At 50.0% G+C, this 115,343-nt stretch carries 103 protein-coding genes (2 of these 103 only partly in view); 67 read left to right on the plus strand and 36 right to left on the minus strand.

The annotated features are described in order from the left end of the window. Both BMY09_RS11795 and mfd read right to left on the minus strand, forming a co-directional pair. Positions 1–527, minus strand: the 5' portion of a protein-coding gene (locus tag BMY09_RS11795) for a CsiV family protein (protein WP_091358308.1). It extends 217 nt beyond the left edge of the window; 527 of the gene's 744 nt are visible here — the first part of the coding sequence; the start codon lies at positions 525–527; the stop codon falls past the left edge of the window. Continuing rightward, positions 527–3,976, minus strand: coding sequence for a transcription-repair coupling factor (gene mfd, locus BMY09_RS11800; RefSeq protein ID WP_091358310.1), 3,450 nt, complete (start codon positions 3,974–3,976; stop codon positions 527–529). The genes BMY09_RS11795 and mfd overlap by 1 nt, the downstream gene beginning before the upstream one ends. A gap of 275 nt (positions 3,977–4,251) precedes the next feature. Here mfd and BMY09_RS11805 point away from each other — a divergent pair, with 275 nt between their 5' ends. From BMY09_RS11805 to sthA, 10 genes are all read left to right on the plus strand, one after another. Beyond that, the gene (locus BMY09_RS11805) at positions 4,252–5,688 is read left to right on the plus strand and encodes a glyceraldehyde-3-phosphate dehydrogenase (RefSeq protein ID WP_091358313.1); all 1,437 of its coding nucleotides are present in this window, start codon (positions 4,252–4,254) and stop codon (positions 5,686–5,688) included. 327 nt (positions 5,689–6,015) lie between these two features. Then, positions 6,016–7,353: a Na(+)-translocating NADH-quinone reductase subunit A gene (locus BMY09_RS11810; RefSeq protein ID WP_091358315.1), complete on the plus strand. Its 1,338-nt coding sequence runs from the start codon at positions 6,016–6,018 to the stop codon at positions 7,351–7,353. A gap of 2 nt (positions 7,354–7,355) precedes the next feature. Continuing rightward, positions 7,356–8,567 (plus strand): NADH:ubiquinone reductase (Na(+)-transporting) subunit B, encoded by a 1,212-nt coding sequence (locus BMY09_RS11815; protein ID WP_091358317.1) that lies wholly within the window; start codon positions 7,356–7,358, stop codon positions 8,565–8,567. After that, positions 8,554–9,342 (plus strand): Na(+)-translocating NADH-quinone reductase subunit C, encoded by a 789-nt coding sequence (locus BMY09_RS11820; RefSeq protein WP_091358320.1) that lies wholly within the window; start codon positions 8,554–8,556, stop codon positions 9,340–9,342. Before BMY09_RS11815 ends, BMY09_RS11820 begins: the two co-directional genes overlap by 14 nt. Before the next feature lie 3 nt (positions 9,343–9,345). Further along, entirely contained in the window at positions 9,346–10,005 is a 660-nt protein-coding gene (locus BMY09_RS11825) for an NADH:ubiquinone reductase (Na(+)-transporting) subunit D (protein ID WP_091358323.1), read from the plus strand. Beyond that, positions 10,005–10,613 (plus strand): NADH:ubiquinone reductase (Na(+)-transporting) subunit E, encoded by a 609-nt coding sequence (gene nqrE / locus BMY09_RS11830; protein WP_091358326.1) that lies wholly within the window; start codon positions 10,005–10,007, stop codon positions 10,611–10,613. Before BMY09_RS11825 ends, nqrE begins: the two co-directional genes overlap by 1 nt. A gap of 37 nt (positions 10,614–10,650) precedes the next feature. Beyond that, a complete protein-coding gene (nqrF, locus tag BMY09_RS11835; protein ID WP_091358328.1) occupies positions 10,651–11,877 on the plus strand; it encodes an NADH:ubiquinone reductase (Na(+)-transporting) subunit F in 1,227 nt (408 codons plus the stop codon). Between the two features lie 135 nt (positions 11,878–12,012). Continuing rightward, positions 12,013–12,921, plus strand: coding sequence for an FAD:protein FMN transferase (locus tag BMY09_RS11840; protein ID WP_245756569.1), 909 nt, complete (start codon positions 12,013–12,015; stop codon positions 12,919–12,921). 10 nt (positions 12,922–12,931) lie between these two features. After that, entirely contained in the window at positions 12,932–13,171 is a 240-nt protein-coding gene (nqrM, locus tag BMY09_RS11845; protein ID WP_091358333.1) for a (Na+)-NQR maturation NqrM, read from the plus strand. 120 nt (positions 13,172–13,291) lie between these two features. After that, on the plus strand, positions 13,292–14,692 hold the full coding sequence (gene sthA, locus BMY09_RS11850) for a Si-specific NAD(P)(+) transhydrogenase (protein ID WP_091358336.1): 1,401 nt from the start codon (positions 13,292–13,294) through the stop codon (positions 14,690–14,692). Positions 14,693–14,740: 48 nt separating this feature from the next. Here the strand turns inward: sthA and BMY09_RS11855 are convergent, their stop codons facing one another. Genes BMY09_RS11855 through BMY09_RS11865 form a run of 3 tightly spaced genes read right to left on the minus strand, consistent with a single transcriptional unit; the run spans position 14,741 to position 16,486 of the window. Continuing rightward, on the minus strand, positions 14,741–15,070 hold the full coding sequence (locus tag BMY09_RS11855; RefSeq protein ID WP_091358337.1) for a hypothetical protein: 330 nt from the start codon (positions 15,068–15,070) through the stop codon (positions 14,741–14,743). A gap of 8 nt (positions 15,071–15,078) precedes the next feature. Then, the gene (locus BMY09_RS11860; protein ID WP_091358340.1) at positions 15,079–15,927 is read right to left on the minus strand and encodes a hypothetical protein; all 849 of its coding nucleotides are present in this window, start codon (positions 15,925–15,927) and stop codon (positions 15,079–15,081) included. Further along, positions 15,914–16,486, minus strand: a complete 573-nt coding sequence (locus BMY09_RS11865) for a PilZ domain-containing protein (RefSeq protein ID WP_091358342.1) — start codon at positions 16,484–16,486, stop codon at positions 15,914–15,916. Before BMY09_RS11865 ends, BMY09_RS11860 begins: the two co-directional genes overlap by 14 nt. 97 nt (positions 16,487–16,583) lie before the next feature. On the opposite strand from BMY09_RS11865, the gene BMY09_RS11870 reads away from it, so the two are divergent. Both BMY09_RS11870 and lolD read left to right on the plus strand, forming a co-directional pair. Next, positions 16,584–17,828, plus strand: a complete 1,245-nt coding sequence (locus BMY09_RS11870; RefSeq protein WP_091358344.1) for a lipoprotein-releasing ABC transporter permease subunit — start codon at positions 16,584–16,586, stop codon at positions 17,826–17,828. Next, a complete protein-coding gene (gene lolD / locus BMY09_RS11875) occupies positions 17,821–18,507 on the plus strand; it encodes a lipoprotein-releasing ABC transporter ATP-binding protein LolD (protein ID WP_091358347.1) in 687 nt (228 codons plus the stop codon). Before BMY09_RS11870 ends, lolD begins: the two co-directional genes overlap by 8 nt. A 59-nt stretch (positions 18,508–18,566) precedes the next feature. Here lolD and BMY09_RS11880 read toward each other — a convergent pair whose 3' ends face one another. Next, the gene (locus BMY09_RS11880; RefSeq protein WP_245756570.1) at positions 18,567–19,154 is read right to left on the minus strand and encodes a DUF2062 domain-containing protein; all 588 of its coding nucleotides are present in this window, start codon (positions 19,152–19,154) and stop codon (positions 18,567–18,569) included. A gap of 105 nt (positions 19,155–19,259) precedes the next feature. Here BMY09_RS11880 and BMY09_RS11885 point away from each other — a divergent pair, with 105 nt between their 5' ends. From BMY09_RS11885 to murB, 8 genes are all read left to right on the plus strand, one after another. Next, positions 19,260–21,539: a DNA internalization-related competence protein ComEC/Rec2 gene (locus BMY09_RS11885; protein ID WP_091358353.1), complete on the plus strand. Its 2,280-nt coding sequence runs from the start codon at positions 19,260–19,262 to the stop codon at positions 21,537–21,539. A 60-nt stretch (positions 21,540–21,599) separates the two neighbouring features. Beyond that, positions 21,600–22,220, plus strand: coding sequence for a MotA/TolQ/ExbB proton channel family protein (locus BMY09_RS11890; RefSeq protein ID WP_091358608.1), 621 nt, complete (start codon positions 21,600–21,602; stop codon positions 22,218–22,220). 12 nt (positions 22,221–22,232) lie between these two features. Continuing rightward, entirely contained in the window at positions 22,233–22,652 is a 420-nt protein-coding gene (locus tag BMY09_RS11895) for an ExbD/TolR family protein (protein ID WP_091358356.1), read from the plus strand. A 2-nt stretch (positions 22,653–22,654) separates the two neighbouring features. After that, positions 22,655–23,650: a tetraacyldisaccharide 4'-kinase gene (gene lpxK / locus BMY09_RS11900; RefSeq protein WP_091358359.1), complete on the plus strand. Its 996-nt coding sequence runs from the start codon at positions 22,655–22,657 to the stop codon at positions 23,648–23,650. A 47-nt stretch (positions 23,651–23,697) separates the two neighbouring features. Then, a complete protein-coding gene (locus BMY09_RS11905; protein WP_091358362.1) occupies positions 23,698–23,883 on the plus strand; it encodes a Trm112 family protein in 186 nt (61 codons plus the stop codon). A gap of 8 nt (positions 23,884–23,891) precedes the next feature. Then, positions 23,892–24,656, plus strand: coding sequence for a 3-deoxy-manno-octulosonate cytidylyltransferase (gene kdsB, locus BMY09_RS11910; protein ID WP_091358365.1), 765 nt, complete (start codon positions 23,892–23,894; stop codon positions 24,654–24,656). A gap of 238 nt (positions 24,657–24,894) precedes the next feature. Further along, entirely contained in the window at positions 24,895–25,383 is a 489-nt protein-coding gene (locus BMY09_RS11915) for a low molecular weight protein-tyrosine-phosphatase (RefSeq protein WP_091358368.1), read from the plus strand. After that, a complete protein-coding gene (murB, locus tag BMY09_RS11920; protein ID WP_091358371.1) occupies positions 25,380–26,405 on the plus strand; it encodes a UDP-N-acetylmuramate dehydrogenase in 1,026 nt (341 codons plus the stop codon). The genes BMY09_RS11915 and murB overlap by 4 nt, the downstream gene beginning before the upstream one ends. A gap of 83 nt (positions 26,406–26,488) precedes the next feature. Here the strand turns inward: murB and rne are convergent, their stop codons facing one another. Then, positions 26,489–29,593 (minus strand): ribonuclease E, encoded by a 3,105-nt coding sequence (rne, locus tag BMY09_RS11925; protein ID WP_338024146.1) that lies wholly within the window; start codon positions 29,591–29,593, stop codon positions 26,489–26,491. Between the two features lie 499 nt (positions 29,594–30,092). Here rne and rluC point away from each other — a divergent pair, with 499 nt between their 5' ends. From rluC to BMY09_RS11945, 4 genes are all read left to right on the plus strand, one after another. After that, entirely contained in the window at positions 30,093–31,073 is a 981-nt protein-coding gene (gene rluC, locus BMY09_RS11930) for a 23S rRNA pseudouridine(955/2504/2580) synthase RluC (RefSeq protein ID WP_091358375.1), read from the plus strand. A 10-nt stretch (positions 31,074–31,083) separates the two neighbouring features. Continuing rightward, positions 31,084–32,190, plus strand: a complete 1,107-nt coding sequence (locus BMY09_RS11935) for a DNA-binding protein (protein WP_091358378.1) — start codon at positions 31,084–31,086, stop codon at positions 32,188–32,190. 147 nt (positions 32,191–32,337) lie between these two features. Next, positions 32,338–33,312: an HTH-type transcriptional regulator CysB gene (cysB, locus tag BMY09_RS11940; protein ID WP_091358381.1), complete on the plus strand. Its 975-nt coding sequence runs from the start codon at positions 32,338–32,340 to the stop codon at positions 33,310–33,312. Positions 33,313–33,353: 41 nt separating this feature from the next. Continuing rightward, complete coding sequence (locus tag BMY09_RS11945) at positions 33,354–34,301, plus strand: RluA family pseudouridine synthase (protein ID WP_091358383.1); 948 nt, start codon at positions 33,354–33,356, stop codon at positions 34,299–34,301. 16 nt (positions 34,302–34,317) lie between these two features. Here the strand turns inward: BMY09_RS11945 and BMY09_RS11950 are convergent, their stop codons facing one another. Genes BMY09_RS11950 through BMY09_RS11960 form a run of 3 tightly spaced genes read right to left on the minus strand, consistent with a single transcriptional unit; the run spans position 34,318 to position 37,444 of the window. Beyond that, entirely contained in the window at positions 34,318–35,331 is a 1,014-nt protein-coding gene (locus BMY09_RS11950) for an LLM class flavin-dependent oxidoreductase (protein WP_091358386.1), read from the minus strand. Then, on the minus strand, positions 35,321–35,740 hold the full coding sequence (locus tag BMY09_RS11955) for a GlcG/HbpS family heme-binding protein (RefSeq protein ID WP_091358389.1): 420 nt from the start codon (positions 35,738–35,740) through the stop codon (positions 35,321–35,323). The genes BMY09_RS11950 and BMY09_RS11955 overlap by 11 nt, the downstream gene beginning before the upstream one ends. Beyond that, positions 35,741–37,444, minus strand: coding sequence for a sigma-54-dependent Fis family transcriptional regulator (locus BMY09_RS11960; RefSeq protein WP_091358392.1), 1,704 nt, complete (start codon positions 37,442–37,444; stop codon positions 35,741–35,743). A 117-nt stretch (positions 37,445–37,561) separates the two neighbouring features. Here BMY09_RS11960 and BMY09_RS11965 point away from each other — a divergent pair, with 117 nt between their 5' ends. Beyond that, complete coding sequence (locus tag BMY09_RS11965) at positions 37,562–38,446, plus strand: LysR family transcriptional regulator (RefSeq protein WP_091358395.1); 885 nt, start codon at positions 37,562–37,564, stop codon at positions 38,444–38,446. Here the strand turns inward: BMY09_RS11965 and BMY09_RS11970 are convergent. Together BMY09_RS11970 and paaX are read right to left on the minus strand one after the other, a co-directional pair. Then, positions 38,439–39,020, minus strand: coding sequence for a DUF2889 domain-containing protein (locus BMY09_RS11970; protein WP_091358397.1), 582 nt, complete (start codon positions 39,018–39,020; stop codon positions 38,439–38,441). The two genes, BMY09_RS11965 and BMY09_RS11970, sit on opposite strands and share 8 nt — an antisense overlap. 113 nt (positions 39,021–39,133) lie before the next feature. Then, positions 39,134–40,054 carry a phenylacetic acid degradation operon negative regulatory protein PaaX gene (paaX, locus tag BMY09_RS11975; protein WP_091358400.1) on the minus strand — a complete coding sequence of 307 codons (921 nt, stop codon included), beginning with the start codon at positions 40,052–40,054 and terminating at the stop codon, positions 39,134–39,136. A 585-nt stretch (positions 40,055–40,639) separates the two neighbouring features. Here paaX and BMY09_RS11980 point away from each other — a divergent pair. The 6 genes from BMY09_RS11980 to maiA all read left to right on the plus strand — a co-directional run bounded on the left by BMY09_RS11980 (position 40,640) and on the right by maiA (position 45,904). Continuing rightward, positions 40,640–41,662 (plus strand): TRAP transporter substrate-binding protein, encoded by a 1,023-nt coding sequence (locus BMY09_RS11980; RefSeq protein ID WP_091358401.1) that lies wholly within the window; start codon positions 40,640–40,642, stop codon positions 41,660–41,662. Positions 41,663–41,672: 10 nt separating this feature from the next. After that, positions 41,673–42,188, plus strand: coding sequence for a TRAP transporter small permease (locus tag BMY09_RS11985; RefSeq protein ID WP_091358404.1), 516 nt, complete (start codon positions 41,673–41,675; stop codon positions 42,186–42,188). 51 nt (positions 42,189–42,239) lie between these two features. Continuing rightward, positions 42,240–43,568 (plus strand): TRAP transporter large permease, encoded by a 1,329-nt coding sequence (locus BMY09_RS11990; protein WP_091358406.1) that lies wholly within the window; start codon positions 42,240–42,242, stop codon positions 43,566–43,568. A gap of 60 nt (positions 43,569–43,628) precedes the next feature. Beyond that, positions 43,629–44,111: a universal stress protein gene (locus tag BMY09_RS11995; protein WP_091358408.1), complete on the plus strand. Its 483-nt coding sequence runs from the start codon at positions 43,629–43,631 to the stop codon at positions 44,109–44,111. A gap of 146 nt (positions 44,112–44,257) precedes the next feature. Continuing rightward, positions 44,258–45,184: a LysR family transcriptional regulator gene (locus tag BMY09_RS12000; protein ID WP_091358409.1), complete on the plus strand. Its 927-nt coding sequence runs from the start codon at positions 44,258–44,260 to the stop codon at positions 45,182–45,184. A gap of 87 nt (positions 45,185–45,271) precedes the next feature. Beyond that, positions 45,272–45,904, plus strand: coding sequence for a maleylacetoacetate isomerase (maiA, locus tag BMY09_RS12005; RefSeq protein WP_091358412.1), 633 nt, complete (start codon positions 45,272–45,274; stop codon positions 45,902–45,904). Positions 45,905–45,960: 56 nt separating this feature from the next. On the opposite strand, the gene BMY09_RS12010 is transcribed toward maiA, so the two are convergent. Next, entirely contained in the window at positions 45,961–47,184 is a 1,224-nt protein-coding gene (locus BMY09_RS12010; protein ID WP_091358415.1) for an EAL and HDOD domain-containing protein, read from the minus strand. 174 nt (positions 47,185–47,358) lie between these two features. Between BMY09_RS12010 and ylqF the strand changes: the two genes are divergently transcribed. The 4 genes from ylqF to BMY09_RS12030 all read left to right on the plus strand — a co-directional run bounded on the left by ylqF (position 47,359) and on the right by BMY09_RS12030 (position 50,184). Next, complete coding sequence (gene ylqF / locus BMY09_RS12015) at positions 47,359–48,315, plus strand: ribosome biogenesis GTPase YlqF (protein ID WP_091358417.1); 957 nt, start codon at positions 47,359–47,361, stop codon at positions 48,313–48,315. 1 nt (position 48,316) lies between these two features. Next, positions 48,317–48,592, plus strand: a complete 276-nt coding sequence (locus BMY09_RS12020) for a hypothetical protein (RefSeq protein ID WP_091358420.1) — start codon at positions 48,317–48,319, stop codon at positions 48,590–48,592. Positions 48,593–48,681: 89 nt separating this feature from the next. Then, complete coding sequence (locus BMY09_RS12025; RefSeq protein WP_091358423.1) at positions 48,682–48,942, plus strand: CDGSH iron-sulfur domain-containing protein; 261 nt, start codon at positions 48,682–48,684, stop codon at positions 48,940–48,942. Positions 48,943–49,005: 63 nt separating this feature from the next. Continuing rightward, positions 49,006–50,184: a BaiN/RdsA family NAD(P)/FAD-dependent oxidoreductase gene (locus BMY09_RS12030; RefSeq protein ID WP_091358425.1), complete on the plus strand. Its 1,179-nt coding sequence runs from the start codon at positions 49,006–49,008 to the stop codon at positions 50,182–50,184. Between the two features lie 282 nt (positions 50,185–50,466). On the opposite strand, the gene BMY09_RS12035 is transcribed toward BMY09_RS12030, so the two are convergent. Beyond that, complete coding sequence (locus tag BMY09_RS12035) at positions 50,467–55,002, minus strand: NACHT domain-containing protein (RefSeq protein WP_091358427.1); 4,536 nt, start codon at positions 55,000–55,002, stop codon at positions 50,467–50,469. A 274-nt stretch (positions 55,003–55,276) separates the two neighbouring features. Then, positions 55,277–56,080 carry an alpha/beta fold hydrolase gene (locus BMY09_RS12040; RefSeq protein WP_091358430.1) on the minus strand — a complete coding sequence of 268 codons (804 nt, stop codon included), beginning with the start codon at positions 56,078–56,080 and terminating at the stop codon, positions 55,277–55,279. 92 nt (positions 56,081–56,172) lie between these two features. Between BMY09_RS12040 and BMY09_RS12045 the strand changes: the two genes are divergently transcribed. The 3 genes from BMY09_RS12045 to BMY09_RS12055 all read left to right on the plus strand — a co-directional run bounded on the left by BMY09_RS12045 (position 56,173) and on the right by BMY09_RS12055 (position 58,546). Then, positions 56,173–56,760 carry a CGNR zinc finger domain-containing protein gene (locus tag BMY09_RS12045; protein WP_091358433.1) on the plus strand — a complete coding sequence of 196 codons (588 nt, stop codon included), beginning with the start codon at positions 56,173–56,175 and terminating at the stop codon, positions 56,758–56,760. Between the two features lie 84 nt (positions 56,761–56,844). Next, positions 56,845–57,345, plus strand: a complete 501-nt coding sequence (locus BMY09_RS12050; RefSeq protein WP_091358435.1) for a hypothetical protein — start codon at positions 56,845–56,847, stop codon at positions 57,343–57,345. A 691-nt stretch (positions 57,346–58,036) separates the two neighbouring features. Further along, positions 58,037–58,546: a hypothetical protein gene (locus BMY09_RS12055; protein ID WP_091358437.1), complete on the plus strand. Its 510-nt coding sequence runs from the start codon at positions 58,037–58,039 to the stop codon at positions 58,544–58,546. A 306-nt stretch (positions 58,547–58,852) separates the two neighbouring features. On the opposite strand, the gene BMY09_RS12060 is transcribed toward BMY09_RS12055, so the two are convergent. Beyond that, entirely contained in the window at positions 58,853–59,734 is an 882-nt protein-coding gene (locus BMY09_RS12060; RefSeq protein WP_091358439.1) for a LysR family transcriptional regulator, read from the minus strand. Positions 59,735–59,837: 103 nt separating this feature from the next. Between BMY09_RS12060 and BMY09_RS12065 the strand changes: the two genes are divergently transcribed. From BMY09_RS12065 to BMY09_RS12080, 4 genes are all read left to right on the plus strand, one after another. Then, the gene (locus tag BMY09_RS12065; RefSeq protein WP_091358442.1) at positions 59,838–60,953 is read left to right on the plus strand and encodes an FAD-dependent monooxygenase; all 1,116 of its coding nucleotides are present in this window, start codon (positions 59,838–59,840) and stop codon (positions 60,951–60,953) included. A gap of 253 nt (positions 60,954–61,206) precedes the next feature. Further along, positions 61,207–62,250 carry a ribosome small subunit-dependent GTPase A gene (rsgA, locus tag BMY09_RS12070; protein ID WP_091358443.1) on the plus strand — a complete coding sequence of 348 codons (1,044 nt, stop codon included), beginning with the start codon at positions 61,207–61,209 and terminating at the stop codon, positions 62,248–62,250. 558 nt (positions 62,251–62,808) lie between these two features. Further along, positions 62,809–64,623 (plus strand): methyl-accepting chemotaxis protein, encoded by a 1,815-nt coding sequence (locus BMY09_RS12075; RefSeq protein WP_245756571.1) that lies wholly within the window; start codon positions 62,809–62,811, stop codon positions 64,621–64,623. Positions 64,624–64,827: 204 nt separating this feature from the next. Then, on the plus strand, positions 64,828–67,029 hold the full coding sequence (locus BMY09_RS12080) for an OsmC domain/YcaO domain-containing protein (RefSeq protein WP_091358446.1): 2,202 nt from the start codon (positions 64,828–64,830) through the stop codon (positions 67,027–67,029). 76 nt (positions 67,030–67,105) lie between these two features. Here BMY09_RS12080 and BMY09_RS12085 read toward each other — a convergent pair whose 3' ends face one another. Genes BMY09_RS12085 through BMY09_RS12095 form a run of 3 tightly spaced genes read right to left on the minus strand, consistent with a single transcriptional unit; the run spans position 67,106 to position 68,866 of the window. After that, entirely contained in the window at positions 67,106–68,152 is a 1,047-nt protein-coding gene (locus BMY09_RS12085; RefSeq protein ID WP_091358447.1) for an AAA family ATPase, read from the minus strand. Continuing rightward, positions 68,149–68,466, minus strand: coding sequence for a hypothetical protein (locus BMY09_RS12090; RefSeq protein ID WP_091358450.1), 318 nt, complete (start codon positions 68,464–68,466; stop codon positions 68,149–68,151). Before BMY09_RS12090 ends, BMY09_RS12085 begins: the two co-directional genes overlap by 4 nt. Beyond that, on the minus strand, positions 68,459–68,866 hold the full coding sequence (locus BMY09_RS12095; protein WP_091358451.1) for a PilZ domain-containing protein: 408 nt from the start codon (positions 68,864–68,866) through the stop codon (positions 68,459–68,461). The genes BMY09_RS12090 and BMY09_RS12095 overlap by 8 nt, the downstream gene beginning before the upstream one ends. Before the next feature lie 578 nt (positions 68,867–69,444). On the opposite strand from BMY09_RS12095, the gene BMY09_RS12100 reads away from it, so the two are divergent. After that, positions 69,445–70,734 (plus strand): NAD(P)/FAD-dependent oxidoreductase, encoded by a 1,290-nt coding sequence (locus tag BMY09_RS12100; protein WP_091358454.1) that lies wholly within the window; start codon positions 69,445–69,447, stop codon positions 70,732–70,734. Between the two features lie 123 nt (positions 70,735–70,857). Here the strand turns inward: BMY09_RS12100 and BMY09_RS12105 are convergent, their stop codons facing one another. Both BMY09_RS12105 and BMY09_RS12110 read right to left on the minus strand, forming a co-directional pair. Continuing rightward, entirely contained in the window at positions 70,858–73,086 is a 2,229-nt protein-coding gene (locus tag BMY09_RS12105; RefSeq protein ID WP_091358457.1) for an NADP-dependent isocitrate dehydrogenase, read from the minus strand. Between the two features lie 280 nt (positions 73,087–73,366). Continuing rightward, entirely contained in the window at positions 73,367–74,434 is a 1,068-nt protein-coding gene (locus tag BMY09_RS12110; protein ID WP_091358460.1) for a 3-deoxy-7-phosphoheptulonate synthase, read from the minus strand. A gap of 273 nt (positions 74,435–74,707) precedes the next feature. Here BMY09_RS12110 and dsbD point away from each other — a divergent pair, with 273 nt between their 5' ends. Further along, a complete protein-coding gene (gene dsbD / locus BMY09_RS12115; RefSeq protein WP_091358462.1) occupies positions 74,708–76,603 on the plus strand; it encodes a protein-disulfide reductase DsbD in 1,896 nt (631 codons plus the stop codon). A 165-nt stretch (positions 76,604–76,768) separates the two neighbouring features. Here dsbD and BMY09_RS12120 read toward each other — a convergent pair whose 3' ends face one another. Both BMY09_RS12120 and BMY09_RS12125 read right to left on the minus strand, forming a co-directional pair. Further along, positions 76,769–77,428: a CoA transferase subunit B gene (locus tag BMY09_RS12120; protein ID WP_091358464.1), complete on the minus strand. Its 660-nt coding sequence runs from the start codon at positions 77,426–77,428 to the stop codon at positions 76,769–76,771. Between the two features lie 75 nt (positions 77,429–77,503). Next, positions 77,504–78,205: a CoA transferase subunit A gene (locus BMY09_RS12125; RefSeq protein WP_091358466.1), complete on the minus strand. Its 702-nt coding sequence runs from the start codon at positions 78,203–78,205 to the stop codon at positions 77,504–77,506. Between the two features lie 241 nt (positions 78,206–78,446). On the opposite strand from BMY09_RS12125, the gene BMY09_RS12130 reads away from it, so the two are divergent. Then, positions 78,447–79,361, plus strand: coding sequence for a LysR family transcriptional regulator (locus BMY09_RS12130; RefSeq protein WP_217647429.1), 915 nt, complete (start codon positions 78,447–78,449; stop codon positions 79,359–79,361). Positions 79,362–79,434: 73 nt separating this feature from the next. On the opposite strand, the gene BMY09_RS12135 is transcribed toward BMY09_RS12130, so the two are convergent. Together BMY09_RS12135 and BMY09_RS12140 are read right to left on the minus strand one after the other, a co-directional pair. After that, complete coding sequence (locus BMY09_RS12135) at positions 79,435–79,980, minus strand: hydrolase (RefSeq protein WP_091358468.1); 546 nt, start codon at positions 79,978–79,980, stop codon at positions 79,435–79,437. 104 nt (positions 79,981–80,084) lie between these two features. Then, complete coding sequence (locus BMY09_RS12140; RefSeq protein WP_091358471.1) at positions 80,085–81,302, minus strand: Bcr/CflA family multidrug efflux MFS transporter; 1,218 nt, start codon at positions 81,300–81,302, stop codon at positions 80,085–80,087. 198 nt (positions 81,303–81,500) lie between these two features. Between BMY09_RS12140 and paaY the strand changes: the two genes are divergently transcribed. Next, positions 81,501–82,106 (plus strand): phenylacetic acid degradation protein PaaY, encoded by a 606-nt coding sequence (gene paaY, locus BMY09_RS12145; protein WP_175483522.1) that lies wholly within the window; start codon positions 81,501–81,503, stop codon positions 82,104–82,106. A gap of 330 nt (positions 82,107–82,436) precedes the next feature. Then, entirely contained in the window at positions 82,437–82,742 is a 306-nt protein-coding gene (locus BMY09_RS12150) for a hypothetical protein (RefSeq protein WP_091358478.1), read from the plus strand. A gap of 16 nt (positions 82,743–82,758) precedes the next feature. On the opposite strand, the gene cowN is transcribed toward BMY09_RS12150, so the two are convergent. Further along, a complete protein-coding gene (cowN, locus tag BMY09_RS12155; protein ID WP_091358482.1) occupies positions 82,759–83,043 on the minus strand; it encodes a N(2)-fixation sustaining protein CowN in 285 nt (94 codons plus the stop codon). Positions 83,044–83,281: 238 nt separating this feature from the next. Here cowN and thrH point away from each other — a divergent pair, with 238 nt between their 5' ends. From thrH to BMY09_RS12175, 4 genes are all read left to right on the plus strand, one after another. Next, positions 83,282–83,899 (plus strand): bifunctional phosphoserine phosphatase/homoserine phosphotransferase ThrH, encoded by a 618-nt coding sequence (gene thrH / locus BMY09_RS12160; protein ID WP_091358485.1) that lies wholly within the window; start codon positions 83,282–83,284, stop codon positions 83,897–83,899. A 162-nt stretch (positions 83,900–84,061) separates the two neighbouring features. Continuing rightward, the gene (rho, locus tag BMY09_RS12165) at positions 84,062–85,018 is read left to right on the plus strand and encodes a transcription termination factor Rho (protein WP_091358489.1); all 957 of its coding nucleotides are present in this window, start codon (positions 84,062–84,064) and stop codon (positions 85,016–85,018) included. Between the two features lie 147 nt (positions 85,019–85,165). Then, the gene (locus tag BMY09_RS12170) at positions 85,166–87,157 is read left to right on the plus strand and encodes a methyl-accepting chemotaxis protein (RefSeq protein ID WP_245756574.1); all 1,992 of its coding nucleotides are present in this window, start codon (positions 85,166–85,168) and stop codon (positions 87,155–87,157) included. A 254-nt stretch (positions 87,158–87,411) separates the two neighbouring features. Then, positions 87,412–87,888: a GNAT family N-acetyltransferase gene (locus BMY09_RS12175; protein WP_091358622.1), complete on the plus strand. Its 477-nt coding sequence runs from the start codon at positions 87,412–87,414 to the stop codon at positions 87,886–87,888. A gap of 72 nt (positions 87,889–87,960) precedes the next feature. Here BMY09_RS12175 and amrS read toward each other — a convergent pair whose 3' ends face one another. After that, positions 87,961–89,058 carry an AmmeMemoRadiSam system radical SAM enzyme gene (amrS, locus tag BMY09_RS12180; RefSeq protein WP_091358492.1) on the minus strand — a complete coding sequence of 366 codons (1,098 nt, stop codon included), beginning with the start codon at positions 89,056–89,058 and terminating at the stop codon, positions 87,961–87,963. A gap of 95 nt (positions 89,059–89,153) precedes the next feature. Beyond that, positions 89,154–89,477: a ferredoxin FdxA gene (fdxA, locus tag BMY09_RS12185; RefSeq protein WP_091358494.1), complete on the minus strand. Its 324-nt coding sequence runs from the start codon at positions 89,475–89,477 to the stop codon at positions 89,154–89,156. A 365-nt stretch (positions 89,478–89,842) separates the two neighbouring features. On the opposite strand from fdxA, the gene BMY09_RS12190 reads away from it, so the two are divergent. From BMY09_RS12190 to BMY09_RS12210, 5 genes are all read left to right on the plus strand, one after another. Then, a complete protein-coding gene (locus BMY09_RS12190; RefSeq protein ID WP_091358497.1) occupies positions 89,843–90,265 on the plus strand; it encodes an MAPEG family protein in 423 nt (140 codons plus the stop codon). 151 nt (positions 90,266–90,416) lie between these two features. Beyond that, positions 90,417–91,142, plus strand: a complete 726-nt coding sequence (locus tag BMY09_RS12195; protein ID WP_091358498.1) for a DUF6639 family protein — start codon at positions 90,417–90,419, stop codon at positions 91,140–91,142. A gap of 483 nt (positions 91,143–91,625) precedes the next feature. Next, complete coding sequence (locus tag BMY09_RS12200; RefSeq protein WP_091358501.1) at positions 91,626–92,279, plus strand: AbiV family abortive infection protein; 654 nt, start codon at positions 91,626–91,628, stop codon at positions 92,277–92,279. A 69-nt stretch (positions 92,280–92,348) separates the two neighbouring features. Further along, positions 92,349–92,603, plus strand: a complete 255-nt coding sequence (locus tag BMY09_RS12205) for a hypothetical protein (RefSeq protein WP_091358503.1) — start codon at positions 92,349–92,351, stop codon at positions 92,601–92,603. A gap of 89 nt (positions 92,604–92,692) precedes the next feature. After that, the gene (locus BMY09_RS12210; RefSeq protein ID WP_091358505.1) at positions 92,693–93,094 is read left to right on the plus strand and encodes a hypothetical protein; all 402 of its coding nucleotides are present in this window, start codon (positions 92,693–92,695) and stop codon (positions 93,092–93,094) included. A gap of 146 nt (positions 93,095–93,240) precedes the next feature. On the opposite strand, the gene BMY09_RS12215 is transcribed toward BMY09_RS12210, so the two are convergent. After that, complete coding sequence (locus BMY09_RS12215) at positions 93,241–93,936, minus strand: FMN-dependent NADH-azoreductase (RefSeq protein WP_091358507.1); 696 nt, start codon at positions 93,934–93,936, stop codon at positions 93,241–93,243. A 121-nt stretch (positions 93,937–94,057) separates the two neighbouring features. Between BMY09_RS12215 and BMY09_RS12220 the strand changes: the two genes are divergently transcribed. After that, positions 94,058–94,942 (plus strand): LysR substrate-binding domain-containing protein, encoded by an 885-nt coding sequence (locus BMY09_RS12220; RefSeq protein ID WP_091358510.1) that lies wholly within the window; start codon positions 94,058–94,060, stop codon positions 94,940–94,942. A 277-nt stretch (positions 94,943–95,219) separates the two neighbouring features. Next, a complete protein-coding gene (locus tag BMY09_RS12225) occupies positions 95,220–95,612 on the plus strand; it encodes a hypothetical protein (protein ID WP_091358512.1) in 393 nt (130 codons plus the stop codon). A gap of 297 nt (positions 95,613–95,909) precedes the next feature. Here BMY09_RS12225 and pabB read toward each other — a convergent pair whose 3' ends face one another. Beyond that, positions 95,910–97,307, minus strand: coding sequence for an aminodeoxychorismate synthase component I (gene pabB / locus BMY09_RS12230; protein ID WP_091358514.1), 1,398 nt, complete (start codon positions 97,305–97,307; stop codon positions 95,910–95,912). A gap of 267 nt (positions 97,308–97,574) precedes the next feature. Here pabB and BMY09_RS12235 point away from each other — a divergent pair, with 267 nt between their 5' ends. The 7 genes from BMY09_RS12235 (at position 97,575) to BMY09_RS12265 (ending at position 106,474) form a co-directional block, all read left to right on the plus strand. Further along, positions 97,575–98,438, plus strand: a complete 864-nt coding sequence (locus tag BMY09_RS12235; RefSeq protein ID WP_091358518.1) for an alpha/beta fold hydrolase — start codon at positions 97,575–97,577, stop codon at positions 98,436–98,438. 193 nt (positions 98,439–98,631) lie between these two features. Further along, positions 98,632–99,336 carry a GntR family transcriptional regulator gene (locus BMY09_RS12240; protein WP_091358521.1) on the plus strand — a complete coding sequence of 235 codons (705 nt, stop codon included), beginning with the start codon at positions 98,632–98,634 and terminating at the stop codon, positions 99,334–99,336. Between the two features lie 3 nt (positions 99,337–99,339). Then, positions 99,340–100,230: a methylisocitrate lyase gene (gene prpB, locus BMY09_RS12245; protein ID WP_091358524.1), complete on the plus strand. Its 891-nt coding sequence runs from the start codon at positions 99,340–99,342 to the stop codon at positions 100,228–100,230. A 135-nt stretch (positions 100,231–100,365) separates the two neighbouring features. Then, a complete protein-coding gene (gene prpC, locus BMY09_RS12250) occupies positions 100,366–101,496 on the plus strand; it encodes a bifunctional 2-methylcitrate synthase/citrate synthase (protein ID WP_091358528.1) in 1,131 nt (376 codons plus the stop codon). Between the two features lie 74 nt (positions 101,497–101,570). Continuing rightward, positions 101,571–104,180 carry a Fe/S-dependent 2-methylisocitrate dehydratase AcnD gene (gene acnD, locus BMY09_RS12255; protein WP_091358531.1) on the plus strand — a complete coding sequence of 870 codons (2,610 nt, stop codon included), beginning with the start codon at positions 101,571–101,573 and terminating at the stop codon, positions 104,178–104,180. A 172-nt stretch (positions 104,181–104,352) separates the two neighbouring features. Beyond that, the gene (prpF, locus tag BMY09_RS12260) at positions 104,353–105,534 is read left to right on the plus strand and encodes a 2-methylaconitate cis-trans isomerase PrpF (RefSeq protein ID WP_091358534.1); all 1,182 of its coding nucleotides are present in this window, start codon (positions 104,353–104,355) and stop codon (positions 105,532–105,534) included. Positions 105,535–106,114: 580 nt separating this feature from the next. Further along, complete coding sequence (locus BMY09_RS12265) at positions 106,115–106,474, plus strand: VOC family protein (protein WP_091358538.1); 360 nt, start codon at positions 106,115–106,117, stop codon at positions 106,472–106,474. A 24-nt stretch (positions 106,475–106,498) separates the two neighbouring features. Here BMY09_RS12265 and BMY09_RS12270 read toward each other — a convergent pair whose 3' ends face one another. Continuing rightward, positions 106,499–108,088 (minus strand): cation:proton antiporter family protein, encoded by a 1,590-nt coding sequence (locus BMY09_RS12270; RefSeq protein WP_091358541.1) that lies wholly within the window; start codon positions 108,086–108,088, stop codon positions 106,499–106,501. 505 nt (positions 108,089–108,593) lie between these two features. Then, positions 108,594–109,517 carry a LysR family transcriptional regulator gene (locus BMY09_RS12275; protein ID WP_217647431.1) on the minus strand — a complete coding sequence of 308 codons (924 nt, stop codon included), beginning with the start codon at positions 109,515–109,517 and terminating at the stop codon, positions 108,594–108,596. A gap of 94 nt (positions 109,518–109,611) precedes the next feature. Between BMY09_RS12275 and BMY09_RS12280 the strand changes: the two genes are divergently transcribed. Then, positions 109,612–110,235 (plus strand): LysE family translocator, encoded by a 624-nt coding sequence (locus tag BMY09_RS12280; protein WP_091358548.1) that lies wholly within the window; start codon positions 109,612–109,614, stop codon positions 110,233–110,235. A gap of 113 nt (positions 110,236–110,348) precedes the next feature. On the opposite strand, the gene BMY09_RS12285 is transcribed toward BMY09_RS12280, so the two are convergent. Further along, positions 110,349–111,065: a UDP-2,3-diacylglucosamine diphosphatase gene (locus BMY09_RS12285; protein WP_091358551.1), complete on the minus strand. Its 717-nt coding sequence runs from the start codon at positions 111,063–111,065 to the stop codon at positions 110,349–110,351. Continuing rightward, positions 111,065–111,574 (minus strand): peptidylprolyl isomerase, encoded by a 510-nt coding sequence (locus tag BMY09_RS12290; RefSeq protein WP_091358554.1) that lies wholly within the window; start codon positions 111,572–111,574, stop codon positions 111,065–111,067. Before BMY09_RS12290 ends, BMY09_RS12285 begins: the two co-directional genes overlap by 1 nt. 204 nt (positions 111,575–111,778) lie before the next feature. On the opposite strand from BMY09_RS12290, the gene BMY09_RS12295 reads away from it, so the two are divergent. Next, positions 111,779–113,461 (plus strand): glutamine--tRNA ligase/YqeY domain fusion protein, encoded by a 1,683-nt coding sequence (locus BMY09_RS12295; RefSeq protein ID WP_091358556.1) that lies wholly within the window; start codon positions 111,779–111,781, stop codon positions 113,459–113,461. A 61-nt stretch (positions 113,462–113,522) separates the two neighbouring features. Here BMY09_RS12295 and BMY09_RS12300 read toward each other — a convergent pair whose 3' ends face one another. After that, positions 113,523–114,056, minus strand: a complete 534-nt coding sequence (locus BMY09_RS12300) for a hemerythrin domain-containing protein (protein WP_091358558.1) — start codon at positions 114,054–114,056, stop codon at positions 113,523–113,525. Positions 114,057–114,258: 202 nt separating this feature from the next. After that, on the minus strand, positions 114,259–115,343 hold the final stretch of the coding sequence (gene nifJ / locus BMY09_RS12305) for a pyruvate:ferredoxin (flavodoxin) oxidoreductase (RefSeq protein ID WP_245756572.1). The gene runs 2,533 nt beyond the window's last position; 1,085 of the gene's 3,618 nt are visible here — the last part of the coding sequence; the start codon falls outside the window, past its right edge — the gene reads right to left on this strand; the stop codon is at positions 114,259–114,261.

Below are 115,343 nucleotides of genomic sequence, written 5' to 3' on the forward strand. Positions count from 1 at the left end.
GCCGGGGTTGGGCCGGCAGAGGGTTTTAGCAGCATCTGACTTTCTGTTGGGCTGAGTCTGCGGCTATGAAACAGGTCGCTACGAAAATGCAGATAGCGACCTTTATCAATAGAGATATAGCCATCCAGCTCATACAGGCCGTTGTCGAGTATCTCTCCGCCGTTGATTCTGACTACGTGCCGGTTCTTGACTTCGCCGACCGGTTGAATCCAGGCTTCATGGAAGAGCACCCGGTAGAGTGAGCTGCGTCTCAGGCTGGCCTGTTTGCCACTCAGTGACAGTGACGATTTTGGCAGACGGGTGAAATAGCCGATCTTCTGCCCCTGCTGATTGTATTCCAGCGCGCGGCTGCGACGTGGCGGAATGGTGTCGATAAGAGGCCAGATCTCATCACCGAGAGTATCCGAAGACTGATGGCTGAAAATCAGCAGCTCGACCTTATAATCAGAGGTGTCGGCCTGGACTGCGTTGCTGTTAAACAGGATCAGGGTCAGAACCAGTAGGATCCCTGAAGTAAGCTTGGTCATTATGAATTCCCGGTCAATTGCTGGAGTAGCTGTTCTACAGCTTGAAAACGCTGCTCTATTTTATCCATCTTCAGGGTGAACTTCAGCTGACTGGCGCCGCCAAACTGAAATTTTTGTGGTTGTTGTTGCACCAGTTGCACCAGTTTAAAGGGATCAACCACAGTATCGGCGTCAAAATCGATTCGTCCTCCACTTTCGCCGGCATCAATTTTGGTGATGCCGAGCTGTTCACACTGCAGTTTCAGTAGTGTCTGACGGAACAGGTTTTTGGTCTGCTCAGGTAGTATGCCGAAGCGGTCGATCATTTCGATCTGCAGCTCTTTGAGCTCGGTTTCACTTTTGCCATTGGCTATCCGTTTATACATGATCAGACGGTTGTGAACGTCCGGCAGGTATTCATCCGGGATGAGTGCCGGAACACGCAGGTTGATCTCTATGCCCTGTTTCAGAGGTGCATCCAGGTTAGGTGTTTTCCCTTCGCGGATCGCTTCTACCGCCTGCTCCAGCATCTCCAGATAAAGAGAGAAGCCAACGTTCTGAATCTGACCACTCTGGCCTTCACCCAGTAGTTCACCAGTGCCGCGAATCTCCATATCATGAGTCGCGAGGGTGAAGCCTGCGCCAAGTTCATCGGCGCTGGTAATCGCTTCCAGTCGCTTAACGGCATCGCTGGTCATCGCTTTAGGGTGGGGTGTCATCAGGTAGGCGTAGGCCTGATGGTGTGAGCGGCCAACCCGGCCCCGTAGCTGGTGAAGCTGTGCCAGACCAAACTTATCAGCCCGATCAATAATGATGGTGTTGGCGTTGGGTACATCGATGCCGGTTTCGATGATGGTGGTGCAGACCAATACATTAAAGCGTTTGTGATAGAAATCAGACATCACCTGTTCAAGCTCACGTTCGCGCATCTGGCCATGGCCGATGCCCACCCGTGCTTCGGGCACCAGTTCATGTATCTCGGCAGCGGTCTGTTCAATGTCCTTAACTTCATTATGCAGGTAGTACACCTGTCCGCCACGTAGCAGTTCCCGCAGAATAGCTTCTTTTTTCAGCGCTTTATCTGCCTGTCGCACAAATGTTTTCACCGACAGTCGCCGGGCTGGCGGGGTTGCGATAATCGACAGATCGCGGATGCCTGACATTGCCATATTGAGGGTGCGGGGTATCGGCGTTGCTGTCAGGGTGAGAATATCAACCTCCGAGCGGAGGGATTTGAGACGCTCTTTCTGTTGTACCCCAAAGCGATGCTCCTCATCGATAATCAGCAGACCCAGATCGCTGAAGCGGATATCACCCTGGAGCAGTTTATGGGTGCCGATAACGATATCTGTTTTGCCCTCTGTCAGGGATTTGAGTACCGCATTGCTCTCTTTGCCGGAACGAAACCGGGAGATCAGTTCAACATTAACCGGCCAGTCAGCAAAGCGGTCGCGAAAGTTTTCGTAATGCTGCTGTGCCAGCAGGGTGGTTGGTACCAGAATGGCGACCTGCTTATTGCTCTGAACCGCCATAAATGCGGCTCGCATCGCCACTTCGGTTTTGCCGAAACCTACATCACCACACACCAGCCGGTCCATCGGTTGTTCCGATTGCATGTCTTTGATGACTGCCTGGATGGCGTTGGCCTGATCGACGGTCTCTTCGAAGGGAAATGCGGCGCTGAAGCTGGCGTAATGCTCGTCCGGTGAATCAAACTGATGGCCTCGCCGGGCGGCGCGGCGGGCATAAATATCGAGGAGCTCCGCGGCGGTATCACGGACTTTCTCGGCAGCCTTACGGCGCGCTTTGCTCCACTGCTCAGTGCCGAGGCGATGCAGAGGCGCCAGTTCATCGCCCGCCCCGGAATAACGGCTGATCAGGTGTAGCGAGGTGACCGGGACGTAAAGGTTAGCCTCGTTGGCGTATTCAAGTTTGAGGAACTCTGAGGTTTGTGAGTCCAGTTCCAGGGTTACCAGGCCGCGATACCGGCCGACGCCGTGATCGATATGCACCACCGGTGCGCCGATATTCAGTTCGGTCAGATTTTTAATGATCTGATCAGACTGCTCCTGTTCCCGGGAGCGACGCCGACGCTGAAAAACCTGATGACCAAACAACTGGGTTTCGGTGATCAGATGAAAGCGGTCCGGCGCACTGAGTCCCTGCTCCAAAGGGAAGATGCAGATGTTGACCGGGTAGCCATCGTCTAGAAACTGTTGCAGGTTATCTACCGGGTGAGGTTTGATCCTGATACGCCCGAGCAGCTCTATCAGCGCCTCGCGGCGGCCTGCGGATTCGGCACAAAACAGTACCCGGTCGCGGGTCTCTGAGAGAAAGCTCTCAACGGCAGCTAACGGGCGGGCTGACTGCGCATTGATGGTCAGTTCAGGTGGCTCCGTCAGGGGCAGATTGTAGCGGCCAGACTCTGGCCGGGCCTGGGTCTTACCCTGTTGCAGCTGAATGCGCTGCATCTTTTTCAGTGTACCAAACAGCTCGTTGGCCGGAATAAACAGTCTGTCCGGTGGCAGAATAGGGCGTTCGATATCATAGCGGCGCTCTTCATAGCGCTCCTGGACTTCCTGCCAGAACTGGTTGCAGTGATCTTCCAGGTCGGTTTCGGTGACAATCAGTACGTTATCGGGTAGATAGTCGAACAGGGTCGCGCTGGTATCAAAGAATAGCGGCTGATAGTACTCAATTCCGGGAGGACTGATGCCATCATTAACATCCTGATAAACGGAGCAGCGCTTATAATCGACATCGAAGGTTTCCCGCCAGCGCTGTTTGAAGTTGCGGATCGAGAGTTCGTCGAAAGGGAACTCTTTAGCAGGCAATACACGGATCTTATCGACCTTGTCGATTGAGCGCTGACTTTCAGGGTCGAAGCTGCGCAGGGTATCCACTTCATCATCAAATAGCTCGATGCGATAGGGGGTATTGCTGCCCATTGGAAAGATGTCGATGATGGCGCCGCGAATGGCAAATTCACCGTGTTCATAAACGGTTTCAGTGAGGTGGTATCCCGCATCTGAGAGTTTGCGACGCATCTCATCCAGATTGAGGGACTGACCCTGATCAAGAATAAGCGAATTACCATCCAGAAAACGTTGTGGTGCGACTCTCTGCATCAGCGTGCTGGCCGGGATAATCAGTACGCCGCGCTGCATCTGTGGCAGTCGGTAGAGGGTATTCAGACGCTCTGAGATGATATCCTGATGCGGAGAAAAATTATCGTAAGGCAGGGTTTCCCAGTCGGAAAACAGCATGCATTCGATTCTGTTGTTGCCATAAAAGCCGATTTCAGACTGAAGCCGGGAGGCGCCGTCACTGTCGTTGGTAATACAGAGAATCAGCCCGGGATGCTGCTCGGCAATCTCGGTAGCCAGCATGCCACGGCTGCTGCCGGAGAGATTGCCGATCCGCCGGATATCACCGGCTGTTCGGGGTAACTGATATTCTTGTTTAAACACTGACAACAAACTCCATGAGCTGATACGGGCCTCTGTTCAACGCGCGACAGGGGATATGGGCGCTTATCTTACGGAGCGTGAGACAAAAGTACAGTCTCTGATGCGACTGTCCTAAGGTGTGGCATTTCTGTCTTATTCTGTCATCAGGGTTACATTAATCTGAAATATAGCCCTAAAGTGTAGTGTTTCAGATTTGCTCACAGGGAGGGAAAAGGTGATAATGCGCCCAGCAAAAATTGACTGCTATATTGACTACTACCTTTTTGGAGTGAGCCGTGAGCCAAGATAAAGTGTTAGCTGACTGGAAAGGTCGCGAAGCATTAGCTGAAGAGATGATCCCTTTAGTTGGTCGTCTGTACCGTGACAAGAACGTTGAGACCTCTGTGTATGGTCGTCTTATCATCAAGCGTTCAGTTGTTGATGTGATAAAAGCACACCGCTATGTGCGTCAGGTTGAGGATAAGGAGTTGTCTGTTTGTGACACCCATCCTGTTCTGACTGCTCTGGATAAGATTGATGTTAAGAGTGCGCATGTTGATGTGGGCAAACTGGCAGTCAAATTCCAGCAGGAAGGCAATGGCGCATCGATGGAAGAGTTTCTGGCGGCTGAGCTGGCACCTGCTATTGGTGGTGCAGCCTCAGAGCCAACCGATGTTGTGTTGTATGGTTTTGGCCGTATTGGTCGTTTGTTGGCGCGTCTGCTGATTGAACGTACTGGTGGTGGGCAATCTCTGCGTCTGCGGGCGATTGTTGTGCGCAAAGGCAAAGCATCTAATGATCTTGAAAAGCGTGCCAGCCTGCTGCGTCGCGATTCTGTTCATGGTTCATTCCGCGGCACTATCCAGGTGGATGAGGAAAATCAGGCGATTATCGCAAACGGTAACCTGATCAAAGTGATCTACTCTGATGGTCCTGATCAGGTTGACTACACCCAATACGGTATCAACAATGCACTGGTGCTGGATAATACCGGTATCTGGCGTGATGAAGCAGGTCTCTCACTGCATCTTAAATCTAAAGGTGTTGCCAAGGTTGCACTGACTGCACCGGGTAAAGGGATTAAAAATATCGTTATGGGTGTAAACCACGGCGATATCGACGATAGCGATACTATCCTGTCGGCCGCATCCTGCACCACAAACGCTATCTCCCCTGTGCTGAAAGCGATCGATGCAAAGTTTGGCGTTACCAATGGTCACGTAGAGACCGTTCACGCGTACACCAACGATCAGAACCTGATTGATAACTATCATAAGGGTGATCGTCGTGGTCGTGCTGCGGGTCTGAACATGGTTATCACTGAGACGGGTGCCGCCAAAGCGGTTTCCAAAGCGCTGCCTCAGCTGGAAGGTAAGCTGACCGGTAATGCGATCCGTGTGCCTACGCCTAACGTATCGATGGCGATTCTGAATCTGAACCTTGATAAAGGCACTACCAAGGAAGAGCTGAACAGCTATCTGCGTGATATGGCGCTGCACTCTCCGTTACAGAAGCAGATCGACTACAGCAACTCTCCAGAAGCGGTTTCTTCCGATTTTGTTGGTTCGCGTGCAGCCGGTGTGGTTGATGCGCTGGCTACGATTGCAGAAGGCAATCGCTGTGTCCTGTACGTGTGGTATGACAATGAGTTTGGTTACAGTTGTCAGGTGATTCGTATGGCTCAGCGTATGGCTAAATGTACCCTGCCTGCATTCCCTAAAGCTAAGGTCTGATAAGACTTTAGACTAACTAAAAGCCGCCCTAACAGGCGGTTTTTTATTGGGTTTTTCTTTATATTCATTAAAAGTATATTCTTATACCTTAAAGTTCTATCAATGCTTTGCGATTAATGACCTAAAAGTCACCTTTAGTGGTCGCTCTTGTAGAAAAATTACCTCCCGATCTTTATACTTAACCGGTTTTTGGGTTGGGGTTATCCCATCCTTTGTAGGGTTTTTGCTTTGGTTTGTAACATCCGGGGACAATGTTGCAGAGTCGGAGGCATTGCGCTCTGCGGGAGGGGATCCTGAAAAAATTATAATAGAGATTGGGTGAGGCGGATGATCAAGATCAAACAGGGTCTGGATCTACCTATAACAGGCGCACCTGAACAGACTGTTTCGGCAGCTGTTGAGGTTAAGTCTGTCGCCGTGATCGGCTTCGATTATCCAGGCATGAAGCCTACGATGCGGGTCAAGGTGGGAGATCGGGTAAAACTCGGTCAAGTGATCTTTTCCGATAAGAAAACGGAAGGTGTTGATTTTACAGCACCAGCTGCGGGTGTGATCAAAGAGATCAACCGTGGTGATAGACGGGTTCTGCAATCGGTTGTTGTTGAAGTAGATGGCAACGAAGCGGAACAATTTTCGAAATATGAAGTATCTCAGTTGTCTTCACTGACTGCTGAGCAGGTTCAGGATAATCTGGTTAAGTCCGGTGCCTGGACTGCACTACGTACACGTCCATTTAGCAAGGTTCCGCAGCCGGGCACACAGCCTGCGTCGATCTTTGTTACTGCGATTGATACAAATCCTCTGGCTGCAAATCCGGAAGTGGTTATCGCTGAGCAGGCGGAAGCTTTTGCTAATGGTCTGACAGTGTTAACTCGTCTGACCGAAGGTAAAGTGTTTCTCTGTAAAGCTGAGGGAGCAAATATTCCTGCCGCTGAAGGTGTTACGGTCGAAGAGTTTGCCGGTAAACACCCAGCGGGTAATGCGGGTACGCATATTCACTTCCTTGATCCGGTGTCTGCGACAAAAACTGTCTGGACCATCGGCTATCAGGATGTTATTGCATTCGGTAAATTATTCACGACCGGTGAACTGTTTACTGATCGGGTAGTCGCTGTAGCGGGTCCTCAGGTGAAGCAGCCAGCACTGCTGCGCACCCGTTTGGGGGCGAATCTGGATGAGCTGCTGGCGGGCCGTACTGAAGGTGAAAATAACCGGGTGATCAGCGGCTCTGTATGGAATGGTCGTAAGGCTGCAGGTCCTATGGGCTACCTTGGCCGATACGCTTCCCAGGTGACTGTTCTGGAAGAGGGTGATCAGCGTGAATTGCTGGGCTGGATCGTACCGGGTGCGAACAAATTCTCTGTACTGAATATGTTCCTGTCCAAACTGAGCCCGTCTAAGAAGTTTGACTTCACTACGACCACCAACGGTTCAGAACGGGCCATGGTGCCGGTGGGGCAGTTCGAAGAGCTGATGCCGCTGGATATTCTTCCGACGCAGCTGTTGCGTGCCCTGGTCACCGGGGATGTCGTTCATGCGATGGCACTTGGGTGTCTCGAGCTTGACGAAGAAGACCTCGCGCTGTGCACATTTGCCTGTCCGGGCAAGTATGAGTATGGCCAAATTCTTCGCGACAATCTGACGCGTATAGAGAAAGAGGCCTGATCATGAGCTTAAGAAATATTCTTGATAAGATGGAGCCGCATTTCCATAAAGGCGGCAAGTATGAAAACTGGTATGCGCTTTATGAAGCTGCGGATACTATTTTCTACACTCCGGGTCATGTGACTAAGACTGCAGCTCATGTACGTGACGCTGTCGATCTGAAGCGGATTATGATTCTGGTTTGGATGTGTACTTTTCCGGCGGTTTTCTTCGGTATGTACAACGTTGGCCATCAGGCAAATACTGCGATGGCGGCACTGGGTATTACTGATCCGACTACCTGGCAGGGGGCTATTGCAGGTGCCCTGACCAGCTTCAACCCTGATAGTCTGTGGGATAATATCATCCACGGTGCAGCCTACTGGTTGCCTATCTACATGGTTACCTTTGTCGTGGGTGGCTTCTGGGAAGTGTTGTTCGCAATGAAGCGTGGACATGAAGTCAACGAAGGTTTCTTCGTGACCTCTATTCTGTTCTCGCTGATTCTGCCGCCAACGATTCCGTTATGGCAGGTTGCTCTGGGCATCAGCTTTGGTGTTGTGATTGGTAAAGAGGTTTTCGGTGGTACCGGTAAAAACTTCCTTAACCCTGCACTCACCGCCCGTGCGTTCCTGTTCTTTGCCTATCCTGCGCAGATGACAGGTGATGCGATCTGGACCGCTGTCGATGGTTTCTCCGGTGCGACCCCTCTGGGTCTGGCTGCTGCGGGTGGTGTTGACGCGATCCTGGCGCAGAATATCACCTGGTTCGATGCCTTTATCGGTAATATCCAGGGTTCTGTGGGTGAGGTTTCAACCTTTGCTATTGCGCTGGGCGGCCTGGTGATGCTGATTGCCAAAGTTGCTGCATGGCGGATTGTCGCTGGTGTTTTTCTGGGTATGACCGCGATGGCAACTCTGCTGAATCTCATCGGTTCTGACACCAATCCTATGTTTGCACTGCCGTTCTACTGGCATATGGTGCTGGGTGGTTTCGCATTTGGTATGTTCTTTATGGCAACCGATCCGATCTCTGCATCTATGACCAATAAAGGTAAGTGGTACTTCGGAGCACTGATCGGGGTGATGGTTATACTTATCCGTGTGGTTAACCCAGCATTCCCTGAGGGTATGATGCTGGCGATCCTGTTCGGTAACCTGTTTGCACCACTGATCGATAACTTTGTCGTGCAGGCAAACATCAAGCGGAGGGCGATGCGCAATGTCAGCGAGTAAAGATTCTATCGGTAGAACAATTACCGTAGCTGTTTTGCTGTGTGTGGTCTGCTCTGTGGTTGTATCTGCAGCAGCGGTGTTACTCAAGCCGAAACAGATTGCCAATAAAAACCTTGACCGTCAGACCAACATCCTGGCTGCGGCGGGTATTCCTACTGCCGGCAAGGATGTTCAGGCGGTTTTTGATCAGTTGATCGAAAAGCGCTTTGTAGATCTGAGCAGCGGTAAGTTTACTGAGGTCAGTGATCCGGCCCGTTATGATGCCCGTAAGGCGGCAAAAGAAGCGGATACCGGTGTTAAGCTGAGTCGTCAGGAAGATATCGCCTCTATCAAATATCAGGCAAAAGTGATGCCTGTTTATCTGGTGAAAAGTGATTCACCAAAAGGGTTTGATAAAGTGATCCTGCCGGTACACGGGTATGGTCTCTGGTCAACGCTGTATGGATTTCTGGCACTTGAGTCAGATCTGAATACCGTGGTGGGTCTGGGCTTCTATTCTCACGCTGAAACACCAGGCCTGGGTGGCGAAGTTGATAACCCTAACTGGAAAGCGCTGTGGCCTGGTAAACAGGTTTATCCAGAGGGTTCCATGAAGCCTGAGCTGGGGCTGATTAAAGGTAGTGTTGATCCGGCTTCGCCTAAAGCGAAATTCCAGGTTGATGGTTTATCAGGTGCTACACTGACCAGCCGTGGTGTCACAAATCTGGTTCACTTCTGGATGGGTGAAAATGGTTATGCACCATTCTTGTCTAATCTGAAAGCAGGGGGGGCGTAAATTATGTCTCAAGTTAAAGATGTCCTGTTAGGACCGATTTTTAACAATAACCCGATTGGTCTGCAGATTCTGGGTATCTGTTCCGCGCTGGCGGTAACATCAAACCTGGGGACTGCATTTGTAATGGCCTTGGCGGTAACCGTTGTTACTGCATTTTCCAACCTGTTTATCTCGATTATCCGTAATCAGATGCCGAGTAGTATCCGGATCATCTGTCAGATGGCGATTATCGCCTCGCTGGTAATCGTGGTAGATCAGATTCTGAAAGCGTACGCGTATGAAATATCGAAGCAGCTGTCAGTATTTGTTGGTCTGATCATTACTAACTGTATCGTTATGGGACGTGCTGAAGCGTTCGCAATGAAGAACCCTCCGATGATCTCCTTCCTGGATGGTATCGGTAACGGTCTGGGTTACGGTGTGGTACTGCTGTTTGTCGGTACTATCCGTGAGCTGTTTGGTGCCGGTAAGCTGTTTGGTATCGAAATCCTGCCACTGGTCACCGATGGCGGCTGGTATCAGGCTAACGGTCTGCTGCTGCTTCCACCGAGCGCGTTCTTTATCATTGGCATGTTTATCTGGCTGATTCGTACCTTTAAGAAAGATCAGGTCGAAGCACCGGAGTTTGAGCTGGCCAAGAACTCTCAGAAGGAGGCTGTGTAATGGAACAGTATATCAGCCTAGCCGTTAAGGCGGTCTTTGTTGAAAATATGGCGCTGGCCTTCTTCCTCGGGATGTGTACATTCCTGGCGATCTCTAAGAAGGTGCAGACGGCTATCGGTCTGGGTATTGCGGTTATCGTGGTTCTGGCGATCACCACCCCGATCAACAACCTGATCTTCAATCTGTTGCTGCGTGAAGGAGCACTGGCCTGGGCCGGTTATCCTGATGTTGATCTCAGCTTCCTGGGGTATATCTCCTATATCGGTGTAATCGCTGCGATTGTACAGATTCTGGAGATGTTCCTGGATAAGTATGTACCGGCACTGTACAACGCGTTGGGTGTATTCCTGCCGCTGATTACCGTGAACTGTGCCATCATGGGTGCTGCTCTGTTCATGGTTGAGCGTGACTACACCTTTGGTGAGTCCGTTGTTTATGGTACCGGTGCGGGTGTTGGCTGGGCGCTGGCGATTGCCACCCTGGCAGGTATCCGTGAAAAACTTAAATACAGCGACGTACCGGAAGGTTTGCGTGGCCTGGGCATCACCTTCATCACTGTGGGTCTGATGTCTCTGGGTTTCATGTCTTTCTCCGGCGTGCAGCTGTAATTGCTGTCGCATGATCAACTAAAGAAGGATTAAGCTAATGAATGCAGAAATCGTTCTCGGCGTTGTCATGTTTACCGCGGTGGTGCTTGCACTGGTCGCGGTAATTCTGGCAGCCCGTTCAAAACTGGTTAGCAGTGGTGATGTCACCATCACCATTAATGATGATCCGGACAAGAGCGTTACTGTTCCTGCCGGTGATAAGCTGCTTCAAACTCTGTCTAACGCCGGTATCTTTGTGCCTTCCGCCTGTGGCGGCGGTGGTACCTGTGCGCAGTGTAAGTGTCAGGTGCTTGATGGAGGCGGTTCTATGCTGCCGACTGAGGAGTCTCACTTTACCATGCGTGAAGCGAAAGAGGGCTGGCGCCTGTCCTGTCAGGTGGCTGTGAAGCAGGATATGAATATCGAGCTCGAAGAGGAGATCTTTGGTGTTAAGAAGTGGGAGTGTACGGTTGAATCTAACCCTAACGTTGCCACTTTCATCAAAGAGCTGACCCTGCGTCTGCCGGGAGGTGAGAACGTGGACTTCCGGGCCGGTGGTTATGTTCAGCTGGAGTGTCCTCCTCACGAAGTGCACTACAAAGACTTCGATATCGAAGAGGAATATCGTGGGGACTGGGATAAGTTTGATCAATGGCGTTATGTATCGAAAGTGGATGAAACCACGATCCGTGCATACTCCATGGCAAACTATCCGGAAGAGCGCGGTGTTGTTAAATTCAATATCCGTATCGCGTCTCCACCTCCGGGTACCGATGTGCCTCCGGGTAAGATGTCTTCCTACGTATTCAGCCTCAAACCGGGCGATAAGATTACCGTGTACGGACCGTTTGGTGAGTTTTTTGCCAAGGATACCGATAACGAGATGGTCTTTATCGGCGGTGGCGCGGGTATGGCACCCATGCGGTCTCATATCTTCGATCAGCTGAAGCGTCTGAACTCTAAGCGTAAGATCTCCTTCTGGTATGGTGCCCGCTCACTGCGTGAGTGCTTCTACAATGAGGAGTACGATAAGCTTCAGGAGGAAAATGACAACTTCAAGTGGCATCTGGCCCTGTCAGATCCTCAGCCTGAAGATAACTGGGATGGTATGACTGGTTTCATCCATAATGTGTTGTACGAAAACTATCTGAAGGACCATGAGGCTCCGGAAGATTGCGAGTACTACATGTGTGGACCTCCCATGATGAATGCTGCAGTTATTCAGATGCTGGTTGATCTGGGTGTTGAGCGTGAAAATATCTTCCTCGACGACTTTGGTGGCTGATCATTGATGTCTGAAATAACCAGACAAGTCATTAAACGGCCGGCAGCTCTGCTGCTGGCCGCTTTGTTTTTCATGTTTGCACTCCTTAGTGGGTGTAGCAAACAACCTCAGATTGTCAGCCATCAGGGGCCGACAATGGGTACCAGCTTCACTGTGAAGTGGGTATCGTCCGATGCTGATATTGATGCAAAACTGCCGGCACAGATTGATCAGTTGCTGGTGCAGGTCAATAACAGTATGTCTACCTATCAGAAGGACTCAGAGCTGAGTCGCATCAACCGGATGCCGGCAGGTGAGGTTGCGACACTATCTGAAGGTCTGACTCAGGTATTAAAAAAAGCTTTAGAGATTAGCGATTCTTCTGGCGGTGCATTTGATGTTACGGTCGGTCCACTTGTTAATCTGTGGGGCTTTGGCCCGGATGGCCGGGTTATCCACGCGCCGGAGGAACAGGAGATTGCTCAGCTGCGTCAGCGGGTAGGCTATCACTATCTCAGGCTTACCGGGAATCAGTTAAATCGTGAGCGTAAAGTCTATATCGATCTTTCAGCAATCGCTAAGGGGTACGGTGTGGATAAAGTAGCCGAACTGCTGGAAAGTAATGGTATTACCGCGTATCTGGTTGAGATCGGTGGTGAACTCAGAGCCAGGGGACTAAAGCCGGACAACAGCCACTGGAAGATCGCCATTGAAGCGCCGGTTTCCGGTGAGCGTAAGGTTCAGCGTATAATTGAAGTGAAAGATGTGGGGATCGCCACATCAGGCGATTACCGTAATTATTTTGAGGAAAACGGTATCCGTTTTTCCCATACAATAGATCCATCTACTGGCAAGCCGATCAGTCATAAGCTGGCGTCCGTTACTGTACTGGCCAGTGACTGTGCGACAGCAGATGCGTTGGCGACGGCGATGATGGTGCTTGGGCCCGAGCGGGCTGAAACCTATGCTGAGCAGCAGGGGGTTGAAGCGCTATTGATTATAAAGTCCGCTGACGGCTTTATTGAAAAGATGACACCGGGATTTAAACACTATCTGGTGGAGTGAGGAAAGTTCTATGAGTACTATGATTTTGTCATTTATCGTTCTGGGTCTGGTGATAGCAGGTATGTCCATCGGCGTTATCATGGGACGTAAACCGATTGCAGGCTCCTGTGGTGGTCTGGCCGCTGTGGGTATCGACGAAGAGTGCCCCATCTGTGGTGGTGATCAGAACAAGTGTGAAGATGAGCAGGACAAGCAGAGTCGTAAAGAGGCTGTTGCCGAACTGGCCTATGAGGCGAAGTCTGGCCACTGAGTAGAATTGAATCTGCTGACTGAATTTTCCAGGCACAGTAAGTTGTCTGTGCCTGCATGTACGGGGTTTGGTTGTCTCGACAAATAATTATCGCAAGAATAACAGTAATAGGGGAAAGTGATGGCTGTATATGACTATGATGTCATTGTAATCGGATCCGGTCCTGCCGGTGAAGGCGCGGCAATGAATGCGGCGAAAAAGGGGCGTCGTGTAGCCGTAATAGAGTCTCAGGATTCAGTGGGTGGTAACTGTACCCATAAAGGCACTATCCCTTCCAAGGCGCTGCGTCACTCAGTCAAGCAGATCATTGAGTTCAACACCAACCCTATGTTCCGTGATATCGGCGAACCTCGCTGGTTTTCCTTTCCTAAAGTGCTTAAGCGTGCCGAAAAAGTTATCTCAAACCAGGTCATGATGCGCACTAATTTCTATGCCCGCAATCGTATAGATCTGTTTTTTGGTCAGGCAGAGTTTGCTGATAAAAATACTGTATTGGTGACGGGTACGGTTAAGGGTAATGAAACCCTGCGGGCTAAAAACATCATTATTGCTACCGGCTCGCGGCCTTATAAGCCGGATGATATCGACTTTAATCATCCGCGTATCTATAACAGCGATACTGTACTGACCCTCAGTCATACTCCCCGGACGCTTATTATTTATGGTGCCGGTGTTATCGGTTCTGAATACGCTTCTATCTTCAGTGGTTTGGGCGTTAAGGTCGATCTTATCGATTCGATGGACCGCCTGTTATCTTTTCTGGATGCTGAGATCTCCGATTCACTGAGTTATCACCTGCGTAATAATGCGGTGAAGATACGCCATAATGAAGTCTATGAAAAAGTTGTCGCTGATGAGCGAGGCGTAACTCTGACGCTGCGTTCAGGCAAAATGATCCGGGCGGATGCTTTTCTCTGGTGTAATGGGCGTAGCGGTAACACCGACATGCTGAAGCTGGAAAATATCGGTCTGGAGGCGAACAGTCGGGGGCAGATTGAGGTCGATGAACACTACCGGACCAAGTCAGAAGGGATCTATGCCTGTGGTGATGTGATCGGCTGGCCTGCGCTGGCATCTGCGGCGCTTGACCAGGGGCGTGCAGCGTCTTCAGATATGCTCAATGCAGAGGATTTCCGTTACATTAATGATGTGCCCACCGGTATCTATACTATTCCAGAGATCAGCTCTATCGGTAAAACCGAGGAGCAACTGACGGAAGAGTGTGTGCCTTATGAAGTTGGACAGGCCTTTTTCAAGGATACCGCCCGTGCGCAGATTTCCGGTGAGCCGGTGGGGATGCTGAAGATTCTGTTCAACCGGGATACGCTGGCAATATTGGGTATCCACTGCTTTGGAGACCAGGCTTCTGAGATCGTACATATCGGTCAGGCGATTATGAATCAGGCGGGCGAAGCGAATACCATAAACTACTTCGTCAACACCACCTTTAACTATCCGACCATGGCAGAAGCCTATCGGGTAGCAGCCATTGCAGGGTTGAACCGTATCTCCAATCTGTAACAGAATGGCAATAAAAAACCGCCTCATTGGGCGGTTTTTTTGTCTGTATTATCGATCAGTGGTATCGTCGTCGGGTTTTTCAGGCGTTTTATAGAAGCCATCCTCATAATACTTACCGGTTACACCGAGTTTTCTTTCAATCCAGCGATTGTAGTGTTTCCAGAGGAAGAAACCGGGGGTCATACCGATCATGATCCCCAGCATCAGTCCGGCTCCGGCATACTTTTCTGGCATCTGAGCCGTCACCCAGTCGTAAAATCCAGTGCTGTCGATCACCAGATAATAAGCGATAAGAAACAGCAAACCAAACCCTGTGGCGATGTGATGTAACAGCTTGTTATGGGTACTGCTATCGGAACTGTTTAAGTTGTCAGACATTGATTTGGTTATCCAAGGTAACGGTGTACTCTGATGCTTGGCAGAAAGGGCTGAGGATCTATTTTCAGATCACTGCGTTCCACCCGACTGCGCGTTTCAGGCGGTGTAAGCGGTGGCTCATTATACGCGGGGAGGGTGGGGTTATCACTGTTAAGGGCGATAATAATCGGCAATGATGTATTCAGCGCTTTACGCAGGGTGCTGTCTTTGTGTTTCCAGACCGGATTGGCCCGCATAACCGGTACCTGGTTTTGAACCTGTGCCAGCATATCGCCGGGCCGTAGCTGACCGACAGCCTGTAACTGCATCTGAATATGGGGTTGACTGGTGTCCAGTTTTAGCAGTTTTTCTTCAGCTTCTCTGGGGGTGAGTTTGCGAATGCTGCGGCCGCTGCTGTACCAGCTGAAACCGATGCGGCTGGGGCAGGTTTCAAACAGCGGTATCTGACGATAACACTGCTTGAGATGAAGTCTTGATGCACCATGGCGATGCAACATCGCGGCGAGCGTTTCACTGCGTCGGTGAAGCAGTTGCAGGGTATCGGCGGACTGGCTCAGTTGATAACGGGTTGCGAGGGATTGAAAATCAGCTTTCGCGGAATTAAGTCTGAGAGTCGCCTGAATCAGATCAGGATTGGCACCGATCATGCCGTGCTGAGTGAGTGTGGTACGGCCGTCCTGTCCGTCGCGATACCAGATATCTGTATAGAGGCTGGCCGCTTGTGGCAGGCTGCGGGCTGTTTCGCCCGGTAACCAGAAGGGCAGTTTACTGTTTAGTAGTTGCTCAGAGAAACATAGCAGAGCCTGATTAAGCTGGTTGAGACTTTCAAGCAGTTCAACCGTATCAGTACTGCTCATCGTTCTGCTGTCGTTCGCGGGTCTGGCTGGTGAGAATATAGCGGGCAACAATCATCCGGCTGCTTTCGGGCATATCGCTGAATTCGATACCAATTTTGTATTGGCCCTGTTCATTTTTTTCGCCACTATAGAGAACCTGTCCATACAGCAGTAAGCCTGAGTAGGTTTCTTCAAATACGACTTTGAGAGCGAGATAGCTTTTAAGAGGGATCGGCTCTTTACTGTAAAAACTCATGCCGCCTTCACTCAGGTTGATCTCCTGAGTCGTCAGATTTTCAAATTCCACATCACTTTTAGCGATGGCATGAGCGATGGCATCAATCTTGTTGTTCATGTTTTCGAGATAGGTCGCAACCAGAGGGTCTTTCTGAGCGATTTTGCGCAGCTGATAACTGTTGTCCTGGCTAAACTCCTGAAGCTGAGTCAGTAACAAAAAGAAGGGGGAAACCTGAAACTGCGTCGGCAGACGGCCGTGTTGCATCTCATCTTCCGTGATGACTTTATAGTCTACCGCTACTTTGCCGTTGATGCGGAAATACTGGCGACGTTCCTGGTTCAAAATACAGCCCTCGTGAATTGGTCACTTTTCCTGAGTATAACGAATATTATTCTGATTTTGTTAGAGAATTTTATCAGTCTGTGATTTAATCCCGGCCATGTTTAGACCATTCTCTCTGTACGTTGGGTTGCGGTATACCTCAGCCAAACGGAACAACAACTTTATTTCATTTATCTCGCTGGTCTCAATGCTGGGACTGATGCTGGGAGTTGCTGCGCTGATTGTTGTGCTTTCGGTGATGAACGGCTTCGACCGTGAACTGAAAGAACGTATTCTTGGCATGGTGCCCCATGGCACCATCTCTGACTATGGTCAGCCGCTGGAAAACTGGCAGGCAGTCGCTGCTAAGGTTAACCAGAAGGCTGGCGTCGTAGGCACTGCACCCTACATTCAGGCGCAGGGGATGCTGACAAACCGGGGTGTCGTTCGTGGCGTACTGATCAATGGTATAGAGCCTGAACTGGAAAAAAAGATCTCCATTCTGGATGAAAACATCAAAGCTGGCAGCCTGGATGCATTGAAGCCGAGAAGTTACGGTATTGTTCTGGGTGCATTACTGGCCCGTTCCATGGGCGTTTCTGTGGGCGATAAGGTAACGCTGGTGCTTCCCGAAGCTTCCATTAGTGTTGCCGGGATTATTCCGCGTCTGAAGCGTTTTACCGTTGTCGGAGTGTTTGAAGTCGGGGCCGAGCTGGATGCCAGTCTTGCCTATATCAATATCGAAGATGCAGCACGACTTAAACGGATGGACCGAGGTGTTGATGGTATCCGTCTGGAGTTTGACAACCTGTTTCAGGCACCCGCCAGAATCCGGCAGATTATTGCTGACCTGGGCGAGTTTTATCGGGCCAGTGACTGGACCCGTACGCACGGTAATCTGTTTCAGGCGATCCAGCTGGAAAAGAAGATGATCGGGCTGCTGCTATTTCTGATCGTGTTTGTGGCGGCATTCAATATTGTTTCGACGCTGGTGATGGTGGTAACTGACAAAAAAGGGGATATCGCTATCCTCAGGACACTGGGGGCAACACCGGGTCGAATCATGCGGATCTTTATGGTGCAGGGCACTGTCATCGGAGTGATGGGAACGCTGCTGGGATCGGTTCTGGGTATCCTGCTGGCGCTGACCATTACCGATATTATCGCCTGGATTGAACATACTTTTGGGATTCAGTTTCTCAGTGCGGATGTTTATTTCATTAGCTATCTGCCCTCACAACTACAGCTGGGTGATGTCGTGGTGATTATCTCTGTGGCCCTGGGAATCAGTTTCCTGGCAACCATCTACCCGGCCTGGCGGGCGTCCCGGACACAACCGGCGGAGGCGTTGCGTTATGAGTGATCTGGTTCTGCAGTGTATCGATCTGAAAAAGCGTTACGGTGATGGAGATATCGCAGTAGAGGTTTTGCGGGGGATAGAGCTTCAGGTAAAGCGGGGAGAGACCCTGGCGATAGTCGGCAGCTCCGGTTCCGGGAAGAGTACCCTGCTGAATATGCTGGGGGGACTTGATCTGCCCAGTTCCGGGGATGTTCGCGTTGACGACCAGTCTTTGTTTGAGATCAGTGAACAGGAGCGGGCACAGCTGCGCAACCGCTCACTTGGGTTTGTTTATCAGTTCCACCATCTGTTAGCAGAATTCAGCGCGCTTGAGAATGTAGCGATGCCCTTGCTTATCAGAGGGGAAGCGATCAGCAACGTGCGCGAACAGGCGACTGCAATTCTGCACTCGGTGGGGCTTTCTCATCGTCTTGAACATAAACCGTCGATGCTGAGTGGTGGTGAACGTCAGCGGGTGGCCATTGCCCGGGCGCTGGTCACTAACCCTGCCTGCGTGCTGATGGATGAGCCTACCGGTAATCTTGATCGTCATACCGCTCAGGAGGTGCAGGCGCTCATGGATAAACTGAACAACGAGTTTGGTATTTCGTTTGTGGTGGTGACCCATGATCCACAGCTCGCTGAAAAACAGGGACGGGTTGTTGAGCTGAAAGATGGTTTACTACAGCAACTGAACAGTTAAGAGGGTCAGACCGAACTATCTGTACGCTGAACGTTACGTTTCACGATTAAAGCCGGAATCTATTCCGGCTTTTTGCTCTGAGCAGTTTTGTCTGACTGCTTGCCAGGAGTGGCCTCATCGCTATCTTGCGATTCTTTATCCCGTATGAGTTTACGCAGTATAAACTTGCGGCTTTTTCGGTTGCGCCAGCTTTTATTGACATGCCAGACCCAGAATCGCTGCATCAGCAGATAACCCAGAGTTCCGCTGACAATACCACACACCAGTGAGCCGACCAGCAGAGGTAGCCAGATATGTTCCAGTTCAGCCTTAATCCACTCCATCGTTAACTCAAAATCTATAGCAACCGGGTCTACACCTAGAATCAGGGTGCCGATCCAGTAAGCGAAATAAAACATGGGGGGGATAGTGATCGGATTGGTCAGCCAGACCAGGCCCACTGAAATTGGCAGATTGCTGCGTACGAACAGAGCCGCGACTGCAGCAATAAGCATCTGTGATGGCAGCGGTATAAATGCACAGAATAAGCCTACGAAAAATGCCCTGCTGACGGACTTACGGGTCAGGTGCCACAGATTTGGGTCATGTATATGACTTCCAAGCCAGCTCAGGTAGCGGTTGGACTTGAGTTTACGCTCATCTGGCATAAATTTTCTGATAAGTTTGCGCGGCATCAGGAAGAAACTATAGTTAGCTGATGGGAGGGGCTCATTATGCCCCCTTACAAACTGTAAGCCAACCGGTAATCATGGATGATTGGTATCGCTTTGGGTGTTTTGCTGGTGGCCTGGCTGCCTCGGCTGATCTCATTTCCAACTCTGACTCTTCTGCTGACATTGCTACTGCTATGTTTACTACTGTCTTGCCGGGGCTTTTTATCCTCTGGGGTGCGAATCCAGATAGCAGGTTTGTTATTCGGGGTTATTTATGCCACTGGCTGGGGTTATCTCAATCTGAGTCAGCGCATGCCGATGGATATGCCGGCACAGGAGTTCTCGGTCAGCGGAACGGTTACAGGTTTGCCGCAAAACCGGCCCGCTATGATCCGCTTCAGCTTTGACGTAGACCACTACTCTCCCTCACTGCCTGGGGCTGATCTGAAGCATCTGCAACTGAGCTGGTATCACCCTGAGGGGGAAATTGTCCCGGGTCAGCAGTGGCTGTTTAAGGTCCGGCTGAAACCGCCACGAGGGCTGATGAATCCCGGTAGCAGTGATTATGAAACCCGCCTGTTTGCTGAACAGATTAATGCCCGGGGTTATCTGCTGTCTGCCAGACTGATTCGCGGACCCGGGGAGAGCGGGGCTCAGCAGATCGCCTACCTGAGATATCGGATTGCAGAGTGGCTAAGCCAGTTATCACTGACGGACAGAAGTGAAGCAACCATCAGGGCGTTATTGCTGGGGGACAAGCAGGGACTGAAGGATGACCAGTGGCGCGTTCTGCGACAAACCGGAACAGTCCATCTGGTGGTTATCAGTGGTCTGCATATCGCAATTGCCTGCCTGATCGGGTATTGGTTAGGCAGTTTGGTTCAGTGGCTGGCCGGGCGTGTTTTGCCGGGGCAGGCTGATATTCGTGCTTACCGTATTGTGCCTGCGTTACTGCTGGCATCCAGCTATGCGCTGCTGGCGGGGTTTAGTATTCCCACTCAGAGGGCGCTTATCATGGCGTTGTCTATGTTGTTGCCCGGGCTGTTTAACCGCCATCTGGGAATCTGGACGCGATTCCAGTTGGCACTGGTGATTGTTTTGTTGCTGCAACCCCTGAGCTTCTATCAGCCTGGTTTCTGGTTATCGTTTGCCGCAGTCGGGGCGTTGCTGTTGTCGACTACAACAAATCCAGTGAGTTATCGGCTTAAAGCTGTTGTTGCTACACAATGGTCAGTGTTTTTGGGCTTGTTCCCGCTGCTGTTGTTCTGGCTTGGTCAGGTTGCTCTGATCGCACCGCTGATCAATATCGTGGCGATTCCGTTACTCACCTTTATTCTGATTCCCGGCGTCGTACTGGGCGTGCTGCTCTGCCTGGTTAATGCTGAGCTGGGGAGCGCGCTGTTGAATGGGCTGTTGAACCAGTTTTGGTTATTGTTACAGGTCTGCGCTCCCTCTGATGGACAGGCGATGTTGTTCAGTCGTCCAGCTCTTTTGCCGGTACTGCTGGGCGGGTTGGCGGCGATATTGCTGAATCTGCCCCGCTGGATGGGCGTTGGTTTTTTTGCGCTGCTCATGCTGACTGTGCTGATTTTTCCACCTGAACAACCGGTTGATCAGGGCGACTTTCGGGCAACAGTAGCGGACGTTGGTCAGGGGCTTGCCGTACTGATTGAGACCAGTAGCAAAGCTGTACTGTTTGATACAGGTGCCGCGTATCGTGGTCGCAGTACTGCCCGTTTCACTCTGATACCGATGCTGGAAAGTCGCAATATCAGTCAGCTTGACCGGCTGATTATCAGCCATAAAGACAATGATCATGCGGGTGGCTATGCTGATCTGGCAGAAACATTCACAGTTAAGGCTCTGGATTCAGGTAGTCCGGCGATTCGACGCCGTCTACCCGCGCAACCTTGCGTACCTGGTGATAGCTGGGAGTGGGATGGTGTTCGCTTCAGCTATATTCAGCCTGCCGGTCTGAAGCAGACCAATGAAAATAACCGCTCCTGTGTGCTACTGGTACAGTCAGAAAACTGTTCGATTCTGATTCCTGGAGATATCGAGAGCAGTGTCGAGCAGCAGATCATGAATACGCATCCCGGTTTACATGTTAACTGGCTGGTTGCCGCTCATCATGGCAGCCGTTTTTCCAGTTCTGCCGAGTGGTTAAACGGTTTAAGACCGGACTGGGTACTGTTCAGTTCTGGTTTTGACAACCCATATGGGCATCCTGCCAGAGAGATTATTGATCGATTACAGCTGCTTAAGCTGAACTGGCTGAATACCTCGGACAGCGGCGCAGTGATTATTCAGGGTAGCGCAGACCATTGCCTGACCGAATCCTATCGAGATCAGAAAAAGCGTTACTGGTCAGCGGGTTAATCACTACTCTGGCGTGAGACTCTATGCTAGAGTATGGGCCGGTTTGAAGGAGGAGTTCTGGTGTTTGAGTTGATTCAATCCGGTGGTTGGCTGATGGTGCCAATTATCGCCTGTTCTATATTGTCTCTGGCGATCTGTCTGGAGCGTTTTTGGGTGCTGCAGAAGAAGCGGGTAGCGCCAGATAATCTGTTATCTGAAGTCTGGATGCGGGTACGCAGCGGTGAAATGACCCCTGAGCGCCTGCAGATGATCCGTAATGAAAGCTCGTTAGGGCAGATTATGGTCGCTGGTCTTAATAACTCCAATCATGGTCGCGAGATCATGCGGGAGAGTATTCAGGAAGCGGCTTATCACGTTATGCACCAGATGGAGCGATTTCTGAACTCGCTGGGCACTATCGCTGCTATCTCACCTCTGTTAGGGCTGTTAGGGACCGTTATCGGTATGATCAAAGTGTTTGCTGAGATCATGCTGCAGGGGACCGGCAATGCAAATGTGCTCGCCGGAGGCATCTCTGAAGCATTGATTACAACCGCTGCGGGTTTATCTGTAGCGATTCCGACACTGGTATTTCACCGTTATTTTCAACGTCGTGTTGAGACTCTGCTGATTGAGATGGAGCAGGAGTGTCAGAAACTGGTTGAAGTAGTTCACGGTGAGCGTGAAGTAGATTTCGAGTAACTGATGAGTCGATTGAAATTCAGACGTAAGCCGAAAGAAGAGGTTTCCGTTAACCTGACGCCATTGATCGATGTGGTTTTCCTGTTACTGATCTTCTTTATGGTATCCACCACGTTCACGAACGAGTCGCATCTGCAGATCAGTCTGCCGGAGGCCGATGGTGAGGCCTCTGAGACCCAGGCAGAATCCCTTGAGGTACTGATCAGTGTTGATGGTGGCTATACGGTGAATGGTCAGAGCCTGCTGAACAGTCAGCCGGACACCTTGCGCCGGGCGATTATCGATCAAGCCGGCGACAATCGTAAGCTGCCCTTTATTATCTCCGCTGATGCCAAAACACCGCACCAGTCGGTGGTTACCGTTATGGATGTTGCCGGTAAGCTAGGGTTCGCCGCGCTGAGTATTACGACCCAGCAACCGGCCGAGCAGTAAACATGGGGCTGGAGCAGGCCTGGTACAGAAGCAGTCGCTGGCTATGCCTTCTGCGCCCGCTGGAGTTGCTATTCCGTGGTATCGCAACCCGGCGACGACAGCGCTATCGGGATGGTTTGAAACCCAGCTGGACCGCGCCGGTACCGGTGATTGTCGTTGGTAATATCTCGGTCGGTGGAACCGGTAAGTCGCCACTGGTGATCTGGCTGGTCGAGTATCTGCGCCAGCAGGGCTATAAACCCGGTGTTATCAGCCGTGGATACCGTGCCACACCGCCGACGAACCCCTATTTTGTAACATCAGATTCAACCGCTGCTGAAGCGGGTGATGAGCCCCTGATGATCGTCCGTCGAACCCACGTTCCGCTGGTCATCTCGCCTGACCGGGTTGCTGCTGCAAAGCTGTTGCTGGAGCAGACCGGGTGCGATCTGATCATCAGTGATGATGGTTTGCAGCATTACGCACTGAACCGAACTCTGGAAATAGCAGTGATCGATGGTGTGCGGGGCTTTGGTAACCGGCGCTGCCTGCCTGAAGGTCCGCTCAGAGAGCCGGTAGAACGGTTGAATGATGTTGATCTGATCGTGGTAAACGGTGGCTCAGCGGAGACACTGCTGGATACCTCCCAGGCAGCTAAAGCGTTTAGTATGACGCTGCAACCGGGGCATTTGGTGTCATTATCATCCGATACTGCTGTCTCTGCGGACCAATGGAGTGGTTGTCGACAGGTTAATGCGGTAGCCGCAATTGGTAATCCTGAACGTTTTAGTCATACATTGAAAGCCTTAGGGTTTACGCCCGAGCTGCACAGTTTTCCTGATCACCATCATTTTAGTCAGAGTGATCTATCCTTTGAACAGCAGCTGCCGTTGATAATGACTGAAAAAGACGCAGTAAAGTGCGATCATATAGCACTTGAAAATAGCTGGTATCTGCAGGTTGATGCAGCGCTGGGGGAGGGCTTTTCAGTCTCTCTCGAACGACTGCTCAGCCGCTGACCCGCGACGTAACAATTATTACAGCACTTCACACAGAGGCACTAACGATGGATAAGAAACTGCTTGATATCCTGGTTTGTCCGGTATCTAAAGCACCGGTTGAGTGGAACAAAGAGACCAATGAACTGATCTGCCGCAGCTCCGGTCTGGCATACCCGATCCGTGATGATATTCCGGTGATGCTGGAGACCGAAGCTCGCACCCTGACCGCAGACGAACGTTTGGCGAAGTAGGTTACGATATGCCTTTTTCCGTTGTTATCCCTGCACGTTTTGGTTCATCCCGTTTTCCCGGTAAGCCGCTGGCGGAGATTGCCGGTAAGCCGATGGTTCAGCATGTCTATGAACGGGCCATTCTGAGCGAGGCTCAGCGGGTCATTATCGCCACCGATGATCAGCGTATAGCGGATGCTGCCAGCGGCTTCGGTGCCGAAGTCTGTATGACCTCGGCTAACCATCCTTCCGGCACAGACCGGCTACAGGAAGTGGTTCATTCGCTGGGGTTTTATGCTGATGATATTGTGGTAAACGTACAGGGGGACGAGCCTCTGATCCCACCCCGGGTGATCAATCAGGTGGCGCATAACCTTAGTGCCGTGACTGAGGCCAGCATTGCCACCCTGTGTGAGCCTATCAATGATATCGGGTCTGTACTCAACCCCAACGTAGTTAAAGTGGTGGCAGATTCCCGGGGACGGGCGCTCTACTTTAGCCGGGCACCGATTCCCTGGCCAAGAGATGCTTTTACCTCTCAGTCTGGGCGTGAAGTGATGCCTTCAGGTGTCAATTTTCAACGCCATATTGGTATCTATGCATACCGGGTTAAACTGCTGAATGACTTTGTCCAGTGGGCGCCAGCCCCCATTGAGGAAACCGAGTGCCTGGAGCAGTTAAGAGCGATGTGGAACGGCGCCGTTATCCATGTTGAAGAGGCGGATGAGTTACCTCCGGCAGGCGTTGATACACCGGAAGATCTGGAGCGTATTCGTCATCTGTTTGAACAATGATCTGCTAAAATAATCTCTATTGATTCAGAGCCAGTTTGCTAAGTAAGCTGGCGCGCTGGCTGATTTATTGAGGTGTCTTTATTCAACTGAACCAGCCTTAATGGCTGGTTTTTTTTCAACACTTAGCGTGAACTTATCTCATCCGTTGCCTGCCAAATCATTTTGCAACAGTTTGTTTTATAATGAGCAGTATTGAGACAGCTAAGTCTGCGCATCGTTAATTGTGAGAGTAAGTGCTTTGAAATATCAGGATAAAAGATCGGTTCTGTTTGTATGTCTGGGGAATATTTGCCGTTCTCCTACCGCTCATGGGGTGTTTCGTGCGCTGGTGGAACAGCGGGGCATGACTCACCTGATTGAGATCGATTCTGCCGGTACGGCAGCCTATCATATAGGCAATCCGCCTGATCACCGCTCAGTTACTGTCGCGCGTCAGCGAGGGTATGACCTGAGCGACCTGCGGGCGCGTCAGGCGATCAGTGCCGATTTTGATCATTACGATTACATCCTGGCGATGGATAAAGAAAATCTTGCAGAGCTTAAATCGATCTCTCCAGCAGGCTTTCAGGGGCACCTGGGGTTGTTTCTTGATCTTGCTGAGCTGGAGCTGCGTGAGGTGCCTGATCCCTATTATGGCGGCCCTGCAGGTTTTGATCGGGTGCTGGATCTGGTAGAAGCGGCCTCAGAGGCTCTGTTGGACCGTATCGCCAAAGAGCTGAAACAATGAGTCTTCTGTTTCAGGAAAATGTCTCTCTAAAGCCCTATAACAGTTTTGGTTTTGACGTTTCAGCACGCTACTTCGCGCTTCTGGACAGTGCTGAACAACTTGGCGATGTCCGGGATTTTGTTCAGCAGCACAATATGCCGGTACTGTTTATCGGCGGTGGCAGTAACCTTGTTCTGACCGCGGACCTGGATCAACTTGTGGTTGTTAACCGTATTCAGGGGATGCAGATAACTCCTGGTCAGGACGGTGAGCTGCTGGTTACCGCAGGTGGAGGGCAGGACTGGCACGGTTTTGTGCGCTGGTGTCTGGAGCAGGGAGCGTACGGTCTGGAAAATCTCTCGCTTATACCCGGTACCGTGGGTGCAGCACCGGTTCAGAATATCGGTGCTTATGGGGTAGAGATTAAAGATCGGATGGTGGGTCTTGAGGCATTTGATCTGGAGACGGGTCAGCAGGTTTATTTCGCCACTGCGGAGTGCCAGTTTGATTATCGTGACAGCATCTTTAAAAGCCGTTTTCCCGGTCGGTATCTTATTACATCGGTGACCTTTGCTCTGAGTTCTGAGTTTAATCCTGTACTGCACTATGGCGGCATCGCTCAGCAGTTAGAGGCGCGCAATATGACTGAGATTGAGCCTATACAGCTCAGTGACCTGATCTGTGAAGTGCGTAATAGTAAACTGCCACAGCCAGAGTTACTGGGCAATGCGGGGAGTTTCTTTAAAAATCCGGTTATCCCTGAGCAACAGGCTGAACAGTTGCAAAAGGATTTTCCGCAGATGGTTGTTTTTGCGGATAAGCCTGGCTATTGCAAACTTGCGGCTGGCTGGCTGATCGATCAGTTGGGCTGGAAAGGGCGTCGCGAGGGCGGGGCAGGTGTGTATGAGAAGCAGGCGCTGGTGCTGGTAAATCATGGCAGTGCCACCGGAGCCGAGATCGTCGAGCTGGCGGGGGCAATTCAGGCCGACGTATACAAGCAGTTTGGGGTGATGCTGGAGATAGAACCCCGCTGCTATCCCTGACAGGGGCTGTCGCTCTGCTTCCTGTTATAAACCATAAACATAAAAAAGCCGGCGAATCGCCGGCTTTTTTGTCGTTACTGAATTCAGCTATCGCTGTTTTCCTGTAGACGCGGGTCATTAGGTGCCCGACGCTGACGGCGCTGACGAGGTGCTGCCTCTTCAGGAGCTTTGGTCGGTGGCGCTTCGCGGCGTGGGCGGGCGGTCATGACTTCGTCAGGCGCAACCGTTGGCGCAGTCAGGTCAGGGCGTTTACGAACGCGACGACCGGCTGGGCGGCTGGGTTGCTCTTCCTCCGCGGGGGCTTCAGCTGTAGCCTGTTGTGCTTCCTCTGCTTCCGCTTCAGCATCAGTGTCGGTCGTTTCAACTACCGCTTGTTCTGCGGCTTCAGGCTTGGGCTGTTCCTCTGTCGCTTCGTCAGACTGAACAGAGGTGCTCTCTTCAGCTTTTTCTGGTTCTGCTACTGCGGGTGCAGCTTCTTCCGCCTTCAGCGATTCAGGTTCTAAGAGCGCAGGTTCCAGGAGCTCAGGCTGCGGAGCTTCTGCTGCAACCTCAGGTGTTGCCGCGGGCTCTTCAGTCTCACTCTCAGCCGTTTCAGGCGCTTCAGTAGCCGTTGTCGCTTCGACAACTGCAGTCGTCTCTGCGGCTTCAGTTGTGTCAGTGTCTGGCTGGGCAGAAGCTTCTGCTTGTGGCTGTTCCACCTGGATATTAGCTTCGGACGCTTCAGTTTCTGTGGCGTCTGTTGATACCTGCTCTGCTACTTCAGAGTTAGCAGAAGAGCTAACGGTTGTTTCAGTCGCTTCCGTAGTCTGAGTGCTGTCAGTGCTGTTCTCAGTATCTGTAGCCTCTTTTTTAGGTCCGCGACGGCGCTGACGGCGCTTGCGAGGTGCATCTTCCGTCATAGTCTCTTGTTGAGTGTCAGCAGCCACTGCTGGCTCTTCAGTCTGAGGCTTGGCGGTTGTCTCTGCCGTTTCATTCAGCTGTGTGCTGTTTTCGGAAGCATTAGTTTCAGACGCATTAGAATCGCTGGTGCGTTTGCCGCTACGCTCGCCGCGACGACGACGTCCACGACGGCGTTCACCACGGGCGCGACCATCTTCGTTCTGTTCCGCAGGCTTGTTATCGTCACTGCCTTTCTGAGGCTCACTCTGCTGAGCAGTGTTCTGTTCCTCAGTTTTATCCTGCTGCGGTTTCTTGTCCCGTTCGCCGCGGCGACGGTTGCGTGAGCGTCCACGTCCTGACTCTTCGCGAGACTCATCGCGATCAGATGTGTTCTGCGAGTCACTGCTGTCAGACAGGTTATCGATGATCTTATCGCTGTCACGACGTTGATTGCGATTACGATCACGATCGCGGTCACGACGGTTGCTGGTCCGCTTGCGGCTGCGCTGCTTCTTATTGCGCTCCTCTTGCTCCTGCTCCTGTTTGGCTTTTTCCTGTGCCAGTCGCTCTTTCTCTTTGGCGTCTTCTGAACTGCCAAAGAGGCTACCCAGCGCGGTAAAGATGCGACTGGTCAGGGAGGCTTCAGCAGGCTTTTGCTGAACAGCTTCTGGAGCCGGTTGAGGAGCTGCTACCTGAGCTGGTGCCGGTGTTGATGGGGCTACCGTGCTGACAGCAGCGCGCTCGCGTATAGGTTGAGTTCTGGCGCTTTCAACTTCCGGTTCCTCTTCTGGTTCCGGTTGCAGGGTGTAGCTGGCATCATTGGTGTTGATCACGGTGTGATCATCGCGCAGGCGAACCACTTCATAATGCGGCGTTTCCATGTTTGGATTGGGGACAACCACAACCCGAACTTTGTGACGCACTTCAACTTCATGAACTTCACGACGTTTCTCGTTGAGCAGGAAGGTGGCCACGGAAACCGGCAGAATCGCACGAATCTGTGCGGTGCGGTCTTTCGATGACTCCTCCTCGATCAGACGCAGGATAGAGAGCGCGAGTGATTCAGTATCGCGTACAGTGCCCTGGCCGTTACAGCGTGGGCAAACGGCGCCACGACTCTCAATCAGGGAAGGCCGCAGTCTCTGACGGGACATCTCCATCAGACCGAAACGTGAAATGCGGCCCAGTTGTACACGGGCGCGGTCTACTTTCAGCGCGTCGCGCATCCGGTTCTCAACTTCCCGCTGGTTTTTGATAGGTGTCATATCGATGAAGTCGATCACGATCAGACCACCGATATCCCGCAGGCGCAGCTGGCGGGAGATCTCATCAGCCGCTTCCAGGTTGGTCTGCAGGGCGGTCTCTTCGATATCACTACCGCGGGTTGCGCGGGCAGAGTTGATATCGATGGATACCAGTGCTTCAGTGGGGTCTATAACAATAGAACCACCGGAGGGCAGATGAACTTCACGCTGGAAAGCAGTTTCAATCTGGCTCTCAATCTGAAAACGGTTGAACAGGGGGATCGACTCATCATAGAGTTTGATCTTGTTCTGATAACTAGGCATCACCTGCTGCACGAAGTTCAGGGCTTCCTGATACACTTCCGGCTTATCGATCAGTACTTCACCGATATCCTGACGCAGGTAGTCACGGATTGCGCGGATGACAACATTACTTTCCTGATAGATCAGGAAGGGCGCTTTACGCTCTTCAGCTGCACTGGTGATTGCATCCCAGAGGGTCATCAGGTAATCCAGATCCCACTGCAGCTCTTCAGAGGTGCGGCCAATACCGGCGGTGCGCACAATCGCTCCGGTTTTTGGTGGAATGGTCACACCGTCCAGAGCTTCTTTCAGCTGTTTGCGGTCATCACCTTCGATACGACGGGAGATACCGCCAGCGCGTGGGTTGTTTGGCATTAATACCAGATAACGGCCAGCCAGGCTGATGAAGGTTGTGAGCGCCGCGCCTTTGTTGCCGCGCTCTTCCTTATCAACCTGAACAATAACTTCGGTTCCTTCAGCAATTACATCCTTGATATTCGGACGACCGCCTTTATCGGAGCCTTTTTTGAAGTATTCGCGTGAGATCTCTTTGAGGGGCAGAAAACCATGGCGTTCGGAGCCATATTCGACAAAAGCAGCTTCGAGGCTGGGTTCAACCCGGGTAATTTTGCCTTTGTAGATGTTGGCTTTTTTCTGTTCGCGGGAACTGGATTCAATATCCAGATCATAAAGGCGCTGGCCATCGACCAGAGCAACGCGCAACTCTTCTTGTTGAGTCGCGTTAATTAGCATTCTTTTCATTGTTTGTTAGCGTTCTCTTATAACACTAACGTACTTCATCCAGCCGCAAGCCACACAGAGAGGTGCCTGTAGAGTCTATCCAGACACAGAAAACCAAGTCTTCGTAACGACTTATCTGCTCAACTTAATGCCGGGTTGCATAGCGATGCGACCAGGTCTTATCGACGGTGAAGGAAACAGTTGCCTCATATCGACCTCTTATTTCGAGTCTGATCAGGCTGTTGCTGCCGTCTGTCTATTGGCAGGTTCCGGGCAACTGACATCTTCACCTCCAACTGGTTTTGCCATTCAGGGCATTGCCAACTGGATGAAATACGTAGTAATTCTCTTAAATTGATGCTGTACGAGGGATTCAAACCGATTATTTGCCTGATTCTAAGAACTAAATTGCAAAATAACCGGGAATTTCAAATTAGCTAAAGCCAACTGCCCGCAGCAGCGCTAGAATATAGCAGCTTAAACAGATAGCATCAATCGAAAGGTCCGATATCCCATTAATATGTCAGAAGAAACAGCAGTATCAGCCCCCGCAGTCCAATGGTTTGAAATCGATTCAGAGTTAGCCGGGCAGCGGATCGATAATTTCCTGCGCACCCGTTTGAAAGGTGCCCCTAAAACATTGATCTACAGGATCTTACGTAAAGGTGAGGTGCGGGTTAATAAAAAGCGCATTAAACCGGACTATCGTTTACAGGATGGCGATCTGGTCAGAGTGCCACCTATCAGGCTTAGCGAAGAGAAACCGCAGGCAACCGTCAGTGATAAGCTAAAGCAGCGGGTAGAAAGCTCAATTCTGTTTGAAGATGACGATCTGATAGTGATCAATAAACCGTCAGGGCTGGCGGTTCATGGAGGCAGTGGCATCAGTCTTGGGTTGATCGAAACTATTCGTCAGATCCGGCCGGACGCGCGTTTCCTTGAACTGGTTCACCGGCTCGATCGGGATACCTCTGGTTGCATTATGGTGGCTAAGAAACGCAGTGCGCTCCGGTTTTTACATGCGGCACTACAAGCCAAGAAGATCACTAAGATCTACCACGCCCTGGTTGAGGGTAAGTGGTCGGCGAGAAAAACCAAAGTCGATGCGCCACTGCAAAAAAATGAACTAAAATCCGGTGAGCGGATCGTAAAAGCCCACCCTATGGGTAAAGCGTCGCTGACCGAATATAAAGTGTTACAACGCTTTGACGGTCTGGCAACTTTAGTGGAGGCGCGGCCTATTACCGGGCGGACACATCAGATTCGTGTTCACTGTCAGTTTGCAGGTCATCCTATCATTGGCGATGATAAGTACGGCACTGACCCGGTTAATCGGGAGATGAAAGGGTATGGTATCCGTCGCCTGTTTCTTCATGCCGCTGAGTTACGTGTACCTCTGCCATCCGGTGGCAGAAAAATTTTCCACGCACCTTTAGGGGATGAGCTGGAAAATGGGTTAAAAAATTTGCAGAAAACTGACGGGCAATCATCAGCCCGGTAAGGCGTTATTAATGAGTCAACAGATCAACACCGAAGAATTTAACAAAGCAGCAGATGCCATATTAAAAAATGGCAAGGCGCCGACTACAACTGAATTGGCAAAACTATTTGGCGTCGAGCCAGAACAACTGGAAGGGCTGCTGTCGCAGTGGTGGACGGTACTGCCTGACCGGATGCGAATGTTCGGAGATTCTACCCCCCGAATGCCCGAACTTCCGGAATCTCTGGTGCATAGCTTTGAGTCAATGTGGCAACTGGCGGTTCAGGAAGCTCAGTCGGCTCTGTCCACTGATAAGCAGTATCAGCAGCTGGCCAGCGAAGATGCCCGCCGGCAATCAGAGTCGGAGCTGTTTAAGGCGCAGAGTCAGCAAGCAGAGATGGATCAGAACTATCGTGATCTGCAGCAGCAGCTGTTACAGGAAAAGCATCAGGTAGAGGTGCTCGACGCCGAGATATCGGTGCTGAAAATTAATCTGACTACGGCAACCTCGGAACAGAAGGCGGAAGAGCAGCGCCGCCTCAATGTTGAGCAGGAGCTTAACTTGCTGCAGAAAAAAATCGACGACTCTAAACGTACTTTTGATCAGCGCATCATTGAAGAACAGCGCCATGGTCTGGATCAGGTTGCCAAAGCGGAAGCAGACACCCGTTATTACCGCAGTGCACTGGAAAAGTTTCGTGATGAATGTGGCCGTAAAGAGTCCGCGCTGACCAAGGATATTCATAATCTGCAGGCCGTTGTGGCCAAGAAAGATGTCAAACTGGAGACCTATAAAAATCAGATTAAGTCTCTGGAAACTGAGTTAAAACGCTATAAAACAGAAGACAGCCAGAGCCTGCGGGAAAGAAGCCAGTTAAGCAGCCAGTTACTCTCAGAACAGAACCGCAGTAAGCGCCTTGAAGATAAAGTTGATGAGATGAAAGAGGAGCTTAAACGGGTCAACCAGAAAAACCTGCTGGCCGTAAACGACGCCTCCCGGCGTGAAAATATGCTGCGTGGGCAGTTAAAGGATAAGGCCGAAGAGGTTATGCGGGCTACGGCACGGCTATCGACGCTGGAAAAAAAGATGACCACCTACGAGGAAGAGATCCGCAAGCTGCGCAGTCGTCTGACCTGATCAGGCTTAGCCGCACACGGATATAAGACCGGTTACGGCGATTGCTACTGATGTCTGACGTACTAAAGAGAGGTTTTTTGATAGAGATAACGGTGTATTATAATCAATAGTTATTAGAATACAGTTTTATCTTTATTGGAGGTATAAATGAAGCTGCAGCAGTTACGTTACATCTGGGAAGTAGCCAGGCATGATCTGAATGTCTCTGCGACTGCCCAGAGCCTTTATACCTCTCAGCCGGGTATCAGCAAACAGATTCGTCTGCTGGAAGATGAACTGGGGGTGGAGGTGTTTGCCCGTAGCGGAAAACACCTTACCCGGGTAACACCCGCCGGCGAGGCGATTCTGGAAGTAGCCGGTGATATTCTGCGTAAAGTTGAAAGCATCAAGCAGGTTGCCCAGGAGTTCAGTGATGAGAAGATGGGCAGTCTTGATCTGGCAACGACTCATACTCAGGCGCGTTATGCACTACCGGTGACGATCAACAGTTTCATGAAAAACTATCCCGATGTCTCCCTGCATATGCATCAGGGAACTCCGATGCAGATAGCGGAGATGGCGGCAAATGGCTCAGTCGACTTTGCCATTGCAACCGAAGCGATGTCGCACTTTAATGATCTGATCATGATGCCCTGTTACCGCTGGAACCGGTCCGTTGTGGTACCGAAAGATCACCCTCTGGCTCAGGTATCCAGACTGACGCTGCAGGATGTGGCTCAGTACCCCATTGTGACTTATGTGTTTGGTTTTACCGGACGATCCAAGCTGGATGATGCCTTTAGCCGGGAGGGACTGGAACCCAAAGTGGTATTTACTGCAGTTGATTCCGACGTCATCAAAACCTATGTCCGTCTGGGGCTGGGTGTTGGGATTATCGCTACCATGGCGTTTGATGAACAGCAGGATCAGGATCTCGTCTGTCTTGATGCCAGCCATCTGTTCGAGTACAGCACCACCAAGATCGGTTTTCGTAAAGGGACATTTCTGCGGGGGTATATGTACGACTTTATCCAGCAGTTTGCGCCGCACCTTACTCCCGAAGTGGTCAGGCAGGTTCAAGCTTGTAGTAACCGGGCTGAGATCGAGGAAGTTTTTGCCCATCAACAACTGCCGGATCTCTGATCGATCTGTTGTTTTAGTCTACCTGTACAGGTCTGTGACGCGTGTCGGAACACTTCTCTCTGATCTTTAATCTGTCAGACTGTCTCGCTGTTGCTGAGTCCGGGACCTTAGCCCTTCCTCTGATCGATTTTTTACGCCTGAGGCTTACACCTGCGGATGTTGACCGCCTGCCTGAGCTTTTTGCCAGCGGCTGTATATGCGTCGACAATGAGGTCGTTTCGGCGGATTTTAATCTGTTGGGTGGTGCAATGGTGCGTGTCAGTCTGCCGGGTCATCGTGAAGATGACGTCGATGCCGGTTGGCGCTTACTGTGGCAAAACAGTGAACTGATGGCGGTGTATAAGCCTCATCTGCTGCCGGTGAGCCGGACCACCCGTAATCTCTACAACACTCTGATCTCGCTGGTAAGGCGACAAACGCCCTATTATGATGCCCGGCTATTACACAGGCTGGATAGCGAAACGGCGGGTGTGGTCCTGTTGGCCAAGCATGCCTCAGCGGATCGTCGCTGGAAGCCTCGTCTGGATCAGTTGATTACCGGGAAGATCTACCACGCCTGGGTTGCAGGAATCCCTGTCTGGCAGACAAAAACGCTGCTGTGCGACCTGTCTGAAAGAGCGGGTAGTGCCATTCGCAGTCAGGTCTATGTGGTGGATGCTAGCGATAGCGGACACTTTGTGAAACCGCGCCACAGTAAAACGGCATTCAGGGTGTTATATTCAGAGGCCGGCAACGCGCTGATTGAGTGCCGCCTGTATACCGGGCGAAAACACCAGATTCGGGCTCAGCTGAGTTATCTGGGTCATCCGGTGCTGGGAGATAAAATCTATGGACACCGGGGATATTTCTATCTGAAAAGGATAGAGGAGGGGCTTGATGATACCGATTTCAGGGTACTCGGCAGTCGCTATCACCGGCTTCAGGCGGTTGAGTTTACCCTGAATATTGATGGTGACCGGGTGAAGGTCGCGTTGCCCGCTCAACCCTGAGCGGGCAGCGTTCAGATTAAAATGCAGCCATCAGTTTCCTGTAACTGTTGCAGCGGTCTTCAAAGTCATGGGTGACGTTAACCAGCATCAGCTCTTCTGCATTGTAGTGATCGGCCAGTCGCTCAAGTTCTTCACGGCACTGTCTGGCTGAACCGCTGACCACCGAATCGAGGGTTTCCTGATAATAAGCCTGATCCGATAGCGGCAGTTTGTTATAAAGACTGAGTGCCTCTTCAGGGCTACGGATATGCTCACGGATACCGTGCCGGAACGCCATCACTTTCCAGTACATGTTCGGGGCCGCCAGGTAGGCGGCTTCCTCCTTGCTGTCGGCGCAGAGACAGGCAACTGAGAGAATAGTCTGCGGTTGCTCCAGCCCCTTACCATTGGGCCGGAATCTGGCTTTATAGCGTTCAAAGATCTCTGCCGGACGTTCATGGGTGCCGATAAACAGCGCCAGTACAAACCCCAGTCCCAATTCTGCCGCCAGGTCGACACTGCCGCTGCTGGAGCCCAGTGTCCAGAGTTGAGGGGCTGCAGCACCCACCGGGGTGGCGTTGATGCCGTAAAAAGGGTGTTCCCCGGGCAGATTATCATGTACAAAGCCGCTCAGATCGCTGAGCAGATGAGGATACAGCTCGGCGCTGTTTGGCCGGTTAGGAAAGGCTAATGCTCTGCTGGTCTGGTCAGTGCCGCCGGGTGCCCGGCCAACGCCGAGATCGATTCTGCCCGGATTAAGCGCTTCCAGCGTGCGAAACACTTCCGCCACTTTGAGGGGGCTGTAGTGGGATAGCATAACGCCACCACTGCCGACGCGGATATTCTGAGTATTCTGGGCGATATGGGCGATCAGAATTTCAGGGCAGGAGCTGGAGTAGCTGGCGGTATCATGGTGTTCTGCAATCCAGAAACGGTGATAGCCCAACTCCTCACACAGCTGCGCCAAACGGATAGAGTAGTGCAATCCCTGACTTTGAGACTGACCATTATGAGCTGGGGACTGATCTACTACGCTAAGCTTAAACGGCATTAGTGACTCCTGCAGGGGTGAAGCCCGCCTGATCGATAGCTGAAAGTGCGATCATCTTATCCTCAGCGGCACTGCCACCAGAGATGCCGATCCCGCCGATCAGTTTGCCCTGCTGGAAGACCGGTTCACCACCGGCGAACAGAATCAGGCCACCGTTGGTTTGCTCAAAACTATCCAGCTGCTGCTCCCGTACCAACTGACCGAGAGCCTCGGTAGGGGCGCCAAACAGCACTGCGCTACGGGCCTTTTTCTGGGCAATATCAACCGACCCCAGAGGTGAACCATCCATTCGCAGGAAGGCGCAAAGGTTGCCTCCCGGATCGCAAACGGCAATGTTCACATTTACGCCGGCGTTGCGGGCGGTGGTAAGCGCCAGCGTAAGCAGTTGCTGGCTTTGTTCAGATAACATCTATTCAACCTCTATATTCAGTTTTTTTAGGCGGTAGGCCAGCGTTGGGCGGGTGATATCCAGCATACGGGCGGCTTCTGCAACATTGTTTTCCGCTTCGGATAGTGCAAATCGCACCAGCGCTTCTTCAATTTTTTCTAACGATCCACACTGTTCAAGTGCCTGCATTGTCCAGCTGGTGGCTCCATGCTCTGGTGCGGGAGCAGAGTCGATAAGGGTGCCTGACTTTGATAACACCTGGCTGCTGCCGTCCTGACGCATACTGGGAAACAGATAGTCGGCATCGATAGTTTCGCTGTCTTCAGCCAGTATGACTCCCCGCTCGATGATGTTTTCAAGTTCACGGATGTTGCCGGGCCAGTCATAGTTAAGCAGCGCTTTGGTCGCCAGATCAGAGAGTCCCAGAGTTTTTTTACCGTAGAGTGCTTCGTACTTTTGCAGGAAGTGCGCCGCCAGCAGCGGGATATCCTCATGCCGCTGGCGTAACGACGGGATATCGATCGGATAAACATTCAGCCGGTAGTAAAGGTCTGCCCGGAACCGGCCGGCTTCAACGGCTTGCGCCAGTGACTCATTGGTTGCTGCAATCACCCGCACATCAACGGTACGGGTCTGGGAATCGCCTACCCGTTCCAGTTCACCCTCCTGTAATACCCGCAGCAGTGCCGCCTGAGCACGGGGGCTCAGCTCGACCACTTCGTCGAGGAAGATGGTGCCAAGATGGGCGCGCTCAAAACGCCCCTCACGACTGGTGTTAGCGCCGGTAAATGCACCTTTCTCGACGCCAAACAGTTCCGCCTCAATCAGGTCCGGGGGGATGGCGGCACAGTTAACGGCGATAAAGGGCTGGGATGAACGGCCGGAGCTGTCATGGATACCTTTGGCAACCAGTTCTTTCCCCACGCCTGTTTCGCCCTGTAGAAGCACTGAAACCTTGCCGGTTGCCGCTTTCTTCGCCAGTTTACACACCTGCTTAAATGCGCCGGATTTACCAATCAGGTTGCCCAGACTCGGGGTGTCATCTACCTGATGGCGTAACTCGGTAACCTGATTCTGAAGATCGTAAAGCTCTTCGATGATGGGGGCTGTTTTAAAATAGTCGCGGTAGGTTTGATGGTCCTCCCATTCAGCAGCGGGCTTACCCTCAAACAGGCAATGCTGATCGCCACAGCCGCGACAGTGAATCTCTTTAAAGATAATCTCCTGTCCCAGCAGTTCTGAGGCGAAGCTGCTGGTATGACCCACCAGCGCCCAGCAGGCGGGTCCGTCTGTCAGGCCCAGCTCGGAGATAAACATTTCAGCTTCGTAAGAATCATGCATGTTCAGCAGGGCATAAAAATGCTGATTGGCCGGGTCAATCTCCAGCTTTAGCTCTTCAACTTTCACGGAGCCTTTTAATGAGTCCAGCTGAAAACCGGTGCGGAACAACTCCTCGGGCTCAATATCGCCGGCCAGCCGTTTAACCAGTTCGGCGTCTTTCTGTCCCAGGCTGTAACCCAGACGCATAAAAAAGCCTTTGGCCCGCTCCAGACCGACGGTGAGGATCTGTTCTTTGCGAAAGGTGGTCAGTGACGCCATCTGCATCAACAGCATGCGCTGTTCGCCAAACCAGACGGTGCCGTCATGGTTCTGGAATCTGACCTGTTTGGACAGTTGTTTGATATCAGGATGCTTTATATTCAGATGTTTGGTTGCGATGTTCATTAAATAAGCACTCTGCATTGTTATGATTATGATCAAATCATCATATATGATTGCCTATATAAAAAGATGTAGTAAAAATGTAATATATGATCCCAAATATGGGATCAAGGTAATCAAATGAACTATCAGGATCTGTTTATCTTTCTTAAAGTGGTGGAACGAGGCAGCTTTCTCTCGGCTTCAGAATCGTTATCGGTCCCCACATCGACTGTCAGCCGCAAGGTTCAGCAGCTGGAAAATGATCTGGGTTATAAACTGATGCACCGCAGTGCACGAAAAATGGTGCTGACGGAGGCGGGTGTTAAGTTCTATAACCGTTGTCAGCCGCTCTTTACTGAGCTGGAGTACGCCGCTAAAGAGCTTGATGATGAGTTGGCAGAGCCTTCCGGGTTGCTAAGGGTAACCGCGCCGGTCAGCCTCACCAATGATCTGTTGGCGGAGTGGTTTTTTAAATTTATGGAGCGCTTTCCACGTATCAATCTGGAGCTGATAGTGGTTAACCGTAATATCGATCTGGTAGAGGAGGGGATCGATGTCGCGTTCCGTATTGGGGACGTGCGGATGCAGAACTGGATTTCAAGACCGTTAATGGAGTCAAGCTTCAGTGTTTGTGCCAGCGAGGATTATCTGCGTCGACGGGGAGTGCCGCAACACCCGCAGGATCTGTATCAGCACACCCTGATCGTAACCCGAAGAAACCCGGTGTGGAACTTCAGTAAAGGGGATGAAACAGTCAAAATTGTGGGTGATGCGCGGATGAAAGTCGATGAGCTGAATATCGCTGCACGGGCGGCAGAAAATGGGCTGGGTATTGTTAACCTGCCGGATTATGTTGTGACTAAGTCATTGATCGCTGGCCGGTTAAAAAAACTGATGCCGGGTTGGCAGCCGCACCCGCGGGAAGTGCATATGCTGTATCCAGAGCGCAAATACATCCCCGGCAAGGTAAGGCTGTTTATCGAGTTTGTGATGTTCCATGCAAACGAGAAGCGGTTTAACTGATCTGTTTGCTGCTGATCAGCTTGTCCGGCTCGTAGTATTGCGGCCAGTATTTCTTAACCACCTCACCGGCGCTGTCAAAGGTATGGCAGGTGTTGAGCGTATGGGGGCGGTGCTCCTCACTGGCGTGCTCATGTCTGGCTTCCCTGGCCTGATGGGTTGCCTGAAATGCGGTAGTTGCCACCGGGCCAAGCAGCTCAAGAAGATGGGTGCATCCATTGGTGCCACCAAACAGCTCTTTGCACTGTTTGGTGAATCCGGGCGCTATTCTCAGGCCGATCAGCTGTTTGTACGCATCAGCAATTGACGGGCAGACTGTAAAAGGCGTGTGCTCCATACTGGCAACTGCATCGAGAATATTGAAATCCAGATCGATGGTCAGCCTGATTGACATATCGTGAATAGGCTCGCCAGGATTTACCGGACTCAGACTCCGGTCGCGCAGCGTAATCGGGATGGTTTTGATATCGGTCAGATGGCCTTCGATATCCCATAGTCCGTCAGTGCGTTCAAATCCCTCACAGGTGACAGTGCGGGTGTGAATTTTTGTGCGTTCAGCAGGTTGAGGTAGTGGCATAGAATCTGTTCTTTCTAATAGTAATAGTTTATCGGGCGCTCACTCGCTGGGGGCGCCTGGTAAAATATTAAACCCATAAACTGTTGTGGCTTGCAATCTTTTGTTGCAGTTGCTTACAAGCCACCAAAGCGTTTGTAGAAGCGGGGAGCGGGTTCGGGCAGAGGACCATCGGCGGTCTCCTGGGTTGAGGAGAGGTGTTCCTCTGCCCGCTTATAGATCAACCGGTAGATGTTGCGGCACAGCACTCTGGCGGAAGTTCCGCTCCAGTCGGCCGGCAGTAATTTTTCCGGCAGTTGCGGGTCTCTCAGCAGGATTCTGCGGTAGTGATGGATCATCAGGGTGCGGAGCTGGAAACACTGCTCCGGGTCCAGTTCGGACTGCCCCTCCAGGGCTCTGAGAATCGGTCGGAAACGCTCCAGGAACGCCTGATAACCTTCAGCCAGTTGGTCAAGATTCCAGCACTCATGCACCAGCTCTTTCAACGGAATAGAGGTCTGGCTGCCTACCAGTTCGGATTTCATATGGATCACATCGTTGAGCACGCATAGTTCCTGCAGCGTACTGCTGACCTCGGTTATGTCTGCCATTGGATGTGCCATGACGCTGGGAGTGATATTACCGAAGCCAAGCCATTCAAGCTCTTTTTTGACAACTTTACGCAGCTCATTATCAAGCTGAGTGGTGACAATCATATCCCACTTGCCATCCCACTCGGGATAAAGCTCAGCGTAGATCCGCCTGAATGCACTTTCAAATCGGCGACGTCCTGTGTCCGTCAAACTGTAAAAACTTTTCCGGCCAACCTGGCTGGAAGCCAGCCAACCATCTTTTGTCAGCCGGAAAATCGATGTTCTCACCAGTCGCTGGTTGAGTCCCAGTGGCTCCAGCAACCTGATCAGACTTCCCAGCCAGACCGTTCCACCCCGGGGGGAAATGGCATCGCCATAGATAGTGATGATCAGAGAACCGCCCCGGATCGGGCGTTGATTCTTAAAGTCATCGACCAACTCTTCAATACAACGGAGTTTGTTCATGGGCTACTCATAAATCAGAACGGAAAGGGTATCCAGGCTAACCGGAAATGCTGATAGCGGATATTACCAGTAAATCAACGAGTTTATGAGCAAAAAACGAACTCATCAACATAGTAAGAGGTAATTAAATCCATATGGTCTATAAGTAAATGTAACTCAGGGCTATTGCTGCCGGGATGCCTGGATAGCATAACTGGCTGTAACAGAGCAGACGCAGAGTAGATAAAGGTGAATGTGGTTATAGGTGTTTACCTGTAAATACTATTAAGTTAACATGTTAACTAAAAGCTGGATCAGATGACTCTCTGAGTGACAGGATAAACGAACAGAGCACAATGCGGCTTGTTCAGGTTCACAGAAGAAGGCTGATCAGGCGAAGCAGGGCAACGGAGGCGCTGTAATATTTAACTGATACATATATCTTTTTAATGTTGTATGGAATTGTATCACTTAGTTGGTTATGATTCGAAAGACCCTGACCCGAATAGTCAGGATAAATAATAAATAGGGGCAAAACCCCAATGATCTCTTAATAACAATAACTGACGTATTAAACGTTCAAGAGATAGCCAGGAGATAGACCGAATGACAAAAATGACTTTCCTGAAAAGTGCGGCCGCGATTGCACTGGGCACATCACTAACTACCGTTGCTCTGGCTGATACTACACTGCGTGTAGCCAGCTGGTTGCCACCTACCCATCCACAAAATGCTGTTGTCTGGCCTACCTGGGCTAAGTGGGTTGAAGATGCTACCGAGGGCCGTGTTAAGGTTGAGATTGAGTATGGGCTGGGCCATCCAAAAACCATGTTTGAACTGGTAGAAGATGGCGTAGTAGATGCTTCGTGGAGCTATCATGGCTATGTGCCGGGGCGTTTTAAACTGACGCAGGCGGTAGAGCAGCCGCTGCTGGGGGCGAGTGCAGAAGCGGCATCTGTCGCCCATTGGCGTGTACATCAGAAATATTTTGCTAAGGCTAATGAGCATGATGGTCTTGAGGTGATTGGTCTGTTTACCCATGGGCCTGGTCAGATCCATCTGGCTGAACCTATCTCTTCTCTGTCAGAGCTGGAAGGAAAGAAGATCCGTCTTGGCGGTGGTGTTCAGGGTGAGATCGGTGCGCGTATGGGCGTGACGGCGGTTGGTGCGCCAGCTCCCAAAGTCTACGAGATGATGCAGCAGGGCGTTATTGATGGGGTGTTTATCCCAATGGGCGAGCAGAAATCTCTGCGTCTGCATGAAGTTGCCCGCAATGTTGTTGCGCTGCCGGGTGGCATGTATCTGGGCAGCTTTGGAATCTTTATGAACCCCGACTTCCTGGCTGATCTTGATGCTAAGGATCGTGAAGCTATTCTCAGCGTGTCTGGTGAAAAACTGTCGGCAATGGCTGGGCGTGCCTGGGATGCTGCGGATATTGAAGGACTTAAAGCCGCGCAGGAAAACGGTGTAAACGTGGTTCAGGTCAAAGAGGGCGAGCCGATGGCTGAAGAGTTTAAGGCGCTTACCAAGGGCATGGATGAGGCCTTCTATGAGTCTGTAGCTGACCGTGGTGTCGACGCTAAAGCCGCGTTGGCTGAGCTGCGTCAGATCGCCCGCAGCTACAAGTAAGGAGCCTGCTATGTCCTTCAGTGCCTGGATGACAGCGCACTACGAGGAGAAGGGGCCAGTCGTCTGGCTGGCCTTTCTCCTTGAATTGGTAGCTGCCATCACGTTGTTCTTTATGATGATGCTGACCTGTGCCGATGTGTTTGGACGGTATTTTCTCGATAATGCGGTTGATGGTGCGACAGAGTTAACTGAGATGAGTCTCGCTATTCTCGTTTTTGCTGAGATGCCTGTTATAACCTGGCGCGGTGGTCACGTAGTCGTTGATATTCTGGACCGGCTACTAGGCGGTACGGTAATCAAAGTGTTGGGTCTGCTGTCTGCGCTGCTTATCTCTACTTCGTTGTATTTTCTTGCTGTTCGTATCCATGAACTGGCTGTACGTTCAAATAGTCGGGGCGAGGTGACCGAGTTTCTGCAAGTTCCGGTCGGTTATATTGTCGATTATATCGCCGTGATGAGCTGGGCGACTGCTGCGCTGATGATCAGTTACGGTATCTACCGGCTGCTTTTCCTATCCCGGGATTGATTCCGGGGTCTCCGGTATTAATGCGCTGACAACGTTACAGGTATTATAAGAATGATTACTGCATTAACTGGTTTTGTAATTTTGTTACTGTTCATCGTGGTGGTCCGCGTGCCGATCGCATTTGCGATGGGCCTGGTGGGCTTCTTTGGTTTTGCGTATATGCAGGGCCTGAGCTTTGATAATTTTATGGATTTTAACTGGAACTCCTCTCTGACGATGGCTTCCAAGCGGGTGATTAATACTGCTCAGGAGTATAGCCTGTCAGTGATTCCGCTATTTATCCTGATGGGGAATCTGGTTACCAAATCAGGACTTTCTCACGAGCTCTATCGGGCATCCTACGCCTTTCTCGGCCACCGCAAGGGCGGTTTGTCGATGGCTACAGTGGTTGCCTGTGGTGGTTTTTCGGCCATTTGTGGCTCCAGTCTGGCGACTTCCGCGACGATGGCAAAGGTGGCGATGCCACCGATGCGCAAGTATGGCTATGCCGATTCTCTGGCCACTGCCTCCATTGCTGCAGGTGGTACTCTGGGAATACTGATTCCACCCTCGGTTATTCTGGTTATCTATGGTCTGCTGACCGAGACCAGTATCCGTGAGTTGTTTGCGGCGGGCTTTATTCCCGGATTCCTGGGTATTTTGCTCTATCTCTGCGCTGTCAGATTTGTTGTCTGGCGCACCCCTGAAGCGGGGCCTTGCGGTGAAAAGATGAGCTGGCCCGAGCGGATTCAGGCATTAAACGGTGTCTGGGGTGTGCTGCTACTGTTCTCTGTGGTGATGGGAGGAATCTATCTCGGTATCTTTACACCGACGGAAGCGGCGGGTATCGGTGCCGGTGGTGCATTTATTATTGCCCTGTACCGCAGGTCGCTTAGTTTTGGTAGTCTGTTTGATATTCTTACGGATACTGCCCGTACCTCGGCGATGCTCTTCGGAGTGTTGATCGGTGCGCTGATCTTCTCCAACTTTATTAACCGTGCCGGCCTGCCGTCAGACCTTCTGGATCTGGTTAACAATCTGGATGTCGCCCCAATGGTGGTTATTCTGGTTATTCTTGCGATCTACATTGTGCTGGGCATGGTGTTCGAAAGTTTGTCGATGTTGCTACTAACAGTGCCGATCTTTTTCCCGCTGGTTCAGAGTCTCGGTTTTGACCTGGTGTGGTTTGGTATTGTTGTTGTCGTGGTGACAGAGATCAGTCTGATCACGCCACCGGTGGGCATGAACGTATTTGTTTTGAGTGCGGTGCTGAGAGACGTTAAAGCCAGTACTATTTTTAAGGGGGTTACCCCGTTCTGGTGTGCTGATATCGTTCGCCTGGCGCTGATCACCTTTATCTCATCGATATCGCTGTTTCTTCCTGAGCTGCTGTATCGTTAATATACTACGGCCCCTTACTCATAATAGGGAGACGGGGCTCTTTAACAGAAGGTTACTGCTATGCTACCTGATGTAAAAAAAATCCTGTATGCGTCTGATATCGATAAAGGTTCACGTCCTGCGTTTCGCGCTGCGGTGAGTCTGTGTGGCCATTATCATTCTGAAATTACCTACCTGCATGTGATAGAGCCTCTGAGTGCCTCAGCGCAGAGTATTGTTCAAAACATGATTAGTGAGGCTGATCTGAATGAGCTGCATGATCAGAGCCTGGAAAACCTGAAATTTAAAATTGAGGAGCGAATCCAGCGTTTCTGTGAGTCGGAACTCGAGCAGAATGAGATCCTTGATGAAGGTTCTGTAACCTCCCGTGTCGAGGAGGGAACTCCCTGGAAAACCATTCTCAGGGTAGCGGATGAGATCAACGCCGATGTCATCGTGATGGGAACCCGGACGCACTCAGCTATGGGACAGTTCCTGCTCGGCTCAACCGCCAATAAAGTGATGCATAACTCAAAACGGCCGGTGCTGATCGTGCCACTCTGATCGCTGTATTAGCAGATAAAAGCGGCTTCTGAAGTCGCTTTTTTTGTGCTTCAGACCAATGATTATTATCTTTATGGAATTAATATTGTGTATCAGCGTATGCCCTGATAGGTTAAAGCCTGATCAGTGTTCAGGAGAGACAGTGAATGGATGTTTTGTCGGCAATGGCTGTATTCGTCAGGGTGGTAGATCTCAAAAGCTTTTCCCTGGCAGCCTCTGAACTGGGAATCTCCAGCTCATCAGTGAGTAAGCAGATTTCACATCTGGAACAGCATGTCGGTGCCCGGCTTCTGCAACGAACAACCCGGCGTCTCAGTGTCACAGAAGTGGGGGCCGCCTACCATGAAAAGTGTCAGGCGATTCTTGCAGATGTGGACGAAGCAGAAAACCTGGTGTCCCAGTTGCAGGGCAAGCCCAGGGGGCTGCTGAGGATTAACTGCAATATGACCTTTGGTCAGTTGTTGCTGTCAAAGGCGATCCCAGAATTTATGGCCGCTTATCCGGATGTGCAGCTGGAAGTTGCTCTCGATGACAGCGATGTCGAGCTGCTCAAAGAGGGGTTTGATCTGGCGTTGAGAATAGCCCACCCTAAACTACCTGATTCCAGTCTCATCGCTCGTCAGATAGCTTCCATCCCGCTGTTCCTCTGTGCCACCCCCAGCTATCTGGCGCAGCATGGTCATCCTCAGACACCTGAGGATCTCAGGCAGCATAACTGTCTGGTCTTTATGCTGGCAAGTAATACCAATCTCTGGACCCTGACAAACGCTGAAGGCAGCCAGACTGTACAGGTCAGTGGAGACCTGAAAGCGAACAACAGTCTGCTGGTACTACAGGCTGCCCTGGCGCATCGGGGGGTGGCTAATCTGGCCTCATTTGTAATCGAACACTATGTTGAGGAGGGACGTTTGGAATTACTGCTTCCAGAGTTTCAGGCGGAGCAACTCAGCCTTTATGCTATCTACCCTGATCGTAAATACAGCCCTCCGAAAGTCAGTTTATTTATCGAGTTTTTTCAGGGCTGGCTGGAAAATAATCTGCAGCAAAAACTACACTGCCAAAGCCGTGCTTAATCCTGGACTGACCGTTTATTATGATAATCTACTTTTAGTGTTTCCTGTAAGCATCTGTTTAATAATAAAATATATTGGGTAAGATAAATGATTCTGTATGACTATTGCCGCTCTTCAGCGGCTTATCGTGTTCGTATCGCCCTGAATCTTAAAGAGGTTGAGTATCAGCAGGTTCCGGTCAGTTTGCTTGCCGGTGAGCAGCGTTCTGCCGAGTATCTGGCCAGAAATCCCCAGGGGCTGGTTCCTGCGCTTGAGGACGGAGCACTGCTGCTTACTCAATCACTGGCGATCTGTGAATATCTCGAGGAATCCTGTTCTGGTGGAGCGCCGTTAATGCCAGCAACGCCTGCTGATCGGGCTACCGTGCGGGCAATGGCACAGCTGGTTGCCTGTGATATCCATCCGCTTAATAATCTGCGTATGCTTAACTATCTGGTGTCTGAACTGGGCGTCAGCGAAAGCGAGAAAACCGAGTGGTACCGGCACTGGATCTATCAGGGGTTTACCGCGCTGGAACAGCTGCTTAGCCAGGTGTCTGGCCGTTATAGTTTTGGCGATCAGGTGACGCTGGCGGATCTTTGTCTGGTTCCGCAGGTGTTTAATGCGAACCGGTTTAACTGCGACCTTGAGCGCTACCCCAACATTGTCCGGGTAAATGAAAACTGTTTGCAGATTCAGGCGTTTGCCGCCGCCCATCCCGATCTGCAGCCTGGAGCATGAAGTGGCTTAGCAAGGCCGCAAATGCGGCCCAGGGGATATGCTGAGGCCAGAGAAGATCAGTCGATATCACTGAGCGCCTGCATCGCTTCTTTACTCCAGTCGAGGGCTTTGCGATAGCAGGTTTCATAGAGGTTTGAATCGAAATTGGTTGGCAGCAGATCCCAGTCGCCCGCTTCATAGTTGCCAACATACATCAGCGTTTCGCCCATCTCGCCCTCATTCAACAGAATCGCATTTTTAATCTCGTCACTCAGGGGGACTTCCCGGAGCATCGATTCACGATCAATATCCAGCAACAGGTGTAAATTGGACATCATACCCGTCATGAAATAGCTGCCGGGATTGCTTCGTTTGCTTGCCAGTGCGATCTCTTCGCACATCCGCCCCCGCACCAGCAGACTGCGGCAGATCTCTTCTGGTTTGCCGCTCTGGTTGTTAAGCGCAATCAGAGTCGCCCACTTCCTGATCTGCGTCATTCCCAGCATAACGATTGCTTCAGTCAGGGATTCAAGCTTACGCACCAGGGAGTAGGCCGCTGAGTTGACGATACGCAGTAGCTTATAGGTGAGTACCGGATCGCGGATAATCAGGTGTTCAAGTCGCTCAGGCGTGGTGTTGGGATTCTGAAGTTCCTGCACCAGTTCAAACAGCGCAGCCTGGTTTGGGTCAACTTTCTTTCCTTTAACCGGTTTCGGTTTGCTGAGGAAGTGTCCCTGAAACAGCTTAAAGCCGAGCTTATTGCATGCTTCCAGCATCTCGACCGTCTGGATTTTTTCTGCCAGCAGGGTGACTTTGAAGGGCGTTAGCAGACGCACCTGCTCAGCCACTTCCTCAACACTCATGTTCTGCACATCAACCTTGACGATATGCGCCATCTTGAGCAGGGGTTCATACGCTGCTTTATAGGTGAAATGATCCAGTGCGATGCGGTAACCCGCCTTGACCAGACGGTAAATAGCGGTGATGATTTCGCGATCAGGTTTAATATTCTGATGCACTTCGAGGACAATATTTTTACGGGGCAGCTCAGGGAAATCGTCAGACACCAGCAGGTCTCGATTGAGGTTGATAAACGCTGGTACCCGTTTCAGTTCCCCCTGATCAGAGATGCTGGTGTAGGAGTTAAGGATAACCTCACTGGTGGAACCGGCATTGCGGAACAGGCTGTTATCCGAGTCCTGATCGTCCCGGTAGAGCAGTTCATAGGCTACAACCCGCTGGCTGCGGTCAAAGATCGGCTGGCGGGCCATCAGAACTTGTGAATCTGATGTGCTTTCCATATAGTTTTTTCCATTCGAAACTGCTTTTTGCTACAGCATATAATCAGCAGTTTCTGTTGTCAGCTGTGTTTATCACCAATACAGGTAATAGGATTATGGGATAAACAGCAAAAGAAGTCGCTGTTTTCTATGCGACAGGTATAATGTTGCTCCCTGATTTAGCAGACTGTGATTATGAGTACAATTAACTGGTTCCCTGGCCATATGCACAAAGCCCGCAAAGAGATCGCCCAGGTGATGGATGAGATCGATGTGGTGATCGAGGTGCTTGATGCGCGCCTGCCGGTTTCCAGTGAAAATCCGATGGTGTCTCAGCTGCGCAAAGGAACACCAGTCATCAAGTTGCTGAATAAGAGTGATCTGGCGGACCCTCAACGAACGCAGGAGTGGGCGGCGTTTTATAACAGTCTGCCCGACACTCAGGCACTGATAATCGATTATTCGCAGAAAAAGCTGATCAGCACTATTCCCGATCTGTGCAATAAACTGGTGCCTTCGCGAAGTAATCATGGGCGTCAGGTTCGGGCGATGATTATGGGGATACCCAATGTTGGCAAGTCCACCATGATCAATGCCCTGTTGGGCAGGAAAATCGCTAAAGTTGGCAACGAGCCGGCGGTTACTAAGGGGCAGAAACGTTTTACCCTGCGCAATGGTATGGCGTTGTCCGATACGCCGGGGATGTTATGGCCTAAAATTGAAGATATCGATTCAGGCTACCGCCTGGCCGCCAGTGGGGCTATTAAAAATACCGCCATCGAATTCGAGGATGTTGCGCTGTATGCTGCTGAGTTTTTGCGTAAAGCATACCCTGAGCTGCTGGTGGCTCGCTATAAACTGAAGCAACTGCCTGAGCGCGGCGACCAGGTGCTGGAAGAGATTGGGCGCAAGCGTGGCGGACTGAGACCTGGTGGCAAGATCGATATGCATAAAGCATCAGAAATACTGCTTAACGAATTACGCGGAGGTCAGCTGGGACAGATAACCTACGAAACGGTCGATGAGTGGCTGTTAAAGTGGGAGCAACAACAGCTTGAAGCAGAGCGTCTGGAGCAGGAAAGAGAAGCGCAGGAAGGGCTGGAGGCAGGGTCACAGAGTGATCGCCCGGCTCAGCGAAATAAAGGTAAATGAGATGACACGTATTAAGAAAAAGCGTACTTCACCAAAACCCATCTTTCTCGATGTGCCCCGGCGCAGCGAAAAGCTGGCTGATCCCGATAGCTATGAGAGCCGTAAGCGCCGCAGTCTGGAACAGAAGAAAAAGCATAAGTCTGTGTACGAAAAAGCCCGTGAAGCTGAATTAGCGGCAGAGTCCGCTGAGGCTAAACGTGATACGCCGCTGGCGGATAAGATCCGTCGACTGAAACGCGCCGAAGAGGCTCGCCAGGCGGAAGCCGAAGATAAATAAATCCCTCCGGAGTTTGATCTCCGCCAAAGCCTCATCTACGTTTACTGGTGCCTGCAGATAAACTGCAGGCGGTAAATGGAGATCGGACTATGACTCATGCTGATGTTCATCGTGCGGGCGATTCGCCTGCCAGGGTTGATCTGAAAGAGGGTGAGACCTATTGCTGGTGCGCCTGTGGCCGTTCGGCAACTCAGCCTTTCTGTGATGGTTCTCATCAGGGTACAGGACTGGATCCGGTGGTCTTTGTTGCCCGCAAGAGCGAAACCGTGTTTCTCTGCCGTTGTAAACAAACCGCTACACCGCCGCTTTGTGATGGTAGTCACAGCCGTACGGGCGGTAACAGCCAATAGCACTCGCTACAACCGACCTGACTGGGTACAATGCGTTTCTTTTTTTAGCGGGAAATAGTTACCTTGCAACAGGTTGATGTGGTTATTATCGGGGCTGGTGCTTCCGGTCTGATGTGTGCTGCTACGGCAGGCTATCGGGGACGTTCGGTGCTGGTGCTTGAGCACACGGCTAAGATCGGCCGGAAGATTTTGATGTCGGGCGGTGGCCGCTGCAACTTCACTAATCTCCATAACTCACCCGCGAACTTTATTTCAGAAAATCCGCATTTTTGTAAATCGGCGTTGAGTCGCTACAGTGCGCAGGATTTTATCGATCTGGTTGATCGTCACGGGGTGGAGTATCACGAAAAAACGCTGGGGCAGTTGTTCTGTAACGAATCCAGTAAGGAGATTCTTCAGGTTTTACTCACCGAGTGTGACTGGGCAGGGGTTGAGATCAGAACCGAAACCGAGGTACATAAGCTGAAACAGACCGAGTGCGGTTTTCAGCTGCAAACCACTGCTGGCAATATAGCGGCAAAATCGGTTGTGATTGCTACCGGTGGGTTGTCTATTCCAAACGGCGGAGCCACCAGTTTTGCCTACGACATCGCCGAGCAGTTTTCGCTGGATCTGTTACCGCGTAGCGCTTCTCTGGTGCCTTTTACCCTGCAACCCAAAGATAAAGAGCAACTGAGCGAGCTGTCCGGTGTTTCACATCGGGTGCGGGCGAGTATCGGTAAAACCAGCTTTGTTGAGATGATGCTGTTTACTCACCGGGGGCTGAGTGGCCCTGCGGTGCTGCAGATATCCAACTACTGGCAGCCGGGGATGGAAGTTGAGATCGACCTGTTTCCCGATTTTGATCTGTTAGCGTGGTTGAAAGAGCAGCGGGAACAACGCCCAAAAGCAGAACTGACCACCATCATGGCGCAGCAGATGAGTAAGCGGATGGCGCAAATACTCTGTGCCAAATTTGAACTCTCTGGCGTAATAGGAAACCTCTCCAATAAGCAGCTTGAAGCGGCTGCTGCTGCATTCTGTTGCTGGAAAATTAAACCGTCCGGTACTGAAGGTTATCGTACAGCTGAAGTCACACTTGGCGGTATAAATACTAATGAAATCAATCAGAAAACTATGGAAGCTAAATCTGTTTCTGGCCTGTATTTTATTGGCGAGTGCCTCGATGTAACCGGCCATCTGGGTGGCCATAACTTCCAGTGGGCCTGGGCGTCCGGGGTGGCTGCGGGGCAGGCGGTTTAGTTGTGTCAGGGTATTTAAATTTTAGACAAAGGTAATAAAATTTAGACAAACGGTAATGAAAAGCTAGACATATAGGAGATTGTCTAGCTTTGTGGAAATACTTTATTCCTGCTGGTCTGCCTTCATTCAAAGTCGATTTAAATTAGGCTTTCACGACATCTACCTTCAAAATCGCCGTCGGGGTAAAACAAAGTTTAGTTCAAAAGCTGTGTGTCGAGCCAAAGAGGTCATACAGTTGGGATCACAAATGTTCCGATAACAACCAACCCGCGGAATAAGTCTTCAATTTTTGCATAAACCAGCGATAAATATTTTATCCGGTGCTTGTTGTCCAACAAGTGTCTTGGATCTTGTTTTCTTTCGCTCTTTGAGCGCTGATACTCTTATTTCCCTAAAAATAGGAGCAAAATGTGACCATTTAGTATTTGATATTTGGGCGGCAGTAGTACGTGCATCCATGCATGTTTTTAGTACCATTAAATAACACCAAAAATCTTCTGGTGATTCTGCGGAGCACATGTCGGTCATCCATTTCTTAGTCCACTGATAGTTGTCATGAGCCTCTTTGGCGCATTTTGATGCTATTGCTGCAATTCCGTCACCATCCAGGTGGTGATTTATGGTGTCAAAAAATTGATCGGACTGCATAGAAAAACCAGCGATTGATATTGCGTATGATTGATCAAGCGTTGAAGTACTATCCGATAGAGATTTTATGAAGGACTGAACGAAATCGGAAGCACCAAATCGCTCTGCTGCTAATACCTCTCGGGCCAAGATTTCATCATTCCAAGACTTAAGAAGCCGTTGCTGCCAAAATTCATTTATTGTATTTGAAGACCAGCTTGACCAGATAGCTTCATGTTCTAACGTCAGATCATCTCCCAGGTCATACTTGACCATTCCAGGTACTTCAGAAAACTTTCTAAAAAGAGCTACGGCTTTCTCAGGTAACTCTTTCGATATTAGGTTCGCGACCATGAGCGCGATATTTTTCAGCCAACCCAGTTGATTTTCTCTGGCCTGTTCTAAGGTATTGAGGACCTCAGACAAAAAGTTTTCGTCTGCTTTAATAAGTCTTCTTATATCATCAAGCGTTAGATATTCAACTAGAAGTTTAGCATCGGAGTCCTTCAAACTCTCAAAAAATGCATCTGCAATCGAGTGTATTCGTTTCTGTTTCTCATCAAAATCTTCTTCAAATATTCTAAAGCTCTCTTTTAGCGTTTTCTGGCGTGGGAAACGGCCTTCGTCATGATCTGATTCATCGACGGAAAGTAAGGGGAAAGAATCACGCTTATCTGTCGATAGAGTAAGGTCAACAGTTGTAGGTACATGACTATTGATTGCCTCTATTGCGTCCTTAAAACGGTATAAAAAATATTTAGCCGATGGCTTGGTTATCACTTCGCCAACCAGCTCATCTGTTGTGTACAAGACTTCCAGGCTAATCCGTTTCAGTAACTCATCAATACCGACTTCGTGCCTTGCACAGGCTTGAGCCAGCAGGATAGAGCCATACCAACTCTCAAGAGTCCTCGTATCTGTGGTTTGACTGGACCAGTCACTCCCCAAAAGGGCATCTCTTACTGATTTAAGATCATTCTTAGCCGCTATATCAAAAGCGATGGTACGAAGTTCAGGATGCTCCGATTTACTGCATGTTAATATGAGCGATTCAAGCTCTGGTGTGATCGGAGTATCACCGTAACGTGTGGCGATCAATGAACCATAAATGGCATTTTTATCATTAGACTCTAGTGCTGACTTCAGGCAATTTAGGACAGTATTAGTAGGTTGTGGCGCTAGGGCGTCCAGTGCTTTGAGTAGGACATTCGATCCAAATGCAGGGTTGATTAAACAGCTGAGTTGTTCTGACGCCGACATTTGGTAGGCGGAGTAGTAGAACAGAAACATCCTCATGGTTTCTTGTTCCTCTTCTTTGATCGTTCCCACCATATCGGTATCGCAGACCCTTTTAACTAGGATTTCTGCGATATTTCGGGTCATCAAAGGAATATATTCGGTACCATTAAATATGAGCTGACGCAATGCTAACCCAGTTCTGGATAAAAGTCCTGAGATAAGATTCCTGGTTTCATCGACAGCTAATTCAGGTTCAAATCTACATACGAGCGGAAGAATCTCTTCAAGTGTGTAGTCTTCTCCAGTCATTCCCATCGCACTTAGGACATTCTCCTTATTAATTGAGGAAAATTGGTCTAATGCTTCTTCTATGTCGATGGGGCGTTGAACGCCAGGATCAGCCACGCTAATTTGACGCCATTCGTTAGGAGAAGATAGTTTCCAACGAACTCTCTCCTTGTTTAACTGAGCAGCGATCATTTTCGCTTCGGAGGAGGCAGGGCCATCGCCGGAAGCATAGAGCATACGCACGATAGTCCACTTACCAGCAAGGGAGGTATCGGGGGAACGTAGTGGTTCAATAGCGCTCCGAAATGCGTCCTTACATCGCATTCGGTCTACCCTATTGAACGTTGTTAGCTGATCAAAGGCCCTTCGCGCATAACCCGTATCCTTATCGAGATTGAAAGCAAGCCCCATTGCTATAAAACAGTCAGAAAACTCTGCAAGTGGGCGACCGGCAAGTAATTGAAGTGCCAAGTTGAACAGGGAATCTGTTTCCCCTGCTACCTCAGTCATATTGTCCAATAGCTGTCTTTCGAAAGAAGATAATGACGATAATGTGCCTTCTATTTCTTTCTGTCGTCTCTGTAAGTTTTCCCGATAAGTGTCCTCATCATGTTTCGCGTAGCGGTTCGTCTGTTCTATCGGATCTTTGTTATAACGATGTAGCCAGTTGCGAATTGCAGTTTTAGCTACAAGCCATCCGTTCTCTGTTGCAGCGATCTCGAACGCAGCATGGGTGAACCAGTCTTGGTTAATACGGTGTGCTCTACCAAGCGCAAACAATTCCAATGCATTGAACAGTTCTGTAGGTTGGATTTTTACTATCTCGACGAACTCCTCAAAACGTTGATCGTCAACATTCTGAAGGCTGGAGAACGCATCAAGGAGGGCAGCAAATATGGCTTGATCGAAACGGCTAGTATCTAATGTACAGACCATTAACGCTGCGAACATAACATCGACGGTTCGATCCATAGCTTGGATAGGATCGATTAGCTGGGCTATATGCTCACTAAGATTAGTCCCTGTCTGCTGTGCCCGAAACAGTTGGTCGATAAAGGTATAAGAGAGGGCTAGAGTGAGCCCTTCATCTAGTAATTCATAAATATCTCCCGCCCCAGGGAGACTTCGAAAGAAGCGTGTCTCAATAACGTGATTAGAGTCATCTTCAAAGCTGCATGGTGGATGCTTCTCTGGCGAATTCCTTACTCGCTCTAGTACTTCTTTTGCACAATTACTGAGACGTTTGGTTAGATCGTTCATCCTCTCGTCTTCAAAATTTTCGCGCTGTAAAGCTCGAAGATGCTCCATGAGAATCCGGTCAGTCGTCAGCCCTTTCCAGGCCTCAGATTTCTTGTGGGGGATCGTAGAAACCGCCACTTTGAGAAGTCGTGGATTGCGGAGAGTCCTGAGAGTGGCGTCATCGAGCCAATCGAGTTCAATACCATAATGTTCTAATAGTTGATCGCGTTCACCCGGTGACCATTCGGGCACTTCAATAGTCTTCGGCGTAAAGGCTAAGCCTGGCTCAACGAGCTTGCGCCAGAACTGAGGGCGCACTGTAACAAGTAGTCTCCCACCAATAGCCCGCAAGCGTTCCTGTAAGCCATTCAGAAGGCGGTCCCATCGAATGTTCTGCCTCTGATTAATACCATCGACAATCACCAGTAACGGGGCCTTCGGTGGCTGGCTCTGCCAAGCAGAAACTCGATGTCGCCATCTAAGTTTTATCGTTTCATCTGCTATTTCGTTGGTTTGTGCGATCAGAAGATCGATAAGAAACGCGTCTAGATCTTTGTTAGAAACGTTATCGAACTGTTCAGCGCTGGAGAACAGCGTAAGCCCTTTATGGTCAACGCAGATCTGCGCAGCGAGCCATGACTTACCTTGCCCCTCTCCGCCAAAGAGAACAACGCTTTGGTCGCGTTGTAAGATTTCAGAAACCTTCTTTCGCAGTTCAATACGTAAAGGAGGAGAGTCAGGGTATGCGCTAACTGCAAGCGCCTGATTAAACCTATCCCTAGCGGCGCTTTCGGACCCAAAGGAGGCTGATTTCCACGCTTCATTCAATTCTATTGAACGTGCTAGAGCCAAGCTGGAAATTTTTAGGTTCAGTTTTAACTTGTGCAATAAGCTATGAAACTCGGGATGTTCAGTGATTTCCGTGAAGGCTTTAATCAGGTTTTCTTTGCAAGGTGCAGGAGAAGCATGGGCCTTAAGGAATTCTAGTGCTGGCTTTCCGGAGGCCGCAGCTGCTACTGCTAAAAGAGGTAACGGAGCAGATGTCCAATCAAGAATTAGTGTGGAAATTGCGTGTTGGTCTCCAGCTTCTCGTACTGCGGATGCCAATTGAGTGGAGATCTCTTTTGTGGCTCCAAGTACCCAGAGTCGATCGGGAGCATCTTTGTTGCAAGCTAGGTCGACGATTTTTGTTAAGACTTCATTTCTATGGATCTCGCCGGAGTATCGTTTTGCTTCAAAACATACTGTGTCACTTTCCAACGCGGAATCACCATCGATTCCCCCCTGAAAACCACTTGCGGCTAGGCGAAATGGAATACCTGTTAATTCAGTAAGAACGATCCGAACAAACCCTTCAAAGCCGGTAGCACCGGCAGGCTTGAGTGCTAAAAGAACGCCCTTAATCTCTGCTAGCGGTTCAGCCATACTGTCCTCTACGTACTATCGATTTCTAATTATTCGTTCGCTAACTAGTCTCTTGTCAGCCGACTGGTTTGTCTAGACGTAGATGATAGAAACAAGCGAAAAACTTCGCACAACATAGGTCGCTATCAGCCAACAATGTCTTCTGCTTTGTGCTGTGGGTGGTTTTACCCCGATTGGTATAAAGTGGATTAGTTTAGATCAAATCTGAGATCTCTTCTTGAAAAAGAGAGTTACTTCTTGTTGAATCAGACACCTCGCAAACGTGAAGTTTCGCTTAGTCAAACATAGCCGCCACGATGGCTTCTGGTGCGTCTTCTTGCATCAGGTGGCCAGATTCTGGAACCGGTGTTAACACTCCAGTGGTAAGCAGATTTGCAAGTTTCCTGCCCTGTGAAATAGGTATCCATTCATCGTTCTCACCCCACAAAATCTGTACCGGGTCTTCCATGGGGGCGTAAAGCTTCTCTATTTCATCGGTGTAGCGCTGATCCATCTGTGCTATTTGGCGATAGAATGCGGCTTGCCCAATGCTGCCTTGCCAGGGGGCCATATAGATTGCAAGCGTCTCTTCACTAAGCTCAGAATATGCAGAACTCTGGAGGTATGCACGGAGAAGAGCATCATGAGCATATGCGGGTAGTCCCGCAAAGGCGTCTTCGTATTCACGGACATGGCTGACAAACGGCGATCCCCAGGGAGCGACTGCTACCGGATCAATTATAGTAAGCCGGGCATAACGGACGCCGTTCAGGTAGTACGCCCGCAACGCGGTTGCGCCACCAAAATCATGACAGAGCACTTCAGGCTTCTCGATTCCCCATTCATGAAGCAGAGCAGTAAACAGAGTATTTTGAACCGCCAGCGATACATCCTGGCCTTCCCGCTTTTCTGATAGTCCATACCCCAGCAGATCGAAAAAGTAGACTTTCTTTCGCCTTGCCATCAGCGGTGCGATCTTCCTCCAGACCTGTGAGGAAAAGGGCGTTCCGTGAATAAGCACGAGTGGTTCCCCCTCACCCATACATCCCCACGCAATATCCTGTCCTTCAAATATGAAACGATGTGACAAATTAAGCATAAAACGCACCCGTATAACCGTTAATAAGATATAATAGGTTAGTTAATCGGGTAGAATTAAACAACCGTTAAATTGAAGTAATAGGTTATGGTATGGCGCTATGGAACGAAGATGCTTTCATTGGAGGGCATCCTGCACTTGATTTCGTGAACACCGTCGAGGATCAGGATAAGCGCAGAGACAGTAGTCGTATATCTGAATGGGCAAGCTTTCTGGGATGGGCGCAGGTTTCATATGTCTTCAGCGAAGAGCAGATGAATGTGCTGGAAAATGAGATACAACAAACCGACATTTCCACTTTGCTGAGGAATATTCACGATCTCAGGGAGACTGCATATGCGGCGCTTAGCGGCATCGCATCGGGAGAAAAGCAAACGGATGACGCACTGCAAAAGCTGGAAGAGGGTATAAGAACTGCGCTAAGGAACTCGTCTTTGAAACTGAAAGAAAACAGCTACATATGGGTGCCCGATATGGTTAATCCGAACTGGGTCATTGACGTTCTGACGTTATCCATTGAGAGTCTGCTACGTTTTCACGACATTTCTAAACTCAAAGAGTGTGGGCGTTGCTCATGGATGTTCCTGAATCAAGGTCGGGGCAGGGGACGGCGGTGGTGCAATATGAAAACATGTGGAAACCGGGCAAAGTCTGTATCTTTCAGAAAGCGAAAACAATAGTTTTACAGCAAGAATGGTTTTATAGTGTTTTACATATAGCCTATGGTAATTAATTTTAAGGGTTCAGGCTGAGAAGGATATTTAATGATAATTTATCAATGGAATACTGAGCCATCAGTTATGATCGCCTTGATTGAGTTTATTTTATCAGTTTTGGCCTTTATGTTTGTCTTGTTTATATATGTGCGGTTTTTATGGTCATGGAAATCAAAAAATATAGTAGCTAGTAGGGCTGCTTCTTTTATATTGGTTATTAATGCTTTTGGTTTTTTTCCAGTGAATTTTTATTATCAGATTAAAGCGGAATTCTTTGCTTGGGAGGAATATCAAAGAGAAAATTATCATGAGTTAATTGGAAAATTGTCTGGGTTGAAGGATGACAGTACTGGTTTGTGGGTGTTTTATAATTCAGACAAGAAAATGTTTTTTACCAGATATTATGATTTTTGCTTTGATTTTAGTTCGAGCGACGTTGGTGGATCGATCGATGAAGAGTCTGAATATTATATACGTTACGTATCTTTTAGTAATGCTGGCGAGGAAGGTAAAAAGTGTGCGGTTTATGCTGAGAAAACTATTGAGTAAGCTTTTTAAAAGCAATAAAGTTATTCAAATTATGAGGCGAACATGAGTTTTTAACTTTATCTGTTAATTCGGTAGAGAATCTTGTTTATATCACGTGGTAAGAGATACTGTCAGGAACTAAGTGCAAAAAGAAAGCTGAGTGTTATTTCAGAAAGTTTTACCGAACAGGTAAAGATGATAGCTGATGATGTGTGGTCAAAGATACCTAGTTTAGGTGTTGATAATCAAGGATAGTTCGATATCGCTATGTGCGGGGGCTACCAACCAAATACAGTATATTAAATGCAGAATTATCAGCGGGTGTCTTTAGCTAAAGTATGAGGCGTAGGTTCAGTTATAACTCTTGTTTTCGGATATAGTGAAGCGTTTAGTTGGGTTGTTGGATTAGACACTCTAATTGGAGGGGAGTTTAGTTATGGTGAAGGAACTCTATATAACGACTATAGTAGAAAATCTGCTCCAGTGGACGATTTTTCTTAAGTAGGAATTACTATAGATCTAAACACTTCAAAAATAACTGTAACTGCTGGGGTTTCGGGTGATGTAGAGTGATCTTGTTTATTATCAATATATCTAGATGGAGATGATACTACTGGTTTTTATGGAGGTAAATTTGGAAAGTGGATTATGGTGGGTTGAACCTTTTGTTTGGTAACTCAATGGATGAAATTGTAACTAAAAAGGGTATAGAATGATCTTGTATAGTTTAGACCAGAAGCCTTCGCTATTGGAGGCTTTATTTTCTCTAACTATTTCCATGGGAGTTGTTATAGTAATATATTGGCTGCTTTATAGAACGGTAGATATAACACCTTATATCAAAGAAAAATTCAGGCCATATTTTGGAATTTATAAAGCTGCAGTTATGCTTATTGCCTTTGTTTTTTTTGTCGTTGTTGATTTGGTTGACATAAAGCAGGGTTTTTGGGTTTGGGAACGTTATTCCTCGGGGGAGTTTTATGTTTATAAGGGAGTTCCTGAAAAAATTAAATATTCTACTACAGGTGTACGTTACTATATAGGTGATGGGTTGAATGTATTTTTTGCTCATTCTTTTTCTTATTGCGGTAATCTTGCTACGCTTCTTAGACATAAAGATAATGAAGTGGTTTTGATTAAATATATATCTCTGGGTAAAGTTAGCGAGCCTTATGGTAAGTCTAAAAAGTGTGCGGTTCATGTAGAATCAATAGAATCATAGAATCAATAGTATCTATGGGACAGGCATAAACTTTTTAATCTGAGCTATACTTGTGCTTACCCCAAACAAGGAAGTGGAGAGAAAGCAGATGACCTGCGCCCGACATCAGATAATATCTACCGTAGATACCCCTTATTACCACTGTATACGGCGGCATTTCTTTGTGCCGAGGATGTGTTAACCGGGCGTAGCTATGAGCATCGTCGGCAGTGGGCCGTTGACCGGCTAGTCCTGCTACAGATGGTATTTTGTATTGATCTGTGTGCTTACGCTGTGATCTCTAATTATTATCATTTATTAAGCCCATCAACCATCAAGCCCCTTTCGAAGATGTTGTAAAAACAGTTTTACTTTCTCCAGTGGGTATTTTCTTCCCGAGTATAGTGCGTATAACACCAGGTCTTCCGGTTCGCTGGTAAGTTTAATTGGGATAAGGTCACCGTTGTCTATCTCTGCCTGGCATGCATGAGTGGGTAAGATGGCAAAGCCCAGTCCTTTCAGTGCCGCGGCTTTAGCCATGTGGCCGCTGTTGACCTTATAGCTGGACTGCACCTGAATGGTCTGGTTCTGTTTAAATCGCCAGGGCATTCCCTGTAGTACAGAAAGTGTGGTTATACAGGGCATTTTCCGCAGCTCATCCAGCGAGTGTGGCAATCGGTGATGTTTCAGTAACCGGGGAGCGACAACCACGCAACTTGGCCAGCGCAGTATCTCTTTAGCGATCCAGCCAGAATCTTCCAATGGGCCACGGCCAAAGCGCAGTACCAGATCGTACCCTTCTAACAAACCTTCCGTCGGATTTAGCTGGGTATCACAGCTTAGTTCTATCTTCGGATGAAGCGAGCAAAAGTCCGCGATGCTTTCAGCCAGAAAGGGGAGATCAGGCATGATTATTTTAAGATGACCGGACAGGCTGTCACTCTGCAGTGAAACATCTGCCAGTACATCATTCATTGCCTGAATGAGAGGTGTCATGGAATGGTAAAGCTGTTTGCCTGCAGGGGTTGGGATCATCTTCCGTGTGGTGCGCTCCAATAAGCGCACATTTAACTGCTGCTCTAGTAAAGCGACATGGCGGCTGACGTTGGATGCAGGCAGTTGCAGTTGATCGGCGGCCAGCTTAAAGCTCAGTTGTTGATATACCGTCTGAAAGCTGAGTAACCATCGGGGTTCAATTTTCTCAATCATTATTCACTCATAAAATGGGATTAATAACCCAATAATACCTTATTTATCCTGAATGATGACTTTGTGACAATCTCTGCCCAGTTTAATTAACGAGGTAGTGCAGATGAGCAACATCGATCGAATCGCCATTGTCGGCGCAGGCGTTGCCGGGATGGCGCTGGCGATACTCGCTGCAAAGCAGGGTTATCAGGTGAGTCTGTATGAGCGTGGCAGTCAGGTCTCATCCATGGGGGCGGGTGTCACTTTATGGCCAAATGCTGTTTATATTATGCAGCAGATGGGGCTTGAAAAAGAGCTGATGCATCTGGGTGGAACCCCTCGCTTGATGCGTCAGTTTAATCAGCAGGGAGTCCTGTTAGGTGAGCTTGATATTGAGACTATGAATAGTCTGAGTGGCTTTACCAGTGTGACGATATTACGCCGGGATCTAATGAAGCTACTCGACAGCGCATTAGATGGCCTGGGTGTTGAGAGACAGTTTAATTGCACTATCACGCCAGAGGCGATTACAGGGTTAAAGCAAGACTTTGATCTGGTGGTCGGAGCCGATGGGCGAATGCATTCGGTGGTGCGTCAGGTCTTATATCAGGGACAGATAACTCCCCGCTATCAGGGCTTCATCAATATTATCGGCATTAGTCAGATGGACGGAGCGTTAGACAACGCCATTCATGACTATCGTGGCCGTGGTGAGCGCTTTGGCATCGTCCCGGTTGCTGCCGATGTCTGTTACTGGGCTGCCGCATGGAGCACCTCTATGGATAAAGAGCGGCCATTATCTGGCTGGTATGAAGAGATGCACCGGCGTTTTCTGGGCTGGCCTGACCCGCTGCAGTGTGTGCTCAGCTCTTATGATAAAGCATCTCTCAGAGCTATTTTCGTTCATGATCTTGATCCTTTACCCTATTGGCACGAGGACAATCTGCTAATGATTGGCGATGCTGCCCATGCACCGTTGCCAACGTCAGGGCAGGGAGCGTGTCAGGCGCTGGAAGATGCATGGCATCTTGTCCGGATTCTGGCGGAAGAGGATGAGCTGGACAGCGCTCTGCCCACTTTTTATCAGCGACGTATCGATAAGGCCTCTGCCGCGCAAGCGGCTGGAAGACAGTTGGCACAGGGGATATTTGCAGCTCATTCTGAGCCTCCTGCATCTGTTTCAGATATTTCGCTGGAGCAGTTAACTCAGTTCTGGATGCAGGGACTAGCGGTTGAGTAATGAAAGCTTACCGCTGACCCTTATCGTATTCTTTTCAGCTGTTGAGCCTTGACTCAGTGCAGGCTTCTGCTAAATTGAGCACTCTTTATAAATAACATACCGCTGGAGGGGATCGATGATTGTAGTCAACACCTTCCGGGCACTCTGCTGAACTCAGCCAAGCTGATCTCGCTGCCCGGTTACTGAACCGGGGGCTTTCCCGCCCCTATGGATTAATTTCTGGACGCTACTCAGGTATGCGTCAGGGGTTCTTATGACTACTATTTCTCGTTTGTCCCAACTGGGATGGAAGCCTTTTTTTCAGCAACAGCTTACCCTCGAAGAACTTGCAGACTATCAGCCTGCCCGCGTAGCGGTGCAACATCGTTCGCAGTATGAACTGTATAGTGAGGAGGGCCGAAAGATCCTCCAGGCCTCATCCAATCAGCCTTCCCTCGTCGTGGGGGACTGGGTGCTGCTCGACCCTGAGGGTGGCTTTTATCGTGCGCTGGAGCGACTCTCGTGTTTCTCCCGTAAGGCGGCGGGCAGCAGGATATCCGAGCAGTTGATAGCCGCCAATGTGGATACGGTGTTTATCACCTGCGCCCTTAATCAGAACTTCTCTCTCAGCCGCATCGAGCGCTATCTGGCCCTCACCCGTGAAGCAGGGGCTGAGGCTGTTGTCGTGCTGACTAAAGCCGATCTCTGTGATGATCCGCACAGCCTGGTCAGTCAGGTTCAGGCACTGGATAGCCGGTTGCTGGTTGAAGCGGTGAATGCGCTGGACCAGCAAAGCACCGGGGTCTTAGCTTCCTGGTGTCGGGCAGGCAGTACCGTGGCGGTGTTAGGCTCTTCCGGTGTGGGTAAATCAACCCTGATCAATAGTCTGATGGGTTGCCCGGTGCAGCACACACAGGCAGCCCGTGAAGATGATGACCGGGGCCGGCATACCACGACCGCCCGATCACTGCATCTGATTCCCAGTGGTGGTGTCTTGCTTGATACGCCGGGAATGCGGGAGTTGCAGCTGAGCAGTTGCGAGGCCGGTATCGAAGCAACCTTCGCCGATATCAGTGCGCTGGCATCAGCATGCCGGTTCACTGACTGTCAGCATCAGAATGAGCCCGGTTGTGCGGTTCAGGCAGCCCTGCAAGCATCGCAGATCGACCAGCGGCGGCTGACGAACTACCTTAAACTGATGCAGGAGCAGGCGCGCAACAGTCTGACACTGGCACAGAGCAGAGCGAAAGAGCGGTCACTGAGCCGATACTACCGTAAGGTGCTGCATGAGAGTGCCAAACTGAAAAAGAGCGATTAGCCTTTATTGTATAACAGAGATGCGCACCGGATGACGGTGCGCATCAATTGCTATATTCATCCGATTCAGTTGGTTTTTTGTTTAAGCAGGCAAAACCTTTAACCGCTTAAGCAGGCCAGGTAAAACAGGGATGTCGAAAGAAAACTGTTGCAGAAAAAGGCTTTGCCTGTTTTGCTTGGTAGCGCGTAAAAAATTCTGCCTGTCTCGGCTTAGCCGGACAGGTTTCAATGTCCGTTCTGATTAGCGCATCTGTCCTCCACGGCTTGCCCCCATATTCTGTCACCTCTCAAGTAAGAGTCTATCCTCTTCACATCGCTTTTTTAGCACGGTTGACTACCAGGAATGACTTCATAACGGCTGATTCCGCTTTAATCAATATCGCTATCCATAACCATTTTGGGTAATCGTTTGTCGATCAGTTATAGACAAATTTTGCTAATGGGGTTCTTTTAAGTGATACTCAATTTGAGGTTAGTTGATAAAATAGTGTGTCACTAAGGGTTGTTCCTTATCAGGCCTTGATTGTCTTTAGTTTTATGAGATGTGACAAAAATAATAATGGAGATGAAAGAAGTGGGTATGTATAAAACGGTTGAGAAGACTTTCTTCTATACGTTGACTAAGAAAATTATCGGCAACGTGGTTTTTTTACAGTTACCCAGCTTTCTTCTGCTTGGGGTCTGTTACTGGGTATATGATTCTCTGCTCAATCTGCAGCGGCAGTCAGGGCCTGATCTTGCGATTAGCAGTGAGTTATTATCGCTCACCCACTTGCTTTCTAATGCTGTCATGTTGATGGCGGTATTTATATTGATAGTCACTGCTTTTAGTATCTACTTTATGCGGCACCTGTTTTTGTCTCCGATTCGGGATATGAGTACCGTTCTCGGTGCTGTGAAAGATAAACAGGGCGATATCTCGGCCACACTGCCGGTGAAAACATTCGATGAGATTGCCGGTATGGCGGAAAACTATAATGGTTTTTCCGGGAGCCTTAAGCAAATCATCGCCGATACACGGGAGCGCAGTGTCAGGGTTTCTTTAAGTGTGAGTCAGCTTCAGAAAGTCTTGCTTGAGACGAAAGGCACGGCTGAATCCCAGGTTGATCAGGCGCAAAAAGTGTTTCAGGCCAGCCAGGAAGCTACTCAGGCGATTGAGGGGATTGCTCTGCATACCCAGAATATAGCTAACCGCAATGAGCTTAACCTGACTGAGATCCGGACCACTGGTCAGGATATGGAACGTGTTAAAAATCAGATTCATGCGATTGAAGATCAATTGACCGATTTTCAGAATGTCGTGCTGCAGTTATCGGATAACTCCAGCAACATTATTGAAGTGCTGAAACTGGTACAGGAGTTTTCCGATCAGACTAATCTGCTGGCGCTGAATGCATCTATTGAAGCGGCCCGGGCAGGCGAAGCCGGGCGGGGATTTGCCGTGGTCGCGGATGAGGTACGCAGTTTGTCTCAGAAGGTGAATACGGCCACGCAGGAGATCGACAGGAACATTCACCAGATGGTCACTCTCGTGGATGATACCCGTTCTGGTGCGTCGAAAATTAAAAGTTATGTCTCTGAAACTGATAGTTTCATCTCACAGGCCAGCGATAAATTTGTAGTTATGATTGAGGACTTTGAAACGGTGCATGGTCAGATGAGTGAGATCAGTGCGGCTATTGAGGAGATGTCTTATACCAATAACAGCACTCACGAGCATGTTTCCAAAATAACTGAACTGTCAGACTATATACAGTCAGAGATGACAGTATCTGCCGAACATTCAATCAATCTTGAAACAGCGACAGAAGAGATGCAGGAGCTGCTGTCCCGGTTCAGTATTGGTTATGGTGGATTTGAGGAGATAGTGACTACTGCAACGGGATGGGCTGGCGAGATCCAGAGAGAGTTAGAAAAACTGGCTGATGCAGGATTAAATGTTTTTGATACCCAGTATAAAAGAACGAATCCCGACCAGAAACCGGAAAAATTCGACACCAGCTATGCCGATAAATTTGAGCGGGTGATGCAGCCACTGTTTGACCGCTTTATAGCGGATAAACCTGCATTTCTGATCGCTTCAGCCTTTGATGTGAATGGCTATTGCCCGGCGCATAACGCCAAGGTATCCAAACCCCTGACCGGTGATTTTGACAAAGATAACCAGCTTAGCCGACATCGCCGCATCTACAATGGTAGCCGGGCAGAGATACGTCGGGCCAATCAGACCTCGCCGTTTCTGCTGCTAACCTTTATCCGGGATACCGGTGAGATCCTCAACTCTATCTCGGTGCCTCTTTACGTTAATGGCCGTCATTGGGGTAACTTCTGTACCGCCTTTCCGCCTGAACAGCTGTTAAACGCTTCTCACTGATTTAACCGCGCACCGTATGTCGGTGCGCGTCTCCTTCGATGATATTAATCTGATTCAGATCGTTTTTAACCGGTCGATTAGTGTAAAATGCTGCCCAAAACGGGGGCTGTAACCGGGCTAACTCTACAACCAGCTAAGCCTGCGCAATCTCTTTGTCGGTAGTGATACCGGTATCCTTATAAAAGTTTCCGATAGAGTATTCAGATGGAAATCAAAGTAAATTTTTTAGATAACCTCAGGCTTGAAGCGAAGTTTGATGATTTCACCGTCACTGCCGATCAGCCGATCCGTTATAAGGGGGATGGTTCTGCCCCCAGTCCATTTGACTACTTTCTGGCGTCATCAGCGCTCTGTGCTGCGTACTTTGTAAAGGTGTACTGCAATGCCCGGGATATCCCCACCGATGATATCCGTCTGTCCCAGAGTAATATTGTTGATCCGGAGAACCGTTATAACCAGATCTTCCAGATCCGGGTTGAACTACCGGAATCGATCTCCGACAAAGATCGCACCGGCATTCTGCGTTCCATCGAACGTTGTACCGTGAAGAAAGTGGTACAGGAGGGGCCGGAGTTTAAGATCGAAACCGTTGAAAATCTGGATGCCGATGCCTCAATCATGGCGATGGGGATCCCCGATGATGGTGTGAACACCATGATTGAAGGGAAAGATCTGCCGCTGGAGAAAACCATCGCCAACATGACCGGCATTCTCGAAGGCCTGGGCATGAAGATTGAGATCACCTCCTGGCGTAATATCGTGCCCAATGTGTGGTCGCTGAATATCCGTGATGCAGCCTCAGAGCTTTGTTTTACCAACGGTAAAGGGGCTACCAAAGAGAGCGCTCTCTGTTCAGCGCTGGGTGAGTTTATTGAACGACTGAGCTGCAACTTCTTCTACAACGACCAGTTCTTCGGCGAAGAGCTGGCGAATGCTGAGTTTGTGCATTATCCGAATGAAAAGTGGTTTCCGCTCACTGACGATGATGCCATTCCAGAAGGTTTGCTGGATGACTACTGTCTGGAGATCTACAACCCGGATGGTGAGTTGCAGGGCTCTAATCTGATCGATACTAACTCCGGTAACTATGAACGGGGGATCTGTGCGATTCCCTATGTGCGTCAGTCCGATAATGAAACCGTCTGGTTTCCATCCAACCTGCTGGAAAACCTCTTTCTCAGTAACGGTATGAGTGCCGGTAATAACCTGTTCGAAGCGAAAGTTCAGTGTCTGTCAGAAATTTTCGAGCGGGCGGTGAAACGGCAGATAATCGAACAGGAGCTTGTCCTTCCGGATGTGCCTCCGGCCGTTCTGGCGAAGTTTCCAGGCATTCTCGCCGGTATTCAGGGGCTTGAAGAGCAGGGCTTTCCGGTCGTGGTCAAGGATGCATCACTGGGTGGCCAGTTCCCGGTAATGTGTGTCACCCTGATGAACCCCCGCACCGGTGGTGTGTTTGCCTCCTTTGGTGCACACCCCAGTTTTGAGGTTGCGCTGGAGCGCAGTCTGACTGAGCTGCTGCAGGGACGAAGCTTTGAAGGTCTTAACGATCTGCCACCGCCTACCTTTAACAGTATGGCGGTCACTGAACCCAACAACTTTGTGGAACACTTTATCGATTCAACCGGCGTGATCTCCTGGCGCTTCTTCAGTGCTAAGCACGATTACAACTTTGTTGAGTGGGACTTCTCAGGTACCAATGAGGAGGAGTGCGACCGTCTGATGGCGATCCTGCAGGAGATGGGTAAAGAGGTTTATGTCGCCACCTTCAATGGTTTCGGGCCTGATCAGACTGCCTCTGCCTGCCGGATTCTGGTGCCCGATTACTCTGAGGTCTATCCGGTGGAGGATCTGGTCTGGGACAACACCAATAAAGCGATCTGGTTCCGCGAGGATATTCTCAACATCCACTCACTGGACGATGACGAGCTGGCGGATCTGGTCGAAAGGCTGGAAGAGAGTGAAGAGGACAACTACACCGAGATTAAAACCTTTATCGGTATTGAGTTCGATGAAAACACGGTCTGGGGGCAGCTCACTATTCTGGAGCTGAAGATCCTGATCTATCTGGCCCTGCAGCAGCATGAAGCAGCGCTGGAGCTGGTGCAGAGTTTCCTGCAATACAATGACAATACGGTAGAGCGGGGGCTGTTCTATCAGGCGATGAATGCGGCATTGGAAATACTGCTGGATGATGAGCTGGAACTGGATGATTTTATTGTCAACCTGCAACGTATGTTCGGCGCTGAAGTGATGGAAAATGTGGTCGGTTCTGTCAATGGCGAGGTAAGGTTCTACGGCCTGACACCCACCAGTATGAAGTTGGAAGGCCTGGATAAACATCTGCGTCTGATCGCTAGCTATAAAAAACTGCATCAGGCGCGTAAAGCCGCTTACCAGGCCGGTTAAGAGGCAACTGCAACCGGCTATCGAAAAAAAAGACAAACCGGAGTTTGTCTTTTTTTTTTGCCTGAAACTGGCTGTTCTACAGAGAGGGAATCACCGTTTCATCGTGATTTTTTTTATCTCCCAGAAGAATAGTTTTGTTGCCGGTAATGGTTCTCACCAGTGCTGAGTAGTCAGCAGCGCCATCGCCGTCAGGCAGAAACTCAAAGATGGTTTCTCCATGGGAGGGCGAGCGGCTCAGCTGTTCGTCATAGCGAATCGGTGTACACACTTTATCGCCGTAGAGACTCTGCAGTTTGCGGTAAATATTCTGCGGTTGCTCCACCCGGGTGTCGAGAAAGGTTGGCAGAATGTAGTTAAGATCGATCTCTTTATACTTCTTGATCGCATGGAGGTTTTTGGTAAATTCCGCCAGACCATGCAGCGACATCACCTCAAGGGAGACCGGCGTCAGTACTTCGGTGGCGTAAAACAGTACGTTTACGGTGAGCTGATCCCAGCCGGGAGAGGTATCGATAATGACATAGTCATACTCTTTATCGAGGTCCTCCATCGCTTCTGCCAGGGTCCATTCTGAACCAAAGCTCTTCTTATCGATAATCCGCTTGACCCCCGCCAGTGAGCGTCCACCGCTGAGCAGGAACAGATTGGGCCTCGCTTCAACAATCGTTTCTTTTGGTGTCAGCTCCCCGGTGAGCAGTTCGGTTAAGCCGGCAGGGGGTTTCTTGCCCAGCATAAAGGAGGACTGCCCCTGGGTGTCGGTATCAATCAGCAGTACTTTATAGCCCGCCATTGCCAGGCCTGCACTCAGGTTGACTGCGGTTGTAGTTTTACCCACGCCACCCTTACTCAGAGAGACACAGATCTTTCTGGGTTTATTCTGGTGCTGTTGCGGTTCTGGCGTGGTCGCACTGCTGGCACTAGTGGCAGCAGGCTGTTCAGTGGGGGCAGGCGCGGGGGCCGGCGGCGCTGAGGTAACCGGCTGAATGACTTCACTGTGATCCAGATTGATCAGAAATTTATGATCACACGCCTTACACCGGACAACGAATCGTTTTTTGGCAGCGACCTTACTGGTATCAGCATGATGCTTACGAGAACAGTTTGGGCATACAATAATAGTCATGGGTTAGCCTTCTTAAGGTCATCCAGGATCGCTTTCAAGGCGATCTTAGCCAGCCTTTCCACTGAGACGTTATTTTTGGACTTGGTGATAAATTTAAGACTTATTTTCCCTTTCAGTTTCCAGGCATGAATTGCAAACTGGTCACTTTCAGTCTGCCATATCAGCTCACCCTGGTCCTTGCGGGTTTCATTCAGAGGGGTGGAGTCGGTATCACAAAAAATGATGTTGTTAAGCTGCTGAAGTTCATCTATATCGTCACCGACTTCCTCGCTCAGCAACAACCCCATAATGTCTAACTGGTTATTTTCAGGCATTGTCAAAAATCTCTTTGCGCAGGGAGGCTAACTTTTTCTCTAAGGCGTTTAAGGTGCCTTCCTCAACATTTAACCACTGGATGCCACATATCCAGTTGCCATCGCCATCAAGAGAAGCATGTACCACTTCTCCTTCTAACCCCTCAAAACTTTGATCGCCAAGGGTTATCCTGCAGTTTGGCTGGATATCTTCAGTGGAGATCGGTGAGGCGGCTTCTATGCCGATGCAAACCCCTTCAGGGCTGATGTCCAGCAGGGGGTAAGTGCGGCCTTTGGCTTCCAGTAAATTACTATCCCGGTCCTGAACAGGCAGGCGGTAGGATTTACGGGAGACCAGTATTGATTCTGAGTCACTCGAAATCTCTTCGAATTCAAGCGTGTCATCATTTATGAGTTTCATCAAATAACCTCTGTGATAACCATGTCCATCCTCGCATAGATATAATCAGACAGACCAAACTATTATCTGATTTGGAGGCCGATAAAGCTGAGTAAAGGCAGCAAAAATCGATAATTACAGTTAATTTATAAAAACAGCTTATCAAACTCATCTAACCAGTAATGACAGGCTTTCTCAAGCAGGAGACCTCTTAAAATGGGTATCCCCTGGCGCCCGTCAGGGCTTAAAAGAAACCTTCTTTTGCTGTATACGAACAGCTGTTTGAATCAGAGGGCATGCGAATTGCCGTTGTACAGGCGTCATCATGCGTTAGTACGATCTCTCCATTCATTTTCTGCGAACGTTTACTCCGGGGGCCGTCTTCTTCATAATCTATGATCTGTGTCAATTTTTGCAACAGCAGACGTCTGACTGATAACACCCTGCCTGAAAGTATCAGCTGTTTTGCACTATCGATATATTTATATATTAGTCAACAGAGGGTTTATTACGACTGTAAACCAACTGCTGTTCTGCTCAGTTGAGTCAGGTTAGTGCTGAGACCTGAGTGCTAACCTGACTTTATTTGAGGATCTGAAATGAAAACAATCGTAATCGTAGGGGGAGGGGCTGGCGGTCTTGAGCTGGCAACACAGCTCGGACATAAGCTGGGTAAAAAGAAACGCGCCAATATCATTCTGGTTGATCGTAACCGTAGCCATATCTGGAAACCTTTATTGCACGAAGTCGCCACGGGCTCGCTGGATATGAACAGTGATGGCGTGGTCTACCGTGCCCATTCGGCGGCTCATTATTATCAGTTTCAGCTGGGCACCATGATCGGTCTGGACCGGGTGGCGAAAACGATCAGGTTGCAATCGCTTGTGGATGAAGAGGGTAAAGAGGTGCTGCCGGAACGGGAGATTGCCTTTGATACGCTGGTAATGGCGGTTGGCAGTGTCAGTAATGACTTCGGTACTCCGGGTGTGGCTGAGCACAGCTACTTTCTCGATTCCCATCAGCAGGCGGAGCGTTTCCACCGGGCATTGTTAAATCAGTTTTTGCGGATTAACCAGAAATCATCCGATGCTAAGCTGCGTCTGGCGATTGTTGGCGGGGGAGCAACAGGTGTCGAGTTGGCGGCAGAGCTCTACCATGTAGCCGATCTGTTTAAGATCTACGGAATGCCGGAAATGTCTGGCAAACGTCTGAGCATCGACCTGATCGAGGCCGGCCCGCGGATATTACCGGCGCTGCCTCTGAGGATCGCAGAGGCGGCGAAGAAGGAATTGATGGCGCTGGGCATTACCATTCATGAAAATGTGCGGGTGACCAGTTCAACCGAGGAGGGTTTTGTGACCGGTGATGGCACACTGATCGATGCAGATCTTCAGGTCTGGGCTGCCGGGGTTAAGGCCCCGGACTTTATCAAGCAGATCGGTCTGTTTGATACCAACCGCAATGGTCAGATCGTGGTTAAGCCCACCTTGCAGAGCACCGTGGATGACACCGTGTTTGTTATCGGTGACTGTTGCGCTTGCGAGCAGCCCGATGGCAGTTGGGTGCCTCCCCGGGCGCAATCGGCGCACCAGATGGCCAGCCTGGTGTACAGGAATATTATCCTCTCTGAACAGGGTAAACCGCTGAAGGAGTATATCTATAAAGACCATGGGTCCCTGGTTAACCTGAGTCGATACAGCACGGTTGGCAGTCTGATGGGTAATCTCACCAAAGGTTCGATGTTTATCGAAGGTAAGCTGGCGCGGCTGGTGTATATCTCACTCTACCGGATGCACCAGATTGCGATTCATGGCTGGCTCAGGGCGGCGGCCGTGTACTGGGCTCAGAAGATAAGCGGGACCGTGAAGCCAAAAATGAAGCTGCATTAACGCTGCGGGCTGTTGCGGCAGGGTTACGACTGCCAGCAGATGGGTTGCATAAAGGGTGAGACAAAAAAACCGGATCAGTGAACCTGATCCGGTTTTTTTACGGTTTAAGCGTGGTTTAAACGCTTAGGACAGCGCCGCCAGTGCCGCATTCAGCGTTTCGCTTGGACGCATCACTTTCTTAACGTTTTCGCGATTAGCATGGTAGTAACCACCGAGTTCAGCCGGTTTGCCCTGAACTGCGCTCAGTTCAGCAACAATCTGTGCTTCATTTTCGCTCAGTGTTTTCGCCAGAGGCGCAAAGTGAGCTGCCAGTTCGGGATCTTCGGTCTGTGCCGCAACTTCCTGTGCCCAGTACATGCCCAGATAGAAGTGGCTGCCACGGTTATCAAGTTCACCGGTTTTACGTGAAGGAGACTTATTGTTCTCCAGCAGTTTGCCGGTAGCGGCATCCAGAGTTTTCGCCAGAATGGATGCGCGCTTGTTGTTTTCCTTAATACCCATCTCTTCAAGAGACACTGCCAGAGCCAGAAACTCACCCAGTGAATCCCAGCGCAGGTGGTTTTCTTCCTCAACCTGTTGTACGTGTTTAGGTGCAGAACCGCCTGCTCCTGTCTCGTACATACCACCGCCTTTCAGCATCGGTACAACCGACAGCATCTTCGCAGAGGTGCCCAGTTCCATGATTGGGAACAGATCGGTCAGGTAGTCACGCAGCACGTTACCGGTGACAGAGATAGTGTCGTTACCACGGATCATACGGTCCATGCTGAAACGGATCGCCTGATTGTAAGTCTTAATGGAGATATCCAGACCATCGGTATCGTGATCCTGCAGGTAGGTATTTACCTTTTTGATCAGTTCGCGGTCGTGAGCACGTTTGTGGTCCAGCCAGAAAACAGCAGGCATACCGGACTGACGTGCGCGGGTCACGGCCAGCTTAACCCAGTCGCGTACAGGCTCATCTTTGGTCTGACAAGCACGCCAGATATCACCTTTCTCAACATCGTGCTGCATCAGCACGGTACCGTCTGCAGTAACAACACGCATGATGCCATCGGCCATCATTTCGAACGTCTTGTCGTGCGAACCGTACTCTTCGGCTTTTTTAGCCATCAGGCCAACGTTTGGCACAGTACCCATGGTGGTTGGATCGAATGCGCCGTTAGTTTTACAGAAGTTGATCATCTCCTGGTAGATACGGGCATAGGTGCTTTCCGGCATAACCGCTTTTGTATCTTTTGGCTTGCCGTCAGGGCCCCACATCTTACCGCCGTTACGGATCATTGCAGGCATTGATGCATCAACGATGACGTCAGAAGGTACGTGCAGGTTGGTGATCCCCTTAACAGAGTCAACCATTGCCATTTCCGGACGGTGTTCCAGACACTCGTGGATCGCTTCTTCAATCTCTTCGCGCTTGGAGGTTGGCAGCGATGAAATCTTATCGTAGACGCTGCCGATACCGTTATTCGGATTAACACCCAGCTCTTCAAACAGATCGCCGTATTTTTCAAACAGTTCTTTGTAGAATACGGTTACTGCATGACCAAATACGATTGGGTGAGACACCTTCATCATGGTTGCTTTTACGTGCAGAGACCACATAACACCGGTCTCTTTCGCATCCTGCATGGTTTCTTCAAAGAACTCACGCAGCGCCCGGCAGCTCATGCGCATGCTGTCGAGAATCTCGCCCTGTTCCAGGCTCAGCTCTTTCTTAACTTCGACGTTTCCGGCCTGATCAACAAACTCAAGGCGGACATCACCGGCCTGATCCATGGTGATGGACTGTTCGCTGGAGAAAAAGTCACCATCGCGCATGTAGTCAGCGTGGGTGCGTGAAGCTTTGCTCCACTTACCCATAGAGTGGGGGAACTTACGTGCGTAAGCTTTAACAGCACCTGGAGCACGGCGGTCTGAGTTACCTTCACGCAGTACCGGGTTTACAGCAGAACCCAGAATCTTGGAATAGCGAGCCTGGATTGCTTTATCTTCTTCGGTCTGTGGTGCTTCAGGGTAGTTCGGGATATCACAACCCTCTGCCTGAAGTTCTGCGATACAGGCTTTCAGCTGAGGAATAGAGGCTGAGATATTTGGCAGTTTGATGATGTTTGCGTGGGGGTCCTGAGTCAGGGCTCCCAGAAAGGTGAGGCCGTCTTCCGCTTTTTGCTCTTCGGTCAGTTTTTCGGGGAATGCTGACAGCACACGGCCAGCCAGAGAGATATCGCTGATCTTAACGTCGATGCCCGCAGCCTTGGTAAACGTTCTTACGATAGGAAGTAAAGAACAGGTGGCCAGTGATGGTGCTTCGTCGGTAAGGGTCCAGTAAATAGTTTGATTCGTTGTAGTCATTTTATCCCCTTGTCATTTGGCTGGTAGCCAGAGGCTTAACAGGGCAGCTTGTGGCTGTCCTTAACATCTTTGCTTAAGCCTTATAATTAATTTCCGCGGGCGCATTATACGTCAAAAAATTACTAATACTGAAGTAGTCCTGCGCTTTCTGGAGGGGAATATCGACTAAAAGATAGTATTACTGTAGTTTTATTACCGCAGCGCAGCATGCTTTTTTTAACTTTTGCAGTCGGTATTAACAAAAAAAGGATCCGAAGATCCTTTTTTAAGCAGGGTGGGATTAGCGCTTGGAAAGTACTGGTTTAAGCTTATTGTGCATATCCAGCAGCGCCTTCTCGGTGGTATCCCAGTCGATGCAGGCATCGGTAATCGATACTCCGTACTGCAGGTCAGCCGGGTTTGCAGTCATCTTCTGATTACCCCAGCCCAGGTTGGACTCAATCATCAGACCAACAATAGACGTATTGCCTTCAAGGATCTGGTTGGTAACGTTTTCCATCACCAGTGGCTGTAAAGCCGGGTCTTTATTGGAGTTTGCGTGGCTGCAATCCACCATAATGTTTTTCTTCAGGCCGGCTTTATCCAGTGCCTGCTCGCACAGCGCGACATTGACTGAGTCGTAGTTTGGCTTGCCATTACCGCCACGCAGTACGACATGACCGTATTTATTGCCTTTGGTGTGCACTTTGGAGACTTGTCCCTGCTCATTAATACCCAGAAAATTATGCGGGTGCGCCACAGATTCAAGTGCGTTGATAGCAACCGTCAGGCCGCCATCGGTACCGTTTTTGAAACCGACAGCACCGGACAGACCGCTGGACATCTCCCGGTGGGTCTGTGATTCGGTGGTGCGGGCACCAATGGCAGACCAGGCAATCAGATCTTGCAGATACTGTGGTGAGATGGGGTCCAGTGCTTCAGTTGCCAGTGGCAGGCCGGCCTCAGACAGCTCAATCAACAGCTCACGACCAATATGCAGGCCCTCTTCAATTTCAAAAGAGTCATCCATATGGGGGTCATTGATCAGGCCTTTCCAGCCAATGGTCGTCCGGGGCTTCTCAAAATATACGCGCATAACCAGATAGAGAGTGTCCTGAACCTGTTCAGCCAACTGTTTCAGCTTGTGACCATATTCGATCGCCGCCTTGGTATCGTGAATAGAGCAGGGGCCCACCACGATAAACAGTCGCTTATCTTCACCCTTCAGAATGTTTTTTATCACCTGACGACCTTCCATAACAGTGGCCGCTGCAGTTTCACTCAGAGGTAGTTTTTGTTTCAGCTGGTCAGGAGTGACCAGAACCGTATTACTCTCAATATTGAGGTTTTCGACTCGGTTATCAGACATCTCAATTTCCTAAAGTGCACAGCCTTTACCCTGTACACCCGTTAGCGCGTTCGTAAAGGAGGTACTTTGTAACATATTAATGGTGAAGGTTTAAGTGCTGATCGGTGCTATCCGGTGATACAATTAACAAAATTAGCAGGCTTACTGTAAAGCCAGAGGTTTTTTCATCGTTTAATATGTTTTTAGCCTGATTATCTGCAGGCCGGATCGAACTCCCCAGACTGCTTGCTGTCCATAAACCGTTCGATCTGACTATTACATTAAGGGGTTTCCGTGCCGTTACTGTTTCAACGACTGACCATGCCAGCTACCGTCATCCTGATGTTACTGTTTTTGCCGTTTAGTACACCTGTCAGTGCGGGGTTGTTTGATAATGCCAATCCGTTTGCCGGTGATGATGGCCCCTTGCAGGTTGAGCAGGCTTTTGTATTTGACTATGAACAGGACGCTGACGGTGCCGTTAAACTGATCTGGACTATCGCGGATGGTTACTATCTTTACCGCGATAAGATACAGCTGGATTATACCCCGGAAGTGGAAGAGCTGGATCGTCGCTACTCCGATGCCGAAGAGAAAGACGACCCCCTGTTTGGTCAGGTATGGGTGTATCACAATCAGGCGGTTGTTAATCTTGATCTGACCAGCACTACCGGGCAGCCGGTAGATAGTGTCGTGACGGTTAACTATCAGGGGTGCTGGGAAGGTGGAATCTGTTATCCGCCGGTCACCAGGACGTTCAACCTTACACAGTTGCCGGTTAATCCGGGACAGACGGGGGACACGGCGACCGTTGACAGTAACACTCAGCCCGTGGTCAGTCAGCCGGACACAGCGCCAAGCATTACTACGCCTTCATCTTCACCAATACAGAGTGAACAGGATCGTTTCGCCGCGCTCATCTCCGGCAGTGGTCTGCTGCTAACTCTTGGGGCCTTCTTTGTCGCTGGTCTGGCACTGGCACTGACCCCTTGCGTATTCCCGATGATTCCCATTCTCTCCAGTATTATTGCGGGTCACGGACATAAAACCACCGCCCGCCATGGATTCTTTCTATCGCTGATCTATGTGCTATCGGTTTCCCTCACCTACACGGTTGCCGGGGTGATTGCCGGTTTGTTTGGTGAAAACCTGCAGGCGGCGTTTCAGAATGTCTGGGTGATCAGCTTTTTCAGTCTGATCTTTGTATTGCTGTCACTGTCGATGTTTGGTTTCTATGAGCTTCAGTTGCCCTCCAGCTGGCAGAGCCGGCTGAATAGTATGAGCAACAGCCAGAAAGGCGGCACGGTGATGGGGGTGATGGTCATGGGGCTGTTATCGGCTCTGATTGTTGGCCCCTGCATGGCGGCACCGCTGGCCGGTGCGCTGATCTATATTGGTCAGAGTGGCGATCCACTGATGGGAGGCGCTGCGCTGTTTAGTCTGAGTTTAGGGATGGGAGTCCCACTGCTGATTGTCGGGGCTTCTGCGGGCAAACTGCTGCCTAAAGCGGGTCTCTGGATGGAAAGCGTGAAAGCCGGATTCGGCGTTATGCTGCTGTTGCTGGCGGTCTGGATGCTCGACCGGGTTATTGCTGATAATGTTGCTTTGCTGCTCTATGCGGTGATTCTGCTGGTGGCCGCGGTACATATGAAAGCGCTCGACCGGCTGAAGGATAATGCGGCGGGCTGGAGTTATTTCTGGAAGGGTGTTGGAGTGGTATTACTTCTTTATGGCGGTATCCTCTTTATCGGTGGACTGACCGGTGGCAAGAGTCTGATGCAACCGCTAAAAGGGTTTGCTGTCAGCGGTGCCGGGGCGCAGTCCGGTCCAGAGATGAACTTTGTTACCGTCACCAATAAACAGCAGCTGGATAGCTTACTCAGTGATGCGAAAGCCAGGCAGCAACCGGTGATGCTGGATTTCTACGCCGACTGGTGTATCTCCTGTGTCGAACTGGACAATCTGACCTTTGCTGATCGTTCAGTGCAGCAGGGGCTTAGTGGTTTCAAACGTATTAAAGTTGACGTCACCGCCAATGATGATGCGGCAAAAGAGTTAAGCGCTCTCTATCGTGTTATTGGCCCACCGGCACTGATTTTCTATGACCGGGCGGGTCAGTATCATCCTAATATGACGCTGATCGGGGTTATCGAGCCCGACGTTTTTGTCAGGCATATAGCAGGATTGTAATAGCTAGCTTAAAGGTCCTTCCAACCGCTAAACAAAAAAAGGCTGATACCTGATGTATCAGCCTTTCTAAATCGGCCAGTGATTATTACAAACGTTTAGTAATCACCCGTCCATCCGCTTTTTCTAACAACGCGCAAGCGGCGAAGCCGCATCTCGCTACTGCTTTTAAGCAAAGGTCATTTCTGGCACATGCTCCGGCACAACCAGCTTACCTTCCGTCTTCTCGATAATCTCTTCCACAGAGACGCCAGGCGCGCGCTCTTTCAGGTGGAAGGCGCCATCCTTAATTTCCAGAAATGCCAGATCGGTGAGCACTTTTTTGATACAGCCAGCGCCGGTGAGGGGCAGGGTGCAGTTGGTCAGTAGTTTGGATTCGCCATGCTTGGATGCGTGGGTCATGGTGACGATAATATTCTCAGCACCGGCCACCAGATCCATCGCACCGCCCATCCCTTTAATCAGTTTTCCAGGGATCATCCAGGAAGCGATATTGCCGTTAACATCAACTTCGAATGCCCCCAGCACGGTCAGGTCGACATGCCCGCCACGGATCATGGCGAAGGATTCAGCGGAGGAGAATATCGATGCGCCGGTGGCCGCAGTGACGGTCTGTTTGCCCGCGTTAATCATATCCGCATCAATTTCATCTTCGGTAGGGAATGGACCCATACCCAGTAAGCCATTTTCAGACTGAAGCATCACTTCGATGCCTTCAGGAATGTAGTTTGCGACCAGAGTCGGGATGCCGATACCCAGGTTTACATAAAAACCATCTTCCAGTTCGCGTGCAATACGCTGTGCTATCTGTTCACGTGAGAGTGCCATTGTCTTTCCTCTTCTTTCTGACAGCGGTGAAGCGACAGGGCTATCAGAAATTCAATAAATTACCGGAGTGTCGTATCAGCTCTGGCGCACTGTGCGCTGCTCAATACGTTTTTCGAAGCTGCCCTTAATCACACGATTAACGTAGATGCCAGGGGTGTGGATCTCGGTGGGTTTCAACTCACCCGGCTGAACAATCTCTTCCACTTCAACCACTGTGATTTTGCCCGCGGTTGCCGCCATTGGGTTAAAGTTCTGTGCCGTATCCCGGTAGATCACATTGCCGTAGGTGTCCGCTTTCCAGCCTTTTACGATGGCAAAATCACCGGTAATCGATTCTTCCATAATGTATTTGCGGCCGTTAAACTCCCGCACCTCTTTACCTTCGCCTACCGGGGTACCGTAACCGGTGGCCGTATAGAACGCCGGAATGCCGGCACCGCCAGCGCGCATTTTCTCAGCCAGCGTGCCCTGTGGAGTGAGTTCGACTTCCAGTTCACCCGCCAGCAGCTGCTTTTCGAACAGGGCGTTTTCGCCCACGTAGGAGGAGATCATCTTTTTGATCTGGCGATCAACCAGCAGGATGCCGAGACCAAAATCATCGACACCACAGTTATTCGATACAAAGGTCAGTTCTTTGGTACCCATCTTTCTGATCTGAGCAATCAGGTTCTCGGGGATACCGCAAAGACCGAAGCCTCCGGCAATGACGGTCATACCATCTTCCAGACCAGCCATAGCCTCTTCATAGCTGTTCACAACTTTATTAAAACCCGACATGTGTGCAACTCCGCAATTCAGTTCTTTTTATAGGGGTCTTCGTATTTAAGGGTGGTATCTGGCTGGGACAGTTCCGTTCCCGGAACACCAGATACCTGACTCACGAATAAGTTAAGTCTTATATACCGCGTATCATTTAGCAAATTTAATGATTTGAAGTATTTATAAAATTTGTTTATATATGTGGAATCCCTGTTCCACAACATACCCGGTTTAATATGACCGGCTGGAAAACAGTAAAATGGTCAATATCACCCTGAAGCAGTTAAGAGCATTTGTCGCTGTGGCCCGTACCCAAAGCTTTACGGAGGCCTGTACTCAGGTTCATCTGTCCCAGCCCGCGCTGAGTATCACGATTAAAAATCTTGAAGAGGAGGTGGGAGGCGCGCTGTTCAGCCGAACCACCCGGGCGATCGCGCTTACCCCTGAAGGAGAGGAGTTTTATCCAGTGGCGCAGAAAATTCTGCATGATTGTGAAGCTGCACTGGATGACCTGAATCAGCGTTTTGCCCTTAACCGGGGGCGGGTGGTGTTGGCGGCGATGCCATCGTTTGCCAGCAGCCTGCTGCCGGGCATTATCAGCCAGTATCGCGCGCTCTATCCCAATGTCAGTATTACGGTGAATGATGTCATCGCCGAGGATGTGGTGGATATGGTGCGCAATGGCCAGGTGGAAGTAGGGATCACCTTTGACCCGGGCCGTTCCGAAGACCTGACCTTTACTCCGCTGTTTGACGACCGGTTTGTGGCGGTGGTACATCCGGATCACCCACTTGCGAAAAGTTGCAGTATCCCCTGGCAGGCGCTGCTTAAAAATGACTTTATTACCTTGCAACGGCCATCCAGTATCCGTCTGCTGATTGAAGCTAAACTGCGTCAGTTGGGGATGCAGATGTTACCTGAATTCGAAACCCATCAACTGGCGACTATCGGCAGAATGGTGGCAACCGGTTTGGGGGTGAGTGCGGTGCCCTCTCTGTGTATTCAGCAGATGCGGGAACTGGGGGCGGTCTGCCGTGAACTGGATACCCCGGTGATGCAACGGCCTGTTGGTGTAGTGATGCGTAAACGCTATCCCTTGTCGACTGCGGCCCGAAGCATGGTGGATATTATTCTGGGCTCTGCAGGAGACCTTACAGAAAAGATAAAGCTCTGAGTCGTTTATCGGCCCAGAGCCTTATTTTCAATAAGATGTGTGTGCTCAGACAAGCGTTTGCAGCTTAGCGGTTTCAGCGTAAAAATTGGGTGCTGAAGGTTTTGAATTCCTCTGTGCCCGATTTCTGAATCCACTCGAAGCCGACCATCTCTTTAGTCACGATGTGTATACCACAGTGGCGCATCCGTTCCAGCGCTGCCTGTTTATCTGCCGGATTACGAGAAGACACCGCATCGGCCACCACATACACTTCGCGGGCCTGCTGTTTGATCTGAATGGCTGTTTGCATGACACAGACGTGTGCTTCCATGCCGACGATAATGACCTGGTTGGGACGAATACTGTTGATCTTTTCATTGCAGCTGGGGTCTGACATACAGGAAAAGTGCAACTTATCCATAAAACCCTCTTCGGGTAGCACATCCAGCAGTTCAGGGACTGTTCGCCCAAGCCCTTTCGGGTATTGCTCAGAGGTGAGAATCGGAACCCCGGCCAGTTTGGCCACCTCAGCCAGCCAGCGGACATTGGTCACCAGCGTTTCACTTTCATGCACTGCCGGCACCAGTTTTTCCTGAATATCGACAACCAGAAGGCAGGATGAGTTTGGGTAGATCAGCATAAAAATTCTCCGCGTAACAGGGGCAGTAAACCGCCTTGAAGCTTGATGTATAGTCAGATTCTGACGTAAGTGCCGATAAGGATATACCCTAATATCACTTTTGGCTATCTCTCCTCCGGCGGGTGGTTTATAGCACGATTCCTGCCCGGCTTTACCAGCAACCATAAGCTGGCCAGAGAGAGGATCGCCATGGCGGCAATACTCACCGCCATGGTTGTCGGGGTGCCGCTGTGATAATGCCCCACCAGCATGCCAATACTGGCGGCAATAAGTGACTGGCTAAAGCCCAGCAGAGAGGACGCTGTTCCGGTCATCTTAGCAAAAGGGGCCAGTGCCCCCGCCATTGCCTGAGGCATCACCATACCGACACCGCACATATAGATAATCTGGGTAATGGCCGTCAGCCACAGGTAATGGATATCCAGCAGCGCCGGTATCACCATACTCAGTCCCGCCAGCACACTGATAACGGTACCACGCTTCAGAACCCCATTAATACCGGTGCGACAACCGATACGCTGCGCAATCAGCGTGCCGCTCAAAAAACCGCCGGACGCTAACGCATAGAAAATACCGCTGTGCTGCGCAGGTACTTTAAAGTAATCGATCAGCACAAACGGAGCACCGGAGAGAAAGGCAAACAGTCCGGAAAAAATAAAACTACAGCACAGGGTGTAACCAAGATATTCCCGATGTTTTAATAACAAACCAAAGTTACCCAGGATAACCAGTGGTTTGAGTGAGCTGCGGTTCTCATTGGCCAGAGATTCAGGCACCTTAAAGGCGATCAGCAGCATTGACGCTAATGCATACCCGGTGAGAAAGATAAACACTGCGCGCCATTCAAACCAGGCCAGCATATAGCCGCCAATGACCGGAGCGATTGCGGGTGCCAGCGCCATAATACTGCCCATCATCGACAGCACTCTGGCCGCATTGACCGGTCCATGGATATCACGGACCATTGTGCGGCCCAGTACCGGTCCCCCGCAGGCACCCAGGGCCTGCAGAAAGCGGAAAAATATCAACTGCTCAATCGTGGTAGCAAGGGCGCAGCCCAGTGAGGACAGGACAAACAGCAGCAACCCGCCAAGCATCACCGGCTTACGACCAAAGCGATCGGCCAGGGGACCGTAAACCAACTGCGCAAAGGCAAAACCATAAAGAAACACCGACAGGGTGATCTGCACCCGATCAACCGAGGTATCAAACTCCCGGGTCAGGCCTGGCAGACTGGGCAGATACATATCGGTTGATAGAGGGCCTAGTGCGACTGCGGCGGCCAGCGTTACAATAACGGCGGTTGAAGTGGGTCTGAACATCCGGTCTCAGTATTCTGGTATTAATGAGTAAACGTTATACATTCGGGCAGTGACAGTTATCATCCTGCGAGTGTAAATTAGTTAGCAAGTTAACTATTTTTAGCGCTAAATAAATATAGGGGTATTCCTGTATATTTAGATCCGTTAAAGTAATAGCTACACAAATATTTCGTCCATTCAGAAACATGGAATAGCATTATGAAAGTATATTCACTCGATGGCATAACCCCGGTTGTTCACCCTTCGGCTTATGTGCATCCCAGCGCCGTTCTGATCGGTGATGTGATTGTCGGTCCCGATTGCTATATCGGCCCGGCCGCCTGTTTGCGGGGGGATTTTGGTCGCCTGGAGCTAAAAAAAGGGGCCAACTTGCAGGACACCTGCGTCATGCACGGCTTTCCCGGCACCGATACGGTAGTGGAAGAGGACGGTCATATTGGTCATGGGGCGGTGCTTCATGGCTGTGTCATTGGCAAGAATGCGCTGGTGGGAATGAACTCGGTGATTATGGATGGGGCTGTTATTGGGGAGTCATCTATTGTCGCGGCGATGTCGTTCGTTAAGGCGAAGATGGATGTACCTGCGCGAACACTGGTGGCAGGATCCCCGGCGCGGGTGATCAAAGAGCTGACCGATAAAGAGATCGACTGGAAATCAGCCGGGACCCGGCAGTATCAGGATCTGGCGGTCCGTAGCATGAACACCATGCAGGAAGTTGAAGCGCTGACTGAAGTGGAAGCAGATCGCCCGCGGATGGACGTTGGGATCGAAGGGGTGGTGCCCAAATTTAAAGCGGAAAGCTGATCGTCGCATCGCTTTGAAATCTCATTCCGGGTTTTTAACATCGGTATGGTGCTATTACGTTTGAGGTTAACAGACAGGTTTATAGCATCAGGCTGAGTTCAAAGGCGAGGCGCTTCCGGCGCTCTGAATTTTGACGCTCTGAATTTCGGCGCTCTGAATTTCTAAGTAAGCAGCTTTTATCATGTTATCATGCTGCCGCTAAGGGATAAGCGGTCAGAGGGCTATGCAGTTGACATTGCCCCGGCGTTATCTGAATCAACAGGACGTTATTGATGTGGCTTGACAGACTATAGCGCCTGATAATCTTTTTTTGAGATAGATATTCTTCATATGGATATGATACTGCTTGTTGCGCTGGATGCGGTTATCACCGGTGCGATTTTATGGATGGCCGGTAAGGTTACGGCGGTCCATCTGAATTTTTCTCATACGGTTATCGCAGCCGGAGCGGCATCTTTGGTGTCGCTGATCCCCTCATTTGGCTGGCCACTCTCAATTATTATACTGTTTTATCTGTTAAAGCAGTTCAGTGATGCGGATATCTGGCCGGATATTATCCTGCTAGTGTTGGTGAGCCAGTTGATTTTGTTTGCCGTGGGGACCGCTCTGAGCGAGGTATCGATTACTGTATCGTAAGCTGCGGGGACGCCGCTCAGCAGCACTCCTGTTCGAGCTTCCACAGCAGCTGCAACGCCTGCGGGTCATCATGCTCTTCAAAAAAGCTGTAGAGGTTGTTCATCTGCGCGCCGATAAAGAACAGATTGTCATGCTTCATGCGGGTCTGTTCTTCAAGCTTCATTGAAAAATAGCGCTGCCATTGCTCATTGCCATCACAATTCAGAATCGTCTGTAGTTTTTTATGGAGTTCATCAGCCCAGCGATCACATTCAATGCCGCAGAAGCTGACATAGCGGTCCGTATTGTCTGCCTGACCCATCACAGTATCTCCCGAATAGACTAAACGGACATTCTAGAGGGAGAGTGTTTCATCTCTCTAGCGAAATTAAGCTCAATAACAGGATTAGTTGCGTTATATCAACGCCTTTGATGATCAGTTTTAAAAGTTGTATCGCTGCCTTTACCTACTTGTTGAGCAGTGCGTCATTCCGGTAGAATCTCCCGCACATTATTTGATAGCGCTTATTGCTAAATAACTAAAAACACAGGAGTCGCTTGTGGAACTCGCATGTCTTGACCTGGAAGGTGTACTGATCCCGGAGATCTGGATCGCCTTTGCTGAAGAAACCGGAATTGAAGAGCTGAAAGCGACCACCCGCGATATTCCTGATTATGATGTGCTGATGAAACAGCGTCTGCGGATTCTCGATGAGCATGGTCTGACTCTGCCGCAGATTCAGGCCACTATTGATCGTCTTTCGCCATTGGAAGGTGCCCGTGAGTTTATCGACTGGCTGCGTGAGCGGTTTCAGGTGGTGATTCTGTCCGATACCTTCTATGAGTTTGCTGCACCATTAATGAAGCAGTTGGGTTATCCAACGCTGCTGTGTCATAAGCTGGAAGTGGATCAGAACGGTCGTATCACCGATTACACCCTGCGACAGAAAGACCCTAAGCGTCAGTCTGTCCGTGCTTTCCAACTGTTGAACTACCGTGTGATCGCCGCTGGAGACTCTTACAACGACACCACCATGCTGACCCAGGCTGAATCCGGTATTCTGTTTCATTCACCACAGAATGTTATTGATGAGTTTCCGCAGTTCCCCGCAGTACATACGTTTGAAGAGCTGAAAAAAGAGTTTATTAAAGCGAGCAACCGCGACCTGTCTCTTTAACCGCAGTCGCTGCGCGACCGGTAAGATTAAGAGCGCTTCGGCGCTCTTTTTTTGTCTTAGCGAGACCCGGCCGGTTATATAGGCTACCCTGCATTTACCGTATAGATGCAGCATTAACCTGATCAGAATTTACCCAATTTCCCTGAGCGATATAGCGATACCATGACACGAAAAACCCTGAGCCTGAAGGTTAAAAAAAGCGCAGCTGCCAAGCCTGTCGATGAGGATAGCAGAGGGCAGGCTGATGATAACCCGTTAAAGCGTTTTTTAAACGGTGTTGCCGTTCACCCATCTCCCGGTATTCGTCTTGAATCAGGTTCACAGCAACTCTCTATGCGGGCGATGGATCTTATTACGCCTGTTGGCCTGGGGCAGCGGGGGCTGATTGTTGCACCTCCTGGCTCGGGAAAGTCGACGCTGTTAAAGCATATCTGCCAGTCAGTGGGGCAGGCTTATCCCGGGATCAGGCTGTATGCACTGCTTATTGATGAGCGGCCCGAAGAGGTGACCGATTTTAAGCGAAGCGTACCAGCAGAGGTTCATGCTTCATCCTCGGATGAAAGCTATGCCCATCATGTGCGGGTGGCGGATCAACTGCTCGATAGAGCCTGCAGGGAAGCGGGAGAAGGTCATGATGTGATGATTGTGATCGACTCACTGACACGGCTCTCCCGGGTGCACAATGCGGAACGTAAAAGTAGCGGAAAAACCCTGTCAGGCGGTGTCGACGCCCGGGCTCTGGAGATACCCCGAAAACTGTTTGGCTCAGCCAGAAAAATTGAAAATGGCGGCTCGCTGACCATTCTGGCGACAGTTTTGGTGGATACTGGCAGCCGTATGGACCAGGTGATCTTTGAGGAGTTCAAAGGCACCGGCAACATGGAAGTCGTATTATCCCGCGAGGCAGCGAATCGGCGCATATTCCCGGCGCTGGATATTGCCAAAAGCAGTACCCGCCGTGAACAACTGCTGCTAAACCCGAAAGATCTCCAGGCGATACGGGCACTGCGACGCAGCCTTGTCAATCTCAAACCGGAAGAGGGCGCCAGGAAGCTGATTGAGTTGCTTGAGACCTATCCGACCAATGAAGCACTATTAAACGCTGTGACCAGTGGTTAGACTTAAAAGCAGTGGCCAGATGTAGCTTCGCTACTTGCCAGAACGCGGCTGCGCAACTTGTTAGAAAAAGATGAAGAGCGCTGTTCCTCATAGTTCGGGGGCTGGAAATGGAGGTTCAGAGGGGGCTGGCTTAAGATCGTGTTAAATATGATCTTTTCTCTTTTTAAAACTTACTTTTTCCTCACTTTTGAAGTAGCTTTGCCGATAAAAATAAAAAAATTGTTCAACTGTGAAGGGCTTATTATGTTTCAGTCTTTGAAAACACGTTTACTCGCCATCAGTGTCTTATCGGTGGCGTTTGTCGTGGCTGTATTGATGCTTGAAAAATACGTTGTTGAACGTAATGCCTTGATGGAAGTCTTGAAAAATGATGTCTTTCACTCAGCTACTGCGTACGGTGATGGCGTTAGCCAGTGGCTAACTGACCGACAAAATACCATGACCGCGTTAAAAAACGCGATTGAGCAAAACCCCTCGGAAAGCCCTTACGCTAAAATTTTACAAGCGCATCAATCGGGTAGCTTTGGCCTAACCTATTACGGTAATGAAAAGGGCGAGATGTTCCGCCAGGATCCTTCTCTGGATCAAAACAACAGCAGTTATGATCCGCGTAAACGCGGTTGGTATAAACTGGCTAAAGAAAAAATGAGACCTGTTGTCACCGCGCCGTATGTCAGTAAAACGCTTCAGGAACTCGTCGTAACATTAGCCGAACCGGTTATGCAAAATGGGGTAATGATTGGTGCGGTCGGCTCCAATGTGACTCTGTCACGGTTGGCTCAACGCACCTCAGAGTTATCAGTACCAGGCGATGGCTACGCGATTTTGGTAGATCGCAGTGATCAGATCATCGCGCACCCTCAAGCGGAGCTCCAATCTCAATCTCTGGCCAGTGTTAACCCAGTTTTAGCGGGGGATTCACTAACCAAGCTGATTGACGGTGATCAGCTAATAGAAACTCAGCTTGATGATCGTGATCGTCTTGTTTACGCCGCTGCGATTCCTGATACCACATGGGCATTAATCTATGTAGTAGACAAATCAACTGTGCTAAAACCTCTAATGCAGTCCCTCACAACCCAGGCACTGATCAGCTTAGGGATTGTTATTGTTCTGAGCTTAATTTTGATCGCGTTGTTCAAGGTTATGTTTAAAAACCTCGAGCGTGTAAGCCAGGCATTGAAGGACATATCAGAAGGAGAGGGGGATCTAACCGTCCGTATACCTGTAAATAGCCACGATGAGATCGGCGTTTTAGCACAAGGGTTTAATCAGTTTGTCGAGCGTTTACACGGCATTATCAGCCGCTTAAGTCAAACCTCTGGTAGTCTTACTCAAACGGCTGATCATTTTACACAGGCGGCACAGCAGCGCAGTCAACGTATCCGTGTGCAGCAAGATGAAATAAATATGGTTGCGGTCGCAGTGACAGAGATGGCCTCTGCTACACAGGAAATTGCTGGTAACGCGGAAGGCGCAGCCCACTCCGCTAAAGATTCGGTGACCATCAGCGAAAATGGACAGGTGCAGGTTGAGAAAAGTCAGAAATCCATCCAGGCGTTAGCGGATGAAGTTCAACGTGCAACCGATGTTATCAGCGATCTGGAAAAACACTCCCAACATATCAGCGGTATTCTTTCGACGATTAGTGGGATAGCAGAGCAAACGAATTTACTGGCCCTGAATGCTGCAATTGAAGCGGCCCGTGCGGGTGATCAGGGCCGGGGCTTTGCAGTGGTCGCCGATGAAGTTCGTGTGCTTGCGCAGAGGACGCATGCGTCGACCGGTGAGATACAAAGTATGATCGATACTTTGCAAAAAATGACTAAGCAAGCGGTTTCCAGTATGGGACGCGGTCATTCGATGGCGGCACAAAGCGTTGATGATGCTGAATCAGCGCGACAGAGTCTTGTGACGATTACCTCGGCGATTGCAGAGATCTCAGATCGGGCCGTTCAGATCGCTTCGTCAGCAGAAGAGCAAACCTCCGTAACCGAAGAGATCAACCTTAATACCACTGCGATTAGTGATGCTGCCTCAAACATGGCGGATGAAGGTGCTAAAGCTGCGGAGCAGGCTGAAACCTTGCGGGCTTTGATTTGCGAAATCGAAGGTGAAGTCAAACGCTTCCGTTTATAAGGTCTTCCTTCTTTGATACGTGTAATAAACCGTTCAGCATCAAGCGTAGATTCTTATCCGCTTGATGCTGAAACTATTATTGGGGTAAAACCAGTTAAAGGTTATTAATGCTCAAGTTAAGCTGATGCTTGAGCTCCAATATACGGGCAATTTCTTACATGTATCGAGCGAAAAAGATAGTAAGTTTCAGCCCTTCCCGTCTGCGATGTTGGATGCCCGTACCTCGCGCCGCGAGGCAAAGAGCTAGAGCTTTTATGAGAATACAAACATACTCTACAGACAACGCCAGGGAAGTAGCTGACTTGTTTCATCAGTCTGTTCATGCAATTGATCCCTCGCTGTATTCATCAGAGCAAAAAGAAGCCTGGGCACCTACACCTGTCGATTATGAACGCTGGGCTGAGCGACTGAATGCGAAAAAACCGTTTATCGCTTTCCTTGATGGTTGTGTAGCGGGCTTTATAGAATTAGATGCAGATGGTCATATTGACTGCACTTATACCCATCCAGATTTTCAGGGAAGAGGGGTCGCATCCAGACTGTATGAACGTTTGCTCGATGAAGCAAGAGTCAGAAATATCAAACGTTTATACGTCGAGGCATCACTTGTGGCTAAGCCGTTCTTTGAACACCGCGGTTTCTCTGTCGTTAAGAAGAATGAGGTTCAGAGAAGCGGAGTGACTTTAGTCAATTTTTCAATGGAACTGTATCTAAGCCCTACAATCAAATGAAGCCGACTGACTGAGCGTCGACTGATAAGAGCGTTAAGTGTTAGTGCTAATAATCCGCAACGGTCCCTGCAGTCAGCTCATTGTGTGGTAACGCATATTGACCCGCTGTCGTTGTGATCCCCATCGCCCAGGTGGGCCGTTGAAAACCCCGGGGAGGGGCGTGTGGCATTGTTGGCAACAGCCATCCCCGGTGAGTCCCCAATGACCCAGGGTATACCAGCAGCGCTCAATCAGCGTCGCACCGCAGTTGTGGCAATAGGTGCTTTCTCCCTGAGTGTCATAGACATTACCGGTATAGGGATAGCGCACGCCGTTAGCCAGGGCGATCTGTCGTGCCCGGGTGAGGGTTGCTGGTGGTGTATGGGGTTTGTCGAGCATCTTCCAGTCGGGATGAAAGGCGGAAAAATGTATTGGTACATCGGGGCCAAGGTGATCGACCACCCACTGTGTCATGGCGTTGATCTCGGCGCTGGAGTCGTTTTCACCGGGAATCAGCAGGTTAGTGATTTCGAACCAGACATCGGTTTCGTGTTTCAGGTATTCAAGGGTTTCCAGTACAGCACCGAGCTCTCCGCCACAGATCTTGTGATAGAACTTCTCAGTGAACGCCTTCAGATCGATATTGGCGGCATCCATATGGCGGTAAAATTCTGCGCGAGGCTCAGCACAGATGTAACCGGCGGTAACAGCAACGCTCTTTAAACCCTGTTGATGGCAGGCATCGGCGACATCCATGGCATATTCCATAAAGATCACCGGGTCGTTATAGGTGAAAGCAATGCCCATGCAGCCCAGTTGCTTCGCGGTGGCTGCCAGTTGTTCGGGCAGGGCCTGATCGGCGAGGGTGTCCATCTCCCTGGATTTACTCATGTCCCAGTTCTGACAAAATTTACAGGCCAGGTTGCACCCTGCGGTACCGAAGGAGAGGATCGGCTGTCCCGGCAGAAAGTGATTGAGGGGTTTTTTCTCCACCGGATCGATACAGAAGCCGCTGGAGCGGCCCCAGGTATAGAGCATTATCTGGTCGTCTTCACGCCCGCGTACAAAGCACAATCCTCGCTGGCCTTCATGTAATTTGCAGGCACGTGGACAGACATCGCACTGGATACGGCCGTCCTCCAGTGTATGCCAGTATTGAGTAGATAATATCTTGTGGGATTCGGGAATCATCTGGCCGCCTCATGATCGACATTCACGCTCTCAGTATAGTTCGCTGATCATCACCCAGCGGCTAAATTGCGTCTACGGGGAGGGGGGCTGACAGCTTAACGCTCCAGCAGGTGCTTCTTGTCGGTCACCGAATCCCACTGCTTCGCATCCGGCGGACTGGGTTTCTTTTCGGCGATATTGGGCCATTGTTGCGCCAGTTCCGCATTGAGTTGAATAAATGACTGTTGATCACCTGCTACCTCGTCCTCTTCCATTATCGCCTCGACCGGGCACTCCGGTGCACACAGGCCGCAATCGATACACTCGTCCGGGTTGATCACCAGAAAGTTAGGGCCTTCGTAGAAGCAGTCCACCGGACAGACTTCAACACAGTCGGTATATTTGCACTTGATACAGGGCTCCGTGACTACAAATGTCATAACAGATCCTTTCAGGCCACCGGCCTGTTCAGGTGATTAAAAAGCCTCATAGGTCAGTATAGTTGTCTGCAACACAAATGAAGTATAGATAGCCACTAGTTGTCAGACCTGCTGGACAGGGGGATGCGCTATCAGTGCTCTTTTATCCTATCGTTTTCTATGTAAATATTGGTCAATAAAGGATTAGAACGGGGTGATTCAAGGAGTCAGAGAGCTGTTAACAGGGTTAATGCCCTTAAACTGTGACGTAGGATAAGTAAGACTGGGATACCAAGAGAGAGGTTATTGATAATAAAGGGCTCTGATCCCTCAACTTATACGCTAAAACGCCTGGCTTTTGAATCAGGCGACGCATGGAGCACATAATGAATAGTCACCCGATCCTGTTGCCGATGATTACGCTGGTGGCCTGGACCTTTGCAATTCTTCTTATTATTCCCTTCAGGCGCTTTCGGGGTGTTTTTCGTGGGGATGTCACCGCAGAAGATTTCAGGCTTGGTGAATCAGCCAATGTCCCTGCAGAAATCAGCCTTCCTAATCGTAACTACATGAGCCTCTTAGAACTTCCGCTGCTGTTCTATGTTGTGATTCTGGCTCAGTATGTCACACAGACAGATACATCCGTCACAGTGGACCTCTGCTGGACCTATGTCGGGTTGCGGGTGTTACATAGTCTTGTACATCTGACATATAACCATGTGCTGCACAGGTTTACTGTGTTCGCCCTGAGTAATGTTGTTTTACTGATCATATGGGTTTTGTTTTCAGTCGCTGTGATTACGATTTGACCCGCACACGCAAGCGTCTGGATATCGGATTGAGGCGCAGGAGAGATCTTCAGACTATATTGAAAGCTAAATTGTTAGTGCCTGATATCACAGAAATGGAGTTTAGATCTGTGTAAGCGCGCAACCTGTCGTTATCAATGGACGTGAGCCTATGAAAACGCGTCAACGAAGGTTTTTCCCGATTTCGATTCTTAGTGTCGGTTATGGTCTCGTTATCCTGACCGTTACCTGGCTGTCTCCGGTTATCGCAAGTCAGTATCGTTGCGAGACGACACCGGAGATTTTAGTCTCGGCAGCCGATGACAGTATGGTCGGGTATGTGTGCGATGCGGCTGACAGGGCGATCGGTTTTCTTGCCCGGTATCAATTGCAGCTGCAAAAACCGATAGAGATCAGCATTATTGAACAGAGCATCAACCAGGAAGGTTATATGGCCTTTGGAAGTTATGATCGCCAGAGCGACCGTATTCAGATAATGTCGCTGCCCGCAATATTACACAGCAGTCAATCGCCACAGATGTATAACATGCCCTTTGACGAGGAGCACTATGTGGGTGCTTTAGCCCATGAGATTACCCATGCGATCTTCCAGCATAACGCAAACCACACAGAGGACCAGTGGACAAACGCGGCGCAGGAGTATCTGGCACATGCCACTCAACTTGGGGTTTTATCCGCCGCCAGACGAGCGCAGATCATTCAGGCTGCCGCGACCGGCCCCTGGGAGTCCGGCGATGAAATAAGTGTGACCTACATGGGGTTCAATCCCACGGGTTTTGCGGTGAAATCATATCTGCACCTGACACAATTGAGTGACCCGCAGACGTTTATTCAGATTCTTCTGCATCATAAATGGTTGTATATATCGGTGCCTTAATAACAGCCGTAGCCAGTTGTTAGATGTGGCTTCGCCACTTGCTAGGAAAAGCTAAAAAGCCGTTACTCGTTGTTCGAACGTCACAAAACCGTGACTTGCTCGTCGCGGGAAAAAGCAAAGAAAGAATCATTAGAAGTATCAACTATCCGGCTCTACCAAAAACAGTACGTAAGTTGTATGTATAAACAGTTTATTTTGTATATCGCAGCGGTTATGCTCGTTTAATCGTTTGAGAAGGCTTGTTTTGCTGCTGGCATCATTAGCAAAACATCAGAAAAACAAAGGGATAGGTTGAAATGCTGGCGGGATAGTACGCCGGGGCCGGAATGCAACTGCGCATTCTCGTTTTTATCTTAAAGGAGATTACGATGTCATTTTTTTCCTCTTTATTATCTGATGGTTACCCTTCTTTTTGTTAATGTCGCCTGGCATGTATATGTGCCGACGTAGTATTAAAATGTTAGTTTCTGAATCGGAGTATCAGTGAAGAAAGAAGACGGAATCTCAAAGTACAAGCTGAGTAAAATTGCTACGGAGTCTTTGAGAAATACTATCCGTCTTCATTTTGACTCTGTGTTGCTCTATGAAAATGGCTCCTACCCAAGTGCTCTTCAGCTTTCAGTCTTGGCTTTAGAGGAATTCTCAAAGGCCAACTGGGTAGATCACTATATATGGTCATCGGAAACTAATGAGGGCTATTCTGATGCTGAGTTTGAACAAGAATGGCTAAAGCTTCTGTACTTGCATCCAAAAAAGCAGTGGAACTTTGTGGCAAGAGAAACAGATGATTATTCGCCAAAGTTTATTTCTCTGATCCAAAGTAGAAAACTTGAAGAGAAAAAGCAAAATGCAATCTACGTTGGCTTGTCTCGCTCAAAAGGTAAGATCGATACAGATAGTCGGGTTTCAACCCCTTGGAAAATAAAACAAAAAGATGCAAAGCAGTTTATTTCAATTATCAACGATGAGCTGCTCAGAATATGCGCAAGAATCGAAGACGATGAATTCTACTTCGAGGGAGGTAAGGACATGGATGAGGTGTTCGATTATGAGATCTATAAAAAGCTTTTGAAATGGCCCCACAAGAGTGGAATTAAGAATAACGGTTGGAGAAAGAAGAATCACCAACGAAACTAACAAGCGCATGTTGTCGGACTGGTTTTCCGCTGCGCTCCAAACCAGCCGAAATGCGGGCGTTAAATTCCTATGATCATATTTGCAGTTACAAAAGAAGGGTTTCAAGAGTTGGAACCAGTGATTAAAACAGGTAAGTATTCTGTTTGGGTTGGCGGCAATGTCTTGAGTGAATCTGAGCTGGATCGCTATAGAGAAATGGATATAGATCTTACAAACTTCAGCTATGAAATAGACCCAGCAAATGACGAAGAGCTAGATGGTGCTCTGGCAACCATTGCGGAGCATCACCCGGAAGAAAGGGTTTGGTTAGAATGCCGACCATAAATTTAACAAACGCATAAACTCGGATAATTTTCTTCGCTGCGCTTCACAAATTTCCAATTATGCGGGCGTTAGATGCCAAAAATTAATTTATGAAAATAGCAGTTTTTATACTTGAAATGGTCGTTGGCGTTTTGCCCGCAACACTATTGGCCCCAGCCGCAATCCTAGGATCAATGTTCAGCATCTTCGGAGCAGCAAAAGGGTGGGAAGATATTTTTCATCCATTAGGCATTTTAGGAATATTTGGACTTGCAGGCATGATCGGGCTTTGGTCCGTTGTTTCGCAAAATGCATTTAAAACCAATTTCAAGCCCGGCAAAGTGCATTTAACACTACTGTCACTGGGCATGCTATCCGCGCTACCAATTGCGTACATAGCAATTTTCATATCGGAACCAAATGAAACTAAAGACTTTTATTTTATCCTTTGCTTCTTGGGTCCACTAATTGTTGCTTCAAAGTACCTGTATCACTCGTTCAGAAACAATTAAAGCAATTAAAGCAATTAAAGGGAGCAGAGCCCTTTAATCAAATAATTGTGAAGTATGCATTCCCACGCGGGAGCGTGGGAACGAGCGAGATTTATGACAGTTATCACGGGTATTGTTGGGATTCTTGCCTTATCCCAACCTACGATCTAACTTTTCCTAGCAAGCGACGCAGTCGCATCTAACTCCTGGCGCAACTCAAGCTTCTCCGCAATGTTGTTTATTGTTCCAGAAATGGACTCATATGCGCTTTCAATTGATCGCTTGTGTCGTTTATCACCAAATTCCTGATATTCAACACGGATTTCATGTATGTCATCAGCGCCAAGATATTTGCTGAGCGTTCTCAGATGAGGCCCTAAATGATTCATCGTTTCGCGTGCCCCGTTTTCTCCAAAGCCAAACTCCCCACATGCTGTTAAAAGCACGAGGGATTTGCCAGAGAGGGTTGGCTCTAATGGGAAATCACCGCGATCAAGGTCAAAGGTAAAGGTCTTGTTTATTCTCACAATCTGGTCAATCCATGCTTTCAGTGATGCAGGCATACCGTAGTTGTACATTGGCGTGGAGATGACAATGACGTCGGCCTCAGTTAGCTCCTCAATTAACAGATCAGACAATGATAGTAATACATTCTGTTCATCTGTTCTTTTCTCTTCGGGGGTAAAGACAGCGGCAATCCAGCTTTCAGATATAAAGTCTGGTGGTGAACTGCCAATGTCCCTATAGATAAATCGATCCGTGGGTTGTACCGCGCGCCATTGACGCTTGAATCTCTCGCCCAGATCTCTTGTGATTGAACGTTCTTTGCGAGCACTCGCATCGATATGAAGTAAAGTGGTCATATGATTTTCCCTGGTTTGTTATGAAGTACGCTGTGACGGGAATTATTTGCAAAGCTGGGCTTGTTGACAAATGGTAAAACTTTACTTATAGATGAGCAGGTTTCATCTATGAGTAAAGTCTATGTTCTCTCGCTTACCTCAGCTGAACCAAATCAGAGGGTTTGAGGCTGCTGCACGATTAGGCAGTTTTAAAGCTGCCGCTGAGGAGCTGAATATCACTCCAACGGCAATATCTCACCAAATATCAAACTTAGAGGATCGACTGGGGGTTCTGCTGTTCGAACGAAAAGTCCGTTCAATAATCCTGACTCAGGAAGGGGCCAGGTTTGCACATGTTGCCCATCAGGCGTTGCAGCAGATATCAACGGCAATTGAAGAGATATCTAATGCGCAGTCTGTGTTGAACATTGCCACAACCACCTCTTTTGCCTCAATGTGGCTTGTGCCTAATCTGGCAAGGTTTTACAAAGAACATCCCGATATTCAGATTGAGATAAAGACCGGCGAAGAGCTGGCAGATATCAAGCGGGATCGTCGCATTGATCTCGCAATAAGATATGGTCGTGATGATGAGAAAAATACAACTGCAGTAAAACTGGTGACCGAACATTTTGCTGGCTATGCAACAGAGGGCTATTTAAACAGTTGCAAGCATTTAACTGATGCCACATTTATTGAGACCCGGTGGAAGAATAAAGACTTACCGTCGATAAGCTGGAAAAATTGGCTACAAACGTTTAACGCCGATATCTCCGATCCCAGGGTCTGTTTCTTTGATCAGGAAGATCATGTTGTTCAAGCCGCTTTAGCCGGTCAGGGAATAGCACTCGTGAGTTCGGTATTAGCTAAAATGGCCTTGCAGCAAGGTTGGTTAAAGGCTTTGGATAATGACTGCTCTTTGCCGGGTTTGACATATTACCTATTGGTTTCTCCCTTTAGCGAGAATTTACGAAAAGTTACTCTTTTCAGAGAGTGGTTGGTAAAAGAGCTATCAGAGTATGCTTAACTAAAGCAGGTTCTACCCTGGTCTCTCGGGATGTCAGTTAAGCACGGTTTGTGCCCTCAGGTGATTGGAACTGATCATCCGGACAATTTAGTGTTATTCAGGGGGGATCGTTTGGATACCACAGGGGCAGAGCCCTTTAATCAAATAATTGTGAAGTATGCATTCCCACGCGGGAGCGTGGGAACGAGCGAAAAAGAGTTATTCGGACGAGTAGATCAGATTAGGCAGAGATTGATGAAAAGGCTTTCTTTTTGGTTAGGGTTATTGAGCATTCTTTATGCTGGCCTTCACCGGACTCGCTAATGCTCGCCGTTTAATGGGGAAAACAAGCCTGAAGAGGTTAGCGATGATTTCAGAGGCAGATTGGAAACACTTCAAAACAGTGCAGGCTGCAACATTAGATAAATTCTGTAAACAGATTTTAGATGATGCGTCTGAGACGATTAACGATGTTGTTCTTTCAAACCATGAGAAATACATTAGTTTGTATAGGATGATCGAAAAGCGAGATAAACGAATTGCAGAAATATTCAATTACAACTCTAGATCTAAGGTTATGCTTCAGCTCTACTTATTGAAATCTGAAGGCCTTCTGGAGGCGGTTCAAATTGCAGGCTTTTCGACAGAAGTTCAAGAGTATCTAACCAACAATGATTTATATGTTCGGTAGGCCTGACAGGGAACAGGGGAGAGATATATTTTCTTGCCCCTGAACCCCTTTAATCCACCGAACCAACGCTTGTTCTGGCAAGCGACCCAGTCGCGTCTGATTTAAGGGGGCAATCAATATGACGATGGATTGCTTAACCGTTGAGCAACGTTGCAAGGTATGCATTCCCACGCGGGAGCGTGGGAACGAGCGATATATTTTTTTGCCCCTTCCCCCCCCCTTTAATCCACCGAACCAACGCTTGTTCTAGCAAGCGACGCAGTCGCGTCTAACCACTAGCAAGTCACGCAGTGACGTCTAGCCACTGCTCTTACCAATAGTCCGCTCCAACGGCGCTAGCAGGTTGTTCACCTTGTCATAGGTTTCCTGATATTCATCTGCGGTTTCTGAATCGGCGACAATACCGCCGCCAGCCCAGCAGTGTATCTGGCCGTTCTCACAGATCAGGGTGCGGATGGTGATGCTGGTATCCATCTGACCGGAGAAACTGAGGTAACCGATGGAACCACAGTAGATGGAGCGGCGATGAGGTTCCAGTTCATCGATAATCTCCATGGCGCGGATCTTGGGTGCGCCGGTGATCGAGCCGCCGGGGAAGCTGTGTTCCAGCAGGTCGATCGGGGTTTTATCGGCGGCCAGGTTACCCGTGATGGTGCTGACCAGGTGGTGGACATTGGCATAGGACTCAACCGCAAACAGTTTAGGCACTCTGACACTGCCGTGTTCACACACCTTGCTGATATCGTTGCGCATCAGATCGACGATCATCAGGTTTTCGGCCCGGTCTTTCTCGCTGTCATGCAGGGCCAGTTTCAACTGCGCATCCAGCGCCGGATTGTTGCCCCTGGGACGGGTGCCCTTGATTGGTTTGGTGGTCACCCGGCGCTCGACCACTTCAAGAAACTGCTCGGGAGAGTGCGACAGAATTGCGCCATCAGTGGTTTCAATGTAGGCGGAGTAGGGTGTTGGTGCCTGCTGTCTGATCAGCTTGTAGGCCGTCCAGGGGTCCCCGGTATAGCGGCTGCTGAAACGTTGGGCAAAGTTAACCTGATAGCAATCACCGGAGTGGATGTACTGATCGATACGGTTAAGCGAGTGGTAATACTCGGGTTCACTCATATTGCTTTTAAAGGGGGCTGCAAGGGTAAAGCTGCGACTGCCTGTTTCACCATCATGGTTTAGCAGCTGCAGAATGTTTTCTGCGTCGGCGGTATTGATCAGGGGGGTGGTGACCAATTGTGCGGTGTTACTCTCATGGTCGATCACTACTGCCCAGCTGTATATACCCACCTGCATATCAGGAAGCTCGATATCAGCGATGGTGTTTTCTGGCAGTGTTTCCAGACTGCGGCCCAGGTCATAGGAAAAATATCCCAGCAACCCACCACAGAATGGCAGCGCTTTAATCTCGGTTTGTTGTGGCTCAGGGCAATGCTGCTGATACTGGCTAAACAGTTGTTGCAGATGGGTAAAGGGATTGCCGCCGAGCTGTTCATCGCTGCTGGCTGTGGTGAGATGAGTTAATCCATGCTGATAACTAAGCCGGGCTTCAGGATTTGCGGCGATGATATCAAAACGCCCATAACGGCCGGCAGGTTTTCCACTGTCGAGGAACACCGGGGCGTCGAGGTGACGGATGCGTTCGAAGTAGAGGGTGGTATTTTGCAGATAGGGGAGTGAAAAAAGTCTGTACACCCGATAAACCTTAGTTCTTGCCTGTCTTCAGCTCAGGTCTCTGAGTGTGACCGGTCGTTGTTTTGCCATCCCTCAGCTTAAGATTGAACAGGATGGTTCAGGGTAAAAAGCGATTGTATCTGTCCGGGGTAGCGAAAGCGAGGTGCAATCCTGCAGTTTTTTCTACAAATCTAAACAGTATAATCGCCTTATAATGACGGGAGTTTTTTCCTTCTTCAGGATACTATCCGTTTATTTATAGCCGTCAGATAACAGTTAGCAGGACCGATGATTAAACACCCCTTTAAGATCACTCAGCATCAGCTCAACCTTCCCGACCAGCAGGTCAGTTATCAGCTTTACAGAAAACCCTGTGACAGCTCAACGCGCCGACTGGTGATGCTGCACGGTGCCGGCGTTGCCGGTGAGGACACCTGGGCCGCCATTGCGATGCTGAGCACCAGCTGGGATGAGATCCTGATACCGGATCAGCGCGGCACCGGAAACACCCGTTACCCTGATGGCACTGAGTATTCATTTACCGTCAATGAACTGGTGAATGATATCAGTGCATTGGTGGACCATCTGGGCTGGTGGCAGTTTGATCTGGCCGGTTACTCCATGGGGGGGATGGTCTCCTTATTGTATAAGCAGCGTTACCATGAGCGGGTGAAGAAACAGTATCTGTTAGAGTCTGCGGTGCTTGACCGGCCCTGCTGGGAGTCTACGGTTAATCTGCGCTTGCAGTTCAGTGAAGCGGCGGAACATCTGCAGGGGGATCAGGCGGAAACCGGAATACGTGCGTTTCTGGATACTATCTCACCCAACCGTAAAGTGGCACCTAAAGCCGAGTTGTTGACAATCCAGCGGCTTGCAGCACGTCCTATTGGTTTTGCTAATGCCCTCAACTGTGTCACGGAAGCGATTACCACCATAGACCGTGAAGCATTGGTGGCTGCCCAGGGCGATGTCACCAGTTTTATTGGCGGTCACAGTGTTGATCTGATGCATCAGTATCAGCGGGATCTGGCCGAACGCCTGCCCAACTGGCACTACTTTATGGTGCCAGGCACTGATCATTCGCTGCCGTTTCAGAAACCCCGTCAGATCGCCCGTATTATGGATGCAGAACTGAACCGTTTTCTCGCCTGATACGCACTCCTGAACTAGACTGATAGCCTCGTTTGACGGGGCTTTTTTATGCCTGATAGCTAAGTCAGGATATACCCCTATACTTTTGTAGCATGTCGACACTTTTCGTCTTTAGTATGGTTGACGATGCAGTAGTTGCTCTGTATTGTTAGCCAAATAACAAGATTGTCGACAATCCATCGAGAAGGTTGTAATGGCAGAGATCATAGAATTAAACGATACCTCAAGCGAAGTACGCACCCTGGCAGATCGTGTCAGTGGCCAACTGATTACCGCCATTGTTCGCGGTGATATCCCTCCGGGACAAAAGATCAGTGAACCGGAACTGGCGCGCACCTACGGCATCAGCCGGGGGCCTTTACGCGAAGCGATCCGCCAGCTCGAAGGCTTGCGTCTGGTGGTCCGGATTCCCCATGTGGGGGCCCGTGTGGTGTCGCTGAGCCCGGAAGAGTTAGTTGAGATCTACCGGATTCGTGAAGCGCTTGAGGGCATGGCCTGTCGACTGGCGGCCGACAATATGTCGACAGATGAGATCAACAGCCTGCGGGAACTGCTTTATCAGCATGAGCGAAACATCCAGGAGATTGATGGCCGCGCCTATTTTCAGAAAGAGGGCGACCTGGATTTTCACTACCGCATCGTTCAGTCCAGTAAAAATTCTAAACTGTTTGAGTTGCTGGGTGGTGAGCTTTATCACCTGGTACGCATGTACCGTTACCAGTTCAGCGTTTCTAAATCACGTCCGCAACGTGCCCTGAAGGAACATCATCGCATCCTGGATGCGATCGAAGAGAGGGATGGCGAGCTGGCAGAACTGCTGATGCGTCGGCATATAGGCCGGGCGCGCCGTAATATTGAAGAACGTCTGAACCCAACGAACAAAGAAGAGAGGGAATAACCTATGAGCAAACTGACCGCTGGCGGACGTTTCCGCAAAGCATTAGAAGAGACCAATCCACTGCAGATCGTGGGTACCACTAACGCCTATCATGCGATGATGGCTGAGCGTGTTGGCCACAAAGCGATCTATCTGTCCGGTGGCGGCGTTGCTAACCACTCTTACGGTCTTCCCGATCTGGGCATGACATCGATGAATGACGTATTGGCCGATGTGGGCCGTATCACCAGCGCTGTGGAAACGCCGCTGATTGTTGATATCGATACCGGTTGGGGTGGGGCATTCAATATCGCCCGAACCATCAAAGAGATGACTAAGTTCGGTGCGGCAGGTTGTCATATTGAGGATCAGGTAGCGCAGAAACGTTGTGGCCACCGTCCTAATAAAGAGATCGTCTCTCTGGAAGAGATGGTTGACCGTGTGAAAGCCGCTGTTGATGCGAAGACCGACGATGACTTCTTCCTGATCGCCCGTACCGATGCGTTTCAGATGGAAGGGCTGAATGCTGCCGTTGAACGTGCGCAGGCCTGTCTGGAAGCTGGTGCCGACGGTATCTTCGCCGAAGCGGTTCACACCCTGGATGATTACCAGGCGTTCTCTGATGGTATCAACGGCGCACATCTGCTGGCCAACATCACTGAGTTTGGTGCGACACCGCTGTTTAATACTGAGGAGCTGGCCGCTAACGGCGCAACTATGGTGTTGTATCCGCTGTCAGCCTTCCGTGCGGCTAACCTGGCTGCCCTGAATGTATTTGAAGCGATTCTGCGTGATGGGGACCAGAAAGCGGTTGTCGACACGATGCAGACCCGTATGGACCTTTACGATTTCCTCAACTACCACGACTTTGAACAGAAGTTGGATGCGCTGTTTCAGGAAGGTAAAAACAAGTAATCAGCCGCAGCGCTGAAACCCGGTGAGCTAACTCCCGCTGAGCGTTAAAGCGGGAAGATCGACAGAGTCAAAGCAAATAATACTGTAACGGGTAAACACACTTTTCAGGCCCGAAAGCAGAGAGGAGAAGATAGGATGGCAGAAGCTAAGAAATTAAGTGGTGCGGGTCTGCGTGGTCAGTCCGCTGGTGAAACGGCACTATGTACCGTTGGTCAGAGCGGCGCAGGTCTGACATACCGTGGCTACGATATCAAAGAGCTGGCTGACAAGGCGCAGTTTGAAGAGGTTGCATACCTGTTGCTGTATGGCAAGCTGCCAAATCAGGGTGAACTGGATGCTTATAAAGCCCGCCTGAAAGGGATGCGGGCGCTGCCTGACGCGCTTAAAACGGTGCTGGAACAGATCCCCGCGGATGCTCATCCGATGGATGTGATGCGTACCGGTTGCTCCATGCTGGGCAATCTGGAAACCGAACAGGATTTTACCGAGCAGCACGATCATATTGACCGGATGCTGGCGGTTTTCCCAGGCATGATTAACTACTGGTACAACTTCAGCCACAACGGCAAGCGTATCGATGTAGAAACCGATGCCAATTCGATCGGTGAACAGTTCCTCTGGACTCTGCACGACAAAAAGCCTGAACCACTGCATGTTGATGTGATGCATGCCTCGCTGATTCTTTATGCCGAGCATGAGTTTAACGCCTCAACCTTTACTGCCCGGGTGTGTGCTTCAACGCTATCAGACATCCATAGCTGCGTGACCGCTGCCATTGGTTCCCTGCGTGGCCCCCTGCATGGTGGTGCTAATGAAGCGGCGATGGCGATGATTCAGGACTGGCGTTCTCCGGACGAGGCGGAAGCCGAAATCATGGCGATGCTGGCGCGTAAAGATAAGATCATGGGCTTTGGCCATGCGATCTACCGTGATTCTGATCCCCGTAATGCGATCATTAAAGAGTGGTCGAAAAAGCTTTCAGAGCAGGTGGGTGATGAGTATCTGTACGCCGTATCTGAGCGGGTGGAAGCGGTAATGTGGCGGGAGAAGAAACTGTTCTGTAACGCTGACTTCTTCCATGCCTCTGCCTACAACTTCATGGGCATTCCTACCGAGCTGTTTACCCCGATCTTTGTTTGCTCCCGGGCGGCAGGCTGGACTGCACATGTGATGGAGCAGCGGGCCAATAACCGCATTATCCGCCCATCAGCTGACTACAGCGGCCCAACCAGCGCCGAGTGGATCGATATCGCCGATCGTCCGTAAGCCGAACTGGCTGAGAGGAGAGGGGCTGAGTTAACGATCAGCCCTTTCCCTAACTAAGAATTTAATGGTGTGATATGAATACTGAATACCGTAAACCGTTAGCAGGTACCGGCCTGGATTACTTCGACACCCGTGCGGCGGTCGATGCGATCAAGCCCGGTGCTTATGCAACGCTGCCTTACACCTCCCGCGTACTGGCTGAACAACTGGTGCGTCGCTGTGAACCCGAAGCACTGACCGCTTCACTGAACCAACTGATTGAGCGTAAACAGGATCTCGACTTTCCCTGGTATCCGGCCCGTGTTGTCTGTCACGACATCCTCGGTCAGACCGCACTGGTCGACCTGGCAGGTCTGCGGGATGCTATTGCTGATCAGGGGGGAGACCCGGCCAAAGTGAATCCGGTTGTACCAACCCAACTGATTGTTGACCATTCGCTGGCTGTTGAAGCACCAGGGTTCGATCCCGATGCTTTTCAGAAGAACCGTGATATTGAAGATCGTCGTAACGATGACCGTTTTCACTTTATCGAGTGGTGTAAAACCGCGTTTGATAACGTTGATGTGATTCCGGCCGGTAACGGTATCATGCACCAGATCAACCTGGAGAAGATGTCTCCGGTGATTCAGGCCCGTGACGGTGTTGCCTTCCCGGATACCTGTGTGGGTACCGACAGCCACACCCCTCATGTTGATGCTCTGGGTGTTATCGCTATCGGTGTCGGTGGTCTGGAAGCTGAAACCGTGATGCTGGGCCGTCCCTCTATGATGCGTCTGCCGGACATTATCGGCGTTAAACTGGTGGGCAAACGCCAGCCGGGGATTACCGCTACCGATATGGTGCTGGCGATTACTGAGTTTCTGCGTAATGAGAAAGTGGTTTCCGCCTATCTGGAGTTCTTCGGCGAGGGAGCTGCAACGCTGTCGATCGGTGATCGTGCCACGATCTCCAATATGACTCCTGAATACGGTGCGTCTGCCGGTATGTTCTATATCGATGAGCAGACCATTGAATATCTTAAGCTGACCGGTCGTGAGCCGGAACAGGTTGCGCTGGTTGAACAGTATGCCAAAGAAACCGGCCTGTGGGCTGATGATCTGGTTGATGCTCAGTACGAACGGGTACTGGAGTTTGATCTGTCAACGGTGGTCCGCAATATGGCGGGGCCGTCTAACCCACATCGCCGTTTGCCGACCTCAGCCCTGCACGAGCGCGGTATCTCCAGTGATACGATGCTGGCCGCTGCTCAGGCAGAAGAAGCGGATGGCCTGATGCCTGACGGCGCAGTTATCATCGCCGCCATTACCAGCTGTACCAACACATCGAACCCGCGCAATGTGGTTGCTGCCGGTCTGGTTGCCAGGAAAGCTAATGAGCTGGGACTGCTGCGCAAGCCCTGGGTTAAAACCTCGTTTGCGCCGGGCTCCCGGGTAGCCAAACTCTATCTTGAAGAAGCGGGTCTTCTGCCCGAGATGGAAAAACTGGGCTTCGGTATTGTTGGCTATGCCTGCACCACCTGTAACGGTATGTCCGGGGCGCTTGATCCGGTGATTCAGCAGGAGATCGTTGACCGCGATCTGTATGCGACGGCAGTACTATCGGGTAACCGTAACTTTGATGGTCGGATCCATCCCTATGCCAAGCAGGCATTCCTGGCATCTCCGCCACTGGTCGTCGCCTATGCGATTGCCGGTACCATCCGTTTCGATATTGAAAACGATGTCTTGGGGACCGACAAAGAGGGCAATGCGGTTACCCTGAAAGATATCTGGCCAAGTGATGAAGAGATCGACGCGATTGTTGCCAGCGCCGTGAAGCCGGAACAGTTCAATCAGGTGTATATTCCTATGTTTGACCTGGGCGCAGCAGAGCGTTCACCCAGCCCACTCTATGACTGGCGTCCACAGACAACCTATATCCGTCGTCCACCTTACTGGGAAGGCGCACTGGCTGGTGAGCGAACCATGAAGGGGATGCGTCCGCTGGCGGTACTGGGTGACAACATCACCACAGATCACCTGTCGCCTTCTAACGCGATCCAGGCTTCCAGTGCTGCCGGTGAATACTGCGCCAAGATGGGCCTGCCGGAAGAGGACTTCAACTCTTACGCAACCCACCGGGGGGATCACCTGACCGCTCAGCGGGCAACTTTCGCCAACCCGAAACTACTCAATGAGATGTGCCGGGATGAGAATGGCGAGATTATCCAGGGCTCTCTGGCACGTCTGGAGCCGGAAGGTACCCAGATGCGGATGTGGGAAACTATTGAAACCTATATGCAGCGTAAACAGCCGCTGATCATCATTGCCGGTGCCGATTACGGTCAGGGGTCTTCCCGTGACTGGGCCGCCAAAGGTGTTCGTCTGGCGGGTGTTGAAGCGATCGTTGCGGAAGGTTTTGAGCGTATTCACCGTACCAACCTGGTTGGTATGGGGGTATTACCGCTGGAGTTTAAAGCCGGTGATAACCGCAATACCTACGGCATCGATGGCACAGAAACCTACGATGTGGTTGGCGAGATCAGCCCACGTTGTGATCTGACCGTGGTGATGACCCGTCGCAATGGCGAGGTGGTTGAGATTCCGGTGACCTGTCGCCTGGATACCGCTGAAGAGGTCCATGTTTACGGTGCTGGTGGTGTGTTGCAGCGCTTTGCGCAGGACTTCCTGGAAGCCAACGCATAAGCGTTAACCGCTGTGCAGGGCCGGATATGCACTCTTCCGGCTCTGCTATTTGATGCAAGAGAATTTTTAATAAGCGTATTTAATAAAAGCTTTTATCTATCTGATCTTATTAAGAGTTTTCTGAACACGAGTCTCGTTTTTGAATGACGCTCAGAGACACAGGAATGTAAAAATGGCATTTGTCCCTCAGGTAAAAATCCCCGCGACCTATATTCGTGGCGGTACCAGTAAAGGTGTTTTCTTCCGTCGTCAGGATCTGCCGGCAGCAGCACAGCAGCCGGGTGAAGCCCGCGACAATATCTTACTGCGGGTGATCGGCAGTCCCGATCCCTATGGTCAGCAGATTGATGGCATGGGTGGCGCAACCTCGAGTACCAGCAAAACGGTGATCCTGGATAAGAGCAGCGAACCCGGTCACGATGTGGATTATCTGTTTGGTCAGGTGGCGATCGACAAAGCGTTTGTCGACTGGTCTGGCAACTGCGGCAACCTGACCGCAGCGGTAGGGGCGTTCGCCATCAGTAATGGTTTGGTTGACGCTGAGCGGATTCCTGACAATGGGGTCTGTACCGTGCGGATCTGGCAAAAAAACATCGGTAAAACCATTATCGCCCATGTGCCAATGACCAACGGTGAGGTGCAGGAAACCGGTGATTTTGAACTGGATGGCGTGACGTTTCCGGCAGCAGAGGTGGTGATCGAATTTATGGATCCTGCCGATGGCGAAGGGTCAATGTTCCCTACGGGTAATCTGGTGGATGATCTTGAGGTTCCGGGCATCGGCACCTTAAAAGCGACAATGATCAATGCGGGTATTCCAACCATCTTTCTTAACGCCTCAGATATCGGTTACACCGGTACCGAGCTGCAGAAAGATATTAACTCCGATGCAGCAGCGCTGGGAAGTTTTGAGACCATTCGGGCTCATGGTGCGCTGAAGATGGGGCTTATCAGTGATATCTCTGAAGCGGCAGCCCGTCAGCATACGCCCAAGGTAGCCTTTGTTGCGCCAGCAACCGCCTATGTATCCTCCAGTGGTAAGCAGATCTCTGCGGATGATATCGATGTCTGTGTACGGGCTTTGTCCATGGGTAAACTGCACCACGCGATGATGGGCACTGCATCAGTTGCCATCGCCACCGCTGCCGCGGTACCGGGTACTCTGGTGAACCTGGCAGCCGGTGGAGTAGAGCGTGATTCAGTCACCTTCGGCCACCCCTCAGGCACCCTGCGTGTCGGTGCCGCCGCAGAGCAGCAGGCCAATGGTGACTGGAGCGCCACTAAAGCGGTCATGAGCCGCAGCGCACGGGTGCTGATGGAAGGGTTTGTACGCATTCCCGGAGATAGCTTCTAAGCGCTAAAACCTATTTTTCATTCTGCACAGAGGGTATCTGCAGAATGTTACCAATGTCGAAGTGGCAGTCAGACGTTCAGGCCTCCCTATCAAGGACTGTTCGTTTCACTTCACGCTTAGGCCCTGTACGCAAGTGCAGGGTCTTTTTTTTATTCTGCCATAGGTGGAGAGGGAAGCACGGCCCGCGGCGATAGTCCGTGCCTGTGAATTGCTCTATCGCCGCAGGATGCGGCTCCTACGATACAATTAACCCAAAATGCTCTCGTTGTCCGGTGTGGAGGTCTCTCTGTGGTGTGGGAGGCGCGCCCCCGCGGCGATAGTCCGTGCCTGTGAATTGTTCTATCGCCGCAGGATGCGGCTCCTACAATACAATTAATCCATAAATTCTCTCGATGTCCGGTGTGGAGGTGTCTCTGTGGTGTGGGAGGCGCGCCCCCGCGGCGATAGTCCGTGCCTGTATATTGTTTTATCGCCGCAGGATGTGGCTCCTACAATGCCATATGATCCTCTATACTCTACTATTTAGGCAGCCAATGTCAGGGACTATTTTGTATAACTTAAAAGGAGAGAGGCGATAGATATGCAGCATGAAAAGCTTAATTACGTAGAGTTTGGTTCGACGGATCTTGAGGGTTCAAAAGGTTTTTTCACCGATGTGTTTGGCTGGCACTTTACCGATTATGGTCCCGATTACAGTGCATTTGATCAACAGGGTCTTGAGGGGGGATTCTTTACTTCAGACCAGACTGCAAGTCAGGAAAAGGGCAGTGCGCTACTGGTGTTTTATAGTGGCGATCTTGAACAAACCCTGGCAAAAGTTGCAAGCCATGGGGGTGATATCTGTAAAGGGATCTTTGAGTTTCCCGGTGGACGCCGTTTTCATTTTATAGAGCCCGGCGGCAACGAGTTTGCGGTCTGGTCTGATCAGCCTGCCGGTTGAACCGTTACTACAGTAACAGGACTATTAGCCCTGCGATTGCGGCTTATAGTCGCTTGATATCAGTCGCAAACTGTCTTCTGCAAAACCGCTACCGGCCTCTCTGTAGAAGTTAAACACTTTATCGATGCCAGCATCCAGCAGCTTTTGCCGGTCATCTTCATAGCGGGCAATGGCGGCAATCTGGCCCTGATAACCGCAGTTTGCCAGTTGGATGGTAATATTACGGCTATCTTCGATGGAGGGCAGGGCCAGCAGTATCAGTTTAATATCAGAGGTATTAAAGCTTTCCCAGAAATCGGCATCTTCACCATCGCCAAAGCAGACATTCAAACCTTTCTGCTGCAGCTCTGCGGCTCTGAAGCGGTCTGAATCGAGCCCGGCGACCCGGTGGTCAATAATATTCTGTAATGCTTTATACGCCCCTTTTCCAACCCGGCCCATACCGATGACCAGAACCTCTGCATGGGGAAACTGTTCAATAATATCTGCTTTCAGGCGGTGGCTGTTTTCGTAGCGTTTCAGATAATCTTTATGTTGCATGTAAAAACGATGTGCGCGGGGATAAAGAACGCTGGTCAGCACAAAAGACAGTGATACTGCCAGCGCAAGAATCACCAGCCATTCGCGGCTAAGCCAGCCGGAATCGACACTCAGGGCCGCAACAATGAGGCCAAACTCACTAAAGTTACTCAGGGCCAGTGAGGCCAGATAGGCGGTGCGACTGCGCAGTCTGAGGCGGGTAAGAATGGCAAAGAAGAGCACGAACTTAATGCCGATCAGCAGAGAGATCAGTGCGGCAGTGCCCAGCATTGACCAGGTTGGCAATGCGGTAAATCCGATCGACAGAAAAAAGCCGATCAGAAACAGATCCTTAAAGCTGAGCAGTGACTTGGTTAATTCTGAGGCTTTAGTGTGCTGGGCCAGAAGTATGCCAAATACCAGCGCCCCGAGATCCCCCTTAACACCGACCAACTGGAAAAGTTCGTAGCCCCCGAGGGCGAAGAAAAAACCGGTTAAGGGGAGCAACTCACCGTGTCCGGCTTTATCCAGTAATTTGTAGAGTATTGGGCGGGCAAAGATCAGTGCGAACAGAAGCGGAGCCCAGATCGATGGCAGCTTTCCGGTGGCAACCACCAGAAACAGCACCGCTACGATATCCTGCATCACCAATACACCGATCGCCAGCTGCCCATGACGGGTCTTCATCTCCCCGTTTTCTTCCAGCAGCTTAACGATACAGACCGTACTGCTAAAACTGAGGGCGAAGCCGAGCAGGGCCGCCGTGGTCAGATCGAGGCCGCTGTAATAGGGCACAGCAACAACCGCCATCAACAGGACAAAAGAACCAAATACCAGGATCCACAACGCCATATGGCTGAGCGTACTGGCCCACACTTCACGCCGGAGCAGATCGCCAATGTGCAGTTTAAGGCCAATGGTAAACAGCATCAGGGTGATGCCGAGATCAGCAAGGGTATCCAGGCTTTCGGTGGGCTCAATGCCGAGAAAGTGCAGCAGAAAGCCCGCCAGCAAAAAGCCAATTAAGGGCGGCATCCCAATAACTTTAAGCGACAGACCACACAGAAAAGCGAACAGAACCCAGATAAAATCCATAGATATAAGTCTTTGTAATTACATAATATTTATTAATGCAAGATAGGACTATGCTAACACTTATCGGGTGACAAAACCCTATATGCTGTTTGCATATGATGAATCGGTTTAAACAGTTTCGTTAACATACATAGTCGGTTCCAGAGAGTTAAGCCTTAAGGGGATGTGATCGTTTTAGTTGCGTTGCAGTCTGGCGGGATAAGCTCAGTTGACTACTTAAACTGACTGGTGCTGACGCAGAGCTTAAGATGGATTATGGCAGACTAACCGCCGCTAAGCGCGTGAAAGATATGCAGCGTGCCATTATACAGAATCGGGTCTGAGGTCGTTTTACGGCCAGTCACAACAGCCTCATTGATGTTGAGCAAACGGAGTTTCTTCTAGTTCAGTACCACCGTACAAGAGTGATTTGAGAGCATGGATGACGCGTGACTGATACGCTAGTTAAGTTAGTTTTAATCTGTAGACTTTAAACACTCAGTTCTAAGCATTTAAATTCACGCATTTAACTTACACCAGGGTTAAGCAGTTTTTCTTTCAGAAAGTCCACCAGAACCCTTAACCGCTGTGGCAGATGACGGGTCGGGGGATACAGAACCCAGACACCGCCCTGATAGTTGGTGATAAACTCCCAGTCAGGAAATAGCTGAATAATATTTCCTGCCTCGAGATCGGGTCGGGCGGTAAAATCGGGTAATGTGCCGATACCGATCCCTCGTTTGACCGCATCAAGACGTACCTGGGTGTGATTGGCTGCATACCGGCCTCTGACATCAATATCGATGATCTGCCCATCTTTCTTCAATCGCCAGCGGCTGTCAGCCGGGTTATTACCCAGATAGATACAACTGTGGTCTTTCAGCTCTTTTGGGTGCTCCGGGAGCCCATGCTGTTGCAGATACTCCATAGAGGCGCATATCACGTGGTCCAGCCGGAAAAGCTCCCGGCCCATCAACCCCGGTGGTGGCTGATCGGTGATCCTTAATGCCAGGTCGATACCATTGTCGATCAGATCCAGAGCACGGTCATCGAGATTCATTTGCACATTCACTTTCGGATAACGCTGAAGAAACTCCGGCAGCAGGGGGTGAATCACTGTGCTGCCAACGGCCTTGGGGACGCAGATACTGATGTCGCCTTCAATCTCCTGTTTCAGGCTATCGCAGATGTCCAACACCAGCTCCGCCCCTTCTATCATCTGTTTACAGCGGGTGTATACCTGCTCGCCACTACTGGTCAGTCGTAACTTGCGGGTTGTACGCTGTAACAGGTTTGTGGAAAGCTGATTTTCCAGCTTCGTAACACTTCGGCTAACAGATGAGGTCGAACTGCCAAGAGCCCCGGCCGCAGCGGTGAAACTCCCCCTGTTTACCACCTCAACGAAAACAGCCATCTCGTACATCAGTGAATACTGTTCATTCTTGCGCATACAACAAAAATCCATTCCAGATAAGGGGAATAATCAACTGATTGTTAATCATATATCGTTAATCAGTCGATTAATTACTTTTTTGGGGTGTGTTATGGATCTTTTGCAAGGTTTAGCATTGATCAGTGCAGTGCACTTTCTGGCCGCGGCGTCTCCGGGGCCTGATTTTGTACTGGTTTCGCAGCAGACATTAACAAACGGCAGAAAAGCAGGGTTTATGTGCAGTATCGGCATCGCTTTAGGATTGTCAGTGCATATATTTTACTCCAGCCTGGGGTTAGCCGCAGTGCTGGCAAACTCAGAGACAGCACTCTGGGTGATTAAAATCCTCGGCGGAAGCTATCTGATTTATCTGGGAATAGTGGGCGTGCGGAGCTCGTCTGGAATAGTTCAGCCGCCGAAAGCCGTTGCAGTCGATATTCCAGCAAGTCGTCATATCATAACCGGTTTTGTCTGTAATGTTCTTAATCCGAAAGCGCCGGTGTATTTCATATCCCTGTTCACGGTTGTTTTGTCACCAGAGATGCCGTTAGTTCAGATAGCAGTGTACGGTGCCTGGATGATGCTGATTCAGCTGATGTGGTTTTCAGCTGTTGTCACTCTGCTGTCAAATCCGGGTATCAACCGCCGGTTTAAGAGATTTGGATATCACATCGATCGGTTGCTCGGCGCAACGATGATTGTACTGGGGCTGAAGGTCATCTTCACCCGAGTCTAGCTGTGTCATTATTGATAGGGTGAAGATGCAGCCGTCGGAATCGCTATAAAGAGGAGGAGAAATTAATTGAATTATCAATATTTGCATTTGATAATTGTAATTTTAACTTTTGATTAGATAAGATCAAATACGATTAATTTCTCACCCTGTTTTGACGCTTCAAGATACCAGCCAGACTTATCCCAGTCTCCAAGGACGATACGCCGCTTACCCCCTTCAAGCGAGTGTACTGCCGGGCGATGGGTGTGGCCGTGGATCAGCAGGTCACAGTTCGATTCGGCCATCGCGGCCAGTACTGCCTGCTGGTTAACATCCATGATCTCGGTGCTTTTGTCTGCGGTCTGAGTCTCGCTGGCCATGCGGAGCTGTTTCGCCATCTCCAGTCGCTCTTCGACAGACTTGGTCAGCACCGCCTGTTGCCATTGCGGGTTTCGCAGCTGCTGACGCAGCGCCTGATAGGCATGGTCATCAGTGCATAACTGATCGCCATGCATAAGCAGGGCAGGACCCGATGCCAGTTGAATGACTTCGCTATCGTCCAGAATCTGAACACCGGTCAGTTCTTCAAATCGACTGCCAATCAGAAAGTCCCGGTTGCCATGCTGAAAAAATATCTCACAGCCTGACCGGGAGAGAGTGTTCAGTGCATCGACAACCGGTTGCAGATCATCCGGGATAAAATCATCGCCTATCCAGGCCTCAAACAGATCACCAAGAATGTAGAGTTGGTCGCACTCTTTTGCTGTGGTAGCCAGGAAATGCAGTAACGCCCGGGTAAGATCCGGGCGTCCGCTGTGAAGATGAAGATCGGATATAAACAGTGTTCGCATTATTCAGCGCTATCAGCAGCCACAACTTCAGCAGAGTTGATGATCACATCTTCGGCAGGAACATCCTGATGTCCGCCACGGAAGGTGGTAGAAACCCCTTTTATCTTATCAACCACATCCATACCTTCAGTCACTTTACCGAATACGGCATAGCCCCAGCCTTCTGTGGTTTTAGCCGTATGGTCGAGGAAGGTGTTATCGCTGACGTTAATAAAGAATTGAGCCGATGCGCTGTGAGGATCCATAGTGCGGGCCATCGCCAGAGTACCGCGTTTGTTCTGCAGGCCGTTATCCGCTTCGTTCTCGATGCTCCCAGCTGTTTGCTTGCTGACCATACCGGGTTCAAAACCACCACCCTGAATCATAAAGCCATCAATAACCCGGTGAAAAATAACACCATCGTAAAAGCCATCTTTAACATAGTTTTCGAAGTTTTCTGCTGACTTAGGCGCTTTTTCATAATCCAGTTCTATAGTGATATCGCCGAAGTTAGTGTGCAGTACGATCATGCTTACGATCCCTTTGTTTTAACTAGTTATTTTCATCTAGTTGGTTTGACTGAGAGTTTTTTGTGTCGATTCAATGGGGCTTATTATACTAAAGAATTAATCTGATAACTAACTGATTAATTTCGGCTTACTTATGGTTGTATGCAGGCCATCTGTCTATAATATCGGCCTACTTGATATCAGACGGAAGTTTAAGAAGCCTCTATGAGCAATAACGACGCCAGCAATACTGTGAAACAACCTACCAACTTTATTCATCAGGTTATCGAACAGGACCAGCAGCAGGGACTGGAAAAAGTGGTTACACGTTTTCCGCCTGAGCCAAATGGCTATCTGCACATCGGTCATGCTAAGTCGATCTGCCTGAACTTTGGTACTGCAGAAAAGTACAACGGCGAATGCAACCTGCGTTTTGACGACACCAATCCGGGCAAAGAGGAACAGGAATACGTCGACGCGATAATGGATGATGTGCGCTGGCTTGGTTTCAGCTGGGCGGGTGAAGTACGTTACGCCTCTGATTATTTTGATACTTTTTACGCCTGGGCACAGCATCTGATTAAGGCTGGCAAAGCCTATGTATGTGATCTCAGCCCTGAGCAGGCCAGTGAGTACCGGGGCTGGGCGACTGAGCCGGGTAAGAACAGCCCGTTCCGTGAGCGGTCAGCCGAGGAAAATCTCGATCTGCTGGAGCGGATGAAAAATGGTGAGTTTGACGAAGGCAGCCGGGTGTTACGTGCCAAGATCGATATGGCCTCGCCGAACATGAACCTGCGGGACCCGATTCTTTATCGTATTCGTAAGCAAAACCATCATCAGACGGGAGACAAGTGGTGTATCTACCCCAGCTACGATTTCGCCCATGGCCAGGAAGATGCTATTGAGGGGGTCACTCACTCCATCTGTACTCTGGAGTTTGCCGATCATCGCCCGCTGTATGAGTGGTTTATTGAAAATCTGCCGGTGCCGAGTACCCCGCGCCAATATGAGTTTGGCCGCCTGAACATCAACTACACCGTGACCAGTAAGCGTAAGCTGAAGCAACTGGTGGATGAAGGCCATGTGAGTGGCTGGGATGATCCCCGGATGCCAACCATTCAGGGGATGCGTCGACGGGGTTACAGCCCGCAGGCAGTGCGCAATTTCTGTGACAGTCTGGCGGTCGCTAAAACCGATGGTACCGTGGATATGGCCCAGTTTGAGTTCTTTATCCGTGAAGACCTGAACGACAATGCCGCGCGGGCAATGTGTGTGATGAATCCGCTTAAACTGATCATTACCAACTTTCCGGAAGGCGAAGTGGAGATGCTCAGCGCTCCGGTGCATCCGCAAAAAGAGATGGGTAGTCGTGAACTGCCGTTTACCCGGGAACTTTATATCGATAGGGCTGACTTCAGCGAAGACTCAACGCTGTCACGGAAGAAGTTCCGTTTGCTGGTGCCAGGTGACTATATGCGTTTGCGCAGTGCTTATGTGATCAAAGCCGATGAGGTGGTTAAAGATGCCGCTGGTGAGATCATTGAAGTTCATGCTTCACTGCTTCCGGGTACCGTAGGGGAAAATCCTGAAGGGGGGATCAAACCACGGGGGGTGATGCACTGGGTGTCAGCAACTGAGGGTAAGCAGGCGAAAGTGCGTATCTATGATCGTCTCTTCAATGTTGAATCTCCTGATAAGGGAGAGGGGGACTTCCTGAACAATATTAACCCGGACTCTTTCCGGGAGATTGATAATTGCTGGGTTGAACCCGGACTGATCAATGCCGCTCCTGAAACCGCGTTCCAGTTTGAGCGTGAGGGGTATTTCGTTGCGGATCGTTACCAGCACACACCGGAGACCCCGGTATTTAACAAGACGATCGGACTGCGCGATACCTGGAAAAAATAATTCAGCGTCAGACAGTCTGAAACAAAAAACGGCTACCCATAGGTAGCCGTTGTTGTATCTGTCAGATATAGCCGGGGGTCTTGTGCAGGTTATGACGGGTGTGCAGACTGAGTCCCAGGGACTCAAGATCGGTATTTTTGAGAATTTCTGCTGACAGGGGCAGAAAGAATGATTCCTCATATTTCGCATGCAGCAGGTAATGCTCAGACATCCCTGTCGCGGCTTGCCTGTCCAGTTCGACAAACCTGCCTTTCGCCAGTTTTTTAAGATCCGGCTCGATTTTTTTCCACTCTTTTTCCAGATTGCGGTGCTCTTCGGTCAGCCGCTTCACCATCATCGATGTTTGTTGCAACTCTTCACCCGGGCTGGCGCAGTCCATCACGATATTAAATAGTTCCTGCTCCTCTTCCTGATGATGATTGAGCACTACTTCGTGGAAAAAGGTAATCAGTTTTTGCGCAACTTGGCTGGTCTCTGGCTGGACCGGATCGGTGATCTCTGAATTGCCCAGTTTTCCAAGCTGTTCAAAGTTCTTAATGATAGAGATATGACATTGGGAAAAGTCATCGGTAGGGCTGGATGGTTTAGTGTTCATTGATTCACCTTCTCTTTAAGGCAGGGGTTTACCCTGTGTCACACGGATATCGCCCTTTTGCGTTAAGGGGGTCCGGTGTTTGGATAGTTCAATATTATACTTTATGTTACTAATATTTCATGATCATGATCAATTTTGTATCATATTAAGGGCCGGGCTCAAACTGCAGATTGAGCCCGGTGAACCAGCCCTGTTTATCCGGTTACTCCGGTGATGGCGCTTCCTCCCAGTCCATCTCTGCCATCTGCTGATAACGCTTGTAACGTTCGCTGACATCGTGTTGTGCCTTATCGAGAAAGGCCGCGGCCTCAACGGGATGCGCTTTTAACAGCGAGTTGAAGCGGGTCTCCCGGCGGGCAAACTCAGAATAGGGAATGGATGGCGGTTTGGAGTCCATTTTCAGTGGATTTTTATGCTGATCTGCCAGACGAGGGTCGTAGCGGAACAGCGGCCAGTGACCGCTATCGACGGCTAACTGCTGATGCAGATGGTTATCTTTCATCTCGAAGCCGTGAGCGATACAGGGGGAGTAGGCGATAATCAGGGACGGACCATCATAGGATTCCGCTTCGAGAAATGCCCGCAGGGTCTGAACGTCTTTGGCAGCATAAGCCACATGGGCCACATAGACATGCTCGTAGTCCATGGCGATGCGGGCCAGATCTTTTTTCGCGACCGATTTGCCGGACGCAGAAAATTTAGCGACTGCGCCAATCGGTGTTGCCTTGGATGTCTGACCGCCGGTATTGGAATACACCTCAGTATCCAATACCAGGATATTGACGTTGCGTCCTGAAGCCAGTACATGGTCAAGTCCGCCAAAGCCGATATCATATGCCCAGCCATCTCCGCCGATAATCCAGACGCTTTTACGGCTGAGCTGATCAGCAAGATGGCGCAGTTCAACCGCTTTGTCACCGATCTCCGAATGATCGCTGAGACTATCCAACGCGAGTTTAAGCTTTTCGACTGACTGGCGCTGGTGCTCAATGCCGGCTTCATCTGCTTCTGTTTCCGTCAGCAGCGACTCAACCAGTTCAGGATCAAGTTTATCCTTTAATTCCTGCAGCAGGCTGATGGCATAAGCTTTCTGTTTATCCAGCGCGACCCGCATACCCAGCCCAAATTCGGCATTATCTTCAAACAGAGAGTTGTTCCAGGCAGGCCCGCGGCCATCGGGGTTTTTGGTCCAGGGAGTGGTGGGCAGGTTGCCGCCATAGATAGATGAGCAACCGGTAGCGTTGGCGACCAGCATCCGGTCGCCAAATAGCTGACTGGCGAGGCGAA

It is taken from the genome of Amphritea atlantica (genome assembly GCF_900111095.1).
In the GTDB taxonomy this organism is placed as follows: Bacteria; Pseudomonadota; Gammaproteobacteria; order Pseudomonadales; family Balneatricaceae; genus Amphritea; species Amphritea atlantica.

Coding starts and splice junctions, on each gene's coding strand:
- BMY09_RS11810 (WP_091358315.1), top strand. CDS start 6,016: ATGATCAAGATCAAACAGGGTCTGGATCTACCTATAACAGGCGCACCT.
- BMY09_RS11815 (WP_091358317.1), top strand. CDS start 7,356: ATGAGCTTAAGAAATATTCTTGATAAGATGGAGCCGCATTTCCATAAA.
- BMY09_RS11820 (WP_091358320.1), top strand. CDS start 8,554: ATGTCAGCGAGTAAAGATTCTATCGGTAGAACAATTACCGTAGCTGTT.
- BMY09_RS11825 (WP_091358323.1), top strand. CDS start 9,346: ATGTCTCAAGTTAAAGATGTCCTGTTAGGACCGATTTTTAACAATAAC.
- nqrE (WP_091358326.1), top strand. CDS start 10,005: ATGGAACAGTATATCAGCCTAGCCGTTAAGGCGGTCTTTGTTGAAAAT.
- nqrF (WP_091358328.1), top strand. CDS start 10,651: ATGAATGCAGAAATCGTTCTCGGCGTTGTCATGTTTACCGCGGTGGTG.
- BMY09_RS11840 (WP_245756569.1), top strand. CDS start 12,013: ATGGGTACCAGCTTCACTGTGAAGTGGGTATCGTCCGATGCTGATATT.
- nqrM (WP_091358333.1), top strand. CDS start 12,932: ATGAGTACTATGATTTTGTCATTTATCGTTCTGGGTCTGGTGATAGCA.
- sthA (WP_091358336.1), top strand. CDS start 13,292: ATGGCTGTATATGACTATGATGTCATTGTAATCGGATCCGGTCCTGCC.
- BMY09_RS11855 (WP_091358337.1), bottom strand. CDS start 15,070: ATGTCTGACAACTTAAACAGTTCCGATAGCAGTACCCATAACAAGCTG.
- BMY09_RS11860 (WP_091358340.1), bottom strand. CDS start 15,927: ATGAGCAGTACTGATACGGTTGAACTGCTTGAAAGTCTCAACCAGCTT.
- BMY09_RS11870 (WP_091358344.1), top strand. CDS start 16,584: ATGTTTAGACCATTCTCTCTGTACGTTGGGTTGCGGTATACCTCAGCC.
- lolD (WP_091358347.1), top strand. CDS start 17,821: ATGAGTGATCTGGTTCTGCAGTGTATCGATCTGAAAAAGCGTTACGGT.
- BMY09_RS11880 (WP_245756570.1), bottom strand. CDS start 19,154: ATGCCAGATGAGCGTAAACTCAAGTCCAACCGCTACCTGAGCTGGCTT.
- BMY09_RS11885 (WP_091358353.1), top strand. CDS start 19,260: ATGATTGGTATCGCTTTGGGTGTTTTGCTGGTGGCCTGGCTGCCTCGG.
- lpxK (WP_091358359.1), top strand. CDS start 22,655: ATGGGGCTGGAGCAGGCCTGGTACAGAAGCAGTCGCTGGCTATGCCTT.
- BMY09_RS11905 (WP_091358362.1), top strand. CDS start 23,698: ATGGATAAGAAACTGCTTGATATCCTGGTTTGTCCGGTATCTAAAGCA.
- kdsB (WP_091358365.1), top strand. CDS start 23,892: ATGCCTTTTTCCGTTGTTATCCCTGCACGTTTTGGTTCATCCCGTTTT.
- murB (WP_091358371.1), top strand. CDS start 25,380: ATGAGTCTTCTGTTTCAGGAAAATGTCTCTCTAAAGCCCTATAACAGT.
- rne (WP_338024146.1), bottom strand. CDS start 29,593: ATGAAAAGAATGCTAATTAACGCGACTCAACAAGAAGAGTTGCGCGTT.
- rluC (WP_091358375.1), top strand. CDS start 30,093: ATGTCAGAAGAAACAGCAGTATCAGCCCCCGCAGTCCAATGGTTTGAA.
- BMY09_RS11935 (WP_091358378.1), top strand. CDS start 31,084: ATGAGTCAACAGATCAACACCGAAGAATTTAACAAAGCAGCAGATGCC.
- cysB (WP_091358381.1), top strand. CDS start 32,338: ATGAAGCTGCAGCAGTTACGTTACATCTGGGAAGTAGCCAGGCATGAT.
- BMY09_RS11950 (WP_091358386.1), bottom strand. CDS start 35,331: ATGCCGTTTAAGCTTAGCGTAGTAGATCAGTCCCCAGCTCATAATGGT.
- BMY09_RS11955 (WP_091358389.1), bottom strand. CDS start 35,740: ATGTTATCTGAACAAAGCCAGCAACTGCTTACGCTGGCGCTTACCACC.
- BMY09_RS11960 (WP_091358392.1), bottom strand. CDS start 37,444: ATGAACATCGCAACCAAACATCTGAATATAAAGCATCCTGATATCAAA.
- BMY09_RS11965 (WP_091358395.1), top strand. CDS start 37,562: ATGAACTATCAGGATCTGTTTATCTTTCTTAAAGTGGTGGAACGAGGC.
- BMY09_RS11970 (WP_091358397.1), bottom strand. CDS start 39,020: ATGCCACTACCTCAACCTGCTGAACGCACAAAAATTCACACCCGCACT.
- paaX (WP_091358400.1), bottom strand. CDS start 40,054: ATGAACAAACTCCGTTGTATTGAAGAGTTGGTCGATGACTTTAAGAAT.
- BMY09_RS11980 (WP_091358401.1), top strand. CDS start 40,640: ATGACAAAAATGACTTTCCTGAAAAGTGCGGCCGCGATTGCACTGGGC.
- BMY09_RS11985 (WP_091358404.1), top strand. CDS start 41,673: ATGTCCTTCAGTGCCTGGATGACAGCGCACTACGAGGAGAAGGGGCCA.
- BMY09_RS11990 (WP_091358406.1), top strand. CDS start 42,240: ATGATTACTGCATTAACTGGTTTTGTAATTTTGTTACTGTTCATCGTG.
- BMY09_RS11995 (WP_091358408.1), top strand. CDS start 43,629: ATGCTACCTGATGTAAAAAAAATCCTGTATGCGTCTGATATCGATAAA.
- BMY09_RS12000 (WP_091358409.1), top strand. CDS start 44,258: ATGGATGTTTTGTCGGCAATGGCTGTATTCGTCAGGGTGGTAGATCTC.
- maiA (WP_091358412.1), top strand. CDS start 45,272: ATGATTCTGTATGACTATTGCCGCTCTTCAGCGGCTTATCGTGTTCGT.
- BMY09_RS12010 (WP_091358415.1), bottom strand. CDS start 47,184: ATGGAAAGCACATCAGATTCACAAGTTCTGATGGCCCGCCAGCCGATC.
- ylqF (WP_091358417.1), top strand. CDS start 47,359: ATGAGTACAATTAACTGGTTCCCTGGCCATATGCACAAAGCCCGCAAA.
- BMY09_RS12020 (WP_091358420.1), top strand. CDS start 48,317: ATGACACGTATTAAGAAAAAGCGTACTTCACCAAAACCCATCTTTCTC.
- BMY09_RS12025 (WP_091358423.1), top strand. CDS start 48,682: ATGACTCATGCTGATGTTCATCGTGCGGGCGATTCGCCTGCCAGGGTT.
- BMY09_RS12035 (WP_091358427.1), bottom strand. CDS start 55,002: ATGGCTGAACCGCTAGCAGAGATTAAGGGCGTTCTTTTAGCACTCAAG.
- BMY09_RS12040 (WP_091358430.1), bottom strand. CDS start 56,080: ATGCTTAATTTGTCACATCGTTTCATATTTGAAGGACAGGATATTGCG.
- BMY09_RS12045 (WP_091358433.1), top strand. CDS start 56,173: ATGGCGCTATGGAACGAAGATGCTTTCATTGGAGGGCATCCTGCACTT.
- BMY09_RS12050 (WP_091358435.1), top strand. CDS start 56,845: ATGATAATTTATCAATGGAATACTGAGCCATCAGTTATGATCGCCTTG.
- BMY09_RS12055 (WP_091358437.1), top strand. CDS start 58,037: ATGATCTTGTATAGTTTAGACCAGAAGCCTTCGCTATTGGAGGCTTTA.
- BMY09_RS12060 (WP_091358439.1), bottom strand. CDS start 59,734: ATGATTGAGAAAATTGAACCCCGATGGTTACTCAGCTTTCAGACGGTA.
- BMY09_RS12065 (WP_091358442.1), top strand. CDS start 59,838: ATGAGCAACATCGATCGAATCGCCATTGTCGGCGCAGGCGTTGCCGGG.
- rsgA (WP_091358443.1), top strand. CDS start 61,207: ATGACTACTATTTCTCGTTTGTCCCAACTGGGATGGAAGCCTTTTTTT.
- BMY09_RS12075 (WP_245756571.1), top strand. CDS start 62,809: ATGGAGATGAAAGAAGTGGGTATGTATAAAACGGTTGAGAAGACTTTC.
- BMY09_RS12080 (WP_091358446.1), top strand. CDS start 64,828: ATGGAAATCAAAGTAAATTTTTTAGATAACCTCAGGCTTGAAGCGAAG.
- BMY09_RS12085 (WP_091358447.1), bottom strand. CDS start 68,152: ATGACTATTATTGTATGCCCAAACTGTTCTCGTAAGCATCATGCTGAT.
- BMY09_RS12090 (WP_091358450.1), bottom strand. CDS start 68,466: ATGCCTGAAAATAACCAGTTAGACATTATGGGGTTGTTGCTGAGCGAG.
- BMY09_RS12095 (WP_091358451.1), bottom strand. CDS start 68,866: ATGAAACTCATAAATGATGACACGCTTGAATTCGAAGAGATTTCGAGT.
- BMY09_RS12100 (WP_091358454.1), top strand. CDS start 69,445: ATGAAAACAATCGTAATCGTAGGGGGAGGGGCTGGCGGTCTTGAGCTG.
- BMY09_RS12105 (WP_091358457.1), bottom strand. CDS start 73,086: ATGACTACAACGAATCAAACTATTTACTGGACCCTTACCGACGAAGCA.
- BMY09_RS12110 (WP_091358460.1), bottom strand. CDS start 74,434: ATGTCTGATAACCGAGTCGAAAACCTCAATATTGAGAGTAATACGGTT.
- BMY09_RS12120 (WP_091358464.1), bottom strand. CDS start 77,428: ATGGCACTCTCACGTGAACAGATAGCACAGCGTATTGCACGCGAACTG.
- BMY09_RS12125 (WP_091358466.1), bottom strand. CDS start 78,205: ATGTCGGGTTTTAATAAAGTTGTGAACAGCTATGAAGAGGCTATGGCT.
- BMY09_RS12130 (WP_217647429.1), top strand. CDS start 78,447: ATGGTCAATATCACCCTGAAGCAGTTAAGAGCATTTGTCGCTGTGGCC.
- BMY09_RS12135 (WP_091358468.1), bottom strand. CDS start 79,980: ATGCTGATCTACCCAAACTCATCCTGCCTTCTGGTTGTCGATATTCAG.
- BMY09_RS12140 (WP_091358471.1), bottom strand. CDS start 81,302: ATGTTCAGACCCACTTCAACCGCCGTTATTGTAACGCTGGCCGCCGCA.
- paaY (WP_175483522.1), top strand. CDS start 81,501: ATGAAAGTATATTCACTCGATGGCATAACCCCGGTTGTTCACCCTTCG.
- BMY09_RS12150 (WP_091358478.1), top strand. CDS start 82,437: ATGGATATGATACTGCTTGTTGCGCTGGATGCGGTTATCACCGGTGCG.
- cowN (WP_091358482.1), bottom strand. CDS start 83,043: ATGGGTCAGGCAGACAATACGGACCGCTATGTCAGCTTCTGCGGCATT.
- rho (WP_091358489.1), top strand. CDS start 84,062: ATGACACGAAAAACCCTGAGCCTGAAGGTTAAAAAAAGCGCAGCTGCC.
- BMY09_RS12170 (WP_245756574.1), top strand. CDS start 85,166: ATGATCTTTTCTCTTTTTAAAACTTACTTTTTCCTCACTTTTGAAGTA.
- BMY09_RS12175 (WP_091358622.1), top strand. CDS start 87,412: ATGAGAATACAAACATACTCTACAGACAACGCCAGGGAAGTAGCTGAC.
- amrS (WP_091358492.1), bottom strand. CDS start 89,058: ATGATTCCCGAATCCCACAAGATATTATCTACTCAATACTGGCATACA.
- fdxA (WP_091358494.1), bottom strand. CDS start 89,477: ATGACATTTGTAGTCACGGAGCCCTGTATCAAGTGCAAATATACCGAC.
- BMY09_RS12190 (WP_091358497.1), top strand. CDS start 89,843: ATGAATAGTCACCCGATCCTGTTGCCGATGATTACGCTGGTGGCCTGG.
- BMY09_RS12195 (WP_091358498.1), top strand. CDS start 90,417: ATGAAAACGCGTCAACGAAGGTTTTTCCCGATTTCGATTCTTAGTGTC.
- BMY09_RS12205 (WP_091358503.1), top strand. CDS start 92,349: ATGATCATATTTGCAGTTACAAAAGAAGGGTTTCAAGAGTTGGAACCA.
- BMY09_RS12210 (WP_091358505.1), top strand. CDS start 92,693: ATGAAAATAGCAGTTTTTATACTTGAAATGGTCGTTGGCGTTTTGCCC.
- BMY09_RS12215 (WP_091358507.1), bottom strand. CDS start 93,936: ATGACCACTTTACTTCATATCGATGCGAGTGCTCGCAAAGAACGTTCA.
- BMY09_RS12220 (WP_091358510.1), top strand. CDS start 94,058: ATGTTCTCTCGCTTACCTCAGCTGAACCAAATCAGAGGGTTTGAGGCT.
- BMY09_RS12225 (WP_091358512.1), top strand. CDS start 95,220: ATGCTGGCCTTCACCGGACTCGCTAATGCTCGCCGTTTAATGGGGAAA.
- BMY09_RS12235 (WP_091358518.1), top strand. CDS start 97,575: ATGATTAAACACCCCTTTAAGATCACTCAGCATCAGCTCAACCTTCCC.
- BMY09_RS12240 (WP_091358521.1), top strand. CDS start 98,632: ATGGCAGAGATCATAGAATTAAACGATACCTCAAGCGAAGTACGCACC.
- prpB (WP_091358524.1), top strand. CDS start 99,340: ATGAGCAAACTGACCGCTGGCGGACGTTTCCGCAAAGCATTAGAAGAG.
- prpC (WP_091358528.1), top strand. CDS start 100,366: ATGGCAGAAGCTAAGAAATTAAGTGGTGCGGGTCTGCGTGGTCAGTCC.
- acnD (WP_091358531.1), top strand. CDS start 101,571: ATGAATACTGAATACCGTAAACCGTTAGCAGGTACCGGCCTGGATTAC.
- prpF (WP_091358534.1), top strand. CDS start 104,353: ATGGCATTTGTCCCTCAGGTAAAAATCCCCGCGACCTATATTCGTGGC.
- BMY09_RS12265 (WP_091358538.1), top strand. CDS start 106,115: ATGCAGCATGAAAAGCTTAATTACGTAGAGTTTGGTTCGACGGATCTT.
- BMY09_RS12270 (WP_091358541.1), bottom strand. CDS start 108,088: ATGGATTTTATCTGGGTTCTGTTCGCTTTTCTGTGTGGTCTGTCGCTT.
- BMY09_RS12275 (WP_217647431.1), bottom strand. CDS start 109,517: ATGCGCAAGAATGAACAGTATTCACTGATGTACGAGATGGCTGTTTTC.
- BMY09_RS12280 (WP_091358548.1), top strand. CDS start 109,612: ATGGATCTTTTGCAAGGTTTAGCATTGATCAGTGCAGTGCACTTTCTG.
- BMY09_RS12285 (WP_091358551.1), bottom strand. CDS start 111,065: ATGCGAACACTGTTTATATCCGATCTTCATCTTCACAGCGGACGCCCG.
- BMY09_RS12290 (WP_091358554.1), bottom strand. CDS start 111,574: ATGATCGTACTGCACACTAACTTCGGCGATATCACTATAGAACTGGAT.
- BMY09_RS12295 (WP_091358556.1), top strand. CDS start 111,779: ATGAGCAATAACGACGCCAGCAATACTGTGAAACAACCTACCAACTTT.
- BMY09_RS12300 (WP_091358558.1), bottom strand. CDS start 114,056: ATGAACACTAAACCATCCAGCCCTACCGATGACTTTTCCCAATGTCAT.